Here is a 115,343-nt window from a genome sequence, read left to right on the forward strand (position 1 = left end):
TTGACGTTCAGGTTCGAGATCGTCGTGCGCAGATCGTCCAGATTCAGTCCGTACGCGGCGAGCGCGCGCGGGTTGGCCTGAATCCGCACCGCCGGCCGCTGGCCACCGGACAGGCTCACGAGACCCACACCCGCCACCTGCGAGATTTTCTGCGCGAGACGTGTATCGGCCAGATCCTGCACCTGCGTGAGCGGCAGCGTCTTCGACGTGATTGCGAGCGTGATGATCGGCGCGTCGGCCGGATTGACCTTCGCGTAGATCGGCGGCGCCGGCAAGTCTGACGGCAGCAGGTTGCCCGCCGCGTTGATCGCGGCCTGGACTTCCTGCTCGGCGATATCGAGCGGCAGGTCGAGGCTGAACTGCAGCGTGATGATCGAGGAGCCGGCCGAGCTTTGCGACGACATCTGGTTTAACGACGGCATCTGCCCGAACTGTCGTTCGAGCGGCGCCGTGACCGACGACGTCATCACGTCCGGGCTCGCGCCCGGATAGAAGGTTTGCACCTGGATCGTCGGGTAGTCGACTTCCGGCAGCGCGGAGAGCGGCAGGAAACGCAGCGCGACGAGCCCGACCAGCATGATCGCCGCCATCAGCAGGGCGGTGCCGACCGGGCGCAGGATAAAAGCGCGGGATGGATTCATTCGATATCAGCCGTGCCTTATTCCGCCGACGCCTGCGACGCATGTTTGTGACGATGCGCATGCGCGCCCGAGGCCCCGGATGCCGCGGCGGCGCCCGATCCGCTGGCACCGGATGCACCCGCAGGTTTGTCAGCCGGAATCGTGATCTTCGCGCCTTCGCGCAGGCGGTCCGAACCGTCGATCACAACGCGCTCGCCGACCTGCAGACCTGTTTTGATGCTGGTGCGTTCGCCATCGACCGGTCCGATCTTCACCTGCCGCACCGTGACGGTGCTGTCCGGCTTGACCACGTAGACGAACTGGCCCATCGAACCATTGAGCACCGCCGACGTCGGCACGATGACGGCATCCTTGATGACGTCGACGAGCAGACGCGTATTGACGAACTGGTTCGGGAACAGCAGGTTGTTCGGGTTCTGGAACGTCGCGCGCAGCTTGACGGTGCCGGTGGTGGTGTCGATCTGGTTGTCGACGGTTTCGAGCGAGCCGGCTTCGAGCGAAGTTGTATTGCTGCGGTCATACGCGGTCACCGACATCTTCGTGCCCGTGCGCATCTGCTTCGTGATAGCCGGCAGATTGTCCTCGGATGTGGTGAACAGCACGCTGATCGGCTGAAGCTGCGTGATGACGACAATACCGTTCGTATCGCCCGAGGTCACGTAGTTGCCCGGATCGACCTGACGCAACCCGACGCGGCCCGAGACCGGCGCGGTGATGCGCGCATACACGAGGTCGAGCTTGAACGTATCGATGTTCGCCTGGTCGGATTTGACCGTGCCTTCGTACTGTTTGACGAGCGACGCCTGGGTGTCGACCTGCTGGCTCGCGATCGAATCCTGCGAGAGCAGCGTCTGGTAGCGCTTCAGGTCGAGGCGGGCGGTCTGCAGCAGCGCCTGGTCTTTCGCGAGCGTCCCTTCGGCGTTGGCAAGCGAGATCTGGTACGGACGCGGGTCGATCTGCGCAAGCACGTCGCCCTTCCTGACCATCTGGCCTTCCTGGAACGCGACCGTCTGCAGGATGCCGTTCAGCTGCGTGCGTACCGTGACGTTTGCAAGCGGGGTGACCGTGCCGAGCGCGGTGAGCACCACGGGCATTTCGCCCTGCGTCGCCGTGGCGACGTGCACCGGTTGCGGCACGTTGGCCGCATTGCCGCCGCGACCGCCACGACCGGCGCGTGCGCCACTTGCGCCGCTCGCACCACCGGCGGCCGAGGCGCCGCTGGCGCTACTCCACGGATGCCAGCGCACCAGCACGATGCCCGCGATGACCACGACCGCGACGATCGCGGCGATCATGCGGCCGCGGTGCCGTTTCGGGCCGGGCGGCGTGCCGTCGCCGGGTCCGCCCGGGCCGCCGGGTGTGCCGGTTACGGGTCGTTGGGCGGGATCGGGAAGGCGCGGTTTTTCCGAAAGCTTTTGTTGTTCGTCCATCGGTTCGGTCAGGTTGCTGGCGTGGAATCTGGAATATGAAACGGTGTGCGGCGCGTGGCCCCGCGCATGCAAGACATCATCATGGGCGGATTGCCGGCAGGCGATTCGCTCGCGGCGCTGAGCACGGGCTGTGCCGGCCCGCACGGACCGGCCGATGCGTCGATGTCTATGCCTGCGCGATGCTACGCGATGCGCAGGGAAAAGAGGTTACACATGTAATGTTCGGCGATCGTAAAAGCGTAGATCCGGATGGCGGGCGCAGGCTTCGGGTACGCCGCCGGACCCGCCGCGACGCGCGGGCCGCTGGGTCTGGAAGCATGATGCTACGTCCCGTGCCTTGTTACAGTCCAGCGACGTATCTTTCGTTTGATTACCCTGGTTACAGAAGTGAAAGGACGGCGTGCGCGGCCGCCGGAGGTTCGAGGCGTGGCGCCGCGCTCAGTTGTCGAGCCGGCGGCCGGGTGTACCGCCCACTTCGTGGACGATTTTCTCGATGCACTCGAGAAGTGCGGGCGCCGCGCGTTCCATCAGCCATTCGCGCGGGCACTGGTGCGCGGAGCCGCCGCAGTTGACCGCATAGCGCTCGCCCGACGGCCCGATGAACCCCGCCGCGATGGCGTTCAGCCCTTCGTGCCATTCGCCTGCGGCGATCGCATAGCCATGGACCTCCGTTTCCTGAAGCGCCGGGTAGAGCCGGTTACTCAGATGACCCCATTCGTCGCCGGCCGCGGTCTGTACGCCCGCGAGCAGCTTTTCGCGTTCCGGTTCGCCGAGTGCCGCCAGATACGCGCGGCCGACTGCGGTGCGGCACATGTCCATCCGCGATCCCACTTCGAGCCGCGAAACGAGCACGGCGGAACGCGGCCGGATCGCGTCGATCACGACCATGTCGAGCCGGTCGCGCACGGCGAGATGCACGGAAAGGGCAGTGCGCTCCGCCAGTTCGATCAGGAAGGGCCGCGAGCGCGCGCGGATGTCGAAATTCCGCAGGAATCCATGGCTCAGTTCAAGCACCGATGAGGTCAGCACGAAGCGCTCGCTGTCCGGCAGACGGAATAAATAGCCCGTGCCGACGAGCGTGGCGGTGATGCGCGAGACGGTCGGCTTTGGGATGCCGGTGAGTTCGGTGAGCTCGCGATTGCTGAGCGGGGCATCGGCCGTGGCGACACATCGCAGGACCGTCAGGCCACGCGCCAGAGCTGTCACCTCGTCGCCGGAACCTTCCTTTTCCTGAAGGGGATCTGCGTTACCGATAGACGTGCGTCGCTTGTTCATGTCGTTTTTATGGAACTTAATTTCAATTTAATAGCTTTAACCGACTGCTTATCCGCGCGATGAAATATCCCTGCAAAGCCCTTTCAGCGGGGTCTCCCGCGGATTTTCCTATGAAGATTCATTGTATCGGAATGTTCAGTGCGGGCGCGTACGCGCGAGTTACTTTTTGCTTGACTTGGTCAGCATAAACATAAAAAATGGAATTTCATTTCGAAAGTTGATTTACTCGTCTTCGGTTTGAATCTTTTCGTCGTATGGCTGAACGGCACGGAATGTAGTTCAGGCTGGAGCTTAAGGGTTTAGGCAGAGCTGGATGGGGAGTTCGATTTTCGGATTCCGTCTCTCAGGTTCTAGCACGGCCCTCGGAATGGCTAGAACTTTTCAAGGCGTCACGGTTACGTGGCGCCTTTTTTTTCGTCCGTTTCGCGCTCAGTGGGCGCCGCAATAAAGTCTGACCGTCTTTGGGATTCGTGGTGCAGGGGCAAGCTTGATGGTGCACATCAAGTTTCCTGCGTAAATGCCGTAAGTACGTGCGAGACCGTTATCTTTCTCCATCCTGTGTCTTCCCACGTCCACTCGATAGCATAAGAATCTCAAGATAATGGTCAAAGCGCAGGGCCGATTCGGCGCGCGGCAATCCCGGCTGTTCTCCATCACATTTGCAATGGTGGGCGGCGGCATTTCCAGCTACGTGAATTTCGCCGATGGTGTCTGGGCAGAATCGACCGCGCAGCCACAGTGGATGCTTATTACGCACGTTGCTTCCGCGGTGGTTGGGTCGGTGCTGCTCTCACGCTTCATTTTTGGCGCCATGTCGGCGCTGTTCGAGGCACCGACGAGCGCGGTCTACGCATCGGGCAAGCTCGCAAACGGAGTGGCGATACGTTACCGCGTCGACCAGAAGGAAACGTTCTTCTCGCTGACCCGCTTCCTGCAAATACTTGGCTTCGTCCTGTGTGTCATGTTGCAAGGGGTAAGCGTCGCGGCCGAGTCGAACGCGGCCAGGTCATCGAAATCCGGTGCACCTTCGGTGGGTGCACATCCACACCGACAGTTTTCGACTTGAGAAGCTGCGGCGCCTTTTGGGTGACGCGCAAGTGTTTATCGAATACGCGCGCAGTGAATCGACGTTATTGCTGATTTATCCGGTCGCGGAGCTTTTAAGGAATGCGATTAGAGGCAGAAGCGAAGCGAGCGATCGATAACCCGCGAGAGTCGGCGCGTGTGGCGCGTCGTCGCAAAGTTGCGCAGTTTCGGATCGTCTTCGTACGCGTCATTGACTGATCAGCGTTCAGGCGCTCACGATGCTCGACCTCGTTCGTGCACCGGCTGAAGGGTGAGTTGATCCGTCGTCTTCGAACCCCGCAGTCGGGCCGTTGTTGTTGAAGTAGGTGACAGGCTGGCGGCGCGCGGCGCCATATTTTCAACGCGCGCATCTGCGCGAAATCGAGAAAAGCGCGACGCTGGAAAAAAGAAGGCACGGCATAAAGCCGTGCCCGCGACAGAAAAAGGACAGACAGGGGATGGAGGCGTTGCCCTTCGTTCGCAAAAATGGCGTGCCCAGGAGGAGGCCCGCCGTTCGATAACCCATGGGCCCCGCGCATCAAGGCAACGGGGCAGGCAAAGCGAAGGTTACCGTGCATCGCAGCACGGATATAGACACGTGGGCAGAAAACACTGCTCGTCAATGGCGAACAATGAGACGCGCCTCGTTGATGGTGAGCGCCTTGTGGACGTGATCAGGTGTCACCGATACACCAGCACTCGCCATGACGAAGTCCTTCGTCGTGTCGAGTTCATTCCGGTACGCGCTGCACGACCGTATCGACGAATGGAGGACGACGTGGACCACTTTCCATTGATAACATCCTTCGCACGTGCAGTCGAAACTGCTCCTCGCTACTGATCCCGGATGGTTGCTCGATGTTTCGCCGTTCCCCCACGCCGTATCGTCGCCAGTTCCTTCATCTGTTCGCAACGTTTGTCGTCGCGTTGCCGATCCATGAGGCGTATGCGGCGAGTTTCGACTGCGCACAGGCGAAGCAGCCTGACGAACGCGCGATCTGTGCGTCGCGCCAGTTGAGCGAGATGGATGTGGAAATGGCGGTGCGTTTCGGCACGCTGACGGGGCTCGTCGCGATGGGCACGCGCAGCGACATGCAGGACGAGCAGCGCGCATGGCTGCATGCACGCGCGGCTTGCCGGGTCGACGAGCGCTGTCTTCGCACGTCATACACGCAGCGCATTGACACGCTGAAACGCGAGTATGAACAGCTGAAAAGCCGCGGCCCGTTTTAGCGCGAACACACGGGCGTGCCACAGGACAACGCTTTCAAAGGCGTTGCCGGACTTACCGGGTAATGAGCGCGACAGTCCCGATACCCAGCAGCGTCATCGCAAGCGAACTGCCGACGTGAACCGCAATTTCGGCGACAGCCCAGCCGGGGCGGCCCTGCTGCAGATGGCTGACGACTTCGGCGGAAAACGTTGAGAACGTCGACAGCCCGCCCATCAGGCCCGTGATCACGAAGAGCCGCCATTCGGGCGCGAGGCCCGGATATCGCGCAAATCCTGCAACGGCTACGCCGATCACATACCCGGCGATGATGTTCGACGCGAGCGTGCCGAGCGGCAACTCAGGCAGCAAGGTATTGAGCCGCAGACCGAGAAACCAGCGAAGCAGTGAGCCGAGTGCGCCGCCGAGGCCGACGGCAAGAATGGAGAGGTACATTGTTTTTAGAGATCCAGGCGGGTCGATAAACCGGGGCGTGTGCGGGCAGACATGGCGCTGCCCGCCGGTTTCCCGGATGAGGGCAGGCATCATCAGCCACAGGGGCGGTTTAAGGACAACGGAGAATGCCATCTCCGGCCCGCAGTCTATCACCGGGACGCCCTCCCAGCGAGCCGCGACGGGCTTCACGCGGATCGGCACGGTGACGCGGGCGGTGTGAACTAGAATGAAACGAAGGCCGCCGGCGCTGCGATCTTTTTCCGGTACGCGCGCCCGCCGTCGCACTATCGCCCCTCGCCGGAGACAACTCATGAAGGGCTACCAACTCACGTTCTACACCGAGCAAAGCCGGCGGCACGGCCGGCAATCCGTGGTTGACTGGCTGCTTGGGAAGGCAAAGCACGCCGGCATTCAGGGCGCGACTGTCATCGCCGCCGCCGAGGGCGTCAGCCACGCGGGCGTGCACCACGCCGCACGCTTTTTCGAGCTCACCGACCAGCCGTTGCAGATCATCTTCGCGGTGACGGAAATCGAGTCGGAACTCATGCTGGATGCCGTTCGCCGCGAAAACATCCATGTGTTCTACACGCGCTGCCCAATCGAGTTCGGCCTGCTCGGCGGCGAGCAGCCGGCGCCGCGCCGGATGAGACTGTCGTCGTTCTTTCATCGCGTGCACCGGCCGGCGCATTGACGTGCGCGCGCCGCGCCGGGTCCGGCAGCCGGTCCGGGTTCAGCCAACGGCCTCGCGTTCCGGCGTCGACGTGATCCGGTGAATGGACAGGTCGGCGCCGTTGAATTCGTCTTCCTGTTCGAGGCGCAAGCCAACCGTCGCGCGGATCACGCCGTAGACGAGCGTGCCGCCAAGCGAAGCCACCACAACGCCACCTACCGTGCCGACGAGCTGCGCGCCAAACGATACGCCGCCGAGGCCGCCGAGCGCATGCAGCCCGAAAATACCCGCCGCGATGCCGCCCCACGCGCCGCACAGGCCGTGCAGCGGCCACACGCCGAGTACATCGTCGATCTTCCAGCGATTCTGCACACACGTGAACATATGGACGAAGAGCGCGCCCGCGATGCCGCCCGTCACGAGCGCACCGAGCGGGTGCATCACGTCGGAGCCGGCGCATACGGCGACGAGCCCGGCGAGCGGGCCGTTATACGTGAAACCCGGGTCGTTGCGGCCGGCGAGCCAGGCCGTCAGCGTGCCGCCGACCATCGCCATCAGCGAATTGACGGCGACGAGGCCGCTGATCTTGTCGATGGTCTGGGCGCTCATCACGTTAAAGCCGAACCAGCCGACCGCCAGTACCCATGCGCCCAGTGCGAGAAACGGAATATTCGACGGCGGATGAGCGGCGATGCGGCCGTCGCGGTGATAGCGTCCGTGGCGCGCGCCGAGCAGCAGCACGGCGGGCAGCGCGACCCAGCCGCCGAACGCATGCACTACCACCGAGCCCGCAAAATCGTGGAACGGCGCGCCGAACGTTGCGGCGATCCAGTTCTGGATACCGAACCGCCCGTTCCACACGATGCCCTCGAAAAACGGATAGACGAAGCCGACCAGCACGAACGTCGCAAAGAGCTGCGGGTTGAATTTCGAGCGTTCCGCGATGCCGCCGGACACGATCGCGGGGATGGCCGCCGCGAACGTCAGCAGAAAGAAGAAGCGCACGAGCGCATAACCGTTGTGGGCCGCGAGGACATCCGCGGGATCGAAGAATTGCACGCCGTACGCGATCGTGTAGCCGATAAAGAAATAGGCGATCGTCGACACCGAAAAATCGACGAGGATTTTCACGAGCGCGTTGACCTGATTCTTCTTGCGCACCGTGCCGAGTTCGAGAAATGCAAAACCCGCGTGCATCGCGAGCACCATCGCGGCGCCGATCAGCAGAAACAGTGTGTCGGTGCCAGTTTTCAAGCTTTCCATCCGTAAGTCCCGCTTTGCGCAAAAAACGGGCACGGAACGCAAGAAATGGGCCAAAGAAGGGCCTGAGATTGACGATTGCGGTGCATATGCGCACCAGCATGGTTTTCAAGGCCTGTCGCACTCGCCTCCCATTGTCTCGGTGAGGTAGCAAGCGTGCACCTGATATGTGCCTTTTCCTCGGAAGCGGGCGCGGCATGTCTCAATTCGGGGCGATATTTTCGATTCTGTTTACGGCTTTATTCAATTTGCTAACGACTGCCATCACGCACGCCCATGACGCCAAAACGCCGAAGCGGAACGTGCGCCCCGGCGGGGTTGTGATGGTGCCTTTGTCATCCGGTACAAACGCCGACATAATGGCCGTCCCGGTGCGGCGTCCGCTGCGCCCGGCCCTTCCTTTCGCGCGCATGAGACTGACCACCAAAGGCTTGCTGCTGATTGCGATTCCGGCGCTGTTCGAACTGGCGCTGCTCGCGGGCGTCGTCGAGGCGCAGGCTGACGCGGCCGACGCCGAGCGCTGGGCGCTGCACAGCCAGGATGTGCTGCGCCAGACCACCGCGATACTCGAGCCCGTGCAGTTCGAATCGGTGCGCCTGCGCGGTTCGGCCGTCGCCGGCGACGCCGGCGCGGCCACGCCGATCGCAATGTGGATGGACATCGACCGGCGCATCGACATGCTGGTCGACCTCGTGGCCGATAACCCGTCGCAGGTCGAACGCGCCGTGCAGATCCGCCAGGCAATCCAGGCGTACCGTCAGTGGTCGGACCGGATTCAGGACCTGCTGCGTTCCGGGCGCCGTGCCGATGTGCTCGATCGTTTTCGCGATCCTGGCGCCGAAGCCGTGCTTGAACAGGTTCGCAGTCAGATCGCCGCGTTCCAGCAGGAGGAGCGGCGGCTCGACATCGCACGCACGGCGGCCGCGGCGACGGCGCGTGAGCGTCAGCAGATCCTTATTCTCGCGGCGGTAGCCGGCTCGATCCTGTTCGTGGCGATCGCATTTGCGCTGCTCGCGCGTGGACTGCGGGGCCGGCTTGCTGCGTTGACCCGCAACGCAGAGCGTCTCGCGCAGAACCAGCCGCTCGCGACACTCACCCCAGGCACCGACGAGATCGCGCGCCTCGATGCCGCGTTGCACGACACCAGCCGGCGGCTCCTCGACGCCGACCGCATGCAGGCGCGCTTCCAGTCGGATCTCGCGCGGCGCGCCGGCGAACTTGCCCGTATCAACGAAACGCTGCGCCAGCAGACGCAGGAAAACGAGATGTTCATCCACAGCGTGTCGCACGATCTGCGCTCGCCGCTCGTCAACCTGCAGGGATTTTCAAAGGAGCTGATCCACGCGTGCGACGACCTGCGCGCGGCGGTGCATGTGTCGTCGCTGACCGAGGCGCAACGTGCCTACATCGAGCGTCTCATCGACGATGACATCAGTGAGGCGCTGCGTTACCTGCAGACAGCCGTGCTGCGTGCGTCGCACATCATCGACGCGCTGCTGCGGCTTTCGCGCGTGGGGCGCGTGGAGTACCGGCATCAGCACGTCGATGTCGACGACATCGTGCATCGTGTGATCGATGCGATGCAGGTTTCCATCCGCGCGCGCGGCGCACACGTCGTGGTGCACGAACTGCCAACGGTCTGGGGCGACGCGACCGCGCTTGAACAGGTGTTCGGCAACCTGATCGGCAACGCAGTGAACTACCTGGACCCGGCGCGGCCAGGGCGCATCGAGATCGGCACGACGGCCGGGCCGCCGGGCGTGCATTCGCTGCGCATTTTCTACGTGCGGGACAACGGGCTTGGCATTCCGGAGGTCGCGCTGCCGCGCCTGTTCGGCGCATTCCAGCGGCTGCACGGCAACGTCGCACCGGGCGAGGGAATTGGCCTCGCGCTCGTGCGACGGATGGTGGAGCGGCACGGCGGCCGCGTCTGGGCGGAATCAGCGGAGGGCGTCGGCACGACGTTTTATCTGTCGTTGCCGCAGGCGGAGCGTGTGACGCGCGATGTGCCGGAACGCGTCGCCAGTGAGGTGAAAACCTGACGCGGCGGTTTAACGCCAGTGGGTTGCGAAAAGCTGGCGCGGTTTCAGGAGACGCGTGCCGCGCACGGACCAGTAACACGCCGCGATGGCCAGAACGAGCGCACAGGCGATGACGGTGTGCGGCGCGGGACGCAGACCGGCGATGTCGTCGAGCGAGAATACGCCGCGCTGAAGCAGCAGCAATGCCGACCACAGCGCGATGGCGGCCTGCACGAGCAGACGCGTTCCAGTAAGGCGCCGCACGCGGTTTTCCAGCGACCAGGTAGCGGGCGCGCGCGTGCAGAAAAAGGCGATTGTCAACAACGCGACCGCAAGGATAACGATCCAGTCTGTCAGTTCCATCGAAGTGCTCTCAAAAGTCAACCGGCGACTATAGAAAAGCGCGTTCTTCGGAAAAATCAGACGGGTCTCAAATGGTGATGGGGGCGGAAAGGCGCGCGGGCTGCGCGATCCGCAGCCCGGCTCAAGGCGTTGTTACAGTTCGATGCGTGTGCCGAGCAGCACGAGGAACTGGCGGATCCATTCCGGATGCGCGGGCCATGCGGGCGCCGTCACGAACGGCGCGTCGGTGACAGCGGCGTCGATCGGGATGTCCGCGTAATCGGCGCCCGCCATCCTGACTTCGGCGGCGCAGGCCGGGTACGCCGAAATCCGCTTGCCGCGGATCACGTCGGCGGCGGCCAGCAGCTGGGCCGCATGGCAGATCGCCGCGACCGGTTTTTTCGCTTCGACGAACTGGCGCACGACGTCAATGACCCGCTGGTTCATGCGCAGATACTCGGGCGCGCGGCCGCCGGCGATGGCGAGTGCGTCGTACTGGGCCGGATCGGCGTCGTCGAAGGTCGCGTTGAGCGCGAACTGGTGGCCAGGCTTTTCGGTGTACGTCTGGTCGCCTTCGAAATCGTGAATCGCGGTCTTGATCTTGTCGCCCGCTTTCTTGCCGGGGCACACGGCATCGACTGTATGGCCGACTGCCTGCAGTGCCTGGAACGGCACCATCGTTTCGTAATCCTCGGCGAAATCTCCGGTCAGAAACAGGATCTTCTTCGCTGCCATCGCATGCCTCCAGGGGTGGGTGGAACACATCGAACGTTCACGCAGTCTACTCCAGAGTCCATGACGGAATCACGACCCGGCGGCGTGCCTGCCTCGTGCAATGTGCGCGGGATACGCGCAGGAAGCCGGATAAAGCGGGCATGTTACGGGCTGCAAGGCGGGCGGCGTATGATGACGACGTTTTCAGCATTTCGAAGCCGCTCAACCCGGCTCACTTCCGTGATGATCTCTTTTCGTGCCTCCCCCCTGATTCGCCGTACAGCGATGGCGCTCGCCCTGCTCGGTGCGCTCGCCGCATGCCAGAAGAACGATGCATCGGCGGGGCAGGTCGCCGGCAAGCTCGATGACGCCGCGCAGGTCGCGGGCCAGAAACTCGACCAGGCAGCGAGCTACGTCGGCCAGCAGGTCGACGCAACGCGTGCCACCGCCGAGCAGAATCTCAGCTCCGCCGCTTCGACGCCCTCGGTCCAGATCGATCCTGCGGCACTCGCATCCTCGGCGCAGGCGAATCTCCAGAACGCCGCCAGTGCCACCAGTGCGGCGATCGATCACGCCGCCTCGATGACGGGCGAAGGTCTGCAGACCGCCGGGCACAAGCTCCAGCAATGGTCGAACCAGAGCACGGCTGCTTCGTCGTCTGCTTCCGCGTCGACCTCGACATCGACTGCGCCGGATTCGACCGACGCCCAGAAGCAGATGGACAAGTGATCCGCCGGATTGCGGCGGTTTGACACTCGCATTAAATGTAATTACCATGGTTACACATCGTCACCGGAAGCAGTCGCTGTGAATATGAGTAGCCGGTTCGCCTTTGCTGTGCACGTGCTGGCGCTGCTGTCGCTTCAGGAAGGCGTGCCGCTGTCGTCGGAGATGATTGCGGGCAGCGTGAACACGAACCCGGTGCTGGTCCGCAGGCTGCTTTCGATGCTGGCCGAAGCCGGGCTCACCACGTCACAACTGGGTGCGGGTGGCGGGGCCCTGCTGGCGCGCGCGCCCGGGGACATCACGCTGCTGGAGGTCTATCGCGCGGTGGACGATGCGCAACTCTTCGGGCTTCACCGCGAAGAGCCGAACCCGGCCTGCATGGTCGGGCGCAACATTCAGGTGGTGCTGCGCGGCATCATCGACGACGCGCAGCGGGCGATGGAAAGCGCGCTCGCGGCACGCACGCTCGCGGATGCGACGGCCGACGTCGAGCGGGCAGAGCGACAGCGGGCGCGCAAAAAACGCGCGCACGGCTGAACGATTCGAAAACAGGTCTGCCGGGCGCAACGCGCCATGAGGCGGGACGAAAGAGGACAAAGCTGGACGAAGATTCACACGGGGGCGAAGCCCCTCTTTTTTGCTCGATATATGTAATCGACGTAGTTACATTTAAACACTTCACGGGAGCATCACGATGAGCAAGACACTGAAAATAGCGTTGTTCGGCGCGACGGGCATGATCGGTTCACGCGTCGCAGCGGAAGCGGCGCGCCGCGGGCACACGGTAACCGCGCTGTCGCGCAATCCGGAACGCGTCCCGACCGATGTCGCGAACCTGAAGGCGGCGTCGGCCGACGTGCTCGATGCGGCGAGCGTAGCGGAGGCGGTGCGCGGCAGTGACGTCGTCGCGAGCGCGTATGCGCCGCCGCAGGGCGATGTAGGCGTGATCGTGGCGGCATCGAAAACGCTCGTCGACGGTACGCGCGCAGCCGGCGTGAAGCGTCTTGTGGTCGTGGGCGGCGCGGGCTCGCTCGAAGTCGCGCCGGGCACGCAGCTGGTGGATACAGCAGGCTTCCCGGACGCCTACAAGACGATTGCGCTCGCGCACCGCGACGCGCTGGCGTATTACCGCACGGTCAGCGATCTCGACTGGACGTTCTTCGCGCCCGCTGCGCTGATCGCGCCGGGCGAGCGCACGGGCACGTTCCGTACCGCGGCGAACGTGCTCGTTGCGGACAAGGACGGCAACAGCACGATCTCCGCCGAAGACTACGCAATCGCGTTCGTCGACGAAATCGAACAGGCCCGGTTCATCCGCCAGATAGCGACGGTCGCATACTGACGCGGCGCGGGCAGGCCGGCGTGGTCTCCAGATCGCGCCGGGATCTGCAAGTGTCCTAACATCCGGTTACGCATGTAAATGTCGACGCGCCGTAACTGCGGCTACACTGGCGTGTCCCGTCCTGTCACCGGATCTCATGAAGTCACGCCCCTCGCGGCGTGAACCCGGGGCCGCGCCGTCGCACGGCGCGCGACCGGTCGTCCACGCCGATTTGTCGCCTTATCCGTACTCCCGCCGCCAGCCAGCTCCCGCGCGTGCGCCATCGTGGCTTGCCGCGTGGTCTCCGGCTGTGTGGCTGGCCGTCATGGTGTGCGCCGTCCTGCTGGCGGGCGCGCCGCACGCTGCCCGGGCGGCCGGCACCCCGATGATTCCGGCGCTCCAGAGCCTCATCAACAGTGCGACCGCTTCGTCGGCTGCGGCGGGCTCAGCGCCTGAAGCGGCGTCGGCGCCCACGCCTGCGAGCCAGGCCGAACTGACGCACTCGCTCGACAACGTCATCTCCACGCTCGATAACGATCGTCAGCGCACCGCACTCGTCACGCAGTTGAAGAAGCTGCGCGACGTCTCGCAGACCGTGGGTCCCGTCGCGCCCGCGCAACCGCAACCGAGCCCGGGTCTGCTGGGCGCAATTGCGTCGGGCATCGCATCGGTCGAAACCGACGTGAGCAACGGCCGCACGCCGCTGCGATACTGGGCGGGGCGTTTCAACGCGGCGGGCAACGAGTTCTACACGATCGTCGCGAGCCAGGGGCGCGAGTCGTTCGGCCGCGTGCTGCTCGACCTGTTCGCGATGCTGGCCGGCTGGGGCGCCTGCGCGGGCGGCCTGATCTACGTGCAAAAGCGCATGTACGCGCGCTTTGGCATCGTGAATGAACTGAAGCCGAATCCGACGACGCGCGAGTTGCTGATTTTCGCGCTGAGGCGGGTAGGGCCATGGATCGTCGCGTTCGTCGCCGCGCTGCTCTTCGCGCGCGCGATGCCGGTCGCGCTCGGCCGCACGCTCGGCATGGTGATCACGTATGCGATCGTTGCCGGCGCGGTGTTCTCCTCGATCTGTCTGATCATGTTTTCGCTGTTCGGCTCCGGACACCGGCGCGTTGCGGTGGGGCTGCTGCTTGCGCACGGCCGTCGCCTGCTGTTCGTCATCGGCATCTGCAGTGCGCTCGGCGATGCAGCGGTGAACTATGACGTCGCGCATCAACTCGGCTCGAACCTCGCTGCGCTCGTATCGACGGCGGCGAACATGACGGCCGCGTTGCTGACCGGCTATTTCGCGCTCGCGTTCCGTCGTCCCATCGCGCATCTGATCCGCAACCGCTCGTACGAACAGCGGCACGGACACAAGGCCGCCACCGATGCGTTCGATGTCCTCGCCTCAATGTGGCATCTGCCGATGCTGATGCTCGCGGCCGTCTCGGTGATCGCGACGATTGCGGGCATCGGCACGAGCGAAAACGTGCTGCAGATTTCCGTGTTGACGGCGCTGCTGCTGGTGCTGGCGTTCTTCATGAGCGCGATCGTGCTGCGCATCACGCGCCCCGGTGACCAGCGCCGCCGGCGTCGCTCGCCGTACGTGTCGCGTCTGCTGCGCTTCTTCGGCACACTGATGGTGCTGTTCATCTGGCTTGCTTTCCTGGAATTCGCGGCGCGGCTGTGGGACATTTCGATCGCGGAATTCGTCGAGGAAAGCGTCACTGCGCGCGGCATCGCGCACGCGGTGATGGCGATCATCACGACGGTATTCGTCGCGTGGCTGATCTGGATTCTGATCGACACCGCGATTCTCGATGCGCTCAACCCGACGAGCCCGCGCACGAAAGGACGCAACCCGAGCACGCGCGCCCGCACGATGCTGCCGCTCGTGCGCAACGCGCTGCTCGTGTCCATCCTGACGATCGCCGGGATCGTCACGGCCGCGAATCTCGGGATCAACGTGACGCCGCTGCTGGCCGGCGCCGGCGTGATCGGTCTTGCGATCGGTTTTGGCGCGCAGTCGCTCGTGACCGACCTGATCACGGGGCTTTTCATCATCATCGAAGACACGATTTCAGTCGGCGACTGGATCGACGTGGACGGCGGTCACGCGGGCACCGTCGAGCACCTGACGATCCGCACCGTGCGCCTGCGCGACGGGCAGGGCGCAATCCACGCCATTCCGTTCTCGCAGATCAAGATCGTGAAGAACCTGTCGCGCGATTTCGCGTACGCCGTATTCGAAGTGCGCGTGCCGTTCACGGCGGATGTCGACCAGGTGACGCGTCTGATCCGCGAAGTCGGCGCCGAACTGATGGCTGATTTCCGCTATCGACGCGAAATGCTGGGCTCCGTCGAAGTATGGGGACTCGACCGTTTCGAGCCGAACTGGATGGTCGTCAAAGGGCAGATCAAGACACGGCCGCTGCAGCAATGGAGTGTCGCACGGGCGTTTAACCTGCGGCTCAAACGCAAGATGGATGACGCGGGCATCGAGATTCCGGTGCCGCAGATGCGCGTCTATACGTCGACGAAGGATGAAGCGGGCACGGAGATCCCGCAGGAAGAGGTACAGGCGCCGATGCACGCGCAAGGCGGTGGCCATGCATCGGCGGCTTCGGCTGCTTCGCCTGGTTCAGCGGCTTCGATGGGTCCGGTTGCGGCGCCACGCGACGTGTCGCATGCGCCGCGTCCGGCGCCGCCTTCTACCGGCGAAACGGCGCCTGTCGCGCCGCAGATTCCAACGGCCGGCGAGGCCGGCAAAACCTGACGGGCTGCGTGATCATTACGCGAGCGCGCGTTGAGCTGGGCGTTCAGCCGTCGCGGCCGCGCGCAGCAGATCGTTCACATGCGTGGCGATCTGTTCACCCGGCACGCCGTACACGTGCAGCGAAACCGCACGCACGTTGCTGCGGTTGCCAAGCTGGTGGATTCCCGTTCGTCCGGCGCGCGTGAACGACACGGCGGCGGGCTCACGCGGATGGGTGCGCACTTCGGTCGCGCACTGACCGGCATCGCTCCATTCGAAAACTGTTTCTGTCAGCGTGCCTTCAATGACCGCGTAGCCGCACCACGTGTGATGGGCGTGCACGGGGCTCATCTGGCCAGGCATCCACACGAGTGCAGCGACCGCATAACGGCCGAGCGGATCGGCGGCGAGCAGATGACGACGATAGCAGTCGGGCGAACCTTCCCGCTGCGCGGGGTTCAGCAGCGTGTCGTCGGCGATGGCTTCGGCGAGCGCGGCACGAACGGCGCGCGCGAAACTGGCCCCTTGGAAAGGATCGACGCTGCCGGCAGCGCGGGTGGATTCACCCAGGGCGACGTCGAGCGAGCGGCACAGCCTGCCGATGGCGGCGAGCGGCTGCGTTGCCTGCCTGGCCCGCGCCTGCAGGTGCCGGGTGTCCGCGCCGGCGAGGCTAAGGGCGGCGCGGTCGGAAAACATCAGGTTGGCGTCGTGGCTCATGGCGATAATGAATGTGTTGTTGTGTGGTGTTCGGACAACGACATTTATACCGGTTTGCGCGGAGAAAGAGTTTTCATATAATTCCCCTTGATAACGTAAAAATAGAATAATTTTCTACCTGGGTGCCCTCATGGGAATGGACCTTATCGACCGGAAGCTGCTTGAACTGCTCCAGTCGGACGCTACGATGCCGATCGCGGAACTCGCGCAGCAGGTGAACCTGTCGCAAACGCCGTGCTGGAAACGCGTGCAACGGCTGAAGGAAGCGGGCGTGATCCGCGCGCAGGTGGCGCTGTGCGACCCGCGCAAGCTGGGCGTCGGCACCACGGTGTTCGTGGCCATCCGCACGAACCAGCACACGGAAGAGTGGGCGCAGATGTTTACGCGCGCCGTGCAGGACATTCCAGAAGTGGTGGAGGTCTATCGCATGAGCGGGGAGACGGACTACCTGCTGCGCGTTGTCGCGTCCGATATCGATGATTACGACCGCGTCTACAAACTGTTGATTCGCGCGGTGCCGCTCTACGACGTCAGCTCCAGTTTTGCGATGGAGCAGATCAAGTATTCGACGGCGTTGCCGGTGCGCGCGACAGCGATCACGTAACGGGCGGGAAACACCGCTGTGTTGCATGCAGGGCAGCGGTGGTTGCGCGGTATTGCCTGCGTCGCGTCAGGCGTGTTGCAAGCAGAGTGCAAGGACTGCGGGCGTAGAATGCCGCTTCCTTCGACACAACCCGCCCTCTGGTGTTTTCATGAACGAACCGCGCAGGAAGAATCCGACTTTTGGCATCGCTGTATTTATCGTGGTCGTCGTGCTGATTGTGATCGGGACGCTGGCTTATAACGCGATCAAGGAAAAGCGCGAGTTCGACGAGCAAAATACGCCGATGCCCCAGGCCGCCTCGGCCACGACGTCGACCGGTCCGAACGGCGCGACCGGCGCCTCGCAGTAACGCGGCACGGCACGCGGGGTCCGGTCGATCAGTCTTCCGGCAGTCTGATCACGCTCGCGTCGCGCCGGATCTGCGAGGCTGCCGCGACCATCTGTTTGCACTGGTGCGCGAGCTGCTTCAGGTCATGAACCGCATCTGCCGAATAATCCGCTGACTGTTCTGCTTCCACCACTGTGGCGTCGAGTTCGCGGGTCATGTGTTTCGCGATGTCGGCCTGATCGGCCGGCGGGGCGCTTCCCAATTCAGCTTCGCTCAGATTGTCGCGCACGAGGGTGAGCGCGCGCTGCAGCGAGTTCAACGAAACGACGCCCTTTTGCTGCGCGGCCGTGCGTAACAGCGGCGCGGCAGCCGTAATCTGCGAAGCGAGGACGTGGCTGCGGACCAGCAGGTCATTCAGCTCGGGCACGAACTTCTGCGCCGACTTCGGTTCGAGCATCATGCGCTGGAACGCCTGGCCGAGATTTGCAAACGCGACATGCACGTTCTTGCGTGCGAGCCGGTAACGGAAGTCGCGGTCGAGCGCATTGGCAGCGGTTACCGCAGCGGGTGACGTGGCAGCAGGCGTGGTGGCTGCTTTGGGTGATACACCAGGCACAGCCGTAGCGACGCCGGCGGCCGGATTGATCGCTGCATTGCCGACAACCGATGGCGCGAGCACAGCCGTATCGCCGCCTGCGGACGCTTCCGCCAGTGCCGCGACCGGTGCCCGCGCGCCCGCCTCGGTGACTGCTGTCGCGGAAATGCCCGCGCTTGCCGGGGCCGGCTTGCCGCTCCACCACCAGCTCGCTTCCAGATACTGGCGGGTCGCCGAAATCATGTCGTTGACGAGCTTGCCCATCAGCCGGTATTCCCAGTACGGGAACAGATGACTCGCGGCAATCGCGATCGCACAACCCACGACGGTATCGATCGCGCGCTCGCCGATGATATGCAGGCTGCCCGGTGCGAGCAGATGAAACATCAGCAGCACATACGACGACGTGAACACGACGCTCGCGGTGTAGTTGAACAGCAGCAGGCTGTAGCTCATCACCATCGAGGCGAACATCACGACCAGCAGGATGTGCGGTTCCTTGACGAAGATCATCAGCGCGATACTGGCCGTACAGCCGATCATCGTGCCGACGATCCGCTGCCCGTTACGTTGCTTGGTCAGCGAATAGCCCGGTTTCAGGATGATGACGGTGGTCATCACGATCCAGTAGGCGTTCGTGAGCGGCAGCAGACGGCCCAGCCAGAAGCCGACAGCAACCGCGATCGTTACGCGCAGCGCATGCCGGAAACTCGGCGACGCCATCGTCAGGTTCGTGAAGATCTGCCGGAACGGCACGCGGCGGCTGGAGATGAAACGCGACAGCGCCTGGTCGACCCGTACTTCGGTTTCCGTCACGTCGGCGTCATCGGAGAGGCTCTTTCTCATCCGGTCGATCAGACGCGTCGCGCTCCAGATGCGCCGGAAGGTTGCCGACACCGCCGCGTACGCCTCCGGGTTTTTCGTCTGCACCTCGTGCCTGCGCAACTGCTCGATTTCGTATTCGATGGCCCGCAGTTCGGCCTTCATGCTGATGCGCAGCCGTGGCGGGCGGTTGCGTAATGCCGCGAGGCCGATGTCTTCAAGATCGGCCGCGACCTTGCGCATCAGGTCGCGATAAAAGATCAGCAGGTCGGAGCCGCCGAACGTGTTGCGTACCAGCGGATAGTCGGTGTGTGCGCCGACGATCAGCTCATGCAGATCGACCGTATTGATAAAGAGATTGAACAGGGCAGCGCGCCGGCCGTCCATCCGGCCGCTTTTCAGCTTCGGCAGGTTGCGCAGCACGATGTCGCGCGCCGCGTCCTGGCGCTCGACCGCAGCAATCTGCCTCGCGACGAGATTGCGGTAGCACTCGTCGAGATCGTGGTCGAGGTCGTAGAAATCGGAGCGTGCAAGCAGGTAATCGGCACAGGCGAACACGCTCTCCGCCAGCGCCTGTTGCTCGATGCGATGCATCATCCAGCGGCTCACCAGCGTCGCCCAGTATGTGTACCAGAGGCCGCCCAGCAGGATCCACGATGCGTTGACGAGTGCCTGCAGGGGCGTGAAGTGCTCCTCCAGCGTCATGATCATCATGAAGAGCGTCGCGAAGCTGATCTGCGGCCAGCGGTTGCCGTAGACGACGATCAGCGAAAGCACGAACGTGAGCGGTACGACCGTGCACCAGAGCGCCACCGGGTTGACCGTGGCGAGCCCGGTGGCAAGCGCGGAGAGAAACCCGATCACCGTGCAGGCAAGCATCTCGTTGTGCTTGTACTTGAGCGGGCCCGGCATGTCGACGACGCAGGCGCCGAGTGCGCCGGTGGCGATCGTAAACCCCAGTTCGCGGTTGTGAAACACGACGAGGCAAAGCACGGCCGGCAATGAGACGCCCACTGCAATGCGCAGTCCGCCATAGAAATACTGGCTGTACAAAAATTTCTTGATTTCGACCGAATAACGCATCGACTGCCTGGGCTTTGCTGGTTTGAGGGAAACGTAAAAACGCCTGGGGGCCAGACTCAAGCTGCGTCGAGTCTAACTGATTTTGTACGGGCTCTGACCTCATCCATCCGGCCAGGTTCTACGCGATCGACGCCTTTGTTATGCTGTCGCCTCAATGTCTGTCGCCGTGTCCTGTCAGGGCCGCGACGCCGCTTTCCCGGGTCCCATGCTCCAGCTCTTCTATTCGAACCGTTACGAGACGCTCGCAGCAGCGCTGCTCGACGATCTGTTGGCCGCGCCGCCCGATCCGTGGGCGGCGCAGTCCGTCATCGTGCCGAGTGCCGCAGTGCGCCGTCAGCTCGAAATCGATATCGCCGAGCGGCATGGTGTTTGCGCGAACATCAACTTCGGCTATCTCGCGCAGTGGTTATGGGCACGCATTGACGGCGTGATTCCCGTGCCGGTTCATTCGCCGTTCGCGCCCGACCGGCTCGTATGGCGTTGCTACCGGCTGCTGGGCGAACCGCCCGGCGACGGCGATGGTGCGGCATGGAATGCGTCGCCGCGTCTGCGCAGCTATCTCGATGCCGCGGATGCGCCCATGCGCTACGAACTCGCACGGCGGATCGCCACGGTGCTGGATCATTACCTGACGTACAGGCCCGAGTGGCTGACGCAATGGCAGGCAGGCGGTTCCATTTTCGCGGGGGCTTCAGGATTCGCGCAGGATCAGGGCCCCCGGCTCACGGGCGGCAGTGAGGCCATCCGCGAGGACGAGCGCTGGCAGGCCGCGCTGTGGCGCACGCTTTCAATGGAAGTCGCGGGCGATGTGCAGTCGCCAGCCGATGCCGCGCCGCCTGCTTACCGCTTTCTCGATCAGGTGCGCTCGCTCGACCTCGACGCCGTCGCACGGGCGCAATGGCCGGAGTCGGTGAGCGTGTTCGCGCTGCCGACCATGCCGCCGCTGCACGTCGCGCTGCTGCGCGAACTGTCGCGCTGGATCGATGTGCGCCTCTACGTGATGAATCCGTGCCGCGAGTACTGGTTCGATATCGTCAGCGAAGGCCGTATCGAATCGCTCGATGCTGCCGGTCAACTCGACTTCCAGGAAGTGGGCCATCCGTTGCTCGCGGAGTGGGGCAGACAGACACAGGCACAGTTGCACATGCTGCATGAACTGACGGAAAGCGCTGCATCGAGCGAGGTGTCGCAGTTCGTCGGGAATCCCGGTTCGAGCTGGCTCGCCAGTACACAGAACGCGATTCTCGATCTGCACAACGAAGCCGATGGCGAACCGCCCGCCGTGCACGGCATCGAGGTCCACGTGTGCCACAGCCTGTCGCGTCAGCTCGAAGTGCTGCACGACCGTCTGCTTGGCTGGTTCGACGAGTTCGACGACCTGCAACCGTCGGACGTGCTGGTCGCGTTTCCCGACCTCGGCGCTGCCGGTCCGCTGATCGACGCCGTGTTCGGCACGGCGCCGCCCGGAGACACGCGGCGTATTCCGTATCGCATCACGGGCTTGCCGCCATCGCAGGCCAATCCGGTTGCGCGCGTGCTGCTCGACTGGCTGGCGCTGCCTGACCGTAGCGTCGGGGCACCGGAGCTGATCGAATGGTTGCGCGTCGATGCAATCGGTGCGCGCTACGGCATCGATGCGGTGGCGCTCGAAGCCGCGCAGGAATGGCTGGCGGCGGCCGGCGCGCGTCGCGGGCTCGCGCCGGTCGAACCGGATGATGTAGCGGTGCCTGTCGCGCGCCACACGTTTTCGGATGCGCTCACACGTCTCTTTCTTGGCTACGCGATGCCCGAGGGCGGCGATCCTGTCGATGCCTGGCTTCCCGTCGAAGGTGCTGACGGCTCGGATGCCGAACTGCTGGGGCGGCTTGCGCGCTTCGTCGACGATATCGACGCGTTCGCGCGCATATGCGAGACGGAGCACTCGCCGGCGGAATGGACGCAGTTGCTGCTCGAAACGCTCGGTCAGTGCTTCGACGGCGGCGTGCTGTTCGCCGATGCGCTCTCGGACGTGCGCGATGCACTCGACGCAATGGGTGCCGCGATGCATGCAGGGGCCGGGCATCTGACGTTGCCGGCAGCGGTCGTGCGCACCGCATTTGCCGAAGCGCTCGACGATCCCGCGCGCGGCGGTGTGCCGTGGGGCAGCGTGACGTTCTCGTCGCTCACGAGCCTGCGCGGGCTGCCATATCGCATTGTGTGCCTGCTCGGCATGGATGACGGTGTGCTGCCGAGCCTCGCCCGCGCCGACGAGTTCGATCTGATGGCGGCGTTCGGCAAGGCTGGAGACCGCCAGCGCCGTGACGACGAACGCAATCTGTTCCTCGACCTCGTATTGGCTGCGCGTGACCGTCTGCTGATCGCCTACACCGGGCGCAGCATTCGCGATAACGCGCCGTTGCCGCCGGCCGCACTGGTCGATGAATTGCTCGATCACCTTGCGCGCGTTTCGTCCGGGCCCGATGCAGCGCCGGCGGAAGTCGATCTCGCGCGGCGTGCGTTCGTCATCGAACATCCCTTGCAGCCGTTCGCATCGGATTACTTCGAGTCGGGCAGGGGGCTTTTTACCTATGACGCAGATCGCGCGGAACTGGCGGGTCTGCTGGCTGCCCCGCGCGAGGCAACCGCCGCGCCGTTCTTCGCGCAACCGTTGCCCGCCGAAGCGGCAGCGCCCGTCGCGTTCGACAGTTTCATGCACTTCTGGCGTCATCCCGCCCGGGCGATCCTGCGCGACCGGCTTGGCATCGTGCTGTCTGATGCGCAGGGCGAACTGCTCGATGTCGAACCGTTCGAACTCGACTACGCAGGGCGCGACGCGCTGGCTGACCGGCTGCTGCCGGGGCTGCTCGAACGGGATGAAAGCGACGATGCGTTGGCGCGCGCACGTCGCGTAGCGGAAGCGAGCCCGGAACTGCCAGGCGGTGCGACGGGCGCCGTATGGCGCGCACGCGAGCTCGGCGCGCTGCGCCATCTCGCAGAGAGCGTTCGCAGCGAACTCGCTGCGGGCGTCGAGCGTTTGCCGTTTGCGCTCGACATCGTCCCGCGATGGCCTGACAGCGCCAACATCGAATTGTTCGGCGAGCACGACGTGGCGCTTCGGCAGGCAGCGCTCGACTCGCCGTTCCATCTGCATGGCACGCTCAACATGCTCACAGAGGCCGGCCAGGTCATGTTCCGCTATGCACGCCCTTCGGCGCGCGACTATCTGTCGGCGTGGCTCGCGCATCTTGTCTACTGCGCGGCGTACCCGTCGGGGCCTCGGCGAACGATCTGGCATGGCAGCGGCGAGACGTTCGAACTCGCGCCCGTCGAGTCACCGCTCGACGAACTCGCGCCGCTCGCGGCGCTCTACCGGGCCGGGCGCATGTTGCCGCTGCGCTTCTTTCCGAAGAGCGCGTGGGCCAGGATCAGCGACAGCGAGTCGGCCGCGCAGGGCGCGTGGATCAACGACCGCGTGCGCGGCGAATCCGACGATGCGGCGTTGCGGGTCGCGTTGCGCGGTACGCCGCTGACGCTCGATGAGCCGTTTGGCACGCTCGCGGCGATCGTCTTCAAACCGCTTGTCCAGCATCTGCGGAGCGGATCATGAGCGGCGCATCGTGGGTACAGCACACCGCGGCGGAAGAGCTGGACGTTTTCGCGTGTGCGCTCGATGGCGTGAACCAGATCGAGGCTTCGGCGGGAACCGGCAAGACGTGGAATATTTGCGCGCTATATGTGCGGTTGCTGCTCGAGAAGAAGCTGAACGCCGACCAGATTCTCGTCGTTACGTTCACGAAAGCGGCGACGGCGGAACTGCACGAACGCATTCGCGGACGGCTCGCCGAACTGGACCGCGCAATCGAGACGGGCGATGACGGGGGCGACCCGTTTATCGCGCAGCTCTTCGAGACCACGCTCGCACCGGAAAACGGCATTGACTTCGGTGACGCCGCGAAGATCGTGCGTCGCGCGCTGCGCACGTTCGATCAGGCGGCCATTCACACGATTCACGCGTTCTGTCAGCGCGCGCTGCAGGAAGCGCCGTTCGCCGCGGCGATGCCGTTCGCGTTCGACATGGAAGCCGACGATGCCGCGTTGCGTTTCGAACTCGCCGCCGATTTCTGGCGTCAGCGCGTCGAGCCGCTCGCGGCCCGACATCCCGCGTTTGCGTCCTGGCTCGTGGCAAAACGTGCGGGGCCGGCGTCGCTCGACGAACAGCTCGCACGGCGCCTCAAGAAGCCACTTGCACAGTTGCGCTGGGGCGGTCTCGAACTCGCGGATGAGTCCGGTGCATCCGGCGCACACGCCATGCAGGCATGCTTCGACAGCGCGCATACGCTATGGCGCTCGGAGCGCGAGGCGGTCGTCGCATTGCTGGGCGCAGCGCAGGAGCGTCTGAGCAGGACAACGCACAAGCCGGAGCAGGTGAGCGCTGCGATCTCTGCGTGGACCGAATACTTCGCAGGCGACGATGCTCATGAAGCACCACCCAAAGCTGCGCTGAAGCTGACCGCATCGGCGCTCAAAAAGGCAACGAAAGTCAAGTTCGAAGCGCCGGAGCATCCGTTTTTCACGCTTGCTGAAGAGCTTGCCGCTGCGGTCGTCGCATCGGAGGCCATGCAGCGCGCGCGCTGGCTCACGCTTGTCCAGACGTGGCTCGACACCGCGCCGGCCGAGCTGGGTGCGCGCAAGCGCACGCGCCGGGTGGTGTCATTCGACGACCTCCTGTCGAACCTGTATCGCGCGCTCGCTTCGCATCCGTGGCTGGCCGACGCGTTGCGCACCCGCTATCCGGCAGCGTTGATCGACGAGTTTCAGGACACGGACCCGCTGCAGTTCGCGATCTTCGAGCGCATTTTTGCGCCGTCGGGACCGCTCTTTCTCGTCGGCGATCCGAAGCAGGCGATTTACAGTTTCCGCGCGGCCGATCTGCATACGTATCTGGCCGCGCGCGACGCTGCGTCCGCCCGCTACACGCTGGCCGTCAACCAGCGTTCGACGTCGCCGATCGTCGAGGCCTGCAACCGGATTTTCGGGGCGAACCCGCAGGGATTCGTGCTGGAGGGTCTCGACTACCATCCGGTGCGCGCGGGCGCGCGGCAACGTCCGCCGTTCGTCGACCGGTACGGCACGGGCGGCGACTTCCGTGTGTGGATGCTGCCGCAGGGCGACGCTGCGCTGACCAAACGCGAGGCGCAGCGGCAGGCGAGCGAAGCGTGCGCGGCGGAAATCGTGCGTCTGTTGCGCGGCGCGCGTGAAGGCTCCGTATCGATCGGCGACGCGCCGCTCGCGCCGGCGAGCATCGCCGTACTGGTACAGACACACCGGCAGGGGAGTCTCGTGAAACGGTCGCTGGCGGCGTGGGGTGTCGGCAGTGTGGAACTGGCGCAGGCATCCGTATTTACAACGCTGGATGCCGAGCAGATCGAGCGCGTGCTGGCGGCCGTCGACACGCCGGGCGATCTGCGCAGGCTAAGGGCCGCGCTCGCCACGGACTGGCTCGGGCTCGACGCCGCGGCGTTATGGCGTCTCGAGCAGATCGTAGAGGCTCCTCTATCGCAGGACGATCCCGCGCATGCGGCCGATGCGATGAGCTGGGTGGAGCGGTTTTCGCGCTACCGTACCCTCTGGCACGAACGCGGCTTCGCGGTGATGTGGCGCACGCTGATGCGCGAGCTTCGCGTCGCCCAGCGGCTCGTGGCCGGCGTGGATGGCGAGCGTCGTCTGACCGATATCAACCATCTTGCCGAACTCGTGCAGGCGCGCGTGGCGACGCAGCCTGGCATCGCGCCGACGCTGCGCTGGCTCGCGGCACAACGCACGCAGGGCGGCGGTGAAGAGGCGCAACTGCGTCTTGAATCGGACCGCAATCTCGTGCAGATCGTCACGGTGCACAAGTCGAAGGGCCTCGAATACGCGGTCGTATTCTGTCCATTCCTGGGTGACGGCAAGCTGCGCGAGCCACCTGCGTCGGGTCTGCCGGACGCGCGGGAATATCACGATGACGACGGCGCCGCCGTGCTGCATTACGGTTGCGATGACGATGAAGCCGACCGTGCGCAGCGTTATGCCGCGCGCGAACAGGCCGCCGAGCGGGCGCGGCTCGTGTACGTGGCACTCACGCGTGCGGTGTATCGCTGCTATCTGGTTGGCGGTGTCTATCTGGCGTCTCGCGCGACCAAAGAGTCGCGCCGCAGCGTGCTGAACTGGCTCGTGGCGGGCGAAGGTTATACGTTCGACGGCTGGCTCGCGGAACCACCCGACGAAGCTGTATTGCAGGCGCGCTGGCAGGCACTCTCCGGCGGGCCGGTTGCGATCGAACCCTTGCCGCCGCCGGTGCGTCGCGTGCCGCTCGAAAGCCAGCAGAGCGACAGCGCGAACATGCAGTCGCGTATGAACCGGCGGATGTTGCGCGATCAGTGGCGCATTGCCAGTTTCAGTGGACTCGTGGCGGCGGGCGCACGCGCTGAAGAGGCGTTCGTGCCGGCCGAAGAGGCGCGTCCCGATCACGATGAAGTTGTCGATGTTGCGGCGGACATGAACGCCGCGCCTGCCATCGTGCAGCGCCCGGAACGTGCGGCCGATGACATCCTCGATTTTCCCCGCGGGGCCGCAGCGGGCGAATGCCTGCACCTGATGTTCGAGCTCGCCGATTTCTCCGACCCGACAAGCTGGCCGAATGCGATCGAACGCGCGTTGCGTGAGCGCCCCGCACCTGCGCTGCCCGACCTGGCGCGTCAGATGCCGTCGATGATGCACGCGTTGCTGACCGATATCGTCGCGACCGAACTCGTCCCCGGCATGACGCTCGCCACGCTGAACCCGCAGCGCAGGCTGAACGAACTCGAGTTTCTGTTTCCTGCGCACGCGTTCGATTTTTCTGCGCTGCGTGCTCTGCTCGTGTCGCACGGCTATCCGGACGTCGCGCTGGAAGCGGGCGCGCTGCGTGGCTTTGTCAAAGGATTTATCGACATGATCGTCGAGCACGACGGGCGCTACTGGATCGTCGACTGGAAATCGAATCACCTGGGCGATACGCCGGATGACTACGATGCGGCTTCGCTGGACTTGGCGATGGCGGGTCACGCGTATCACCTTCAGGCGCTGCTCTATACGGTTGCGTTGCATCGCTATCTGCGCACACGCGTGCGCAACTATGCCTACGAGACGCATATCGGCGGCTACCTGTATCTCTTCGTGAGGGGCGTGCGGCCGCAGTGGCGTCGTGAGGGCGGCGCCGCGGGTGTCCATGTGCGCACGCCATCGGCGCAACTCGTCTTTGCTCTGGATGCGTTGATGGATGGGGGCGCGGCATGAGCGCATTCGAACAGCCGCCACTGGATATCGAGGTCACGCTGCCGACGCCAGCCGATTTCAGCACGGCGCTTGCTGAAGGCTTCGCGCGCCGGCTCGGCGTGCTCGCACGCCGGCTCGGCGGCAACGCGGCGAGTGTGCGCTGGGCACAGCGCGCGGCGTTTGCCGTCAGTCGCGCTACGGCCGAAGGACACGTCTGCGTGCCGCTCGACGTGCTCGCCGCGCGTTATGAAACACCAGAGGCGGACGTTCGCGCGGCGCTGGCCGCGAGCGGAATCGCCTGTGACGGGTCAGAAGTAGCGGCGGCGTTGCGGCCACTCGTCATCGACCCGCAGGGCCGTGTATTTCTCGCCCGTTACTACGAGCACGAGCGGCAACTCGCACGCGCGCTCGTCGCGCATGCGAAGCGCGACGACGGGCCGTCCGCATCGGCGATGCAAGACGTAGCGCAGGATGCCGAAGCGCTTCGTGCGCGTCTGCTGCGTTACTTTGGTCCGCCGCGCGATGACGAACTCGACTGGCAGCGTGTCGCGGCTGTCATGGCGTTGTCGGGCCGTCTTACGATCGTGAGTGGAGGGCCGGGCACGGGCAAGACGACGACTGTCGTCGGTGTGCTGGCGTGTCTGCTCGACGCGGCGCCTGATCTGCGTGTCGCGCTCGCCGCGCCGACCGGCAAGGCTGCGCAGCGCATGCAGGAAGCGCTGCTGGCCCGCGCCGGCGATCTGCCGCCAGAGATTGCCGCACGGCTGCCGCAGACGTCCAGTACGCTGCATCGTCTGCTAGGCAGCGGGCCGGGCGGCCGCTTCAGACATCATCGCGACAATCCTTTGCCGTTCGACGTGATCGTGATCGACGAAGCATCGATGATTGACGTTGCGATGGCTGCGCATCTGCTCGACGCGATCGCGCCGCAGACGCGCCTCGTGATGCTCGGCGACAAGGACCAACTCGCGGCAGTCGAGGCAGGCGCCGTGTTCGCCGAACTCAGCGCGCGTCCGGCGTTCAGCGCCGGGGGAATCGCGCGGGTCGCGGCCGCGCTCGACATTGGCGTCGCGCAACTCACCGCGGCTTTGCCGGCTACGACGTCGGGTGCGTCGATGCCGTTGTCGGGATCGACGCCGTCGCGCTTCGAAGACGACCTGTCCGGCATGACGTCGTACGAAGAAGGGCATTCCGCGAACCGTTCGCCCTCGCAGACCAGCGAGCCGCTCGCCGATGCTGTTGTCTGGCTCGAACGCAACTACCGGTTCGGTCTCGATTCTGCGATCGGTCGTCTGTCGCTGGCAATCCGGAGCGGCGATCCACAGGCCGTGCTCGATACGCTGACCCCCAATCCGGACACGCCGTGCGCGGCCGCGCTTTACGAAGACGCCTCGCCTGCCCTGAACGAGCGTACTGTCGCGCGACTCTCGGCCGGTTTCGCGCCCTATGCCGAAGCGCTTTCGGAGGCGCTCGCTTCAGGCGCGCCAGATCCGGCGCCGCTCTTCGAGGCGCTGAATCGTTTCCGGGTTCTGTGCGCGACGCGTTCGGGACTTCGTGGCGTCGAGCAGGTCAACACGTTGATGGCGGCACAGGTGCGTTGCATGGCGCGTATTCCGTTGACCGTTGGTGCGGGCTGGTTCGCGGGCAGGCCGGTGATGGTCACGCGCAATGACTACGCGTTAGGCCTCTTCAATGGCGACATCGGCATTGCGCTGCCAGGCGCGGACGGCGCGCTGCGCGTGTATTTCTGGACGGGTGACGGCAGTTCGCGCGCTGTGTCGCCGGCGGCGTTGCCGCCGCACGATACCGCGTTCGCGCTGACGGTCCACAAGTCGCAGGGTTCGGAGTTCGAGCACACCGCGCTCGTATTGCCGACGACGTTCGGCCGCGTGCTGTCGAGGGAACTCGTTTATACGGCGATTACGCGCGCGCGCGAGCGGGTGGAAGTCATCGGCTCACGCGCGGTGCTGGCGCAGGCGATTGCCGCGCCAACGCAGCGGGACTCAGGTCTCGCTGCACGGATCGAGGAGGCGCTGGCGCAGAGCACGTAACGAGACGCGTCGCAATCCGCGCCGGAGGGCGTCGCCGCATACTTCGCAGGATGTTCCCGCGAGCGGCGTAATCCCGGACGTCCGCCTGCGAACTGCGGCGATACCGGGCAATACGTTATCCAGCAAAATCACCTGCAGCGCCGCCCGCATCCGAAGCGCGTTTTTTGAGGCCTTTGCGGTACCAGAACGTCCACAGCAGCAGCGCGCCGTAGATGCCGTAACTCGCGAACGGCGACACGACGAGAAAGCGCTCGATGGGCCACGTCATCGCCATGAAGACACGCACGGCGGTTTCGACTGTCAGCCCCACGCCCCACACGGCCGTCATCAACCGGAGCGCGGACGCGAAAGCGGGACGCGCGCGCCACAGCGCGTCGATCTGCGCGGCGCCGTCGGCTTTTTCCCGCGCGACGGTCGCCCGTGCGAGATAGAACACGAGCGGGCGCGGCATCAGAAGCGACGCGAGGAACGCAACGCCAATGGCGCCCGACACCAGCGATTCGCGCAGCAACAGCATGCGCGGACTGCCGCCCGCCGCCATTGCCGCGATCGACAGTACGATGCCAAGCAGAACCAGCACGCTGAGTGCATCGACGCGTCGAAAACGGGCGAGCTCGACGAGGCTCCAGATCACCGGCGGCACTGCCGATGCGATGAGTCCGCCCGTTTCTCCCCAATGCGGCAGGGCGAGGCGATAGGCAAGCCACGGCAGCGCCAGGTTCACTATCAGTTCCAGCAAAAAGCTCGCGCGAATTTTCATGCCGATGTGTCTCTTCTCAAGGTGCCGCAAGTATCGTGAGGGTGCCGGTTGCCCGCAAATGTTTTTTTATTCGATGCACCCGGCTTGCGACGCGCGTAAAGTGCCGCGCATACGGCGGGTCATCTGCCGGGCACAGGTTCGCAACGCACGACGCCGCCCGCCCAGGCTATCCTCGCGTTTGACCGCAAACCATCCGAGCCATGACGTTACGTTACCCCGTCCCACTCAACGAAATCGAACTGACGGCTGTTCGCGCGCAGGGCGCGGGCGGCCAGAACGTCAACAAGGTGTCGAGCGCGATTCATCTGCGCTTCGACGTGCGGGCCTCGTCGTTGCCGGACGTGCTCAAGATGCGGCTGCTCGCACTGTCGGACCATCGTCTGACGCGCGACGGCGTCGTGATCATCAAGGCGCAGGAACACCGGACGCAGGAGATGAATCGCGCTGCCGCGCTCGCACGGCTCGACCAGCTGATCGAAAGCGTGAGCGTCAGCCGCAAGGCGCGCGTGGCGACACGTCCGACGCGCGCATCGAATCTGCGCCGGCTCGATGGAAAAACAAGGCGCGGCGAAATCAAGGCAGGCCGCTCGCGCGTGGACGATTGAGACGTCTTCGAGCCGGAGCGCAACCCCGCAGTAGTGCAAATCCCTGCGCGAGCCTGCATATGCGCTCGGCGCTCAGCGCTTTGTGCCCCGCGCCCGGTCGGGCCGGTCCGGCAGAAAATCCGCACAGAACACATCCGGACCGCCGCTCCCATCGACGCTGTCGATGGTAATCGCAGCGGTATAGCAATCCTCGCCCTCTGTCAGCGAATAATGCGGACCCATCAGTGCGACGCGCCCGGGCGTTGTCAGCGCGTGACGGAAATACGCGCGCCGTGACCAGTTGTTATGCGTGTCGGGAAAGAGCGGCGCGAGGCGTTTCGGCGGCGGCCCGAGGTCTTTCGCGGTTACCGACGCCTGTTCCTGCAACCCATGCGCGTTGAGCACGAAGATCCGACGCGCCTCGCTTACCGCGAAGACGTGCTCGGCCGCCTGCGCCAGATCCCGCGTCGCCGAATAGACGCGTGCGCCCGCGCGCACCGCTTCGGCGTACGCCTCGAAGCCGAGCTGCTGGTGACGCGTATTCGCGCGGTCGTACGCGGCGTACTTGTGCCACATCGAATCGATCAGTTCCGGCGCGCCGGCACCGGCTTCGCGCACGGACGCCTGCGGCTTGCCGAACCAGTAGCCCTGCACGAAATCCACGTCGGCCTGCATGAGGATCATCAGCTCGTCGTCGGTTTCGACGCCTTCGGCGAGCACGAGTGTGCCCGCCTGATGCAGCATCGCGATCAGATGCGTCATCAGCGATTCATCGCCTTCGCGCTTGCCGGCGCGGGCGATCAGCGAGCGGTCCAGTTTGACGATATCCGGACGCAGCCGCCACACGCGGTCGAAGTTCGAAAAGCCCGTGCCGAAATCATCGATCGCGATCAGGAAATCGCGCGGGCGGGTGGCCGCCAGCGTGCGCGCCACGGCCTCTTCGTCGCCGGCGGGCTGCTCCAGCAATTCGATCACGATGCGCTCGCGCGGCAGGCCGAAATGGGCGGACAGCTCGTCGATAAACGCGCGATGCGGCCACTGCGTTTCGAACACCTGCGGCAACGCGTTCAGAAACAGCCAGCACGAATCGATTTTCTGTTCGACGAAGTTCGCGACATGCAGGCACCGCGAGAGCCGGTCGAGGATCGGCGCGTTCGCGTGGACCTGAGCCTGCGAGAAGAGTGCATCAGGCGTGACCGGGTTGCCCGACGAATCGGTCGCGCGCAACAGGGCCTCATATCCGACGATGCGTTGATGGGTGATCGACAGCACCGGCTGGAACACGCTGTGCAGCGTGATTGAGCGCCAGTTGGCCGTCCAGCCGTCGCCGGTCCGGACGAGGCGGGGCAGGAGGCGGCTAAGCGTCAGTTCGTCGACGGTGGACATCCGGTTCTGGAGTAAGCACGATAACTGTGCATGCTGCCGGCCGCGCGTGATCGCGATGCCTGCCGGCGAAAGCCTCGCCTGCGCGCGGCTGCGTAACCCATGCCTCGCGGCGTACGCCAGCGATTTCGCGCGAAGGGCCATCGAGACCAAGGGTCGAAAACAGTCTATCAGTTCATTCGCCTGATGAGTGTTCGGCGAAACACAGAATCCGGTGCGTCAGCGCGTTCGTGTCGCGGCAGGTATGCTGCTGTTTTTCTGCAACGGAGCGCGATATGTCGGAAGTAGCAGTGGTGGCAATTTCGGTGGCGAAGCCGGGCTTCGAGGAGCAGTTGCGCGAGGCGATGGTCGGGATCGTCGGGCCGACGCGCAAGGAGCAGGGCGCGCTGCAATACGATCTGCATCGCGACCTGAAGGAGCCCCGCCGCTTCGTGTTTGTCGAGCGCTGGGAAAGCGAGACTGCGCTCGCCGCGCACGCAGGGTCCGCGCATATCGCGGCCTACAGGGAAGCCACGGCGCAATGGGTCGAGCACTTCGAAATTCGCGTTGTCACGAAGATCGCGTGATGCGCTGGCCTCCGGCATCGGGCTGCACGCCCATGCCGGATCAGCCAACCCCGGATGGACCGACGGCGGGCATGTGGCCGCCGTCGTCGTTCTGGTCTGCTCTCGATTGCTGAGCGGGCGTTTGCTCGAACAGGTGCGTTAGTGCGTGGCCTGCGGCACGTCGAGGATCAGGATGATCGTCCAGTCCGCGTCGCCTTCGTGATGGTACTGACGTTCGGCAACGATAAACGGCTGCTGCTTGCCAGCCGGGCCGAGGAAAAGCACGTCGCCTTCCATGGGCAGGCATTCGACCGGCGGCAACGCGAGAAACGCTTCCTGGCTGCCACGCGGCATCAGTTTTTCAATCTTGCGGGACGCTGCTTCGGTCCATTCGATGTCCAGCTGGATGTTGCTCATTCTGTCCTCCGCACCAGGGTGCGCACGGGTTGGGATGGGTGGGTGCGCGACTTTAGCATACCGTTACCCGGGCACCGGCAATAAAAAAGCCGAAGCCGGTGACGCCGGCTTCGGCTTTTTCTCCTTGATGCGGCAGGCCGTCGCCGCGACGCCGGAGCAGACGTTATTCGGCCTTCGCGGCTTTCTTCGACTTCGACGACTTGTGGCTGGCCGGCTTCGGCGCGCTTTCCATGGCTTGCTGCTTCGCCTGCAAATCCTGCGCGCGTTGTTCGACGTCGGCTGCCTTTGCGGGATCGGTGCTCATCGTGACGCCTTTGTCGGATTGCGCGTAGGCGGCCGTTGTCAGCGCGGAAAGGGCAACCAGGACTGCCAGGGACGCTTTTTTCATTGCTACCTCCGTAGAGTGGTTGATGGACCCAAGTAAAGCCTGTCCAGTCGGAACGACACTGCATTCTAGCGAGCAATGTCTGCTATCGCGGACCGCCGGTAACAGAATTGACAGTTCGTTACATTCGGTTACGAGTGGCGCAGATGCTTGATCTACGTACCGGTCAGGTCTCGATGCGTGCCGCATGTGCCGGCCGGCAGGGTGTCTTTACATGGGTCTGATCATTCGACCAGCATTTCGCATGCCGCGTTCTGCCTAGAACCAGCCGATCGCGTGATAGACGCGGAATTGTGCAATCCCGATCAATTCATGCAGCGCGATGTCGGCGTTGACGAGATTGATGTAGCGCGGCAGCACACCGACATGCGCGCGGCGCGTGTTGGAGATAACGGGCTGCGGGAAACAGCCGAAACGGTGGAAGTCGAGTAGCGCGCGGGGCATCTGGTGCGCGGATGTCACGAGTATCGTCGAATCGTAATGTTCGCGCTGCAGGATAGACACGACGCGCTTTGCGTTTTCGTAAGTCGTGAGACTGCGGTTTTCCAGCACGACGTCATTGCGTGCGACGCCGCGTGCAAGGAGCCAGGGCAGATAGGTGTCGGCTTCGGTGGCTTCGTGCCGCTGTGGATTGCCGCCGCTCACGATGACGTCGCAGCGCGCCGCGACGCGCGTGCAGTCCGCGTAGATTGCCGCGGTTTTCTCGATGCGGGCGATGGCATCGCGCTTCGGAATGAGGCGGCCGTTTGCGTCGTATTCGGTGCCGCTGCCGAGCATGACGATCGCGGCGCGGCCGGAGAAGGTTGCGCGTGCAACCGGGTGGGCGCCGTGCTGCGCCCACGCAAGAAGCGGTGCTGTTAGCCATCCGGACGAGAGCAGCCAGAACAGCGCGAGCGCGATAATGAGGACAGTCGAACGCTGCCGGCGCCATAGCAGGAAAGCTGCAAAAAAAAGCGCCAATAAAGTGAATAGAATCAATTTAAATGGGGTAACGTATGTCTTTCGGGACAATCTTCGCGCCTGCCATCGCACCGGTACGGATCGCATCGTCGGCACGGGGATAGAACGTCTGCACGGCGTTCGCACGGGGGTTCTGAATATAACAGGCAGCACCCGGTGGCAAACGGAACATCGGGCGAATCGGTGCTTCGCCTCTCACCAGTGGCGCGGTGACAAGCGTTGCGCAAGTCGTGTCATGGCTGCACTTTAAGAAAGAAGTGAGATGACCACGTATTCCAACGAAGCGGTACTCGAAGCGCTGAGGCGGGCGCAATATCGCCAGGTACCCTGGGCCAGACGACCCGGTGTTTTCGAATATCTTCGCGCGCTGGGTCTCATGGAGACCGTTCGACAGCGCACGGTGGCGCCGGCGCCGGGTTTTCATGCCCCGGTCGACATTGCGGTGCTGACGGAGCGGGGCAGGGCAGAGTTCGCGCGGCTTGAGCGCGACGAGCGCTCGCTGCAGTGGCACGAACACCGGATGAACGACTACCGCGCGCTCACACCTGCTGCGAGTCCCGCCGTCGCTCTCGAAGCCCGTTCGTAGCGCCCGCGGGTCCGGTCCATCAGGAACCGGCGCTTCACGCCGGCTAGACCACCTTTCGCAAAAAATCCGCAAGAAATCCGCAAAAAAAAGCCCGTATCGCGAGATACGGGCTTACCGGATTTACTGCTGCCACGCTGTGCTTATGGCTTGGGTGAGACAGCACGTGTTTCGAAGTGGTTCCCGGTATTGTTCGCATGTTTTGGCCAGCGCAGCAGCGGTGAAGCCGATGCATTCAGATCTGCTTGTCTGACGGCCACGCGCTTTTCTCTGACTTCCTTCATCAGGGTTTCACCCGGTCGGCTGCCAGCGGAACGCTCCGGGAAGATAACTAACGCCTGCGCTGATCGTTGCCGCGCGATGGATCGGGCCGCTCGCGGACATTGCTGGCGATATCGCCGCGCAGGTCGCCACGCGGCGTAGGCGGCGTAAAGCCGCGATCCGGTGCTCCGTTCTGCGACGCCTTAAGACCCGCAGGGCGGTCCGGATGCCAGTTCCACGACGGCGGCCGCTCCTGGGCGAGCGTGGGTACGGCAAGTGATGAAACCACCATGCCGCACAGAAGCAGGGACACTGGTTTCATGAGGGGCTCCCGTCAAGCCATGTGATTCAGGCTTGTTCGCATACTCGTACGGTATGCCTGGGAACGAAAGCATGCTGTAAATAATGGTAAAGAGATGTTTCGCCAACCACTGAATACCGCGTGGCGGTAACGATGCGAAACCTGCGATGGAAGATGCCGTGCCGCGACGTCAGCAGAACAGAAAAGAAGGAGGCAGAAACGCCTTCACCGTGATGGGAAAGAAGGAACCCGTTGCGCAACGGGGCCGCAGATGCGTGACGGGCGCCCGAAGGCGCCCGCAGGCAAGAGGTGGTGTCAGGCCATCTTGACCGGTGCGCGCCAGGATTCCGGATTGGTCCAGAATGCGCCGCGCAGGCGGTCGCGGCTCGGCGGTGCGGGCGGCTTCGCAGCCGTCGCGCCGATGCGTCCGCGCAGGGAAATCTCGCGGCCGCTCGTGCCCAGTCGCTTGACTATTTCGGCGAGCGTACCATCGGCCTGCCACTCGTCGAAACGACGGCGGCACGTGGGCGGCGACGGGTAACGGCCCGGCAGTTTCGACCAGCCTTCACCGGTGGACAGCACCCACAGCACGGCATTGACAACCGCGCGGGCTTCCACGCGAGGACGACCGCGTCGTTCGCTTCGTGCTGGCTCCGCACAAAACAACGCCTCGACCAGCGCCCACTCGTTGTCTCTCAAATCGTCGAACAGCATCATGTTTTCACCTCAGCGAAGCTAACTCCGGTGCGCTGCCCCGCGCCGCGCACTCTTCATGCACCCGAAATCGGGTGCCAGGCGGGGTCGGGCTTGCCACGGTAGAGCGAAAATCCAGCGGCGAGGAGCGCCGACCCAGTGATCACCCTTATGCATGAAGCGTGCCATTCCTTCAGCAAACGCTCCAGAACCCCATGACAACGGGCCAGCGCGGGCGCTAGCCAGGGGCGTATAAGAATCCAAAAAACCCATCTCGCAAATCGGGACAATCACCAATCTTGTGCAATCAGGCCCACCCAGCGTGCGCCTGCGCTTTATTGCTGCGCTGCAGCGAATGATGCTCGATGTCTTTGAACCGCCAGAAACAATACAATGCGCATGAAAGCCGTCAATTAATGAGGTGAAGGGATGAATGTGACGCTGCGCCAGTTGCGCGTTTTTATCGAGGTGGCACGGCTGCAGAGCTTCAGCCGGGCAGGCGACGAAATCGGGCTTACGCAGTCGGCGGTGAGTCGGTGTGTGCGCGAACTGGAGGCGGAAATCGGCCTCAAGCTGATCGACCGGACGACGCGCGAAGTGCAGTTGACGGACGTCGGCGGGAATCTGGTGTCGAGCGTGTCGCGGCTGCTCACGGATCTGGACGATGTGCTGCGCGAGATCCGCGAAATCGGCCAGCAACGACGTGGGCGCGTGGTGGTGGCGGCGAGCCCGACGGTGGCGTGCCGGCTGATGCCGCAGATCATCGCGAGCTGCGGGCGGGACTTTCCGTACGTCACGCTGGGCCTGCGCGACGACGTGCAGAGCGACGTGGTGCGCAAGGTGAAGTCGGGCGAAGTAGATTTCGGCGTCGTGATCGGCCCGTTTTCCGCCGACGACCTCATCAGCGAGCCGATGATGACCGATGCGTTTTGTCTCGTAGCGCGCAGCGATCATCGGCTGGCTGCGCAGGGGCAGGTCGCATGGACGGATCTGGAGGGCGAGCGGCTCGTGATGCTCGATTACGCATCGGGCAGCCGGCCGATCATCGATGCTGTCATGGCCGAGTACAACGTGACCGCAACCGTGGCGCAGGAGCTTGGCCATTCGGCGACGGTGTTTGGACTCGTCGACGCGGGCATTGGCGTGAGCGTGCTGCCGTGGCTGTCGTTGCCGCTGCCGGCGAACTCGTCGCTGGTGGCGCGGCCGCTGGTGCCGCGCGCGGAGCGGACGGTGGAGCTGGTGCGCCGCCGCGACCGCTCGCTGTCGCCCGCGGCCGAGGCGGTCTGGGGATTGATTCGCCAGCTGCCGGCGCGGGCGGAGGATTTGCGGTGAGAGGCGTCAGGCATCGAGAGCCTTTAAACTGGCACATCCTGGCCGTCGCGAACCCCTTCATCGATAACCCATCAGCACAATGACCGAACTGCATCTGCGTCACCCTTCAGCCCCGGATGCCCGGGATGCCGTCCGCGCGCTACGGCCCTCGCAGATCCGCGAAGTGGCGAATGCCGGTTTCGGGATCGCGGACGTCCTGCCGTTCTGGTTCGGCGAATCCGACCGGGTGACGCCGCAGTTCATCCGCGATGCGGCCAGCAATGCGCTTGCCGACGGCGCCACCTTCTACACGCACAATCTCGGCATCGCGCCACTTCGGGAGGCGCTCGCGGGTTACGTGAGCGCGCTTCACGGGGCGACCTCCGCCGCGCACGTCGCCGTCACCAGCGCCGGCGTGAACGCGCTCATGCTGGCCGCGCAACTCGTGGTCGGCGCGGGAGATCGCGTCGTCGCCGTGACGCCGCTCTGGCCCAACCTCGTCGAAATTCCCAAGATCCTTGGCGCACACGTTGAAACTGTCGCGCTCGACTATGGTGCGCATGGCTGGACGCTCGATCTGGACCGGCTGCTGGCGTCCCTGACGGCGGACACGAAGCTGCTGATGATCAACTCGCCGAATAACCCGACCGGCTGGGTCATGACGCGCGATCAGCAACGCGCGGTGCTTGAGCATTGTCGTCGCCGCGGTATCTGGATCGTCGCGGACGAAGTCTACGAACGCCTTTACTACCCCGACGATGCCGGCGGCGCCCGCACCGCGCCGTCGTTCCTCGATCTTGCAACACGCGACGAGCGGGTGATCTGCGTCAACTCGTTCTCGAAGGCGTGGCTGATGACGGGCTGGCGGCTTGGCTGGATCGTCGCACCGGTCGCGCTGATGGACGATCTGGGCAAGCTCGTCGAATACAACACGTCTTGCGCGCCGTCGTTCGTGCAGCAGGCGGGCGTCGCCGCGGTCGAGCGGGGCGAGTCGTTCGCGCGGCAACTCGTCGCTGATCTGCGCGCCTCACGCGATCATCTGGTGCGCGCGCTTGCTTCGATACCCGGCGTCGACATCAAGGCGCCGGCCGGTGCGATGTATCTGTTCTTTTCGCTGCCGGGCGCGACACGGAGTCTCGAACTATGCAAGGCGCTCGTCCGGAAAGCCGGGCTCGGGCTTGCACCGGGGAGCGCGTTCGGTCCTGAAGGCGAGGGTTTCGTGCGGTGGTGCTATGCCTGCGACACGGCGCGTCTCGATGCTGGTGTGGAGCGGCTGCAGCGTTACCTGACAGAGCAGAGCGGGCGGTGATACCCGCCGGACATCGACTGGACGGACTTCCCGGCGCTCGCGTGGCCGGTATTTCGCCTTTACGCTTCGATTTTTTTTGCGTAAGATGGCGCTCAGTCACGCGATTCCTTACGGGAATTTCGCTGCTCCGTCCGGCTGGGTTTGGCTCGATTAGCCTGTTTCGCCTCCCCCCGGTGCGTGCTCCCATCAATATGACCGATCAGAATCGGGCGAGCGCGTCTTCAGTTCCAAATCGTCTGTCTGATCCGGTTCTTTGACCCTAACTCATAAGGTCGACCTGGCTGCATGAATACCCAAGAGGCGAAAATCGTCCTCGAGACTGCCTTGATCTGCGCGCAGGAGCCGTTAAAGCTCGGCGAGTTGCGCAAGCTCTTTGCCGACGGCGTTTCGGCAGACACGGTTCGCACGCTGCTCGAAGACCTGAAGCTGGACTGGTCGGGGCGCGGGGTGGAGCTGGTCGGCCTGGCGTCTGGCTGGCGCTTTCAGAGCAAGCCTGCAATGCGCTCGTACCTGGACCGTCTGCATCCCGAGAAACCGCCGAAATATTCGCGAGCGGTGCTCGAGACCCTTGCGATCATCGCCTATCGCCAGCCCGTTACGCGCGGCGATATCGAAGAGATCCGTGGTGTGACGGTGAACACGCAGGTCGTCAAGCAGCTCGAAGATCGTGGCTGGATCGAAGTGATTGGTCATCGCGATGTGCCGGGGCGTCCGGCGCTGTACGCAACGACGCGCTCGTTCCTCGATGACCTGGGGTTGAAGGCGCTCGACGAACTGCCGCCGCTCGACGATCCGTCGGCGCAACTGAACGTGAACCTGCTGGGGCAGCACGCAATCGAATTCCCCGATGGCGAAGTCGCGGCGGGTGAGGCGGTTGAAGGGTCCGAAGCAGGCGATGCTTCCGACGCGGATGCCGATGCAGCGCCCGGTGAAGCAGCAGATGGCGAGGCAGTCGGCACGCTCGAAGCACCCGCAGACGCCGAAGCCGGCTCAGCGAACGTGCCGGAGAACACCGGCACGCAGGCAATTGACGATGCGCTGCACGCGCCTGCTGTGAGCGGTGAGAACGCGCCGGCCAGTGCAGGTGCCGATGAAGCGCAATCGCTCGCGGCGCAAGCCGGTGAACACACGCATTCTGCCGAAACGTCCGGCGAAGTTCGTACCGCTGCGCACGCGCAGCCGGTGGCGCCGTTCGCCGAAGCAGATGTGGAAACGGAAGCTGGCGATGCTTCAGGCGTCGCTGGACATGCAGAAAATCAGGATCCGGTCTCCCTGGCCGATCCCGTAATACCCGCGCACGGCTCGGGCGAACTTCGCGAAACGGAGCACGCCATTGAGTCGAACCCGACACGTGCGGCACACGACGATCAGGAAGATCGTGACGATGCCGTGCGGGACGCAGGCCTCCTGACTGACGACGAAACTGAGTCGCGCAGCGCCTGACGTAACCGAACTTTTGCCGCGCTCGCAATGGGCGCGCGCGACCTGACATTTTGAGGTTGTTTTGACACATACCCACGACACCGATTCGTCCGAATCCGAGCGCGCCGTGAAATCTGCACGTCCTGACGAGACGCGCGACTCACAGGCACCGGCCGGCGAAAGCGATCGCACGGGCGACACTGCGGGCGCCGACGGCGAAGACCGTCCGCGTCGCGGTCTGCGCCGCGGTCCGCGCAGCCTGATTGCGCGTCGCCGTTCGGGCGCGAAGACGAAGGGCGCGGAAGGCGCGCCGGCACAAGGCGAGCAGACATCGACAGAAGCGCCGCCGGACGGCGAAGTGGTCGCGCAGCCGCGTCCGCCGCGCAAGGATGGCGGTCCGCGACAAGGCCAGGGTCAAGGCCAGGGCCAGCGTCGGAATGCGGGCGGCAAGCGGCCCCAGGCGCCCCGTGACGGTGCGCCGCGCGAAGGTGGCCAACGCGAAGGCGGTCAGCGGCAGCAGAACCGCCGCGGCGAAGCGCCGGTCGCAGCCGCTGCAACCGACGCTCCGGCGGACGATCTTTTCTCGTATGTGACGTCGCCGGCATTCGATGCCGACAACAGCGCGACTGGCGGCGTACGCGCGCCGATGCTGCGCCGTGGCCGTGCCGCGGCGCCGAAGCGCGTGCTCTCGCCGGACGACGACGCGCCGAAACTGCACAAGGTGCTTGCTGAAGCGGGCATGGGTTCGCGCCGCGACATGGAAGAGCTGATCATCGCCGGACGGGTGTCCGTCAACGGCGAGCCGGCGCACATCGGTCAGCGCATCATGCCGACCGACCAGGTCCGCATCAACGGCAAGCCCGTCAAGCGCAAGCTGGCGAACAAGCCGCCGCGCGTGCTTCTGTATCACAAGCCGACTGGCGAAATCGTCAGCCACGCAGACCCGGAAGGCCGTCCTTCGGTATTCGACAAGCTGCCGCCGATGAAAACCGCCAAGTGGCTCGCGGTCGGCCGTCTCGACTTCAACACGGAAGGTCTGCTGATGCTGACCACGTCGGGCGATCTGGCGAACCGCTTCATGCATCCGCGTTATAGCGTCGAGCGTGAATACGCGGTGCGTGTCGTCGGCGAACTCGCTGAAGGCATGCGTCAGAAGCTGTTGCACGGCGTCGAGCTCGACGACGGCCCGGCGAATTTCCTGCGCATCCGCGATGGCGGCGGCGAAGGCACGAATCACTGGTATCACGTTGCGCTCGCCGAAGGCCGGAATCGCGAAGTGCGCCGTATGTTCGAAGCGGCTGGCCTGATGGTGAGCCGGCTGATCCGTACACGTCACGGCCCGATCTCACTGCCGAAGGGGCTGAAGCGCGGTCGCTGGGAAGAACTCGAAGACAATCAGGTGCGCAGCCTGATGGCATCGGTGGGCCTCAAGGCACCGGCCGAGGAAAAGGGCGGTCGCAATGCGGCGCCGGAACGCCGTCAGCCGGATCCGATGCAGACGTCGATGGGCTTCATCAACCGCGAGCCGGTGCTGATGTCGCACGCACGTCTGACTGACCCGGCACCGCGCGGCCAGGGCCGTCGCGGCAGCGCAGGTGGTGGCTTTGGCGGTGGCGCATCGTCGGGCTTCGGCGGCGCGGGAGCTGGCGGATACGGCGGCCGTGGTGCAGGCGGTGCCGGCGGTCGGGGTGGTAATCCGGGTCCGCGTGGCGGACGCGAAATCGATGGCAACCGTGCGCCTTCGGGCAATGGTGGCAATCGTGCGGCGGCTGGCGGCGGTGCGAACCGGGCCGGTAGCGGCGGCGGCGCACGTACACCGGGCGGCGGTCGTGGTGGTAATGCGGGTGGCGCCGCCGCGGGCAACCGCGCGGGTGGCAACCCCAACGCGGCCGGCAATCGGGGCGGTCCGCGCGGCACGACGCGCAACCGCACACGCGGCCGCTAGGGCGCCGGATGAATCGTGCGCCGGATGGCAAGGCTGACCGCCACCGGCGTACGAACATGATGTGCTTGTCGCGTCGTCGCAAGCTTCGCTAAAACGCAGGGTAAACCGTGAAATTCCTGTGAAAACAGGCTTCCGCGGGCGTTCTGCGGCCCGTGCAGGTTTGCGTTTGTCCTGAAAAATGCTACAATCGCGAAGTCGCTGGGCGTGCGGCTTTTCTTGTGCGGCTCAGGTGCGACCACCGGCAACAAGATGATGGGCGTTTCGCCCATTTTTTTTTGCCGTCGCGGTTTAGCATCTCGGGTAGCACGAACGTGCGCCGGCCTGGCGCGCGGCCCGCAGGTGTAATCGTTGGGGCAACCCGGTTAGCAACCCGCTGGCCCGCCGCGCGAACATCTTAGAGGGCACTGTGCAACTGACGGAACTGATTGAAACCACGGTCGTGGGCCTCGGCTATGAACTCGTCGATCTCGAGCGCACCGGGCACGGCATGCTGTGCGTGTATATCGACCAGCCGGCCGGCATCGCAATCGAAGACTGCGAGAAGGTCACGCGTCAGCTCCAGCACGTTCTGACGGTCGAAAACATCGATTACGAGCGGCTCGAAGTATCGTCGCCCGGGCTCGACCGTCCGCTGAAAAAACTGGCGGACTTCGAACGCTTCGCTGGCAGCGAAGTGGTTATCACGTTGAAAAAGCCATTGGACGGACGGAAATCGTACCGGGGCATCCTGCATGCACCCGAAGGCGAAACGATCGGTCTGGAATTCGAAGGGAAGGAAGGCGCCGCGATGCTCGATTTTACGGTCGCAGATATCGACAAGGCACGCCTCGTCCCCAAAGTTGACTTTAGGAGCCGCAAACAATGAGTCGCGAAGTGTTGATGCTGGTGGATGCGCTGGCACGCGAGAAGAACGTCGACAAGGACGTGGTTTATGCCGCCCTTGAGGCGGCGCTCGCTTCGGCCTCCAAGAAACTCTTCGAAGAAGATGCGGACATCCGCGTCCATATCGACCGTGAGAGCGGCGAGCATGAAACTTTCCGCCGCTGGCGCGTGGTGCCGGACGAAGCCGGTTTGCAGGAACCGGATCAGGAAATCCTGCTGTTCGAAGCACGCGAGCAGAAGGCCGACATCCAGCTCGACGAATTCATCGAAGAACCGGTGCCGTCGATCGAATTTGGCCGTATCGGCGCGCAGGCCGCCAAGCAGGTGATCCTGCAGAAGGTGCGCGACGCCGAACGCGAACAGATCCTGAACGACTTCCTGGAGCGCGGCGAACACATCATGACCGGCTCGGTCAAGCGCCTCGACAAGGGTAATTTCATCGTTGAAACCGGCCGTGTCGAAGCGCTGCTGCGCCGCGACCAGCTGATTCCGAAGGAAAACCTGCGCGTCGGCGACCGGGTTCGCGCGTATATCGCGAAGGTCGATCGCACCGCCCGCGGTCCGCAGATCGAACTGTCGCGTACCGCGCCCGAATTCCTGATGAAGCTGTTCGAGATGGAAGTGCCGGAAATCGAACAGGGCCTGCTGGAAATCAAGGCGGCGGCCCGCGATCCGGGCGTTCGCGCGAAGATTGGCGTGGTCGCGTACGACAAGCGTATCGACCCGATTGGCACGTGCGTGGGCATTCGCGGTTCGCGCGTGCAGGCCGTCCGTAATGAGCTTGGTGGCGAAAACGTCGACATCGTGCTATGGTCGGAGGATCCCGCACAGTTCGTGATCGGCGCCCTCGCGCCGGCAGCTGTCCAGTCGATCGTCGTCGATGAAGAAAAGCATTCGATGGACGTCGTCGTAGACGAAAACGAACTTGCGGTCGCAATTGGCCGTAGTGGCCAGAACGTGCGTCTTGCCAGCGAACTCACCGGCTGGCAGATCAACATCATGACGCCGGACGAATCTGCACAAAAGCAGAATCAGGAACGCAGCGTACTGCGTGACCTGTTCATGGCGCGTCTCGATGTCGACGAAGAAGTTGCCGACATCCTGATCGATGAGGGCTTTACGAGCCTCGAAGAGATTGCCTATGTGCCGCTCAACGAGATGCTCGAAATCGAAGCCTTCGACGAAGACACCGTACACGAATTGCGCAATCGCGCCCGCGATGCATTGCTGACGCAGGCGATTGCAAATGAAGAGAAGGTCGAAAACGTAGCGCTCGACCTGAAGAGCCTTGATGGCATGGACGCCGACCTGCTCGCGAAGCTGGCCGAACACCAGATCCAGACCCGCGACGAACTCGCGGAACTGGCGGTGGACGAGCTGACCGAGATGACAGGTATGGAAGAAGAGGCTGCCAAGGCGTTGATCATGAAGGCCCGTGAACACTGGTTCCAGTGAAAATGACCATGACCCACTGACCTGAAAGCGGCCGTCAGGCCGCATGACCCGATGCTAACCGCAAGGAATCGGTCCTTGCATTAAGAGGAATGAATGGCGAGTAACAACGTAGCCCAATTTGCCGCGGAACTGAAAATGCCTGCCGGCGTGCTGCTCGAGCAGCTGCAGGCGGCGGGCGTCACAAAAGCGAGCGAAGACGACACCCTGTCCGAAACGGACAAGGCGCGTCTGCTCGACCACTTGCGCAAGTCGCACGGTTCGACTGATGCCGACAAGCGCAAGATCACGCTGACGAAACGGCACACGTCGGAGATCAAGCAATCCGACGCGACGGGCAAAGCTCGCACCATTCAGGTCGAAGTGCGCAAGAAGCGCACGTTCGTCCGCCGTGACGAAGCGGCTGGCGAAGGCGGTGATGCATCGAATCATGTGGCTGAGAATGTCGCCGAGGTCGATGACCTTGAACTCCAGCGTCGCGAGGAAGAAGCGCGGCACGAAGCCGAGCTGCTCGAAAAGCAGGCGCAGGAGCTGAAGGCACGTCAGGAACAGCTCGAACGCGAAGAAGCAGAGCGCCAGGCACGCGAACAGGCGGCCGAGGCGGAGCGTCGTCGCGCGGAAGAAGAAGCCGCGAAAAAGCGTGCAGCGGTCGCGGAAGCGGCAGCGCGCGTCGAAGCCGAGCAGGTAGAGCCCGTTCAGCCGGAACGCGCGTCCGAGCAGGACGACGAACGTGCCGCCGCGGAGCGCGCAGCGCAACGCGAAGCCGCGAAGAAGGCGGAAGACGCAGCGCGTCAGGCTGCCGAAAAAACGCGTGCCGAGCAGGAAGAAGTCAGCAAGCGTCGTGCGGCGGCTGAAGCCGAAGCGCGCGCGATCCGCGAAATGATGAACACGCCGCGCAAGGCGCAGCAGGCCAAGGCGCCGGAACCGGCACCGAAGCCCGCTGAACCGGCGAAGGCCGCGGAAGCCAAGGGTACGTTGCACAAGCCGGCGCGCCCGGAAGGTGCAGCAACGGCGCGTCCGGCTGCAAAGAAGCCGGCGGCTGCTCCCGCCACGACGGCAGCGCCGTCTTCGGTTGGCGACAAGAAGAAGCCGGGTGGCGGCAAGGGCGGCTGGCAGGACGACGCAGCGAAGCGCCGCGGCATCAAGACGCGCGGCGATTCCAGCGGCGGCGTCGATCGCGGCTGGCGCGGCGGCCCGAAGGGTCGTGGCAAGCATCAGGATCAGAACACCACGTTCCAGGCACCGACTGAACCGATCGTGCGTGAAGTGCACGTGCCGGAAACGATTACGGTTGCCGATCTGGCGCACAAGATGGCAGTGAAGGCTTCGGAAGTCATCAAGTCGATGATGAAGCTTGGCCAGATGGTCACGATCAACCAGATGCTGGACCAGGAAACGGCGATGATCATCGTCGAGGAACTGGGCCATCACGCGGTTGCGGCGAAGCTGGACGATCCGGAAGCGATGCTCGTCGAGGGCGAAATCTCCGACGCTGAAGCGCTGCCGCGTCCGCCGGTCGTCACCGTCATGGGTCACGTCGACCACGGCAAGACGTCGCTCCTCGATTACATCCGTCGTGCGAAGGTTGCGGCGGGCGAAGCCGGCGGCATTACGCAGCATATCGGCGCATATCACGTCGAAACGCCGCGTGGCGTCATCACGTTCCTCGACACGCCGGGTCACGAGGCCTTCACGGCCATGCGTGCACGTGGTGCAAAGGCAACGGACATCGTGATTCTGGTGGTTGCAGCCGACGACGGCGTGATGCCGCAGACGAAGGAAGCGATCGCCCACGCGAAGGCGGGCGGCGTCCCCCTCGTCGTCGCGATCAACAAGATCGACAAGCCGGATGCAAATCTGGACCGCGTGAAGCAGGAACTCGTCGCGGAAGGCGTCGTGCCGGAAGAGTACGGTGGCGATTCGCCGTTCGTGCCGGTGTCGGCGAAGACCGGCGCGGGCATCGACGACCTGCTCGAAAACGTGCTGCTGCAGGCTGAAGTGCTCGAACTGAAGGCGCCGATCGACGCGCCGGCCAAGGGTCTCGTTATCGAAGCGAAGCTCGACAAGGGTAAGGGTCCGGTTGCAACGATCCTCGTCCAGTCCGGTACGTTGAACCGTGGCGACGTCGTGCTCGCAGGCAGCGCCTACGGCCGCGTGCGTGCGATGCTCGACGAAACCGGCAAGCCGACCAAGTCGGCAGGTCCGTCGATTCCGGTCGAAATTCAAGGGCTGTCGGAAGTCCCGGCGGCGGGCGAAGAAGTCATCGTCATGCCGGACGACCGCAAGGCGCGCGAAGTTGCACTGTTCCGTCAAGGCAAGTTCCGCGACGTCAAGCTGGCCAAGCAACAGGCCGCGAAGCTCGAGAACATGCTCGAACAGATGGGCGAAGGCGAAGTGCAGTACCTGCCGCTTATCGTCAAGGCCGACGTGCAGGGCTCACAGGAAGCACTCGTCCAGTCGCTGCTCAAGCTGTCGACCGACGAAGTGCGCGTGCAGGTCGTGCACAGCGCGGTGGGCGGCATCAGCGAATCCGACGTCAACCTGGCAACGGCTTCGAAGGCAGTCATCATTGGCTTCAACACGCGTGCGGATGCGCAGGCGCGCAAGCTCGCGGAATCCAATGGCATCGATATCCGCTACTACAACATCATCTATGACGCAGTGGATGAGGTGAAGGCGGCGATGTCGGGCATGCTGGCGCCGGAGAAGCGCGAAGTGATCACCGGTATGGTCGAAGTGCGTCAGGTCTTCAAGGTACCGAAGATCGGCGCGGTGGCCGGTTGTATGGTCACGGACGGTGTCGTCAAGCGCTCGTCGTCGGTGCGCGTGCTGCGCAACAACGTCGTCATCTTCACGGGCGAGCTCGATTCGCTCAAGCGCTTCAAGGACGACGTCAAGGAAGTCCGTCAGGGCTTCGAGTGCGGTATGTCGGTGAAGAACTTCAACGATATCGTCGAAGGCGACCAGTTCGAAGTCTTCGAAGTCACGGAAGTCGCGCGTACGCTGTAAGTCAGGCGCAGCGCTCGAAGGGCGGAGCGGGCGCTTGCCCGGCTCCGCCCTTTGTTTTTGTGTCGGCATGTGTGTGCGGATTCAGGTCGCGGCGGGTCACTTCATGACCTTTCCGCTAGCGCCTGAGTGCCACGCAACCGACAAACCGGATCACGGATTCACCATGCCTAAAAAACGTTCTTCTCCCAATCGCAACGTGCAGATCGCCGATCAGATCCAGCGCGATCTGTCCGAGCTGCTGCGCGAAGTGAAAGACCCGCGCATCGGACTCGTCACGTTCCAGAGCGTCGAATTGACGCCGGACTATGCTCACGCGAAAGTGTTCTTCACGACGCTGACGGGCGATCCGCAGCAGACCCAGGACGCGCTCAATCACGCCGCCGGCCATCTGCACAACCAGCTGTTCAAGCGCCTGCACATTCACACGGTGCCGACGCTACATTTCCACTACGACAAGACGATCGAGAAGGCCGTCGAAATGTCGCGTCTGATCGATGAAGCGAATGCTTCGCGTGCCAAAGACGAGTGAGATCACGTCCCTCATACCAGCCCGCGCTCGATTGATATGACTGCACCGCAACGCCCGCGCATTCCGCGCCGCGCGCTCGACGGCGTGCTGCTGCTCGACAAGCCCATCGGCCTGTCGAGCAATGACGCGCTGATCCGCGCCAAGCGTCTCTATCTCGCGAAGAAGGCGGGCCACACGGGCACGCTCGATCCGCTCGCGTCGGGTCTCCTGCCGCTGTGTTTCGGCGAGGCGACGAAGTTCTCGCAGGATCTGCTCGAGGCCGACAAAACGTATGAAGCAACGATGCGTCTCGGCATTCGTACGACTACCGGCGACGCCGAAGGCGAAGCCGTCGAAACACGGGAAGTCGCGTGCGACGAGGCGGCGGTGATCGAGGCCATGGCGCGGTTTCGCGGCGACATCGTCCAGATTCCGCCGATGTATTCCGCGCTGAAGCGCGACGGCAAGCCGCTGTACGAATACGCGCGCGCGGGGCAGGTGGTCGAGCGGGAAGGGCGTCACGTCACGATTCACGTGCTTGAGCTGATTGCGTGTGCGCTGCCCGATGTAACGTTCCGGGTTACGTGCAGCAAGGGCACCTACGTTCGCACGCTCGCCGAGGATATCGGCGCAGCGCTCGCGTGCGGCGCGCACCTGGTGGCGCTGCGTCGCACGGGCGTCGGCGCCTTGACGCTGGAACATGCGGTCACGCTCGATGCGCTCTCGGACGCGACCGAATCCGCGCGTGACGCGTGGCTGCAACCGGTCGACGCGTTGCTGTCGACGTTTCCGGAAGTGCAGCTCGACGCCGAAGCGACGCGTCGTTTTCTGCACGGCCAGCGTCTGCGGCTCGACGAGCTGGCCATCAGCCAGGATGTGCTGAACGCGTCGCCGCGCATGCGTGTGTATGGCGAAGGCCGGCTCCTCGGCGTTGCAAAGGCAGGCGAAGGCGTGCTTGCACCGGAGCGACTCGTTGTCACTGCCGCGAACTGAAGCGCGAACCAGAGCTCACAACGAAAAAAAGCGGTGCCACATGATTGCGGCACCGCTTTTTTCATTCTCCGACGCATCAAACGTCAGCCCGCGGATAAACGAACCTTAGTGCGCCGCCGCTGCCGCGGCTCCCGCGTCGCCGCCGGCCCGCTCCGGCTTCGTGACCCAGATCAGGGCGATCAGCGCGACAAAGATACCAGCCGAAACAAAGAACAGGTCGTTCACGCCAAGCTGCGCGGCCTGCTGCGTCGCCATCGTGTTGAAGAGGCCGAACGCCTGCGGCTGGCTGAACCCGGTTGCACCGAGTTGCTGCATCGAATGATCGAACACGGGGTTGTAGGCGTTTGCCTGTTCCGTGAGTTGTGCGTGGTGCATGATCGTCCGGTGATCCCATGCGGTCTGGAAGATCGACGTGCCGATACCGCCGCACATGATCCGCACGAAATTCGACAGGCCCGACGCGGCCGGAATCCGGTTGCCCGGCAAGCCCGACAACGTGATCGACACCAGCGGAATAAAGAATCCGGCCATGCCGATGCCCTGAATCAGCGTCGGCGCGAGGAGCGAATACGTATCGACGCCCGTGGTGTAGCGCGAGCGCATCCAGAAGCACAGTGCGAACACGAGGAACGACGCCGTCGCAATATAGCGCGGGTCGGTGCGCGGCAGGAACTTGCCGGTGAGCGGTGAAAGCAGCACCGCGAAGAGGCCAACCGGCGCCATCACGAGCCCGGCCTGCGTCGCCGTGTAGCCGATGTCGGTCTGCAGCCACAGCGGCAGCAGCACGAGGTTGCCGAAATACAGGCCGTAGCCGATCGACAGCGCGACGGTGCCGCCGGTGAAATTGCGCTTCGAGAAGAGCGACAGGTCGACCACCGGATGCTCCGCCGTCAGTTCCCAGACGATGAAGAACGCGAGCGCGATCACCGCGGTGAGCGCGAGCACGACGACCGTCGTCGACGAGAACCAGTCGAGGTCCTTGCCCTTGTCGAGCATGATCTGCAGCGAGCCGACCCACGTGATCAGCAGCGCGAGACCGACACCGTCGATCGGAGCCTTGCGGATCACAGAGTCGCGATTGCGGAAGATCGCCCACGTCGCAGCCGCGGCCACGATGCCGACCGGAATGTTCACGTAGAAGATCCACGGCCACGAGATGTTGTCGGAGATCCAGCCGCCGAGAATCGGCCCGGCGACCGGCGCAATCAGTGTGGTCATCGCCCACATCGAAAGCGCCATCGGCGCCTTCGCGCGCGGATAGCTCGCGAGCAGCAGTGTTTGCGACAGCGGAATCATCGGACCTGCGACCGCGCCTTGCAGCACGCGCGACGCGAGCAGGAAAGGCAGCGTCGGCGCGAGCCCGCACATCCACGACGAGATCACGAACAGGATGATCGACGCCATGAAGAGACGCACCTGGCCGATACGCTCGGTGAGCCAGCCCGTCAGTGGCACGGAGATCGCGTTAGCCACCGCGAACGACGTGATCACCCACGTGCCCTGATCCGACGAAACGCCGAGGTCGCCCGAAATCGACGGGATCGACACATTTGCAATCGACGTATCGAGCACGTTCATGAAAACCGCGAGCGAAACGGCGATCGTGCCGATCACCAGTTGCGCACCCTCCAGCGGAGGGTGCGGGACTTGAGCCTGAGCCATGAAACCTTTTGAAGTGTTACCGGTATGGCGGAATCCGCCATGACGCTGCTTACATCAGCTTCGCCGCGCCTTTTGCACCGCGATCGGCGGCTTTCGCGCCACTGTACTGGCCGCCGTTCGGGCCCGCGTTCGCCGCGATGATGCGTGCGATTTCGGCATCGGCCTGGTCGCCGTATTTGTCGAACACGCTGGTCTGGTAGACCGTGTTCGGCGCGTTGCCGAGCTGGCCGCCGTTTTCGTTCCTGATGTCGACGTCAGCCTGCATCGACAGGCCGATACGCAGCGGATGCGCCGCGAGTTCCTGCGGATCGAGGGCGATACGGACCGGCAGACGCTGCACGACCTTGATCCAGTTCCCCGTTGCGTTCTGCGCGGGCAGCAGCGAGAACGCCGAACCCGTGCCGGCGGAGAAGCCGACGACCTTGCCGTGGAACTTCACGCCCGAACCGTAGACGTCAGCCGTCAGCTCGACCGGCTGGCCGATGCGCATGTGCTTCAGCTGCACTTCCTTGAAGTTCGCGTCAACCCAAACGGCGCCAAGCGGCACGATCGCCATCAGTGGCGTGCCCGGCGAGACGCGCTGGCCGACCTGCACCGAACGCTTCGCGACATAGCCCGTGACTGGCGCCGGCAACGTATTGCGCGCGTTGTTCAGATACGCGTCGCGGACCTTCGCGGCCGCAGCCTGGACGTTCGGGTGATTCGCGATCGTCGTGTTTGCGGTCAGCGCGCGGTTCGCGGCGAGCTGCTGTTGCGCGGCGTCGACGGCAGCCTGCGCGCTCTTCACGGCGTCGCGGGCGTGCGAGATTTCTTCCTGTGAAACCGCGCCCGTTTGCGCCACCGTCATACGGCGCTTCAGGTCGTCCTGCGCGCGCGAGAGATCGGACTGACGCACGGCGACCTGGGCCAGATACTGGCTGTCGTCGGCGAAGAGGCCGCGCACCTGGCGTACGACCTGCGCGAGATTCGCCTCAGCCGATTCGAGCGCGACGCGCGAATCCGCCGGGTCCAGTACGACGACGGGGTCGCCGGTCTTGACCGTCTGCGTGTCGTCGGCGTTCACCGAGACGACCGTGCCCGTCACCTGCGGTGTGATCTGAACGACGTTGCCGTTCACGTAGGCGTCGTCGGTGTCTTCGTGATAGCGCGCGACGAGGAAGTAATAAAGGCCATACGCAATCGCAGCGATCAGGATCACGATGACAAGCAGCGTCATCATCAGCTTGCGCTTGCCGCTGTTTGCCGGTTGCGAGCTCGCGGCGGGCTGTTGGGGGGTGCTCATTGATGTGCTCCGTATTCTCTCAGTCTTCGTCGTTTATCCGGATGGCGTTCGGCCCGGCTCAGTTCGATGCGTGCGCGGTGGAAGCGGGTGCGTCGGTCGGCACCACGAGACCCGTCTGCGTTGCGTCGAACCCGCCGCCGAGCGCCTTGATCAGCGCGATCTGCATGTCGCGGCGCTTCATCTTGAGGTTCGTCACCGTCTGTTCGGCGGCGAGGCGGTTCTGGTCGGCGGTCAGCACCTGCAGTTGCGGCGACAGACCGGCGCGGTAGCGGATCACCGCGAGTTCGTACGCCTTCGTCGACGCATCGAGCGCACGCTGTGCGTCGCCCGACTGCTGGTCGATCGAGCGGATCGACGCCACCTGGGTCGCCACATCCGACAACGCATTGATCAGCGTCTGGTTGTAGTTCGCGATGTCGAGATCGAAGTCGGCGTAGCGGCCTTTCAGTTGCGAGCGCAGCGCGCCGGCATCGAAGATCGGCAGATGGATCGCCGGGCCGAACTGCGCCTGGCGGCTCGAGAGCTTCAGGAAGTTGCTCCAGCCGAACGCATCGAAACCGAAACCGGCCGCGAGGTTCACGTCCGGGAAGAACTCGGCTTTCCCTTCCTTGATGTCGTGCGTCGCGGCTTCGACCTGCCAGCGCGCGGCGACGATGTCCGGGCGGCGCGCCACGAGGTCGGCCGGCAGGTTGTCCGGCAGCACGACCGGTGCGCCTGCGGTCATGACCGGTTTGGCGATCTGCAGGCCACGATCCGGCCCTTTGCCGAGCAGCGCGCCCAGCTGGTAGCGCACGGTGGTGATCTGGCCGTCGAGTTCGGTCAGGTTCGCCTGGCTCGTGGCGATATTGCCGTTGGCCGTCTGCCGTTCGACGTTTGTATCGAGACCCGCGACAACGCGGCCGTTCGTGATCGAGCCGATCGTCTTCCGGTTGTCGATCTCGCTCTGGGCGATATCGCGCAATGCGTAGAGCTGCGCGAGCTGGTTGTACGTGCGCGCCACCGACGACGCGAGCGTCACGCGCGCCTGCTGCATGTCGGCTTCGGCGGCCTTTTCCTTCGAAACCGCCTGGCCGAGCTTTTCACGGTTCTTGCCCCACAGGTCCAGATCCCACGACGCGCTCGCGAGCACGTTGTTCTCGCTGTACCACGTACCGCCGAAGGGCGGCGGGAAGAGGGCGTTCTCCGAATACAGTTCGCGGGTCCACGAATAACTGGCGTTCGCCTTTGGATACAGGTTCGAACGCGAGCTTTCGATGTACGACGATGCCTTGGCAATGCGCGCCTGCGCCTGCGCGATCGACGGGCTGCCGTCGAGCGCCTCGGCGATCAGCGCCGGCAGTTGCGGGTCGCCGAACTGGTTCGCCCAGTCGAGCGATGGCCACTGGCCGCCCTGTGCGGGAACGCTCTGCGCCGATTCGTACTGCGCCGCCGACGCCATCTGCTTGTCGCTCTTGATACCGATGTAGTTCGCGCAGCCCGAGAGGGCGAGCGCTGCCACCGCCGAAGCGACGACAGCCCGGCTCGACAGCGCCGGCGCGGACAGGGAAAGGGATTTCATTCGCTCGACTCTTCTATGAGTGATAGTAATGATGGACGTTGCAACTATTTATCGCGTCTCGGACGACGGAGCCGACGGCGTGGCGGCATCGCGCGAGAGCCACGAAGCGTCGCCACTATTCGCAAGCGCACGGCGCAGAAGGCTCTTCAGGAAGCCCACTTCCTCGGGCGTAAAGCCGGTGAGCAACTTGTCCAGCGTGCCATTGAAAATGCCGGGCATGCGCGCGGCCATCGCCTGGCCTTCGGGCGTGAGCGCCAGCCGGACAACGCGTCGGTCTTCGCTGCTGCGCACGCGCGTCAGCAGGCCGCGCTTCTCCAGCCGGTCGATCAGGCGGGTGACCGCGCTCGCGTCGATACCGTATTCGCGGGCCAGCTCGGCGGCGAGCGTGCACTTGCCGCTCGAGACCATGAACAGGATGCTGCACTGGGTGCTGGTAATGCCGAGTTCGGCCATCGTGCGCTGCGTGATCATGTTCGACATGGTCGATTTCACGCGCGAAAGCAGGTAGCCCACACTCTCGCCGAACTGGTATTCGCTGATTTCAGGCGGTGGCGCCGGATTCGGATCAGTCATGATTCTCTGCGACAACAATGATTGACCAGGCAGGATTATAGGTGCGGTTAGTTGACGCGGCAAGCGTTATTACAGCTTAGGCAAGGAACTTTCACACGCAAGGACCATAATCGATTCGTTTGACGCGTGCAGCACAAGGACTGGCGGTGAGGGCTACGCCGGTCGCGTCCGGAATGCAGGACAACTGTGCCTGTGGAGCGCGAAAAAAGCGCGCAGAAGGGCTTTCCGGAGGGTGGAGTACATGACAGGCCGGAAAGCTTCACGTTCGCGTGCTATAATTTCAGGTTCCCAAAAGTGCGCTTTGGGCTTGTTGGCAATTTCAAGAAGCGATCTGGCGCACTCAACTGTTTCCAGGTTCCTATGACCCGCGCCCTTCGTAACATCGCCATCATTGCCCACGTCGACCACGGCAAGACCACGCTCGTCGACCAGCTCCTTCGCCAGTCCGGCACCTTCCGCGAGAACCAGCAGATCGCCGAACGTGTGATGGATTCGAACGACATCGAAAAAGAACGCGGCATTACGATTCTTGCGAAGAATTGCGCGGTCGAATACGAAGGCACGCACATCAATATCGTTGACACCCCGGGCCACGCCGACTTCGGCGGTGAAGTGGAGCGGGTGCTGTCGATGGTCGACTCGGTGCTGCTGCTCGTCGATGCCGTCGAAGGCCCGATGCCGCAAACGCGCTTCGTGACCAAGAAGGCGCTGGCGCTTGGCCTCAAGCCGATCGTCATCATCAACAAGATCGACCGCCCGGGTGCGCGTATCGACTGGGTGATCAACCAGACGTTCGACCTGTTCGACAAGCTGGGCGCAAGCGAAGAACAGCTCGACTTCCCGATCGTCTACGCATCGGGCCTGAATGGCTACGCCGACCTCGATCCGAGCGTGCGCGAAGGCAACATGCGCCCGCTCTTCGAAGCGATTCTGGAACACGTGCCGGTTCGCCCGGCAGATCCGAACGGTCCGCTCCAGTTGCAGATCACGTCGCTCGACTACTCGACGTACGTCGGCCGTATCGGCGTTGGCCGCATCACGCGCGGCACGATCAAGCCGGGCATGTCCGTCGCCGTGCGTTCGGGCCCGGACGGCGCGATCCTCAACCGCAAGATCAATCAGGTCCTGTCGTTCAAGGGTCTGGAGCGCGTCCAGGTGGAATCGGCTGAAGCCGGCGACATCGTGCTCATCAACGGTATCGAGGAAATCGGTATCGGCGTGACCATCTGCTCGCCGGACGTGCCGGAAGCGCTGCCGATGATCACGGTCGACGAACCGACGCTGACAATGAACTTCCTTGTGAACTCGTCGCCGCTGGCGGGCCGTGAAGGCAAGTTCGTGACGAGCCGCCAGATCCGCGACCGTCTGATGAAGGAACTGAACCACAACGTCGCGCTGCGCGTGAAAGAAACCGGCGACGAAACCACGTTCGAAGTGGCGGGTCGCGGCGAGCTCCACCTGACGATTCTCGTGGAGAACATGCGTCGTGAAGGCTACGAACTCGCCGTTTCGCGTCCGCGCGTGGTGATGACGGAAGTCGACGGCGTGCGTCACGAGCCGTACGAAAACCTGACGGTCGACATGGAAGACGGCCACCAGGGCGGCGTGATGGAAGAACTCGGCCGCCGCAAGGGCGAAATGCTCGACATGGCGTCGGACGGCCGTGGCCGTACGCGTCTCGAGTACCGTATTTCGGCGCGTGGCCTGATCGGCTTCCAGTCGGAATTCCTGACGCTCACGCGCGGCACGGGCCTGATGAGCCACACGTTCGACTCGTACCAGCCGGTCCGGGAAGGTGCGGTTGGCGAGCGCCGCAACGGCGTGCTGATCTCGCAGGACGACGGTGCAGCCGTCGCCTACGCGCTGTGGAAGCTGCAGGATCGCGGCCGCATGTTCGTGTCGCCGGGCGAGCCGCTGTACGAAGGCATGATCATCGGCATTCACAGCCGCGACAACGACCTCGTCGTGAACCCGATCAAGGGCAAGCAGCTGACCAACGTGCGTTCGTCGGGTACCGACGAAGCCGTGCGCCTCGTGCCGCCGATCCAGATGTCGCTCGAATACGCGGTCGAGTTCATCGACGACGACGAACTCGTCGAAGTCACCCCGCAATCGATCCGTCTGCGCAAGCGTTACCTGAAGGAACACGAGCGCCGTAGCGCGAGCCGCAAGGGCGCGACCGACTAAATGTGGTTGACGTCGTCGAGCCGTCAACAAGCGCATCGTTGTCAGACAAAAGCCACCTTCGGGTGGCTTTCGTCGTTTTCCGGCACGGCCGGCGTGGTTTGGCGGCGTCTCGTGAAAACCGTGTGATGCGCCTCGAAACCCCCATCCGGACTGCGTGCAGATGCAGCAAAACCCCGGTGCGACAAGACTTCAGGCGACCGTGCCAGCTATGTAGAGTATGCGTTCTGTGCTATGCTTTTCCGGATGCAAGTTAAGGTCCTTCCAAGCAAGACTTGATTCGCGCAATCCGCCAAACGGTCAGGCCGTGTCGCGGAAGGTTGAGTAACCCGCTATTTCTCGAGAAACTCGAAGAAAGGTGAGCGTAAAAATGATGAAGCAATTCCAGCTGAACTCTTATCTGTTCGGCGGCAACGCTCCGTATGTAGAAGAGCAGTACGAGGCGTATCTCGATAATCCGGCGTCAGTGCCCGAGACCTGGCGTGAGTATTTCGACGCGTTGCAAAACGTTCCGGCATCGGACGGCAGCAACGTGAACGACGTGGCCCATGGCCCGATCGTCGAGTCGTTTGCACAGCGGGCGAAGGCGAACGCCTTTATTCCGCGCACCGCCACGGGCGGCGAAGACCTGGCCACCGCGCGCAAGCAGGTGTTTGTCCAGTCGTTGATCGGCGCCTACCGTTTTCTCGGCTCGCAATGGGCTAACCTCGATCCGCTGAAGCGGCGCGAGCGTCCGAATATTCCCGAGCTTGAACCTGCGTTCTACGACTTCACTGAAGCCGACATGGACCAGACGTTCAACGCGAACAACCTGTATTTCGGCTTCGAACAGGCATCGCTGCGCGACATCATCAAGTCGCTGCGCGACACGTACTGCGGCACGATCGGCGCCGAGTACATGTACCTGAGCGATCCGGAGCAGAAGCGCTGGTGGAAGGAAAAGCTCGAGTCGATCCGCTCGACGCCGAACTTCTCCGCCGACAAGAAAAAGCACATCCTGAACCGTCTGACGGCAGCCGAAGGCCTCGAGCGCTTTCTGCACACCAAGTACGTCGGCCAGAAGCGTTTCTCGCTGGAAGGCGGCGAAAGCTTCATCGCATCGATGGACGAAGTGGTGCGCCACGGCGGCGCGAACGGCGTGCAGGAAATCGTCATCGGCATGGCCCACCGCGGCCGTCTGAACGTGCTGGTCAATACGCTCGGCAAGATGCCGGCTGACCTGTTCGCTGAATTCGAAGGCAAGCACGTCGATGATCTGCCGGCTGGCGACGTGAAATATCACAAGGGCTTCTCGTCGGACGTTTCGACCGATGGCGGCCCGGTCCACCTGTCGCTCGCATTCAACCCGTCGCACCTTGAAATCGTGAACCCGGTGGTCGAAGGTTCCGCGAAGGCGCGGATGGACCGTCGCGGCGACGATCAGGGCCTGCAGGTTCTGCCGGTGCAGATCCACGGCGACGCGGCCTTCGCAGGCCAGGGCGTCGTGATGGAAACGCTGAACCTCGCGCAGACGCGCGGTTACGGCACGCACGGCACGCTGCACATCGTCATCAACAACCAGATCGGTTTCACGACGTCCGACCCGCGCGATGCGCGCTCGACGCTGTACTGTACCGACGTGGTCAAGATGATCGAAGCGCCGGTGCTGCACGTGAACGGCGACGATCCGGAAGCCGTCGTGCTGGCGACGCAGCTCGCGATCGATTACCGGATGCAGTTCCACAAGGATGTCGTCGTCGACATCATCTGCTTCCGCAAGCTCGGCCACAACGAGCAGGACACGCCGGCTGTCACGCAGCCGCTGATGTACAAGACCATCGCGAAGCACCCGGGCACGCGCGCGCTGTACGCTGAAAAGCTCGTACAGCAGGGCGTGATCACCGCCGAAGACGCAGACAACTACGTCAAGGCGTATCGTCAGGCGATGGACGAAGGTCATCACACGATCGATCCGGTGCTCTCGAACTACAAGAGCAAGTACGCGGTCGACTGGGTGCCGTTCCTGAACCGCAAGTGGACCGACGCTGCCGATACGGCGGTGCCGCTCGCTGAACTCAAGCGCCTCGCGGAACGCATCACGACGGTTCCGGAAAACTTCAAGGTTCACCCGCTCGTCGAGCGCGTCATCAACGACCGCCGTGCCATGGGTCGTGGTGAAGCGAAGCTCGACTGGGGCATGGGCGAACATCTGGCATTCGCTTCGCTCGTCGCATCGGGCTACGCAGTGCGTCTGACCGGCCAGGACTCGGGGCGCGGCACGTTCACGCACCGTCACGCGGTGCTGCATGACCAGAACCGCGAACGCTGGAACGACGGCACGTATGTGCCGCTGCAGAACATCGCCGAAGGTCAGGCGAAGTTCACGGTGATCGACTCGGTGCTGTCCGAAGAAGCCGTGCTCGGCTTCGAGTACGGTTACTCGACGGCTGAGCCGAACACGTTCGTCGCGTGGGAAGCGCAGTTCGGCGATTTCGTGAACGGCGCGCAGGTCGTGATCGACCAGTTCATCTCGTCGGGCGAAGTGAAGTGGGGCCGCGTTTCGGGTCTTACGATGCTGCTGCCGCACGGCTACGAAGGCCAGGGCCCGGAGCACTCGTCCACGCGTATCGAGCGTTTCCTGCAATTGTGTGCAGATCACAACATGCAGGTCGTTCAACCGACCACGCCGGCGCAGATTTTCCACCTGTTGCGCCGTCAGATGATCCGCCTTTTCAGGAAGCCGCTGATCGTCGCCACGCCGAAGTCGCTGCTGCGCCACAAGGAAGCCGTGTCGGACCTGTCCGAACTGGCGAAGGGCGCGTTCCAGCCGATCATCGGCGAAGTGAGCGATGAGATCGACGCGAAGAAGGTCAAGCGCGTGATCGTCTGCTCGGGCCGCGTGTACTACGACATCGTCGCGCATCGTCGCGAGTCGAAGTCGAACGACGTCGCGATCATCCGTATCGAGCAGCTGTATCCGTTCGCGCACAAGCAGTTCGAAGCGGAAATGAAGAAGTACGACAACGCGACCGAAGTGGTGTGGGTGCAGGACGAGCCGCAGAATCAGGGCCCCTGGTTCTACATCGAGCACCATCTGAAGGAAGGCATGAAGGAAGGACAGAAGCTGGCATACAGCGGCCGTCCGGCTTCGGCTTCGCCGGCAGTCGGTTACTACGCCAAGCATTACGAGCAGCAGAAGGCGCTGGTTGAAGGTGCATTCGGCCGTCTGAAGAGCGCGTCGATCGCCAGGTAAACAGGAAACCGAACCGGGAGAACGCACTGCGTTCTCCCGTGCCGCGTTTGCCAGGTTCGTTATGGCTTTAGCGACGCAGACACGGTTCGCAGACGGTTCGCACAGGGTTCACTGAACCCGATACGTATTCAGGAAAAAATCACAATGGCTATTGTAGAAGTCAAGGTCCCCCAGCTCTCCGAGTCGGTCTCGGAAGCCACCATGTTGCAGTGGAAAAAGAAGCCGGGTGAAGCGGTCGCGCAGGACGAAATTCTCATCGAAATCGAAACCGACAAGGTCGTGCTGGAAGTGCCGGCACCGTCGGCAGGCGTGCTCGCGCAAGTCATCGCTAACGATGGCGACACCGTGACCGCCGATCAGGTCATCGCAAAGATCGACACTGAAGGCAAGGCAGGCGCTGCTGCTGTCGAAGCAGAAGTGAAGCCGGCACCGGCCGCCGCGCCGGCGCCCGCTGCCGCGACGGCCCAGGCTGCATCCGCAACGGGTGCGAACACGGCGGCTTCTCCTGCTGCCAGCAAGCTGATGGCAGAAAAGAACCTGTCGTCGGGCGACGTCGCAGGCTCGGGCCGCGACGGCCGCATCACGAAGGGCGACGTGCTGACCGCAGGTTCGGCACCGGCCGCAGCAAAAGCACCGGCTCCGGCCGCCGCACCGAAGGCTGCAAAGCCGTCGCTGCCGGACGTCAAGGCACCGGCCTCGGCCGACACGTGGCTGAAGGACCGCCCGGAACAACGCGTTCCGATGTCGCGTCTGCGCGCGCGTATCGCCGAGCGTCTGCTCGAATCGCAGCAAACCAACGCCATCCTCACGACCTTCAACGAAGTGAACATGGCGCCGGTGATGGATCTGCGCAACAAGTACAAGGACCGCTTCGAGAAAGAACACGGCGTGAAGCTCGGCTTCATGTCGTTCTTCGTGAAGGCCGCTGTTCACGCGCTGAAGAAGTTCCCGCTCGTGAACGCGTCGATCGACGGTAACGACATCGTCTATCACGGCTACTTCGACATCGGTATCGCGGTCGGTTCGCCGCGTGGTCTGGTGGTGCCGATCCTGCGCAACGCCGATCAACTGAGCCTCGCGGACATCGAAAAGAAGATTGCTGAATTCGGCCAGAAGGCGAAGGACGGCAAGCTGTCGATCGAAGAAATGACGGGTGGCACGTTCTCGATCTCGAACGGTGGTGTGTTCGGCTCGATGTTGTCGACGCCGATCATCAACCCGCCGCAATCCGCGATTCTCGGCGTGCACGCCACGAAGGAACGCGCTGTGGTCGAGAACGGCCAGATCGTGATCCGTCCGATGAACTACCTGGCGCTGTCGTACGACCACCGGATCATCGACGGTCGCGAAGCGGTGCTGTCGCTCGTCGCGATGAAGGATGCGCTGGAAGACCCGGCGCGCCTGCTGCTCGACCTGTAAATCCGCGTAACCGTCACCATCTGCGTGATGGAGCTTCTCGCATCAGCTTGAAACCGCAGCGATGCGCGCCATGAAACATGGTTGCGCTTCGCTGCGTCATCGAAAGGATTGTCATGTCCAAAGAATTTGACGTCGTCGTGATCGGCGCCGGCCCGGGCGGCTATATCGCCGCGATCCGCGCCGCGCAGCTCGGCAAGACCGTCGCATGTATCGAAAAATGGAAGAACCCGGCCGGCACGCTGAAGCTTGGCGGCACGTGTCTGAATGTGGGTTGCATTCCGTCGAAGGCGCTGCTTGCATCGTCGGAAGAATTTGAAAACGCTTCGCATCACCTCGCTGACCACGGCATCAGCGTGGAAAACGTGAAGGTCGATATTTCGAAGATGCTCGCCCGCAAGGAAAGCATCGTCGAGAAGATGACGAAGGGCATCGAATTCCTGTTCCGCAAGAACAAGATCACCTGGCTCAAAGGCCACGGCAAGTTCACCGGCAAGACGGACGCCGGCGTGCAGATCGAAGTGAGCGGCGAAGGCGAAACGGAAGTCGTCACGGCGAAGAACGTGATCATCGCGACGGGTTCGAAGGCACGCCATCTGCCGAACGTGCCGGTCGACAACAAGATCGTCGCCGACAACGAAGGCGCACTGACGTTCGATACTGTGCCGAAAAAGCTCGCCGTGATCGGTGCGGGCGTGATTGGCCTGGAACTCGGCTCGGTGTGGCGTCGCCTCGGTTCTGACGTCACGGTGCTCGAAGCGCTGCCGGAATTCCTCGGCGCGGCGGACCAGTCGCTGTCGAAAGAAGCCGCGAAGCAGTTCAAGAAGCAGGGTCTCGACATTCATGTCGGCGTGAAGGTCGGCGAGATCAAGGCGTCCGACAAGAGCGTGTCGATCGCCTACACGGACAAGGACGGCAACGCGCAGACGCTCGACGCCGACCGTCTGATCGTGTCGATCGGCCGCGTGCCGAACACCGACAACCTCGGTCTCGAAGCAATCGGCCTGAAGGCGAACGAGCGCGGCTTCATCGACGTCGACGACCATTGCGCGACGGCGGTGCCGAACGTGTATGCGATCGGCGATGTGGTGCGTGGCCCGATGCTCGCGCACAAGGCCGAAGACGAAGGCGTGCTGGTGGCCGAAATCATCGACGGGCAGAAGCCGCACATCGACTACAACTGCATTCCGTGGGTGATCTACACCGAACCGGAAATCGCATGGGTCGGCAAGACCGAACAGCAGCTGAAGGCCGAAGGCCGCGAAGTCAAGACGGGGCAGTTTCCGTTCATGGCGAACGGCCGCGCGCTCGGCATCAACAAGGCGGATGGTTTCGTCAAGATGATCGCCGACGCGAAGACCGACGAGCTGCTCGGTGTGCACATCATCTCGGCAAACGCATCGGACCTGATCGCGGAAGCCGTGGTGGCGATGGAATTCAAGGCTGCGTCCGAAGACCTTGGCCGCATCTGCCATCCGCACCCGTCGCTGTCTGAAGTGATGCGCGAAGCTGCGCTGGCTGTCGATAAACGCGCGCTGAACATGTAATGCATGCGGTCGTCTGACCGCGTTTGCATCGCACTCGAAGGCGGGCGGGTTCACACCCTCCCGCCTTTATTTTTTTGCTGCAACACCATGAACGTCACCGAATACTACGAAAAAGAACTGCAGACGCGCGGTTATCAATCGGACCCGGCGCAACGCGCGGCGGTCGACCGCCTGCAGCGGTGCTTCGAGGAGTGGACCGAATATAAATCGCGTCGCTCGAACGCGTTCAAGAAGCTGATCATCCACCCCGATCTGCCGCGCGGCGTGTACATGTGGGGCGGCGTCGGTCGTGGCAAGAGCTTCCTGATGGACAGCTTCTTCATGATCGTGCCGGTGCAGCGCAAGACGCGACTGCATTTTCACGAGTTCATGCGCGAAGTGCATCGCGAACTCGAAGACCTGAAAGGGCAGGCCGATCCGCTCGACGAACTCGCACGACGCGTCGCGAAGCGTTACCGGCTGATCTGCTTCGACGAATTCCATGTGTCCGATATTGCGGACGCGATGATTCTCTATCGGCTGCTCGACAAGCTGTTCGAGAACGGCGTGCAGTTTGTGATGACGTCCAACTACGATCCGGACACGCTGTATCCGGACGGCCTGCATCGCGACCGCGTGCTGCCCGCCATCGAGCTGATCAAGTCGAAGCTCGATGTGATCAACGTCGACGCCGGCATCGACTACCGGCAACGCACGCTGGCGCAGGTCGAGGTGTATCACACGCCGCTTGGCGCGGCCGCCGACAAGGCGCTGCGCGATGCGTTCGGACGTCTCGCCGCGGTGCCTGACGAAAGTCCGCTGCTGCATATCGAGAAGCGCGAACTGAAGGCGCTGCGTCGCGCGGATGGCGTGGTGTGGTTCGACTTCGCGACGCTGTGCGGCGGCCCGCGCTCGCAGAACGACTACCTCGAACTGGCGAGCCGCTTCCATGCGGTGATCCTCTCGGGCGTGCCGCAGATGACGCCGCGCATGCAGTCGGAGGCCCGGCGCTTTACCTGGCTCATCGACGTGTTCTACGACCACAAGGTCAAGCTTCTGATGTCGGCTGCCGTGCCGCCGGAGCAGCTTTACGTCGACGGCCCGATGGCCAATGAGTTCACGCGCACGGTTTCGCGCATCGTCGAAATGCAGTCGAAGGAATATCTGGATACGCCGCGACGTATCGTCGATACGTCGCTGACTTAGATGTTGAGCGGTCGCCGGTGCGCGTGGGTAAAGCCGTGCCGGGCGCGCGTCACACCGGAGTCTCGCAAACCATTTTCGAGATTCAGACTCTTCTGATTTTCGCGTGCGGGCTGTCTCTATATCTTCTCCTTACGGTTCTGATAAAGGAGAAGCCCGTGACACCTTACCGCGATATTAACGACGAAGAATGGCAATGCATCGCCCCGATGCTGCCCGAACTACGCCCGCGCTCGGAATTGCGCGGACGTCCTCTTGCCAACACGCGCTCCGTGCTGAACGGCGTGCTGTGGGTCATCTGTAGTGGTGCGACGTGGTCGGCGATGCCGCGCCGTTACCCGTCTTACCAGACGTGCCATCGCCGCTTCAAGGTGTGGCATGAGTCGGGCGTGCTCAGGCGCGTGATGGACCATCTGTACGCTACTGCCGCCGAAGATCTCTACGTGACAATGCAGGCCCGCATGCGCGTGCACGCGAATCCTGAGCAGAAGGCCGCGCGCCTCGGGAATGGTTTCCCGTACCGTGCTGCCGGTGTGCTGCATGCTCACACGATGAATGAAAGTGCGGCGCAGGTTCCCCCCGTCGCGTTGCCCTACAAGCACGCGGCATGACAAAACCCACGTGTTTTGAACTCGCGAAAGCAATAAGAGGCGGCCGACAATAGTCATTGTCGGCCGCTTTTTTCGTCTCTAATCCGGGTTTAACGCGCTCGATACGCTGTACGCGATTGTCGTTGTTTCAGCGTTTATTGCTGGCGAATCCACGTCTGCGAACGACCGATCAGCGACACGCCGATATACCCGCGCACCACCAGTTTCTGGCCACCGTCTTCCAGGTGCATCTTGCACTTGTACAGCTTGCCGTTTTCCGGATCGAGGACGTGGCCGCCGTCCCAGCCGTCGCCATCCTTTTTCATGTCGTTGATGATTGTCATGCCGAGCATCAACTGGTCTTTGCGCTCGTCTGTGCATGCGGTGCAGCGACGGTTCGGATCGTCGTTCGGGTTGAGGCCCTTGATGATCTTGCCGGTCAGGTTGCCGTTGCCGTCAGGCGTGATCTGAACCAGCGCTTTCGGTTGGCCGGTGTGGTCATCGATCGTCTGCCATGTGCCGACGGCGGTTGCGCTCTGCGCCATCGCCACCACGGCGCTCGCCATCAGCACACCGGCCACTGCAATCTGTTTCACTGACTTCAGTGCCACGGTGCGGGCACGCCGCGTCAGATGCGTCAGTTGAGTCATTGTCTTCCTCCTTGTTGAAAATCGTCGCGATCGGAGTCGCGCGGCGCCCGGGTGAGTATCAGGCGACGCCAGGCCTTGAACGGGTCCGGGCAGAATACGTGAAAGCGTCTGAGTCGTTTGATAGGGGGTCCTCTAAACAATACCGCCTTTTCGATGGCGAGATTCGGCACGCCCGTGACAGACGGCAGTGCGTATCTTCGTGACAATTTCCGGGGCTTGCGCAACGTGGCGGAACGCACAGGCGTGATCGCCCACAGGGTCAGTGCAGGGCAGGCAATTTTGCCTGCAGCAACGGCTGCTCGCGGCCGCGCGCAGCAGCAGTTAACGCCCGCCGAAAGCGTGGCAACAGTGGGTATCGATCGCGGCAATTGGGATATGAATGGATTCGCGCGTGATCACCCCAATTGACAGTTATGGCGGGTGCCGCCAGGACACCGCCCGGGGCTGCGATTTCAGCGGGAAAGTGTTGCGAGAATAGTTGCGGAAGCACCAAATTTTTGACGAAGAACCCGAAACCCGCGAAAGTGAGTAATAATGAGATGGATGAGCTAAAACAAATGTTCGAGCAGAAGACCACATGAACCATAAGTCAAAAGTTCGCCAACTTAAGCTGGCTGGGTTGGCAGGGCTGGTAGTAATCGGGGGAATGCAGGTTGTTTGCGCACAGACGAGTCCCGAGCCTGTCGCGAGCATTGCAGTCGCAAGCCAGACCACCGCTGTGCCTGCTGCTGATCCCGCAGCGAATTCCGTACTTTCCGCAGCGTCCGCGCAACCGGTCGTGCTGACAGCCGACGAGGCGAAGCAGTCCGCGACAGGCAACGTCGCCGAGCTGCAGCAGATGATGCACGGATCGGAACTCAGCGAGCTGCGCACCACCTACAACGGCAGTTATGGCGCAAGCCTGCTCTTCTACGGAAAGGAGATGACGTGGTACGTCGCCTTGTTCCAGCAGAAGAACTTCTGGCGCGTGATCAAGACGTCGGACGAAGGCCGCGCTGAAGCGATCTATCGCGACTTCGCCCATCAGACCGTACAGCTTTCCGACGTCGAGATCCGCCGCACGCGACTCGATGCGCAGAAGGCGTTCACGGAACGCATGGTCGCGCTGTCGCAGGACCGCGCGAACCGCCTCCAGGCTGACCTGACCGTTGCACGCCAGCAACAGGCCATCGTCGCTGACCAGCAGAAGCAGAATCGCGACGAAGCTGCCGCACTGGCAACGCAGAAGCTGGCCGCACAGGAGCAGTTGCGCACGGCGCAACGTCAGGTGCGTGACCTGCAGCGTCAGCTGGAATCCGGTCTCCCGGTTTCGCGATAATCGCCTGAACTGCGCCTGTCGCAGGGCACCCGGCGCGCCTTCAGTCGCGCATTCGGGCGCGGCGGTTTTGCGCAGTTCCGTTGGCATTGGACAGGCTCCGTCCCGGTTCGCCGGACGGAGCTTTGTGGCGTTTTCCGCTGCTTTTCCCGGCAATCCTGGTCGCCAATGAATGTGTCGGGGTATCGACATTGCCGTTCGAGCGTTGCTGCAGCGGCGCCGCGCTTCGTCGGCGATTTCAGCGCGATGTCTTGTGCAACCACGCTACGGCGTGCCCGCTGCTTCCGCCCGCGCGAGCGAGCGTCGCGACACGCTCTCCCATACGGCAACGACGATCATGACGACGGTCGTGAGGCCGCCGGTCATTAGCAGATCGGTGTGCAGCGCGAACGGGACCACGATCGCGAGCAGGGCGAGCCCGACCCAGTGCGACAGCGGAAACCAGCCGTACACAACGCGCTTGTACAACCCGTTACCCGCAACAAAGATCGCCGGACCACCGGCGAGCAGCCATGCGGTTGCCGAAGTGACGCGCTCGTCCGGGTGCAGGATCACGAGGTCGTCAGCGGCTGCGCAGACGATGATCCCGGCAATCAGGATCACATGCACGTAGTGGAAATACGCGGCCATCAGCCCGGGTTCGCTCGAGCGCCTGATCGCGCGGCTCCCGGCGCTACTGCTGGAGTCGAAATACACCCACCACATCGCGACGCTGCCGAGAAAGCACACGAGAAACGCGATGACGGACGGCGCGCTCCATGACTCGATGTCCGACAGCGTTCCGCCCGTCACCAGCACCGACTCGCCCAGCGCGAGGATCACGAACGCCTGGCAGCGCTCCGCAATGTGACCGCCTTCGGCTGAACGCCAGTCAGCGGCGTCTGACCGGCCGAGCCCTGGCAGCGGAAAGCCGAACATGGGCGACAGGTACTCGCAGAGCACAGCAAAGGTCCAGCATGCGAAGCGCTGGGGACCTTCGAGAAGCCCGCCCACGATCCATGCGACACCTGAGATCACGAGCCACCCGCAGATGCGCCGGAAGTTCGGCGTCAGCGTATGCTGGCTGCCCAGAAACCGCAGCACGACGATGCTTCGGCCCACCTGGATCGTCACGTAGCTGATCGCGAACACGAGCCCCCGCTCGCCCCACGCGAGCGGCAGACTGGCCGCCATCACCATGCCAACCAGCATGACCGCGAAGAGCAGCAGCCGCACGGGAATCCGCTCTGGATCGAACCAGTTGGTGACCCAGCATGTGTACTGCCAGCCGAGCCAGACGGCGAACCATAGAACGAGCGTCTGAAGTGTGCCGAACGCACTCAGATCGTGAACGAGCCGATGCGACAGCTGTGTGACCGCAAACGCGTAAATCAGGTCGAAGAACAGTTCAACATAGGTAACCCGCGCTTCGTCGCCGTCTCGCGGACGCAGGAACCGGGCAACGCCGTTCGGCATGGTGTCGTTCCTTGTGCTGGACGCCTGGTGATGACTCGCGCACGCGTTTGCCGGCGTACCGGCGCTCATCGGCAACGCTCAAGGACGTGGCCGCCCAGATCAGACGGCATTGCCGCATTCAGTGCAGGCGAGATGCGCTCGCCTCAGTGCAACGTGCGCCCGACGCCCTTGGGGATCCTTACTTTGTCCTCTTCAGGATGGACTGCGATCGGGTCGCTGGCGGGGAAGGTTTCCTCAAGCGCCTCGTCGAGACGGTCGTCTGCCGCGTTGGCCGGTTTCGGTTCCGGTGCCCGTGGTGTGGGTTTTGACATGATGGCGCTCCGCTCGGGGAAGTCGAGCAACCAGCATAGCGCAAAGGAGCAGGCGGCGAATACCTGGCCGCCCGGCCATCTCCGCGTTGCACGTCGGCGTGGCCGATGCCCGTTCGAAGACTTTCAGCGGAAGCTGAAAAATCGCGCCGTATCGCTCGTCTTGGGTGTGTCACGGTGAGGGCACAAGCTGGTGTCATTCGCTTCGACACACAGACAGGGCGACGCTGACATGGACATGAAAACGAAGGGGCCGGCGCAACGCGTTCACGCCTCCCACGTGGTGGAGGCGGAACTGGCGCATCTGGAATGGGCGACGCGGCAACCGGTCGACCGGACACTGAGCCCCGACTACTGGCAGCGCCGCGTGCTGGCGGTGAGATGCAGGTTTGAATTGACGCCGCAGCAGGGGCAGCGCGTCGAGGTCATCCTGAAGCGGATCGAAGCGATCCTGCACCGGCTCGACAATCGCGTCGGCTAGGCGCCGGACCTCCGTATTGCGCGCAGCGCACGAGGACCGGCCGTACCGACAGGTTATTCGTTACCGTTATTGTTGTTGCCGTCACCATTGGCGTTGCCGAACAGGCGCCGGCGACGCGTCACGACAACCGGGCCATCCGAAGCCGGACGATCCGACGGGGCCGCCGAACTGCCGATCCCCGATCCACCCGCCGCACCCGCGTCCGGAGCAGACGCGGAAGACGACGAACCCGAGCCCGAACCCGGACCATACGAGCCACGCGGCTCGCGGGGTTCGCGCGGCTCACGGTGATCGCGCGAGCCGTGCGGCCCACGCGTTGTGTGTTCACCATGCGACGGCCGGCCCGCGCGCGGCGCCGGTCGGGTGCCGGTATCGAGCTGGATCGTCGAGATGGCGCGTTTGTAGATGCCCTGCAGGCCAACGGGCGTGCGCAGCATCACCAGGTACTGATCGAACGACTCGATGCATCCCGTCAGGCGAATGCCATTGACGAGATAAATCTCAACGCGCTTTCTTTCTTTGCGCGCTGCGTTCATGAAGTCGTTTTGCGGATGCGATTCTGCGGAAGGCATGGGCGATTCGGAGGCGGGCAGCGATGCGCCGCGGTCAGTTATAAGAATGGCTACTCGCCGCGATTCTACCCTGTACCGGATACAAACGCGCTGTGCGGGCGGCCTCACACCCACTATAACGGCTTGCGCGCCCGGAAGCACCCCTTAAAGTATTGTGTAACGTGTCGTTACGATTTATCGCCAGCCGGCGTGGGAAGTGACGGGCGGGCGGCGACCCGTGGTGGCTCGTGGCAGGACGGGGGCGGGGCGGCGTCGGTGGCCGGAATAAAAGCGGCGTGGGGAACGTTAAGTGTGCATGGCGGGCGCCGGATGATCCGGCACAGCCAGTCTGACCAGCACGACGGGACCAGCATGACCCGACCCAACCCGGGCAAGCCGCCAGCGCGCCGATGCCGCACATGCCGTGCGACGTCGCACGCGCCGTCGGGTGCCCTCCTCAGGAGATGACTGATGAACATGCCCCGCATTCTTTCTGCTGCACTGACGGTTCTGGTGCTCGCGCTGTCGACGCTCACGGTTGCGTGCAGCGACATGGGCGCCTCGGGCAGCAGCTCGACGAGCAGCGGTAGCAGCAGCGGCGGCTATTGACGCCGTGCTGCGTCTGAACGCCCGACGGGCGAGCTTCGAAGCAGAGGTCATTTCGTGGCTCCCGCAGTTGCGCCGCTATGCGCGCGCGCTGACGGGCGACGTCGCGTGGGCGGACGATCTGGTGCAGGACACGGCGGAGCGCGCGCTCGCCCGCTGGACAGCGTTCCGTCCGGATACGAACCTGCGCGCGTGGCTGCTGACGATCCTGCGGCATCTGTATATCGACCAGCTGCGGGCGCGCCGCGAGGTCGCCGTCGACGACGAAAGCGCCCCGTGGCGGAACATGGAAGCGCCGCACGGCGAGGTCGACGGGCTCGTGCTGCGCGATGTGCAGCGGGCGCTGTATTACCTCCCCGTCGAGCAACGTGAGGTTTTGCTGCTGGTGTGTATCGAAGAACTGTCGTATCAGGAAACATCGATGGCGCTCGGGGTGCCGATCGGTACGGTGATGTCGCGGCTATCCCGCGCGCGTGAACACATGCGGGCGTTGCTGACGGAAGGCCCGGCGCGCAAAACCCCGCCGTTGAAAGTCGTAAGAGGCACGTGATGACGAACGACGAAGAACACGATCACGTTCACGACCCCGATTCCGCATCCGGACTGGATCTGCGTGCGCTGTCGGCCCTCGTCGACGACGAGCTGCCCGAAGGCGAGCGCGCGGCGCTCCTTGAACGGCTCGCGGAGAATCCGGACGCGGCAAGCCGCGTTGCCGGATACCGGGCACAGAAGTCGGCATTGCAGGCGCTCGGCGTTGCGGCGGCGCACAGCGCGCCGCAGGTCGTCGTGCTGCGGCCGCACCGGCCGTGGTGGCGTCAGGCGGGCATGGCGGCATGCTGGCTGGTGGCAGGCGCAGGCTTCGCGCTGGCGCTCGCGCCGCGCCTGATCGGCGGCGGCGGTACGGAGCCCACGTTCGCGCAGCGCGCCGATATCGCTTACGCCGTCTACACGCCGGAGCGCCGGCATCCGGTCGAAGTCGCCGCGGCCGAAGAGGAGCATCTCGTCACGTGGCTGTCGAAGCGCCTGAACCGGCCGCTCTCGGTGCCTTCGCTGCAGGAGTACGGCTACACGCTCGTTGGCGGTCGCCTGCTGCCGGGCGAAGCGGGGCCGGCGGCGCAGTTCATGTATGAGAACCATCTCGGCGCGCGCCTGACGCTTTACGTCACCGCCACGCCGAAAGGGGAAACGGCGTTCCGCCTGTTCCGCGACGGCAACCGCCGCACGTTCTACTGGGTGAGCGACGAAATGGGCTACGCGCTCTCCGGCCCGATCTCGGAAGGCAAGCTGCGCACCATCGCAATCGATGTCTGCAGCGAACTCGGCGGGCGGCCGGAGTCCTGGCAATAGTGCAATGTTTGCCAGTGGCGGGTGTGGCGCGGTGACTCTGAAACACAGCAAGGACGGAAAGCAGGAGAGACAGGACAAGACGGGGATCAGCAAGGGCGGCGACGCAAGCCGTCAAGGCAGGGCAGCATCATGTGTAACCTTGGACATGGAACGATAGCTGGCATGTGCGTGGCATGCCTTGCATGCATCGCGTGCACGACGCCAGTGGCGTCGCAACCGGTTGCGAGCGATCCACTGAACGATCCGGCGCTGACGTGCCGCATGGTTTCCGGTCAGGCGGAAATCGATGGCGTGCAGCAGCAGATCGTCGGCCACGCGTGCCGGCAGCCGGATGGCACCTGGCAGATCGTGCAGGACGCCGACGGCAACGACGCCGCGATTTACCCCATTCCCGCGTATCCGTACTACCCGTACTATCCGTATTACGACCCGTGGTACTGGGGGCCGCCGATTGCGATCGGCGTCGGCGGTTCGTTTATCTTCGTCGATCATTTTCACCATTTCCATCACATGGATCACGTCCACTTCGGACATCCACCGAATGGCATGGGCATGCATGGGGGCTTTCACGGCGGCGGTGGTTTTCACGGCATGGGCGGCGTGCGGCCGGCCGGTGGCATGTCGGGCGGACGGGGGCGGCATTAGCGGATGACGTCACGCTCCGTTCACGCCGGCGCGCGTATGTGCCGGTCGCGATGCCGTCGCGAGCCGTTTGTGTCGGGTAGCCGATGGCCACAGGCATCGAGGAGGGCGACTTGAACCGTGTATTGCCGCCGGGCGTATCTGCGGCGAACTTCGAGCGCGCGCTCGCGGCGTGGGCGTCGGCGGTCGGTGCCGCGAACGTCGTGTCGTCGCCTGCGGGACTCGCGTCGTATCGCGATCCGTTCGCGCTCGGCAAGGCGTTTGATTTCACCACGTCGGCCGCCTTGCTGCCGGCTTCCGTCGACGAAATCCGCGCGGCGTTGCGCGTCGCCACGCAGTTTCGCATTCCACTCTGGACCGTCTCGACCGGACGCAATCTCGCGTACGGCGGCGCCGCGCCGCGTCTGTCCGGTTCGGTCGTGCTTGACCTGCAACGGATGAACCACGTCATCCACGTCGATGAAACGCTCGCTTATGCGCTCGTCGAGCCGGGCGTCAGCTATTTCGATCTCCACACGTATCTGCGCGACAAGGGTTACCGGCTGTGGGTCGATCCGCCCGCGGCAGGCTGGGGCAGTGTGATCGGCAATACGCTTGAAAGGGGGTTCGGCTACACGTCCTACGGTGATCACGCGGCAACGCAGTGCGGCATGGAGGTGGTGCTGGCCAATGGCGATGTGGTGCGAACGGGGATGGGCGGTATCGATCCCGGTACGTCGTGGCAGGTGTACAAGCCCGGCTACGGGCCGTCGTTCGATGCGATGTTCATGCAGTCGAACTTCGGCATCGTCACGAAGATGGGCGTGTGGCTGATGCCTGCGCCGCCTGCCTATCTGCTCGGCGAATTCCAGTTTCGCAACGAAAGCGATCTGGAGACGATCGTCGAAACGCTGCGGCCGCTGCAACTCGATGAGACGATTCGCAACCACGCGGTGATCGAGGGTGCGATCCGGCGCGCGGCAGGTCTTGCGCCGCGCTCGCAGTACTACGATGGTGCGGGGCCGATGCCAGAGAGCGCGGTGGTCGCGATGATGAACCGGCTGCGCATCGGCCGCTGGAATCTGCATTTTGCGCTCTACGGCAACGAGGATGTGATCAACGCGCAGTACGCGAGCGTCCACCGCGCGTTTGCGCGGGTGCCGGGCGCGGTGCTGTCGGCGGCGCGTTATACGGGGGATGCACAGCCCACCGGTGGCGGCGACCGCAACCTGGCCGGCATTCCAGCAATGAGCGCGTTTCGCATGCTCGACTGGCGCGGCGGTTCGGGCGCACATGTCGATTTCTCGCCGGTGTGCCCCGCAACCGGCCGCGATGCCATGCGCCAGTACACGCTGGTGAAATCGCGAGCGGCCGAATATGGCTTCGATTACTACGGCGGCTTCACGGCGGGCACGCGGCATCTGCATCATATTTTCGCGGCGATTTTCGATCGCGATGACCCGAAGCAGCCCGAAATCGCAGGCGACCTGCTGCGTGCGTTGATGAGCGATGCGCGTGCTGCGGGCTACGGCGAATACCGCGCGCATCTTGCGTATATGGACTTCGCCGCGGCGCAATACAGTTTCAACGATGGCGCGATGCTGCGCCTGTCGGAAACGGTCAAGGATGCGCTCGATCCGGCCGGCATTCTGTCGCCGGGCAAGCAGGGCATCTGGCCGCGTGCATGGCGCGATAAACGGGGCTATACATGAGCGCCGGTAATCGTGCGCGCGGGGATTCCCGCGGCGCAGGCGCAGGGAGAGACAGATGAATCGACGCGCGTTCATGACACGCAGCGTGCTGCTCGCCGCGGCGGGGTGCCCCGGTTGCGCCATGCCCGCGTTTGCGCGCGCAATCCGTACGCCGGGCGCCATTGCCGTCTACGACCCGACGCTCGCGCATGGCCGTGCGCTGGCTGAACGTGCGGCATCGGGCGGTCTTCCCGCATTCGGTACCGGGGACGACATCGGCGCGCTGTGGTACGCCACGCTCGCGCCGCATGTTGCGCGAACACGCGGTTTGCTGATCGGCGTGACACGTCGCTCGGATTACTTCGTGTTGACGCAGTTCATGGCGCACACGACGGGTGCCGTCGCTTCACGATCAGATATTTGCCGCAGCCCGGAGTCGGCCGGAACGGCACACTTCATCATCGACTGCGCAGCATGTCGCGCAACGCAGCGTATCGCGTAGAACCTAAAACCTGTAACCCGGATTCCTGGGGTCGAACGTGGCGTCGTCGAAGCTTTTCGGCGTGACGGTCTCGAAGAGGATCTTCTCGAAGATCCGGCCTTCGTTATCGTAGGATTCGACGCTGCGAAACCACGGATGCCGCAGGTCGAGACCGAGCGTTTCCTTCTTTGCGTAGAACTCCGGCTGGCCTGTCGGCGTTTCGTAGGTGAACGCGACCACGCGCAGGCCGCCAATTGTCTTCACCTGGATCCGGTTTGGCCGCGTAATGCCGGCAGCGGCGAATTTCTGGCCTTCCGCGAGAAACTGCTGCGCGATGTATTCCGTTCCGAGATCGCGCACCTGATGGTTCGACTGCGCGCGCGCCAGCACGCCGTTCAGCGAAGCCCATATCGGCATCACGTTCAGGAGGCCGCCAAGATGGCCGTACATTTCGTCGCTGCGCTTCGATTCGTCGTAGATGACTTCCTGACCTGCGTGCGCGCCATCGGGCAGCCATTTCGCGTAGATCCGTAGCGGCTCGCGCGTAAGACGCACGAGCATGTGATCCGGCTCGGCGGGCCATACGCCGCGGATGCGTTCCTGCCGCGCCATCGTGAACTCGTACGACGGATAACCGTTCGGTCCTTCCTTCACATAGCGCGGCACAGTCAGCGTATCGAGCGACTGGAAGAGCGCGAGTAGCTGCGCGTCATCGAGTTTTTCGAGCGCGCCGCTTTGCGACGCGCGACGCAGCCAGCGCACCTGCTGATCGACCGTCAGTTTCCCGACCTGCGCCGGCGCGACGGCAGAAGTCGCCGTGTCGACGGGTGAGGGCGAAGGCGTTCCGTCCTCCGCGCAGACATTGCCCGTCACGATGGTCGCGCAAACCAGCATCCCACCGGCTGCGAGACGGATACATCGTCTGGCGAACCCGGCGTTCACTACAGTGCGCGCCGGTTGATACTTCGGATACGTCATCCCTCACTCCAGCATCAACGCCGACGCGCGCGAACTGCGGGTTGCGCTTATTCCGGCTTCTGTTTAGCCATTTCCTCTTCGCGCAACTGGCGGCGCAGGATCTTGCCGACGTTGGTTTGCGGCAACTCATCGCGGAACTCGACGACCTTCGGCACCTTGTAGCCCGTCAGCAGCTTGCGGCAATGCGCGATCACCTGTTCCTGCGTGAGCGAGCGCGTGCGCGGCACGATGAACACCTTGATGCGCTCTCCCTGAGCCGCATCGGGAATGCCGATCGCCGCGACTTCGCGCACATCCGGGTGCATCGCGATCACGTCTTCGACTTCGTTCGGGTACACGTTGAAGCCGGACACGAGAATCATGTCCTTCTTGCGATCGATGAGACGCATGAAGCCGCGCGAATCCATCACGCCGATGTCGCCGGTGGCAAGCCACCCGTCTTCGTCGAACACCTTGGCGGTTTCTTCCGGACGGTTCCAGTAGCCTTTCATCACCTGCGGGCCCTTCACGCACAGCTCGCCCGCTTCACCGATGTTTGCCCATGTGCCGTCGTCCTTCCTGAAGCGGACCTGGGTGGAGGGCGCGGGCAGGCCGATCGAGCCTTCGAAATCGCGCATGTGCTTGAGATCCACCGGATTCATCGAGACGATCGGCGAGCATTCCGTCAGTCCATAGCCTTCGATGATCGGCTGGCCCGTCACTGCCTTGAAGCGATCGGCGACGGCTTTCTGCGTCGCCATGCCGCCCGCCATTGCCAGCTTCAGATTCGAGAAATCGCGCTTGCAGAATTCCTCGTTGTCGAGGAATGCGTTATAGAGCGTATTGACCGCCGTGATGCCCGTGAACTTTTCGTGACGGATGATCATCATCACGCGCTTCACGTCGCGCGGATTCGCAATCAGGATGTTGCGTCCGCCAAGGCCCATGAAAATCAGCGCGTTCACCGTCAGCGAAAAGATGTGATAGAGCGGCAGTGGCGTGAGAACGGTTTCGGCATCACCCGTCAGTTGACCGGCGGACCATTCCTTCGCCTGCAGCAGGTTCGCGATGATGTTGCGATGCGTGAGCATCGCGCCCTTCGCCACCCCTGTGGTGCCGCCGGTGTACTGCAGGAACGCGATGTCCTCATGCATCGGATGCACGGGCGTAAGCGGCCGTGTGTAGCCGGTCGCGAGCGCGTCGAGCAGTGTCACGGCTTGCGGAATGTGCCAGGCCGGCACCAGTTTCTTGACGTGGCGCAGCATGAAATTGATCAGGCGACCCTTGATGTTCAGGCCGTCTTTCAGCAGGTCGCCCAGCCCCGTGACGATCACGTTCTGCACCTTCGTGCCGGGCAATGCTTCTTCGACCACTTTCGCGAAGTTCTCGAATACGATGATCGTTTGCGCGCCGCTGTCCTTGAGCTGATGGGCGAGTTCGCGCACCGTGTAGAGCGGGTTCACGTTCACGACCACTGCACCGGCCTTCAGCACGCCGAAGAGCGCCACCGGATACTGAAACGTGTTCGGCAGCATGATCGCGACGCGGTCGCCCGGCTTCACGCCGATGCCCTGCAGATACGCCGCGAACGCGGTGGCCTTGCGTGCGAGTTCGCCATACGTCATCTCTTCTCCGACGCTCACGTACGCGACGCGCTCACGGAACTGCGCGACGCATTCGTCGAAGAACTGCACGAGCGATGTGTACTGGTTGACGTCGATTTCACGCGCCACGCCGGGCGGCCAGGAGTTAAACCAGATGCCGTCGGTGTTCGGTGCTTTCGATGCGTTTGCGCTCATGGCTTCCCGTGCAGATGCTCCGCCTGCCGAAGGCGATTGCGTGGTCTGGGTCATCGCTTGTCTCCTGAGTCTGACTGTATTTTTGTGTTTGTCATTCTAATGCTCGCCGCAGTGCCGCTAGCGTTCGAGAATGGCGACAACGCCCTGGCCGCCTGCCGCGCAGATCGAGATCAAACCGCGTGCGGTGCCTGCGGGCCTGTCGAGCTGCGCGAGCAGCTTCGCGAGTCCTGCCACGATACGCCCACCCGTTGCCGCGAACGGGTGACCCGTTGCGAGCGAACTGCCATTCACGTTCAGCTTCGTGCGATCGATTGTACCGAGCGGGCCTTGCAAGCCCAGTTGCGTGCGGCAATATTCATCATCCTGCCACGCCGCGAGCGTGCACAGCACCTGCGCTGCGAACGCCTCGTGAATTTCGTAGAAATCGAAGTCCTGCAGCGTGAGGCCGGCGCGTGTCAGCATGCGCGGCACCGCATAGGCAGGCGCCATCAGGAGGCCTTCCTTCTTGTCGAAGAAGTCGACAGCCGCGGTTTCCGACCATTTCAGATACGCGAGCACCGGCAGGCCGCGTTCGGCCGCCCACGCTTCGCTCGCAAGCAGCACGGCCGACGCGCCATCCGTGAGCGGCGTCGAATTGCCGGCCGTCAGCGTGCCTGCATCGCGATCGAAGACAGGCTTCAGTCCGGCGAGTTTTTCGGACGTGAGATCGGCGCGCAGGTTGTTGTCGCGCGTGAGGCCGCGATACGGCGTCATCAGGTCGTTGAAGAAACTGTCACGGTAGGCTTCAGCGAGCTTGCGGTGGCTTTCGAGCGCGAGCGCATCCTGCGCTTCGCGCTCGATCCCCCAACGCTTGGCCATGCGCTCGCAATGCTCGCCCATCGAGAGCCCTGTGCGCGGTTCGCCGTTGCGCGGCAGCAGCGGCTTGAAAAACATCTGCGGACGCAGCTTCGCGAGCGCGCCGACGCGCTGGCCGGCAGTCTTGCCGCGATTCGCTTCGAGCAGGATCTGGCGCATCTTTTCGTTGACGCCGATCGGTGCGTCCGACGTCGTATCGACGCCGCCCGCGATGCCCGCTTCGATCTGCCCGAGGGCGATCTTGTTCGCGACGAGAATGGCCGCTTCGAGGCCGGTGCCGCAGGCCTGCTGAACGTCGTACGCGGGTGTTTCCTTCGCGAGCGTGGTGGAAAGCAGCGATTCGCGTGTGAGGTTGAAGTCGCGTGAATGTTTGATGACCGCGCCCGCCGCAACTTCGCCGAGCCGCATACCGTGCAGGTTGAAGCGGTCGATCAGACCCTGCAGCGTGAACGTCAGCATGTCCTGATTCGATGCGCTTGCGTAAGCCGTGTTGGACCGCGCGAACGGAATGCGGTTGCCGCCAATGATGGCGACGCGCCGCACGGCAGGAAGCGGGAGAGACATGCTCGGCTCCTTCAGGTCATGCCCTGATTATCGATGGCTTCGGACGGCAGCGGCAGGCCGCACGTTTCGGCCGCTGCAATGCAATAACGAAACACATGCGGTGTTGATTCCACGATTTCCTCAGGCTCGACGCGCAGGTTGCGCATGTCACGGGCGCTCATTGCTGCGTCCACTGAAGCCGTGCGCGCAGGTGCGGCTTTTCGCCCGCGCTGTCGCGCACTTCGAGCTCGCGTGTGGCCGGCGCAGTGGATGACGTCCATATCGATGCCTCGCCTGGCAGAAACATCGGCAGCTTGAATTCGCCGCTGATGGTGGCATCCGCGAGACGTTTGGGCGGCTGCAAGGCGGCTGCCGCGCGCGCGAGCGTCCACATGCCGTGTGCGATCGCGCGCGGAAAGCCCAAGGCACGCGCGGAAAGCGCGCTCAGGTGAATCGGGTTGTAATCGCCAGAGACCTTCGCGTAATCCCGGCCCAGTTGCGGTGGCAACTGCCAGCGTGCGTGCCGAACCAGTGCGTCGCGCCCGATCTGCAGCGGCGCGAGTGCCGGGTCGCTTACGGTGCCGGGTGCGATGCCGCGTTTCAGATAGACGCTGTCGCCGTCCCAGACGGCCTCGCCGCGCCGGTAAAGGCGCGAATGCAGTACGAACGCCTGTCCCTTCTCGTGGCGCAGCAACGCGCCGAATTCGACCTCGACGCGCAGCACATCGTCGGGATAGAGCGGCTGGCGCTGGTGCACGCTGTTCGCAAGATGCACGAGCCCGAGCGCGGACCACGGAAACGCCGGGTCCGTCAGCATCAGCAGATGGAGCGGAAACGCGAGCAGATGCGGGAACGTGAACGGCAGACCCTGCTCGGGAATGAAACCGCAGACGCGCGCGTAGTGATCGATCGCAGCCTGTTCGAGCGGCACGGCGGGGCGCACGAGCCGCAGCGGCGGCAGATGCGTGGCGCGCCCGCGTTTGAACACGCCAGATAACGCGCGCCCGTAAAGCGTGGCCGGTCGTGGCAGGCGCTGGATTACCACCGTCCTCGTGCGCAGAGCGCCTGACGTCATGCCGGAACGGGCGGGTTCGTCCATCGTCAGGCTCCAATCAGGCTTTGCCCGCACACGCGCACCACCTGGCCCGTCACGCCGGCCGACCCCGGATGCGCGAGCCACGCGATCGTCTGCGCGACATCGACCGGCTGGCCGCCCTGGCTCATCGAGTTCATGCGACGTCCTGCTTCGCGGATCGCAAACGGTATCTTCGCCGTCATCTGCGTTTCGATGAAGCCTGGCGCCACCGCGTTGATCGTGATTTGCCGTTCGCCCAGAAGCGACGCCATGCCTTGCACGCGTCCGATCACGCCGGCTTTCGACGTCGCGTAGTTGCTTTGCCCGGGATTGCCCGCGATGCCGCTGATCGACGACACGCCGATAATGCGCCCGCCGTGGCGTAGCGTGCCCGCTTCGAGCAGCGCGTCGTCGATGCGTTCCTGCGCCGCCAGGTTGATGTCGATGACGCTGTGCCACGCGGTTTCTGTCATCTTCGCAATGGTTTTGTCTTTCGTGATCCCGGCGTTGTGCACGATGATGTCGATGCCGTTTTCATCGAGCGCGGCCGCGAGTTGCGCTGGCGTTTCGGGTGCGGCGATATCGAAGGCGAGGGGGGTGCCGTTCAGTTCGCGCATCGTGTGATCGAGCGCGTCTTTCGCGGACGGAATATCGACGCCGATCACATGCGCGCCTTCGGCCGCGAGCACGCCGGCAATCGATGCGCCGATACCGCGCGCCGCACCCGTCACCAGCGCGCGACGGCCCGCGAGCGGCCGCTTCCAGTCGAAATCGGGCAGTGCGCGCGTCACGGTGTCGATGTGGACGGCCAGGCCCGACACATATGCGGAGCGTGGAGAGAGGAGGAACCGCACCGTAGTTTCAGCGAGCGCTTCCGCGCCGGGCGCGACGTAGATCAGGTTCGACGTGATACCGCGACGCGCTTCCTTGCCAAGCGAACGCGTGAAGCCTTCGAGCGCGCGTTGCGCGGTCCATTGACGCGGATTCGCGCAGCCCTGTGGCGGCCGCCCAAACACGACGATGCGCCCGCACTTGCCGAGCGAGCGCAACGCATCGTGAAAGAAGGCGTAGAGCGAATCGAACTGCGTGACATCTTCGATTCCGGTCGCGTCGAAGAGCAGCGCGCTCATACGGCCTTGCGTCGAACCCCGCTCGACCGGTTCAAAGCGGCCGGTCATCAATCCGTGTCGATGCGCGAGTGCAATCCACAAACCCGCGCTCTCGTGGGCGACGCCTGTCATGCCGGTGCGCGCAATCATGCCGGCCAGTGCGTCGAGGATTCGCGGCTGCGGACCCGCGCCCACGGCGACGAGTCCTTCGAACTCCGGCCTGTCGGCGTGATAACGACGCAGCACCTCGGGCTTCGGCAATCCGAGCGAGCCTGCGAGCCGCGCGCCAAATGGCGAGTTGACGAAGTTCAGGTAGGCGTCGTTCATCGTCCGTTTCCGCAGTGTGTCGTGCTGGGCGTTCAGTGTGTGCGAAGCGTCCCGCGCATGGTCTGAATCGCGGGACGGATGTTCCGGGTCAGGCAGCCATTTCCGTGGCGCGCTCGAGTGCCTCCTTGCGCTTTTGCAGCGCAGCAAGCATGCCGAAGTCGGCCGGGAAATCGTCGACCTTGACGACTTCCGCGCCGTAGCGCGCGTAGTCTGCAAGCACGGCGCGCTCGCTGCCGTCGATGAGGCCAAGTCCCGCGGCCGTATCGATCCATGTTGCGAGATCCGGCAGGCTTTGCGGCATCGGCGCGATGAAGCCTTTTTTGACGGCCTCGCGCAGTTTCTGCTCGATCTGCGTGACGCGCGGCGTCAGCGCGAACACGAGCTCGCCGTAGCCGAGCGGATCGACATCGACTGGCGGAACATACGAATCCGCTACGAGGCGTTCGCGCGCCGCACCGGGCGTCTGCATCAGTTCGGCGATTGCGGAGCCGAGGCTGTCTGAAGGCGCGCGATGCGGCAAACCGAACGGAAACGCCAGCACGCGCACGAGAGCCGCCGCGAGCCGGTTCGGGTAGTTCGCAAGTACGCCGTCGATGGCTTGCTGCGCCTGGTACAGTGCGTCCTCGACGCCCCAGCACACGAGCGGCAGATCGCTCTCCTGGCGGCCTTCGTCCTCGAAGCGCTTGAGTGTCGCCGAAATCAGGTACAGCTGCGAGAGCACGTCGCCGAGCCGGCCCGAAATGCGCTCACGACGTTTGAGCTCGCCGCCGAGCACGAACATCGAAATGTCGGCAAGCAGCGCGAACGCAGTGGAGATGCGCGTCGCGGCGCGATAGTAGTGAACGAGCGGGGCATGTGCGCGCTGCGGCTTCGCAATGAAAGCACCACCTGTCAGCCCATACACGAAACTACGCATTGCGTTCGATGCCGTAAAGCTCGCGTGTCCGAAGAACGCTTCGTCGAAATCGCGTAGCGCCTTGTTGCGATCGGCTTCGCGCGTCGCGGCCATTTCCTTCAGCACGTACGGATGGCACCGGATCGCACCCTGACCGAAGATGATCAGACAACGCGTGAGAATGTTCGCGCCTTCGACGGTGATCGAAATCGGCACCTGCTGGTAGGCACGCGCGAGAAAATTCGACGGCCCCATGCAGATGCCCTTGCCGGCGACGACGTCCATGCCGTCGTTGATGACCTTCCGCGCGCGTTCGGTGATGTGATACTTCGCGATTGCCGAGATCACCGAAGGCTTTTCGCCGAGATCGACCGCATGCGCCGACAGCCGGCGCGCGGCATCCATCACGTAGAGGTTGCCGCCCATGCGGCCGAGCGCTTCCTGCACCCCTTCAAACCTGCCCACGGCCGTGCGGAACTGCCGCCGCACCGCGGCATAGGCGCCCGTGCCGCGCACCGCCAGCTTCGCCATGCCGACGTTCGACGAAGGCAGCGAAATCGCGCGACCCGCCGCGAGACATTCCATCAACATGCGCCAGCCGTTGCCCACCTGTTCGCGTCCGCCGATCACCCAGTCGAGTGGAATGAACACGTCCTTGCCGGAATTCGGGCCGTTCTGGAACACGGCGTTCAGTGGCCAGTGACGGCGGCCGATTTTTACGCCCGGATGCGTTGTCGGAATGAGTGCGCAAGTGATGCCGGGTTCGTCTTCAGCGCCGAGCAGATGGTCCGGGTCGCGCACCCGGAATGCGAGACCGAGCACCGTCGCGACCGGTCCAAGCGTGATGTAGCGTTTGTCCCACGTCACGCGAAAGCCCAGCGTTTCGCGGCCCTCGAACACGCCTTTGCAGACCACGCCCACATCCGGAATGGCAGCCGCATCGGAGCCGGCATACGGGCTCGTGAGCGCGAAACAGGGGATTTCCTCGCCGCTTGCGAGGCGCGGCAGATAGTGGTTCTTTTGCGCTTCGGTGCCGTAGTGCATCAGCAGTTCAGCGGGCCCGAGCGAGTTCGGCACCATCACCGAAACGGCGGCCGCCGAACAGCGCGTGGAGAGCTTCATGATGACCTGCGAATGCGCGTACGCGGAGAACTGCCTGCCGCCGTACTGCTTCGGAATGATCATGCCAAGGAAGCCTTTCTCCTTGATGAACTGCCATGCTTCAGGCGAGAGATCCTGCCACACCGCGCCCGTTTCCCAGTCGTTCGCGAGATCGCACAGGTGCTGGCATTCGTTGTCGAGGAACAGCTGCTCTTCAGCGGTGAGCGTGGCGGGGCCGTGCGCGAGCAACGTGTCCCAGTGCGGCCGACCGGAGAAGAGCGCGGCGTCCCACCAGACCGTGCCGGCTTCGATCGCATCGCGCTCGGTCGGCGACATCTCGGGCAGGATCCCGCGAAAGATGTCGAGCACGGGCTTCGTGAGCCACATGCGGCGCAGAGGCTTGAACGCAAGGACAAGCGCCGGAACCACGAGCACGACGGCAAGGAGCGTCGTGGCGAGCGGCCCCGCTGCACCCGTCAGGGACGCGACGCCGACCCACGCCACCATGAAAACCAGCCACCATGCCGCGCGTGCCTGCATGAAAACGAGTCCGGCACCCGCAACGAAGAGCGCAACGATAAGCCACGGCATGACGAATCCTCCCTGTTTTCAACGTGCGCCCGGGCGCGTCCGCGCGAACGGCGCGCTTCTGGTGTGTTACCGGCTGGCTGGCGCGGCGGACGATACGCCGGATCGCACGTCAACGCGCCTTTTCCTGTCAGACCGGATGATTCACTGCGTGTTCGGCTGCGGAAGCAGAATGTACGGACGTGCGCGACGCAGGACCGTCGGAGGGCGAGCCGGAATCCGCTGCGCCATGCAGGCTGGATGTACCGGGACCACCGGCCGTGCCCGCGCCCGCAGGCGACGTGCCAGGACAGTCGAGGTCGCTGCCGTCGGCGGCATCGCCAAGGACAGCGGCGAACGCGGCGAACTGTGAAGCGTCGGGTAGCGGCGCCTTCAGCGCGGAGACCATGAGCGAGGCAAGGCGCGCAATCAGTTGCAGGTCGTTCATCGACTTGCCCTGCGAGAACCCGGCGATGAGGCTCTCAGTGTCCGCGCCGGCCAGCACGCCCGACAGCGCACCGATTGCGAAGTGCAGACGCCAGCCGAGTTCCTCGCGCGGCAGATGCGGCAGCGCGCGCTCGAACGCATCGAAGAAACGCATCGCGACAGACTGGTAGTGCGCCGCGAGAAAGTCGCGGATGAACGAGGACGGATCGGTACAGGCGCGACCCAGGAGCCGCAGGAATGCCTTGCCGCCGGCCTCCGGATCACGGGAAAGCCGCAGCGCGGGAATGAACATCGCGCCCAGCACGTGCTCGCAGGTAAGACGCGAGCCCAGCATCGCGTCGAAGCGGTCCAGCAGCTTCAGACGCTCCTCGTTCAGCCGGTCGAGCCGCCGCGAGAGCATCGCGTGAATCAGCGCTTCCTTGCTGCCGAAGTGATAGTTGACCGCGGCGAGGTTGACCTCGGCGCGCGACGTGATCTGCCGCAACGACATCGCCTCGTAGCCGCATTCGATGAAGAGCGTTTCAGCCGCGTCGAGGATCCGGGACTTGGTGTCGCCGGCAAGCCGGCCGGTGGTGCGAACTCCCATGTTGCGCCTCCCTTGTCGCTCGCCCAAACCGCGAACAGGCGATTCAAGTACCCGATTGAAACAGTCGTTTTTTTCAGGATAAGAAGCGCGTGCTTTTAACAGCAAGCTTGAATGTGGACGGACTCCTCTAAAAGGTGCTCGATCAGGGTCATTTGCTGCGTCGCGACACTGCTTGCAGTGAGGCGCCGCGCGCATGAAAAGGCCACTCCGGCGGATACCGGAGCGGCCTTATACAGTGGGCGAAAATAGCGCGGATCCTGTGTGTTGCCGGATATTCGCGCTGGCCGCGCGCCGGCGCTCAGCGTGTTGCGCTCAGTGGAGCGCCGCGACCTCTTTGGCTGACTGGGTCATATCGATGCCGCGTCGTTCACGGCTAAAGAGAATCAGCACGGCGATCACGACCGCCACGATGCCCGCGACCATCGCCATCGGCAACGCGTAATTGTTGCCATGCGCTTCCGCGAACTTCGACTGCATCGGCCCGTTGATCGCGGCAAGGAGGTTGCCCAGCTGATAGACGAGACCGGGGAAGGTCGCGCGGATATCGTCGGGCGAGATTTCGTTCAGGTGGACCGGAATCACGCCCCAGGCGCCTTGCACTGCGATCTGCATCAGAAACGCGCCAGCGGCGAGCATTACCGGGCCGGTCGAGAACGCCCATGGCCAGAGCGCCGGCAACGCGATCAGCGAGGCGATGAAAATGGCGCGCTTGCGGCCAATCTTTTCAGAAAGCGCGCCGAAGAAGAGGCCACCGACAATCGCGCCGATATTCAGCACGATGGAAATGTTCTGCACCGTTTCAGGACCGAACTGGTGCTGCACGCGCAGGAACGTCGGGTACATGTCCTGCGTGCCGTGCGAGAAGAAGTTGAACGCGGTCATCAGCACGATCGCGTAGAGCGACAGCTTCACGTTCTGCCTGAGTGTGGCGATCAGGCTGGGGCGTGCCCGTTGTTCCATCGTTTTCCACGCGGGCGATTCGGGCACGTGTGCGCGGACGTACAGCACGAGGAGCGCAGGCAGAACGCCGACGAAGAACATGCCGCGCCAGCCGATGTACGGAAAAAGCTGACCGAACACCAGTGACGCGAGCAGGTAGCCGCTCGGGTAGCCCGCCTGGAGCAGTCCTGACACAAAACCGCGTGCGCGCGGCGGAATGGTTTCCATGGTGAGTGCCGAGCCGACGCCCCATTCGCCGCCCATCGCGACGCCGAACAGCGTGCGCAGCACGAGCAGGGTGGCGAGATTCGGCGAAAAGCCCGACAGCAGTTCGAGCAGGGAATAGCACGCGATGTTGACCATCAGCGTGGGACGTCGGCCGAAGCGGTCGGCGAGCCGTCCGAAAATGAGTGCGCCGACGGGTCGCGCCATCAGCGTCAGAAAAATCGCGTATGAGACGGAAGATATTTCCGTATTAAAGTCGTGAGCGATATCTTTCAATATAAAAACCATCAGAAAGAAATCGAATGCGTCGAGGGTCCAGCCGAGATAGGCGGCAATCGTGACGTTTCTCTGTTCCCGGGTCCAGCTCATGTCGTTGTTCTCCTGTTCCTGTTCCACAGTATCCCGCCTGCATGCGACGCGGTCTCCAGCGTTTTTCGCATGCCCCGTGAGTGCGGGTTTCGCGAAAGTGTACGCCGGGCGTTAAGCGGTTGCAGGGTTGGATTCGCCAGTTTTCGTGGTAATCCCTTAGTAAATGCGCATTCAATCCGACATTAAGTGCTTTTTCGTCGGCTATATGAAATATTCGTATCGAAACCGATATATTTATCGAGGTATTTCGTAATCTGGATATCGGTGTATTTCCTGTCTGCGGGTGTCCCCGACTGCCGGCCGCGCACGCCGTCTTGTTCGCCAGCAAACATACGAGGTGAGCGCAGGACGATTACGATTTCATAACATGTCGTCTGCACGTTGCGAGGCCGCCAGGGACCGGGCAACCGTGCGCGCGGATGCAGGGGGATATCAATGAACAGCGTTTCCATCGCGCGCGGCAATGGTGCCGCGTTCAGTCGTACCGGTTTGAGTCTGCAGCAGATTCTTTTCCTGGGCACGGTGGTCCTCGCGGGCGCATTGTTCTGGATTGCGCCGCGCCCGCCAATGGGCGATTTGCCACAACACGCGGGGCAGGTGGCAACACTGCGCGATCTGCTCGACGGCACGTCGCCATGGACGAATCTCGTCTACATCAATTACTTCACGCCGTATCTGCTCGGCTACGTCATTGCAGTGGCGCTGTCGTTCTTCGTGCCTGTGCTGGTCGCGATGAAGCTTTCGCTGACGCTCGCGTTCTACGCATTCATGCTGGGCTGCGTTTGCCTGCGCAGGCGCTTCAACGCCGACGCTCGTCTCGACTGGCTGTTCGTACCTGGCTTCTTCGGCTTTGCCTTCCAGTTCGGCTTCTTCACTTTTCTGATGGCGGCGCCCGTCGGGCTATTCTTTCTTGTCGTGGCGAGCAGGTACGCTACCGCACCCACGCCTGAGCGGGGCGTAGCCGTTGTCGCGATGGGCGTGCTGGCCTTTTTCTCGCATGGTCTTGTGTTCGCGTTCGCCTGCGCAACGGGCGGCGCGCTGGTGCCGTTCAGCCTCCGGGGCGTTCGGCGCGTCGCGCTCGCGTCGGTACCGTATGCGTTGCTCGGCGGGCTGACTGTCGTCTACCTGCTGTACGTGAAGCACCACAACCTGGTGACGTGGACCGGCGAGCCTCACACTGGCCCGAACCTGGTGTGGGACTGGACACAGGCGTCGTGGGGCTGGCACCGCAGCTTCAATTTCCTTCTGTATGTGTTCGCCGCGCAGATGAAGGACTGGTACTTCCTGCTCGCCGGCATGTTCATGCTGGCCACCCCGTGGCTCCTCGGCGCAAGATTGAACCGGGGTTCGCCGACGGCATTCGTGCCGATGCTTGCGATGCTCGTCGTCTGGCTGCTGGTTCCGTCTGCCGCACTCGATGTCGAATACGTCTATCACCGTTTTGCGCTTTATCTGCTGCCGGCATACGCAATCATGTTTGTTCCGGCCGACGTGCGCCGCGATACCAGGGCGCCGAGTGGCCCATGGATGTCACGCGTGCCGTTGCTCACGCGGATTGTTCTGATCGCGATCTGCTGGTCGTTTCTCGGCGTGGTCGCGATGCGCGAGCAGCGCTTCGCCGCGGCGAATGCGCCGTTCGAGACACTGCTCGATGCAACTGAACCGGGGCAACGCGCGTTGAGCCTCGTCTACGATCCCGGCAGCACGATCGTTCACAACCCATACACGCTGCACAGCTATCCGAACTGGTATGAGGCTGAGCAGCAGGGTTTCGTCGATTTCAGTTTCGCGTATCTGTTGCCGCAGATCGTCAGGTTCAGACCAGATCATGTGCCCCCGATGAGGCCTGAATTCTCGGTGGCACCGCAATACTTCGACTGGAAGGCGGTTCACGGCCGCATCTATCGGTACTTCTTCGTCCATCACCTCAAGCCGCTCCCCGTCGCGATGTTCGACAACGACGAGTGTCAGGTCGTGCTGCGTGCGCAAGCCGGAGACTGGTCGCTGTTCGAGCGGATCGCGTGCCGGTAGTGGAGCGGTAATGGGCGTTCGGAGGCAATTCCGGATTCGGCGCAGTCATTGAATGCGCGGCGCGCTCACATGTGTTCGTACGTCCGCGCACAGATGCCGGGCCCGCTTTCCATCTAGAGTGAAGCCACGTCAGCCCATGTCGCACGGGTTTCCCCGTGTGTGCCCGATACACCATGTGGGTTTTGCCGGAATCGTGATTTTGTACAACGGGGTGCCGCACAGGACATAACGAGCATGAGCGCCAAACACAAGCGGTTCGATTGCCTCGAGATTCTCCGGTTCATCCTGGCGTTCCTGACCATGACGTGGCATTACTATTATTTCGGACCATCGCTGGGCGCGGTCCACGCCGCGCCGGCTCACGGTTTTGCGATCCGCTATTTCTCGTTCTCGGTAGAGATATTTTTCATCATCAGCGGCTTTATCATCACGGCATCCGCGATTAACCGGAGTCCGGTCAACTTTCTGATCGGACGGGCGGTCCGGCTCGGGCCCTGTCTGCTCGTCTGCGCGACGCTGTCGCTTGTAGTAGGTCTACTCCTTGGGCGCTGGCCGACGCCACTGAGCTACGTTGCTTCGCTCTTCATCGTGCCACTCGTTTTCACAAACGGCGCCGACTGGTCCTACTGGTCGCTTCGGCTCGAGATCATCTTTTATGCGGTTGTGTTCCTCACGATGTGTGTCGCGAACATCAGGAAGTGCATCGTCTGGATCGCGCTGCTGATGACAGCGTGCGACGTCTTCAGCATCGCAGCAGCCCGGATTTTTTCCGACGATGTGTTTGGTACCGCCATGACGCAGTATCCGGTTGAACGATACCTGTCGTTTTTCTCCATCGGCATGTTGCTGTACGTGTTGTTGGTTGAGAAGAAAATCAATGTCGTGAGCGTGGCGGCGATCCTGGTCTCCGGGTGCGCAGGCGCTTTTCGCTGTTACGAGGATGCCAACCGGATCGCGAGACTCGTGGGTGACACGCCGGTGAGCGCGTTCGCAGGTGCGTCCATCCTCGCAGTCGGCGTGGTTGCGTTTATTGTCTTCCTGCGAGGCACGACGAGTCCGCGCGCGTCGAGGATCTTTTCCGTGCTCGGAAGTATCAGTTACCCCCTCTATCTGATCCACCAGAACATGGGCTACCTGATCATCCGTTCGGTCGATGCGACGCTGGGACATGGCTTCGACTCCCGGCCTTTTGTCATGGCCGGCATGGTGGTCCTCGCAGGTGCGATAGCGTTGTATGCCGAGCCGGCTCTCGCGACGTACTACCGGCGATTTCTGACCTACGTTGTAGCGACGACCAGCCTGGCATGGGCGCGAACCTTCGGTTCGAAACGCAGTTACGGGGACGCGGAGTAGGGTCGTTCGGCGTGGCGCGCTGGCCTTCGCGATCGATGGCGCGACGGGATCGCACCGTTGAGGATTCTGGAAAGCGCCATCAGCGGCAGCGCTGTTCGCAATGACCAGCGGGCCGCATTATGCGTCGAAAGGCGTTTAGAAGTCTGCTGCTGTCATGCCTCAACGGCATGCGCTGGATCGGCCGGTACGTGACCTGACTGTAGCCATCCTGCGGCCATGATCGCAACCGTGAGGGATGAGCAAAGCCCGCATTGATAGTCGCGATTCGGGCCGTTGGCGCATTCAAGGCATAGCGCGTGCCGGCGACAGATCACAGGTGCTTGAGAAACGGTTCGCTTAACGTCCGGATCTCGTCGAATTGACTCGCAAGCTCAAAACCCAGCAGAAAAATCCCAACGTGGAACGCGCCTTCATGCCTCGCCGACCAGTCCAGAATCGGCGCCGCGATAGCTCGCCTGAGCGCTCGATGATTCAGGATGAGGCAGATCGCGATGCCGAGGGCGGCGCCTGCCAGCACGTCGGTAGGATGATGCAGTCCCAGATAGACTCTGGGCAGGCAGATGAAAAGGAGTGAATACAAAAGCGCGACGATCCCGAGGCGCCGGGAAGCGAGAAAGATCCCGGCCGCGACTGCGCACCACATCATCGCGTGATCGCTTGGAAATGCACTCCATGTGCGGAGAAAATGCGCGGTCGACTCATTCTGCGGAAAGGTCATCCCCAGATCGGGATTGACGTATGGGCGTAGCCTGAATGGCAGCCAGTGAGCGAGCAGCCGGCCTGAAATGAGGGCGCTGAAGCTTGCGATGATCGTCGCGATGACAACCTCGCGATCGTGCCGGGCCTTCGGGCCGCCGCGAAACCAGATCCACCACAACATCGCTATCAAAACCAGCCGCGTCAAATAAAGTCCCGATATTGCCTCGGCAACATGATCGAATAACGCAGAACGAAAAGCGAAATGGTTTACAAACCGCAGAATATCAAGGTCGAATGAGTTCATTTTGTTATTAAACCGAATGCATTTTGTAATGCCTGGTTTCAGGCGCCGGCCGGTATGCGGATTATAGAAAAATACGGCTGGGTCAAATGTGCGCAAGGGCACGGCTCGGTAACCGTATTTAGTTTTTCTGGATTTCAGGTTTACCGATTTCGGGAGGGGCGCGTAAACCCGGCTGACGTTGAACCGGACGCCAGCGCCGAAGGGGATCGTCGTGGCGTCCGTTTGGGGGGAGGGGGGTGGAGGCCGTCAGTGAAATTCGATGCCCAGCCCCGTCCTCTCGATGCTCGACATAACGGCGCGGGCGTGGGGCCCAAATCTGTAGACGCATACGACCAGATTAAGCCGTTCCGCGTTGCTGCCTTTATTGCATTCGTACAGCGTGTCGAAATCCGGGACTATTTCCAGGAACGCATAGCTGTCAATTTCGGCGTGAAAAGGGCGCACGTAGATGTCGGGAATGCCGAAATTGCTTCGAAGGTAATTCGATAGCAATGCAGGATAGTTATCCCGTTTTTTATTTCGCGCCACAAAAAGATCATTCAGGCCCACTGTATCGAAGAATTTCTTCTGGGAATAAAAGGCGAGTTTCCCGGCTTCGGAAGAAGCGATGGAGACGCCAGGAATATCGCGAAGTTCACGTCCAATTTTCTCGTATGGCGTGTGGTCCACAAGCAGGAATTCAGACTCTTTCCTGTCGGCGAACAGGCGGCTGACGTTACTGACCGCGAGAAGTGCGGTGATTGCCAGAATCAATGCGATGCCCTGTTTTCTCTGGATGGGCGATTCAACGACCAGATCGAAAAAATGCACCATCGCGAACGACAGTCCAATGAGAACGGGCAACTGGAAACGATACGCCACGTCCACAATAGGCAGGACGGTGAACAGGTACGCAAAATAGACCGCGCACGCAAGATAGACGGGCAGATATGGCTTCGAATTCTCGCGATCGAGCAGGACCGTCGACACGAGAGCGAGTATGACAAGCGGAAGGAGGTGACTGAGAAATGCCAGCTGGAAGCCAAGGATAAAACGATACTGATTTCCCGGCAGGCGGCCGAGAAGCAGATCGGTCATGGCGAACTTCAGGCTGGCAGCAAGCGGAAGCGCTGTTCCCGTCAGAATATTGACGACAAAGAGGGCGCACAACGCCGCCAGAACCGTGGAGACAATGAGGAAGAGGCAGCTTTTTACCCGCTGCTTCCGGTCTACATCGGCGAGCGCGAGCCCAAAGAAGAAGAGCGAGATTGGAAAGATCGGAAGATCGGGTCTCACGAGAACGGTGAGCCCGGAAAATATGCCAGCCCAGACCGGGTGTGTGCCGGAGGTCCGCAGAAAGCCCAGCAGATAGATGGACAGCGCGACGAAGAAAACGGTAATGGACGTTTCGAGTCCGTTGCTGGCTGCCCTGATGAAAAAGGGACTTGAGACGATCGCGACCAGCGGGCACACGGCGAGCCATCCGTTACGGGCACTGAAGTGACGCACCGCAGTCGCGTAAATTGCCAGCAGCGTCAGGATCGAAAAAACCAGACATGCATAGCTGTTGACATTGATAACGTCGAGCCGTGTGATTCGCGTGACGAGCGTCACAAGGGTCACCCAGGCGACGCCGGTCATGCCCTGTACGGTGCCGGCGTGGCGGTTCCACTCATAGGGGAATCCGTCCGCACCGTTCTGGGCATAGCGGTACATGATGAAGCTATCTTCGAAATTGGCCGGAAACGGCATGAAAAAGCATGCAAGCCAGACAAACACCGCGAGTACCAGAATCAACAGCAGTGATCTTTGATAGTGCAGCTTCATTGTCGATTACCCCTCGTTCGCATCGGACGGCCCGTCGCCCATGGCTTCTGACGAGCCGTTAGTAAAAATTCGGTCTGGGTCGTCGACGGGCAACTCGGTGGGCGGCGCGCGGACATTTGTCTCGCGGCGGTTAACGCGGCACGTCACCTTGCTTCGTCAGCGAAGTGCGCGCCCGCATTTCCCGGATTGGGCGAAGTATAGAAAAAGTGAGGTTTATCGACTGTGCGGAAGGATACGATGGTCGATCTGGTGTTCCTGAGTCGACCCGCGTGCGGGTCCATTTGCGAGAGAGCGGCCAACAGGAACGGTGGCAGGCGTCAGCATGGTCGTGTGCGAGTGCGGCAAAACCGGCCCGGAAAACAAAAACCCCGCAGGCTTGGCGCTTTGCGGGGTCTGTTGTGTGACGCTGTGTAGCCGTGTAGCCTGAAATCGTGGTGCCCAGGAGAGGACTCGAACCTCCACACCTTGCGGCGCATGGACCTGAACCATGTGCGTCTACCAATTCCGCCACCTGGGCACGTTTCAAGCTAGACCGTTATTTTAACGGGTTGATGCACTGTGTCAATCACAACAGCACAACTCATACTCCAACCCGTTTTTCTGCATTTGCCACCGCGCTGGTTCAAACCGTGCTGGACACGACGTAAGCAGGCGAAAGGGCTTCACAAAAAAGAAAACCACCCGAAGGTGGCTTTCTTTTTGAATCTGGTGCCCAGGAGAGGACTCGAACCTCCACACCTTGCGGCGCATGGACCTGAACCATGTGCGTCTACCAATTCCGCCACCTGGGCAGGTGGGTGTGCAGCAAAGAACGCAATTATAGCGGGCCCGATGACCGTGTCAAGCATTTTGCGACAGCCGGGCATGAACGCGGAAACGCCTTGCCGCGTCAGGCTGCAAGGGCCGCGTGGCGTGCTGGACGGGTGTTAGAATGCCCCGCAGAAGTTCGCTGGCACGGGGAACGCGCCCGCCGGGCACGCTACACGAACCGCGTCAAGGCAGTGGCAACGCAGTAACTCGCATTGAATTGCAGGCGCAGTACAGAAGCGCATCATCGACCGATGTCCACGCAACGAGAAAAAATCATCGATAAGCCCTTGAGCAAATATCCCTATCCGATTCCGAGCCGTGAAGAAATTCTGGGCGTGCTGCGCACGAGCGAAACGCCGCTCGCCGCGAATGACATCGCTGAGGCACTGTCGATCAAGCGCCAGGAGCGCGAAGGTTTTTTCAAGCGCCTCGGGGCGATGGAGCGCGACGGCCAGATCCGGCTCGACCAGCGTGGCCACTATCAGCTGACGCACCCGTCGAATTTTGTCGCTGGCCGCGTGCAGGGCCATCGCGACGGCTACGGATTCCTGGTTCGCGATGACGGTCAGGACGATCTGTTCCTGCCGACGGGTGAAATGCAGAAGGTCATGCATAACGACCGCGTGCTCGCGCGCATCGTCGGTTACGACCGGCGCGGCCGCCCCGAAGGTCATATCGTCGAGGTGACGGATCGCGCGAACCGTCGCGTAATCGGGCGGCTTTTGAACGAGAACGGCGCACTCATCGTGGCGCCCGAAGACAAGCGCATCGGCCACGACATCCTGATCACGCAGAACACGAAGAAGGCGCGCGTCGGCCAGGTGGTGGTCGTCGAACTGACGGATTTTCCGAGCCGTCACTCGCAGCCGCTCGGCCGTGTCGTCGAAGTGCTCGGCGATATCGACGATCCGGGCATGGAAATCGAAATCGCCGTGCGCAAGTACGGCGTGCCGCACGAGTTCAGTCAGGCCGCGCTCGACGACGCCGCGAAACTGCCCGACGAAGTGCGCCCGTCGGACACCCGTCATCGCATCGATCTGCGCGACGTGCCGCTCGTCACGATCGACGGCGAGGACGCCCGCGACTTCGACGATGCCGTGTATTGCGAGCCCATTACCGTGGGTCGTGGCGATGGCTTCCGCCTGATCGTCGCGATCGCCGACGTTTCGCATTACGTGCATCCCGACAGCGGCCTCGACGTCGATGCGATCGAGCGCAGCACGTCGGTGTATTTCCCGCGCCGCGTGATTCCGATGCTGCCGGAGAAGCTCTCGAACGGCCTGTGCTCGCTGAACCCGCACGTCGACCGTTGCGTGCTGGTGTGCGACATGGTCATCACTGCGCGCGGCGAGATCAAGGCGTACCAGTTCTATCCGGGCGTGATGCATTCCGCCGCGCGTCTGACGTACACCGAAGTCGCGGCCGTGCTGACCAACACGAAGGGTCCCGAGGCCGCGCGTCGTGCGGCGCTGTTGCCGCAACTGCAGAACCTGCATGGCGTCTACAAGTCGCTCTTTACCGCGCGCCAGAAGCGAGGCGCGATCGACTTCGACACGACCGAGACGTACATCGTCTGCAACGCGCAGGGCAAGATCGAGCAGATCGTGCCGCGCACCCGCAACGATGCGCACAAGCTGATCGAGGAATGCATGCTCGCCGCGAACGTCTGCGCGGCCGACTTCATGAAGCGCAACAAGCATGCGGGCCTGTACCGCGTGCACGCCGGGCCGACGGCTGAAAAGCTCGAAAACCTGCGCACGTTCCTGCGCGGCATGGGTCTTTCGCTCGGCGGCGGCGAGACGCCGCACGCGAGCGACTACGCCGCGTTGATGGCGCAGATCCGCGACCGGCCCGATGCGCAGATGTTGCAGACGATGCTGTTGCGCTCGATGCAGCAGGCTGTCTACAGCCCGGAGAATATCGGTCACTTTGGCCTCGCGTACGAGGCGTATGCCCACTTCACGAGCCCGATCCGCCGTTATCCGGATCTGCTGACGCACCGCGCGATCTACGCGATCCTGCAGGGCCGCAAGTATCAGCCGAGCGCGCCGCACGGCGTCACGCTGAACACGGCGCTGTCGCCGCGCGCGCGTGCCATGCAGCAGGCCGACGATGAAAAGCGCAACCGTAACCGCTCGAACACCGCGATCTGGGAGGAACTGGGCCTGCACTGTTCGTCGAACGAACGCCGCGCCGACGAAGCGTCGCGCGATGTCGAAGCATGGCTCAAGTGCTACTTCATGCGCGACAAGCTCGGCGAAGAGTATGGCGGCATGGTCAACGGCGTCACGTCGTTCGGGATTTTCGTGCAACTCGATGCGCTCTTTATCGAAGGCCTCGTGCACGTGACCGAACTCGGCTCCGACTACTTCCAGTACGACGAGGTCAAGAACGAACTGCGCGGCGAGCGGACAGGCATTCGCTACCGTCTGTCGGATCGTGTGCGGGTGCAGGTGAGCCGCGTCGATCTCGATGCGCGCAAGATCGATTTCCGCCTCGTGCGCGATACGCCGATCAAGGCGCCGTCGAGCCGTCCGGCGCTCGTCGACAAGGCGGGCATCGATGGCGGTCCGCGAGTACGGTCGTTGCCGCCCGCGGAAGGCGGCGGTCGTCGCAAGAAAGCCGCGCCGGCAGCCAGCGCGGCGGTGAAGGAAGCGCGCGATGCGCGCGGCGCGGCGAAAAAGCGCAGTGCGTCGTCGTCCGCGAAGCCGGCGTCGAAGACGCAGTCGCGCAAGAAGCGATAGGGCGCGCGCGGCCTCCGGCGTAACCGGCGGCCGGCGCGCCCGATGAGGTGTGCAGCGCGCGGCATCGGCGTCGTGATCGATGCCCGCTGCGCGTTGTCTGTTTTCCGTTTTTGCAGGCGCGACGCTTGGCGTGCCGTCATGCAGACGGGCGCATTCGAAGCGCAACGCAGCTTCGCTCAATCAAAGGTTGTCCAGTCATGTCACGTCTCAAGGTTCTATACGGTTTCCACGCAGTGACCGCACGTATGCGGCACGACGCATCGTCGGTCGAAGAGGTGTATTACGACGCGACGCGTAAGGATCGCCGCATGACGGAGTTCCTGCATGTCGCGAAAGAAGCGGGCGTGCGCCTGATTGCCGCCGACGAAACGCGTCTGTGGGGCCTCGCGCATACCGAGCGCCATCAGGGCGTGGTTGCGCGTGCGGGCGACGTGCCGCTCGCGCAGAATCTTGCGGAGCTGCTCGACGGCATCAACGGTCCGGCGCTGCTGCTCGTGCTCGACGGCGTGACCGATCCGCACAATCTGGGCGCGTGCCTGCGGGTCGCCGATGCGGCCGGCGCGCATGCCGTGATCGCGCCGCGCGATCGCGCCGTCGGTCTCAATGCGACGGCCGCGAAAGTGGCGAGCGGCGCAGCCGATACGGTGCCCTACATCACGGTCACGAACCTTGCGCGCGCGCTGCGTGAACTGAAGGATGCGGGCGTGTGGGTGGTGGGTACGTCGGGCGAGGCATCGGCGGAACTTTACGAGACGAAACTCGATGGCCCGGTGGCGATCGTGATGGGCGCCGAAGGCGAAGGCATGCGCCGTCTCACGCGGGATACGTGCGACGTCGTGATGCATATTCCGATGGCCGGCAGCGTCGAGAGCCTGAATGTTTCAGTGGCCTCCGGCGTGTGTCTGTTCGAAGCGGTGCGGCAGCGCGGGGCGTTGACGAAGACCTGAAGCGGCGGCGGCTTTTGCCGCTGGTCGTCGGGTCATGCAGGACACCTGTCATTGCAGTGTCCTGCCAGTCATCCCGGTATCCCGGCACGAGTCAGCGTCACTTCACCTGTGGCTGATTCGTCGGCAGGATCGTACTCAGTTTCGTGCCACCGATGGACTCGCAACCTGCTGGCCTGGCTTCAGTCCACTGCACCGCGACGCCGTGCGCCACGGGCCTGACAAGGCGCCACGGCCAGAAGCCGCATCGCTGCGCGCCGTCGTATTCGATAATCGCATCCGCGCCGCGCAACCGTGCCTCGTCGGCCAGTCGGGGCAGCAGGTCGCTCACACCGCCGTAGCTGTTCTTGCCGATCTTCAGATTCCTGATGCCCCGGTATGTCTGGCTGACTGGCGGGAGATGGGCGAAAAAGCAGAAGTCACTTTTTTGACGCCCAGCGCGTCCCGGCCATGCACATCATTCGTTTCGCAGCGCTCGCTCTTTCCACCGCATTGCTTGCCGCGTGCGCGACGACAACGGTCGAGCGTGGCACGTACCTCGCCGATACAAGCCGCCACGCGCAGAACGCCGACTCGCGCGTGCGTTTTCTCGTGATGCACTACACCGAGATCGACGAGGCGAAGTCGCTGCAGGTGCTGACAACCGAAGCAGTCAGCGCCCACTATGTCGTGCCGGATGCGCCCAGGATCGAACACGGTGAACCCGTGGTTTTCCAGCTGGTGCCGGAAAACCAGCGCGCGTGGCATGCGGGTGTGAGTTACTGGCAGGGCACGACGGAACTGAATGCCGCTTCGATCGGTATCGAGAACGTCAACCTCGGCCCGGTCGACACGCCACAGGGTCGCAGCTGGCAGCCGTATCCACCGGCACAGGTCGATGCACTGATTCGCCTCGCGAAAGACATTGTCTCGCGCTACGGCATTCCGCCAACACGCGTCGTGGGCCACAGCGATATCGCTCCGCAACGCAAGATCGATCCCGGTCCACTCTTCCCGTGGAAGCAGCTCTACGACGCCGGTGTCGGCGCATGGCCGGATGAGTCCGCTGTGATCACGCACCTTGCAGGGCGCGACCCCGCTGCACCCGTCGATGTAGCCGGCTTGCAGCGCCGTCTTGCCCGTTACGGCTACGAAACGGCCACCGATGGCGTGCTCGACGCGCGCGCACGCCGCGTGTTCGCCGCGTTCCAGATGCACTTCCGCCCGCGCGACTACGCGGGCAACCCCGATGCCGAAACCGAAGCGATCGCAGATGCGCTACTCGACAGGTACGGCAGCCCCGAAGTGCCGCCGACGCGGCCGGCCCCCTGAGCTTCCGGTAAACTCACGTTTTTACTCACGCCCGCCTTACTTCCCCATGACTCAGGACGAACTCAAGAAACTGGTCGGCCAGGCCGCTGCCGACTACGTGAACGCCAATGTGCCCGAAGGCGCCGTGATTGGTGTCGGCACGGGCTCCACCGCAAACTGTTTCATCGACGCGCTCGCTGCGACAAAGCAGCGCTATCGCGGCGCGGTGTCCAGCTCGCTTGCCACGACGGCGCGTCTGCAGTCGCACGGCATCAAGGTGTTCGATCTGAACGAGATCGAATCGCTGACGGTGTACGTCGACGGCGCCGACGAGATCGACGACAGCGGCGCGATGATCAAGGGCGGCGGCGGGGCGCTTACGCGCGAGAAGATCGTCGCTTCCGTGTCGGAAGTGTTCGTCTGTATCGCGGACGCCAGCAAGCGCGTGGACGTGCTCGGCACGTTCCCGCTGCCGATCGAGGTCGTGCCGATGGCGCGCACCGCGATCGGCCGGCGCATCACGGCGATGGGCGGCGTGCCCGTGGTACGCGTGCAGAAGGACGGCACGCCGTTCCTGACCGACAACGGCAACGAGATTCTCGACGTCAAGGGCCTGCGCATCAGCGACCCCCGCACGCTCGAAATGCACGTGAATGCGTGGCCGGGTGTGGTGACGGTGGGCCTCTTCGCGGGGCGCGGTGCCGATATCTGCCTGCTCGGCAGTGACACGGGTGTCGAGAAAATTTCGTACGAAAGAAACTGAGATCGCTGCATCACGTTCGGTCCGCTAAAGAGCGCCGCGCTGCCCCCTGGCACGCGGCGCTTTTTTAATGTGCCCGATGTTTCGCCGGGTTGCTATAGACCGTCCGGCCAGTTACGCGGCGGCAGGCGTACGGGTACGCTCCTTTCGTCGGTATTGAACGCAGAAAGGAGAATCCGGTGACGATGCAGGGCAATTTGAGGCGCACGCTCGACGTGGCATATGAGCGCATGAAGTCCCATTCCATGGCGGCGGGCGCGTTTACGGGCAACTACGGGCTGTGTCTGGGTGTGATCATGGGCGCGCAGGCGTGCCAGGGCATGACCGATGAGGAAGTGGCTGTGGAGCGCGCGCATCTCTCCATGCTCGTCGCGCTCCACGACATGAAGGCGGGTGAACCGGGCCGCTCGCGTGGCTGACGTGCGGTCGTCAGCGTGCCGCGCGGGCAATCGCCTGCGTCATTCTGCTCACGTACGCTTCGAGCGAGAAATCGCGCTGCGCGTCGATCGCCCCTTGCCTTGCGAGACGGTGTGCCATGTCGGGGTGAAGGCGAAGGGTGTCGATGGCCTTGACGATACCGTCCACATCACCGGGTTTCGCCAGAAGTCCATTGTGGCCGTCGCGCACGATTTCGAGCACACCACCGGCGGCCGCTGCGACCACCGGGCGTTCGGCGATCATGCCTTCGATGACGACGCGCCCAAGCGGTTCAGGATCGATCGACGTATGCAGGACCATGTCCATCGCTTTCATCCAGGCCGGCATGTCGTCGCGAAAGCCCGCGAAATGCACGCGCCCGGTTACGCCAAGTTCCTCGGCCTGCAAACGCAAGCCATCGGCATACGCACGCTCGCCGAAAAGCGGCGCGCCAACCAGCACGAGATGCATGTCGGGAAGCTTCGCGAGCGCCTGCAACGCGATGTGCTGGCCTTTCCAGGGCGCGAGGCGACCAAAGAGACCTGCAAGATACGCGTTTTCCGGCAGGCCGAGGCGGCGGCGCAGCGCGGCGCGATCGTCGGCGGCATCCGCATCGATCTTGTGGAATCCGGCAGCGTCGATGCCGTTCGGAATCACAGGAATGCGTTCCAGTGGAATCCCGGCCAGCGCGCTCAGGGTTTCAGCCGAGGCGCGCGAGTTGGCTACAACCTGGTCGACCACGTAGCGCGACAGCCATTTGACGACCATCAGCTGCACGCGCCCGAAGTGCGCGCGCGACATGATGTCGTGCAGAAACCAGATGACCGGGCGTCGATGCAGCGGCTTGCCGAGTGCGCCCAGCACCATCGCTTTCTGTGTGTTGACGAAAAGCACGTCGAACCGGCGCGCCTCGCGTGCAATCGCCCGTATCTGCCGCAGGATGCCTGGCACGGCGGAAAGCAGGTTGAGCCGCACGGCTTCACGGTCGAGGTTCGAGACGCGGGCGTCGCTCAGCACCTTCACGCGCACGCCGTGTTCCTCGAGCCGTGTGCGAAATGGCCCATCGGCCAGCAGCACGACCTCGCTGCGCGTCGTGCAGGCTTCGGCGAGCGGCAGCAGTGCGAATTCGGCGCCGCCCAGCTGGCCGGTCTGATCGAGAAAGAGCACGGTCGGCGTCTGCGAAGCGTCGTACACGCCGGCATCGGCGGGCAGCGCTGTTGCGCCGCCCTCGGTGGGCTGCAAACGGCGGATCAGGTCGGGAGCGTTCATCGTCGTGCGCCACGGAAAAATGCAGGATCGGGCGGGCAGGGCACGGCGCGAAAGCCGGCCGCCCGACGAGTCACCATTATTCGCAAAGCGGCGTGCGTGCTGTGTGGCCGCGCGCACGCACGGCCGCAGAACGGCCGCTTACACTGGCTCCGTCTGTTTTTCTCCCGGTACGGAAATCATGAAAGTTGCGATCGTCCACGACTGGCTGGTGTCGCCCGGCGGCGCGGAGAAGGTGCTCGAGCACATCATCCATTGTTTCCCGGACGCGGAACTGTTCAGTCTCGTCGATTTCCTGGAGGATCGCGCACCCGTTCACGGCAAGAAGGTGACAACCAGTTTCATCCAGCGCCTGCCGTTTGCGCGTCGTCACTATCGTGCCTATTTGCCGCTCATGCCGCTTGCAATCGAGCAACTCGATCTGTCGGGCTTCGATCTCGTCATTTCGAGTTCCTATGCGGTTGCGAAAGGCGTGCTTGTTGGTCCGGACCAGACACATGTGAGCTACATCCATTCCCCGATGCGTTACGCGTGGGACCTCCAGCATCAGTACCTGCGCGAAGCAAGGCTCACGCGCGGGCCGCGATCCTGGGTGACGCGCGCGCTGCTGCATTACCTGCGCGGCTGGGATACGCGCTCGACGAACGGTGTCGACCGGCTGATTGCGAACTCGCAGTTTGTCGCGCGGCGCATCCAGAAAACGTATCGGCGCGACGCGGCGGTGATTGCACCGCCGGTCGACGTGAACAGATTCGAGATGTGCGCGCGGAAGGACAATTTTTATCTGACCGCTTCGCGGATGGTTCAGTACAAGCGGCTTGCCCTGATCGTGGAAGCGTTCACGGCGACCCCGGACCGCCGGCTGGTGCTCATCGGCGATGGTCCGGAAATGGCGTCGATCCGAGCGAAGGCGGGACCCAATGTGCAGATTCTCGGTTATCAGACTTTCGAAGTATTGCGCGACTACATGCAGCGGGCGAAGGCGTTCGTGTTCGCCGCTGAGGAAGATTTCGGCATCGTATCGGTGGAGGCTCAGGCGTGCGGCACTCCGGTGATCGCCTATGGCAAGGGCGGCACGCTTGAAACGGTGGTCCCACTGGGTGAACCGGGTCCGACTGGCGTCTATTTCGAGCAGCAAACAGTACCCTCGCTGCTGGAGGCGCTGGACCGTTTCGAGCGGCAACATTCGCTGATTACGGCCGCTGCATGCCGCGCGAACGCCGAGCGATTTTCGGCGGCCACCTTCAGGCACGAATTCATGCTTGAAGTTACGCGCACGATCGCCGCAGGCGGCGTTCGCTCGCGCGTCGAAGCGTCGGCGACCGACGCGTGGTCCGGCGATGTCGCGCGACGCGGCATGTGGGGGCGTTGAAACCCGTTGCCGGAATCCGCGCGGATTCACAAACCCGGAATTGAGCGTGCGTCCGCGAACAGTCCAATGGCGGGCATCCGCCAACAATGTTGACGCGGAATCACGTGCCGTTGCCGGGTTCGTGAAGCCCGGTCTCCAGCAGTCAATCGAACCCGCCGCGAGTGTCGGCAACGGATGCAAGGAGCAGTCGATGCAACAGGCTACTGAGTTTTGGGACGGCTTGTTTCGCGCGCGTAGCGAAGACAACAGTCGACTCGTCGAAATGCCGGACCTCGATTGTCCCGTATATCAACGCGCTGTAGAGCACTTCGGTCCGTTACGCGGCAAGACGCTGGTCGATCTCGGCTGCGGCGCAGGTGCGTCGTCGCTCTTCTTTGCATCACTCGGCGCCAACGTGATCAGCGTCGACCTGAGCCCGCTCGCGATCGAAAATCTGAAGCGCTACTGCGCCCAGCAACAGATCGACAACATTCGTCCCGTTGTGCTTGCCGCGCAGAACCTTGCGACATTGCCGCCGGTCGACTGCGTATTCGGCTCGATGATCCTGCATCACATTGAACCATTCGATCAGTTCGGTGCCGTACTGCGGGAAACAATCAAGCCGGGCGGCCGCGCGTTTTTCTGGGAGAACAATGGCGCAAGCGACACCATGATGTGGTTTCGCGATAACGTCATCGGCAAGTTCTGGGTTCCGAAGTACGGCGACGTCGACGAGTCGCCGCTCGCGCCGCGTGAAGTCGACGAACTCCGCAAGCACTTCAGGGTGACGACCGAGTTTCCGGAAATGATCTTTATCCAGATGGCGTCGACCTATCTGTTGCGCGGCCGGTTGCACGGACCCGCGAAGGCTGTCGACCAGGTCCTGTCCCGCTTCCCGGCATTGCGCAAATACAGTTACCGCCAGTATGTCTGTCTGTCCTGAAGCCTGAACGTCGACTGACGGACTGCAACTGAAAGCCGGCGCCAGCGCCGGCTTTTTGTATTTCTTCGCGTCAATTCGTAGCGCCCACGCATCGATGCGTTGATCGACAGGCTCGATTCATCCGCCTGCCTGCAGTGGAACGTTAAAAAGCCGTGCCCTTCATCATGCGGGCACGGCCATCACATCATCGATACGATCCCTCAGACGTCTTTCGATTCGGCTTCCGGGACGGCCACCGTGTACGTGTGCACGTAGGCATAGTCATAGGAACCGTAGCGGCCCCCGCGCTTGACCTGCATGGCGTTCATTACGCTGCCGATAACACGTGCGCGCGCGCGTCGAAGTTTCTTCAGCGATTCGTCGATATTGCGCTCTGTGTGCACGCCCGCGCGCATGATGAGGATTGTCGAACCGGCTACGTTGGCGACGACAGCTGCGTCGGCTACTGCCAGGAGCGGCGGCGTGTCGATCAGCACGATATCGAACTCGCGTTCGAGCCGGGTAATCACCTGGACGAATCGCGATGACGCAAGAATCTCAGACGGATTGGGCGGATAGGCGCCGGCGCCGATGAAATGCAGTCCTTCGACGCCAGTCGCTCGCGCCGCGGTTTCGACGTCGATCTGTCCGGTCAGCAGTTCCGTCAACCCACCTTCTGGCGAACTGCCGAAGTATTGCGCAAGCCGTCCGCGCCGCAGGTCCGCGTCGATCAGCAACACGCGCCGGCCTGATTCCGACAGCAGTGTCGCGAGATTGGCGCACAGGAAACTCTTGCCATCCGACGGCGCCGGACTCGTGAGACAAACGATGCGGTTCGGTGCGTCGACAAGACCGAATTGCAGCGCTGAGCGCAATCCGCGCAACCCCTCGACGGACACGTCGAATGGACTCATCTTGACGAGAAGCGGGCGGGTCGGCGAATGCTCGCCGTTCAGAACCACGGTGGTTTCCTTGATCACCGGTGCGACGCTCGCGCCCGGCAGCCGCGGTATCACGTGGCGCATGAATCCGGAGAGCCTGGTGGCGTCGGCCAACGAAGGGTTCGATAGCCGGGCCCAACCCTGTGGACGCTGCAGTGAAGCCTTTCGTTCATAGGCGAGGCGATCGGCGCGTGCCTGCTCGAGGCTGTACGAAATCGAGCCGAGCACAGGTACGCGGAAGCGCCGTTCGACGAGATCGGGATCGGAGACCCCGGTCAGGAACTTGCGGCGAACAATGGCGAAGCCAATGCCCGCGATGACGCCGAGCATCGTGCCACCCGAGATGATCAGCGCGGCCTTCGGCTTCACCGGTGCAGACGGAACCAGCGCTTCGTCGACGATGTGCACGTTGCCGATCGTGCCAGCCCGGGTGATCGACAGTTCCTGTATCCGGTTGAGCAACGCGACATACACTTCCTCTGCAACCTTCGCGTCACGCTGCAGCGACAGGGCCTGGCGCTCGGTGCCAGGCAGCGTCTTGAAGCGGTCCTCGAAATGTGTCTTTTCGCGCGTCATCGCGGCGATCTGCGCGTCGACCGTCTGAACTTCGAGACTGTCCGGGGTGAAACGTTGCAGCAACTGGGATCGCTGGATCCGGAGCGTCGCAATTTCCTTTTCATACTGCAGTCCGCCGGACAGATATACCTGCGCTTCCTGGGTCGGCTGGAACGTGCCGACCCGCGCCTGGTACTCGGAGAGTGCGGTCTCGGAGCGTTTCAGTTCGTCGCGCAGGTGCGGCAGTTCGCTGTTCAGGAAGGCAAGCATCTTGCTCGCTTCTTCCTGCGCACGCTCGGTCCGGTGATGCATGTACGAGACCGCAACTGCGTTCGTGATCGCGGTGATCAGCTTTGGATCGACGCCTGAGTACGAGAGCTGCACGATGCCCGTATCGTGGCCCTTTTCGCTCACCTGCAGCCCGCCGGCGAGACCGAGCACAGCATCGAGCTGATTCGTGCGCGTGACGAAAAACTCCGTACCAGGACGCGCGACGAGCTTCTTCACGAGCAGCGTAACGCCATTGGCCGTGGCGAGTTCGCCGGCGACACCGGTCAAGAGGACCTGCCTGTCAGGATCGAGCAGTTTGTAGGCGCCATTGCTTCCGGCGATCAATGTCAGGCGCCCCCCCTCGAGCGCCTTCGGCACGATGATCGAGTCGACCGCGAAGATCTCGCCGCCCCATGCGTACGACTTCATGCCGAACCACGCGGGAAGCGGCTTGCCCGCATGCGCGAACAGCCGCGAAATCGCGCTGAGATACGGCATCCGGTTTTCCGAAGTCCAGAAGTTGAGCTTGAATTGCTCGACCACGGGTTCGACCACTGTTCGGCTCCGGATGATTTCGATCTCCGCGTCGGTACGCGGCGCGGTTCCGCCCACCGACGACAGCGCGGAAAGCGCCGCGGCGCTCGACGTGCTCGACGTCGCCGTTTCAACCTGGATCATTGCATCGGCCGAGTAGATGTGATCGGCGGTCTTCGCGTAGATGACGGACAGCAGGATGATCGTCCCGGCGATACCGAGCACCCACCAGATCTGCTCGAAGATGATGCGTATCAGGTCCCGTACTACTTCCTCCTCGTCGCTTCCAGGCGCGGGCGAGGGGTCAAGCGTGTCGTAGGTACTCATATGAATCTCTCGCGTGCCTTGGATTAGGGATTGACCAGTTCTTTGGTGAAGAAGATGGTCTGGATCGTCGGCGTCAGCTGATCAAGAAAGCGGTTGAAGCGGGCGGAGCTCGCGACCTGGACGTAGACGACGTCGCGCGGCTGCAGTTCGAACCGGGTCATGAGCATGATCGCGTCGACCTGCGTCATGTCGAGCCGGTACACAAGCGGTACGAGAGCACTGTCCTTGACATTGGCCTTTGCCGCGACGGGTACAGGTGCCGGCGCAGTGGGCTGGGTGACGGGCGCAAGCGCCGGGTTGATCGCCCCGCGCACCACGTAGATGAAGCGCGGATCGCCGGTCTTGACGTCGAGCCCGCTCGCGCCCGTCAATGCGTCGGCCAGCGACAGCTTTCCGCGGTTCATCGGAAGAGAGGTCGGCTTCACGACTTCGCCGAGTACGAATACGCGGCTGTTCGAGCGGTCGGGCACGTCGACGATGTCGCCGTCTTTCAGGATCACGTTCTGCTGCGGGTCGCCGGTTTCGAGGAGGGCCGCGACGTCGACCAGGTAGCGCTTGCCGTCGCGTGTGATGCCGACGTTCTGCAGATCTGCGTCGGGTTGCGCGCCGCCGGCACGGTTGATCGCGTCGACCACCGAAAGCGGCAGGTCGGTGATCGATTCGGCTGCGGGGCTTCGCACATTTCCCGTCATCTGAATGACCTGGCTGTTAAAGCCCGACACGCGTACGTCGAGCTGCGGATCGCGGATGGACTTTGAGATGCGTTGCGTCAGCAATTGCTGGATCTCCTGCGCGGTCAATCCGACAACCTTGACGCGGCCTACGCGCGGGAAAAATATCGTGCCGTTGTTTGCGACGCGCACGACGAGCCCACCCTCGACACCCACGCTGCTGGTGATGCTCCCAGATCCGGGCGTGAGTGCAGCCGAATTGCCGGCATTACCCTGCGGCAGTGGCGGCGGCGTGCTGCCGCCACCTCCACCGCCGCCCGTCAGTTCCGGGTGATCCCAGACGATGACCGTTAGCTGGTCGTTGATGCCGACGCGGTAGGCGTAGTTGTCGCGCTCTGCCTTCGTCAGGCACGTCAGCGGGCACCTCGACGGCTGCACGGCGGCGCGTTCCTCGGCGAAGTAGGCGATATCGATCGGCTTGACCGGATATTTTTCGGAAGCGTAAGTCGGCTCGACAGTCTGGTCGAGACGGCTACGGTCAAGATACGGCCCCGGTGCCAGCGAACACGCTCCCAGGCTCATCAGGAGCAGGCCGGCTGATAATTTTCTGATAGTCATAGTGGTCCCTCGCGTTAGCGGGTGTTGCCCTTCACGCCTGTCGTATGGCTTCTCGCCAGGCGCCGCGCATCGCGCGTAATCCGACCCACCATTTACGCAGTGCGACCGTGAGACTTTCGCCGGCCAGCACCAGCGACAACGCGCGCGCAAGCCCCGGATCCGCGCGGTTACCGATCAGCGATGCATAGACGACGAACATCCCCCTGCCAAGCGGCGGCAGGTGTTCACACATGATGAGACGAAGGTTGAATGAAGCGTTGTAAAACGCTGTGACGTTAAACGTGTGGCGCTGGTCTTCGTCGCTGCGTGGTGCCGGATAGTGCTCGACCAGCAGCGTCGGATCGTAGGTGAGCTTCCAGCCGCGGCGCATGACGTCGAGGCAGAATGCCATTTCGCAATGCACCTGGGCGCCGCTGCCGCGCAGACGCGCGTCGAACCGCACAGGGCCGATCGCTTCGCGGCGAAACGCCATGTTGACGGCCTTCAGTACCTGCACGTCGCGTGGCTCGCCGATACCGATGTGATGATTGCCGACCGCGCGGCCGTACCAGCTCACGACGCCGACCGACTGTTTTTCACCGGTGAGAATACCGTTGCGTTCATGAACGATGTCGCGTCCGCCGAAGCCGCCGAGGAGCGGATCTTTCGCGAACGCCGCGACGATGCGCTCGACCCAGTCGGCGTGCGGCGCGGCGTCGTCGTCGGTGAAGCCGACGATGTCGCCGGTCGACGCCTCGATGCCGCGGTTATACGCGGCCACCACGCCGGGCTCGCGAACGAGCGCAACGCGCAGCGGCGTGTCGCAGGGCGTTTTCTGGAATTGATCGAGCCATTGAAGTGCATCGTGATCTTCGGTGCGCGCGACGACGACCAGCTCGTCGACACGCCGTGTCTGCGCACAGAGCGCAGCGACGCATCGAGCGAGATCGGCGGTACGCCGCCATGTCGGCACGATCACAGAAACCTTCACGATGAATCCCCGGTAAAACAGAAATCAGTAGACGTTGCGGCCGACAAAACCCTTAAAGATCGTGATGAACACGATCCGGATGTCGAACCAGAACGACCAGTTATGTATGTAGAAGAGGTCGAACTTCACGCGCGATTCCATCTTTTCGACTTTTGTCGTCGCGCCGCGATAACCATTCACCTGAGCCCAGCCGGTGATACCCGGCTTGATACGGTAGCGGTGCATGTAGCCGTACACGAGATCCTTGTAGAGATCGTCGTGTTCGATCGCATGCGGCCGTGGTCCAACCACCGACATCTGGCCTCGCAATACGTTGATAAACTGCGGCAGCTCGTCGAGGCTCGTCTTGCGCAGGAGCGCGCCGAGCCGCGTCACCCGCGCATCGTTGCGGCAAGCCTGCGTGACCTGGCCGGTTGCTTCCTGATGCACGGTCATCGAGCGGAACTTGTAGATCTCGAACGGCCTTCCGTCCGCGCCCTTGCGCATCTGCTTGAAGAACACGGGCCCAGGCGAGCTCAGCTTGATCGCGACGGCGATCAGCAGGAAGAGCGGCGACAGGACGGTCAACACCGCCAGCGCGAACAGGCGGTCGAAAACCAGTTTTGGCCACAACTGCGGTGGCGAAATCGGCGAGGCGCTCAGATTGATGGTCGGCAGGCCGAGAATCTCGACGATCGCCCGGTCGAACAGCGAAAGACTTCGTACGTCAGGAATGAAACGTAGATTGATGAAGTCGTCACGAAAGAGCTTCGTGAAGCGATAGATCGTGCGTTCTTCCGAAAGCGGTAATGCGAGCCACACTTCGTTGACTTCGTCGGTGCGCGTCTTTTTCACGAACGCGTCGACGTCGGTCAGCACGGGTACGTGGTTCATGATCCGGCTGGCTGCGTCGTCGGATTCGACGTCGGCGCTCGTGTCGAGTACGAACACGGGCTTAAAGCCAGCGCCGGGCGAGCGTTCGAGATGCGCGAGCAGCATGCGCACGAAGCCCGGCGTGCCGACGATCGCAACCGTGCGGTAGTTCAGCCCGCGGCGGCGCACATAACGCAGCAGCAGATGCACGACCAGTTTTGTTGCAATGATGAGTCCACCGGAAATCAGCGTCGCCGAGCCGTACCAGAGCCGCGACACCGCATCCATCCGGTGCAGCGTGAAGACCAGCACGAGACCGAGTGCCGCTGTCGCGACCAGCGCGACCAGCACGCGTGCAAGCATCGCGGGCAACGATTTGCCGCGCCACGTTTCATACACGCCGAAGCTCGGGAACAACAGCAGTACGAGCGCGCAGTGAAACGCGATCAGTAGCCGTTCGGTATCCGACAGTTCGATCGGCGTCGAAAAACGCATCCAGTGAGCGATCAGCGCGCCCGTGATGACGAACAGAGCATCGAGGGCGCGCGCGATGTGCCTGAAGAGCATGATCTGGCTCCCGCCACGTCGCCGCTCAGCTCACAGCCTCAGCCTGATGCAGACGCGGCAGCAGCCGGTCGAATTCGCGCTTGACGAGTCCGTAGCATTCACATGCACGCGATTCGAGCGCGTGGCGATCGAGAATGCGGATATGGCCGCGGCTGTGGTGGATCAGGCCTTCGGCATGCAGACGTCCCGCTGCTTCCGTGATGCCTTCGCGACGTACGCCGAGCATGTCGGCAATCAGCTGCTGCGTGACGGTGAGATCGTTGGACGCTACGCGATCCACTTCGATCAGGAGCCACCGGCACAGCTGCTTGCTGAGCGAGTGATGACGGTTGCACGCGGCGGTTTGCGCGACCTGCGTGAGGAGCGCGTGCATGTAGAGCAGCATCAGGCGGCGGATCAGATCCGAGCGTGCGAACTGTTGACGCAGGCATTGCGAGGTCATGCGATACGCGAAGCCCGCGCACTGCACCTGCACGCGGTTCGGCATCGTTTCGCCACCCGTGAGGACAGGCACGCCCGTCATGCCTTCGCGACCCACCGCGGCGATTTCGACCGAGCCGCCGTCTTCCATCGTGGAAAGCAGCGAGATGATCGCGCTCGTCGGGAAATACACGTGATGAATGCGTTGTCCGGAATCGCACAGCAGTTGTTCGGCACGCAGATGAACGAGCTCGAGATGCGGCGCAATGGCCTGCCACTCATGGGAGGGCAGCGCACCCAGCAGGTGATTGCCGTGCAGATCGGATTGGAGCGTCAACATGATTTGGTCCTCGCACGAAGCCGCGTAGGTGCGCGTCTTCTGTTTTTTGATCCGGCTACTGCATTCCGCTTTAACTAACCGCCTGGCGAGCGATTGTGGATCTGCAGTACCGGCCCCGTATGGCCCGTTGCGCAACCGATGTAATTGACCGCTTGTCCGGTGGCGCTTGTTTTGTCGCGCTCATCTCTAAGCGAGTTGTGTGCCAGTGAGACGCAAAGTGAGGGCTGGTGCGGTGCAACGAACCATTGGGCCGTCGGACGCGCCAAAAAATGACGGTTTTTGTTTCACATCTGCAAATACGTTTTGCGGCAAGTGTGGGGGCGAGGCTATTTTTGTACGTGCCAAGTCGTTGATCGGATTGGGTTCGTGGGCCGTGTTCAAACCCGTACGGCGCTGTAACACCCGCTACACCGGGCTTTGTCCGGCCGGTTCGCGACGTGGCAGAAGTGATTCAAAACTGGTTCGCAGCGCAGGGTGGCTGCCCGTTTCGATTCAAGGATGCGACTCGTCTCAGCCGTAAAACACAGGCCCGAGCGCATTGATGGCGCGCAGTTCGCCCTGTGGCCGCGACGTTTTATCGTTTGCGTCGAGCCTGATGAGGGGAATGGTGTGCGGCCGGTTCGGCGCGAGATGAAACACATCGTGCGCGGCCCGGAAGTGCGGGTCGACGACATGCACCGCGCGGGCAAAGCGCGCAGCCTCGACAACCAGCTGCCAGCCTTGCCCGACAGGCTCGAGCGTGACTTCCATGGGAACGTCGTGGCGGTTCTGGACGCCCCGGTCGGGCAGGTGAAACGCTTCCGACAGCACGCATCCGTCTGAAGCACGACGTAATGTAGCGATCGTTACGTCGTGCGAACGCGGCCCGAAGCGATACGCGTACGTGAAATCGAAAAACTGGCCGAGACAGTCGGATGCCCGCAGACACTGTGTGCTTCGCGCCGACAGTTCCACTGCGGTCGATGCCGATGCAACCTTCTGCACGCCGTCGCGCAGACTCACGATGTCGAGTTGCGCCGCGATCGCGGTGCCCGTCTCATTGATGAGATGAAGATCGAGGCCGTCGAGACCTTCGTCGGTGATCAGCAGTTGCACCGGTTGCAACGTGCGCGCGAGAGCATGCCAGACGCTTTTCGGCCGGCCTGTGGCGTCAACGAGACCCCAGCCAGCGCCGGCGCGCAGGTCCTGGAATTGCCACACGAGCGCGCCGCGGCACGACGCGCCATGCCGGCGCCATTCCGAAAACACGTCGGTCATCACATCGGCGAGCACGGCACGCGACAGGTCGAGATAGCGTTGCGGATCTTCGTAGCGCAGCCGCGCGGGCTCGACGCCATAGAGCGTATGCAGGTAATGGTCGCGCACGTCGTCGAAATCCCAGCCCGCACCCGGGTCGCGCGGCACCGCGGTCTTCCAGCGCGGATCGTGCTGATGGATCGTGCCGGGAGCTTCGTGCAACGTGGCGTCGTCGGGCACGTTGGCGAACGCAAGGCATTCGGCCGCAAAGCGCACCTGCGCGCGACGTGCGTCGTCGAGCCCGCGCATGTAGGCGCCCACGCCGTAGTAGTGCGTCACGCCGCGACGTGTCGAGAACGGCCACGTGCCGCCCGAGGGCGAGTTGACGACATAAGGGACGTCCGGCCGCAACGCCGCGACGAGCGCAGGCAGCTGTTCGGTGAAGAGCGGCTGCACGCGCATGGCGGGCGGCAGGCCGAACATCGCGGCCTGCTGGTCGACTTCGCTGCCGCCGCACAGCACGGCAAGCGACGCAAAGCGGCGCGTGCGGGCAAGAAACTGGCTCGCCTCACGCGACGTCTGACGGATAAACGAATCATCGGCCGGATAATCGAAATTCGCGAACGCGAAGTCCTGCCAGACGAGGATGCCAAACCGGTCGGCGAGCGCATAGAACGCGTCGGACTCGTAGACCATCGTGCCGCCCACGCGCAACATGTTCATTCCGGCATCACGGGCAAGCTCGAACGCGTGTTCGAGCTGCGCGGGCGAACCGGCGAGCGTCACGAGATCGGCGCTCGTCCAGCACGCGCCCCGGCAGAACACCGGCATGCCGTTGACGGTCAGGCCGAAGCTCTCGCCATCGACGCCATGGTCGACTTCTATGGTCCGAAAGCCGAGACGGCCGAGTTCGATTGGGGCAGGCAGATCGCCGAGCTTCAGGAGTACATCGTAGAGGCTCGCCACGCCGTGCGTGTGCGGCCACCACCGCTCCACATCGGGAATACGCAGCGAGCCCGTCAGCGTCCGTTTATCGAGCCAGCTGAGCGGCACATCGACGCCGCCACAGGTCATGTGTGCGGGCAACGCCGTAAGCTGCTCGTCGATGAAGGTGAGTGTGAGCGAAACGATGCCGTCGCTGGTGTCCAGCCGGCCCGCCAGGTCGACGGTATCGAACGCATGCGGCGTGCCTCCCAGCAATTCGACGGGCCGCCACGGTCCGGCCGCCTGGATCGGCGGACACCAGCCCGGCATATGTCCGAGCAGGGTCGTGCGCACGTTGCGCAGCGTGGGCGGACTGACGAGTCGCGGCCGCCAGCGGGCACGCGGGCGGCGCGCTTCGAGCGCGGGCGTGAGCGAGCGGAAGCACAGGGAAAGCGTCGTCGTGCCTTTGAGTTCGATGTCGATATCGTGCGCTTCGAACATCGAGTCCGAGCGCAGGATCAGCGCCGCGTCGAGCCACACCTCGGCGATCGACGCGAGACCATGCAGACGCAGACGCCGATGGCCGTGGCCGGACAGCGTGAGCCGGTACCAGTGATCGTCGTAAGCGAAGTGCGGTGGATTGGCGATGTCGAGACGGCCGGCCGCGCGCCATGCGGATGCGACCGTGCCCGGCACCCCGGCTGCGAGCCAGCCGGCCTGCGGGCAGTCGGCGGGCGTCACGCATGCGCCGGGAGGCGTGCTCACGCATTGCCAGCCGGACGTGAGCGCAAGCGGCCACACGTGTCCGACGCTGTCGTCGGGACGCGTCACCCGGTCCCGCAGATCCGGCGGCTCACGCATGGCCGCCTCATCGACAGGAACGCTGACGTCGGTCATGCGGGCGTACTGTCAGCGCGCGAGCGCGAGTGCGGCAAGCGGCGTCAGCGTGCGCTCGTAGGCCGCTTCGAGCACGTCGAAGCAGTCTTCGCACGGATCGTGACGCTTGCGCGCCATCGCGCGCACGAGGCGGAACTGCATCACCATCGCTTCCGACGAAATCTGCTGCGCGGCGGCCGGAATCGATTCCGGCATGTCGTAGCCCTGCGCGCGCAGCCACAGCAGGTACTTCGAGAGAAACTCGAAGTTCGCGCCGAGCTGCCGCATCAGGTTGAACGAATACAGGTGAAAGTACGCTTCGCCGCGTGTGAGCAGCTGGTCGAGCTGTTCCGGAAACACCGCGCGCCACATCGAGACCGGATTGCGCAACGGCCGGCGCACGAGATGCGCGCACAGCAGTTCAGCGGACGCTTCGGCGAGTGCCGCGCCTTCCAGCGCCGGCCGCGTATTTTTCGCGAACTCGACATACGGAAAGAGCAGGTCGGGCTGGCCGGCGAAGCGCGCCAGCTTGCGAAACACGCCGTCGTAGTCCTCGCCGTCGAGCTGGTGATAGCCGGTGTTATGGAAATAGCCGAGCCTGCGGCGCACCGGATCGATGAAGTCGATGCCGATGGTGGTCTTCGGATGCTCGCGCTTATACGACGTCGCGCGCGTATTGGGCAGGTAATGTCCGTCGACTTCGACGAGCACCGTGTGGCCGCGCCGGGTCTGCGCGAACACGCGATCTTCGAGCGAGTCGTAGATCGCCAGTTCCTGCACCTGCACGCCATACAGCCGTTCGATGTCTTCAAGCGGAAACTTGAAGAACGTGAACTGATCGCCCTCGAAATCCTGCGTCACGGTGAACGCAAACCCGGCGCGCGGATCGAGCCCGAGGCCGTGCAGCAGTTCGATCCACAGGTCGACGTAGCAGTTGGTTTCCTGCCAGACGCGGTCGCCCTGATGCAGCGCATGCGATTCGTGAACGCGCTGCGGCAGGACTTCGGGTTGGGTCCAGACGGTCGTGAGCGGTGGATTCATGTCGCGGCTCCGGCAAGGCCGTGGTCGATGCGGGCTTTCGTGTCGCCCCACAGCAGGCCGCGCACGTCGTCGGGCCACGCGTGCACGTCGAAGCCGTGGTGGCGGAAGAGGGCGAGCGTGATGCGTTCCATGCCAAAGCCGACGCAACCCGTATGCGCCACCGAGCCGTCTTCGCAGGCCAGCTTCCAGATGGCGCCGAAGTGGTCCATGTGGTAGTTGAACGAGAGGCATGCGGTCTTGCTGTCTTCCAGCGCAACCGGAATCAGCAGTTCGAATTTGAGTGCCTGGGCGCGCTGGCTGTCCGCCACGATCTTGCCGCCGCGTCCGAAGAACGGATCGTTCGCGAGGTCCACTTCGACCGGCAGACGCAGCAGGTCGATCAGGAGCGAGCCGCGTTCGATCCACATCTGGCGAAACGCCATGACCTGTTCGGGCGAGCCGATCCGCACGTATTCGCGCTGGCGGAACATCTGCATGCGGCCCGGATCGATGGACGGTTCGTGACGGAAGCAGTACGACAGCACGTCGACCGTGTGCCCGTTCGCGGGTGCGGGGCCGCGTCGCGCGATGACCGGATAGATCGGATAGCAGGCCGCCGGCGTGAGCGTGAGCCGCGTCGGTTTCTGGTATTTCATCCATTCTTCGCTGCGGTCGTCGTCGCTTTCCTTCATCGCGTCGTCGAGACAGCGCAGAAGGCGCACGTGGTCGCCGTCGTTGCCGCAGAATGAATGGATCGTGCCGGCGAGGTTCGGAAAGCTCTTCAGATACTCGCTGTCCTCGAAGTCCGTGCGGCGCATCGCCGGCGGAAAACGCAGGAATTCCGGATCCTGGTCGGCACCCAGATGCGTGATCGCGGCGTTCAGCCCGTCCACGACGCTCTCGAACACCTGACTGCGGCCATACAGGCCGTTTTCGCCGGTGTCGATCAGGATGCCGTGAGAGAAGAGGCCGTCGCGAAAGCTTTTCGCGTCCGTCTGCGCGGCCGCCACGGCGGCCGCGTCGGTCATCGTATTCATGGTCATGCTCTCCCCGGAGTGGCGGGCCGCTGTGCGAGCAGCAGGCTGGCCGTGTTCTGTGCAATACGGTCGTTATTGATCATCAGTGGCGCCGAGTACAGGTCGCGCAGATGGCGCCCGACGCTGTAGTCCGTGCCGTTCTTGTAGCCCGCCATCCCGCAGATCATCAGCACTTCGTGCACGACCTTGAGCGCCATCGTCGAAATGCTGGTTTTCAGCGTGTTCATGTCGGACGCGAAGCCGAGCATCGCCGAAAGCGGCGCGTCGTCCTGCTGGGTGCCGTGCGACGCGCGGCGCGCCACACGGGCGGCATCGAGCGCAACCTGAAGACGCGACTGCATCATCTGCAACAGGCCGACGGCTTCCGCTAGACGCGGGCCGCAAGGCGGCACGAAACCCGGCTTGCCGCGCGCCTGGGCGCGGAAGAACGCTTTGGCGCGGTTCACGGCGTCGGTCGCGATGCCGGTCCAGACCGCGGCCCACAGCGTGTGCGAGACCGGCAGCATCGTCTGGTCGGCGATTTCGGCGAAGGGTGTCGGCAGGATCTGGGCCGTCACGCCCGTCGCCACGAGGCGAAAGCCCTCGCTGCACGTGCCGCGCATGCCCATCGAGTCCCAGCCGCCGCGTTTTTCGAGTGTGAGATCGTCGTTCAGCGCGACGATCAGCACCTGGTCGCTCGCCGGGCTCTCGGCAGTGCGGCGCGCCGTGACGAGAATGCCGTCGGCGTGCGCGCCATACGAGATCGTCGGTGCGAGTTTTTCGATGCGAAAGCGCTCGTCGTCCACTTCGACCGCGCAGGCGCTCGTGCGCATGTTGCCGCCGATGGTTTCTTCAGACGTGGCCGACGCCAGCAGCCATTGACGCTCGACGAGCTGCGCGAGCACGTCGCGCTGCCAGGTGAGCGATGTGC

At 63.4% G+C, this 115,343-nt stretch carries 94 protein-coding genes, 2 tRNA genes, 1 pseudogene and 1 riboswitch (2 of these 98 running past the window's edge); of the genes and pseudogenes, 48 read left to right on the top strand and 49 right to left on the bottom strand.

Annotated features, from left to right (window positions below; translation table 11 throughout):
• From LPA36_RS15385 to LPA36_RS15395, 3 genes are all read right to left on the bottom strand, one after another.
• On the bottom strand, nt 1-641 hold the beginning of the coding sequence (locus LPA36_RS15385; RefSeq protein ID WP_228878068.1) for an MdtB/MuxB family multidrug efflux RND transporter permease subunit. Its footprint begins 2,491 nt before the window's first position; 641 of the gene's 3,132 nt are visible here — the first part of the coding sequence; it begins with the start codon at nt 639-641; its stop codon lies off the left edge, out of view.
• 17 nt (nt 642-658) lie between these two features.
• Nucleotides 659-2,071 (bottom strand): MdtA/MuxA family multidrug efflux RND transporter periplasmic adaptor subunit, encoded by a 1,413-nt coding sequence (locus LPA36_RS15390; RefSeq protein WP_228878076.1) that lies wholly within the window; start codon nt 2,069-2,071, stop codon nt 659-661.
• Nucleotides 2,072-2,509: 438 nt separating this feature from the next.
• Nucleotides 2,510-3,346 carry an IclR family transcriptional regulator gene (locus tag LPA36_RS15395; RefSeq protein WP_228878077.1) on the bottom strand — a complete coding sequence of 279 codons (837 nt, stop codon included), beginning with the start codon at nt 3,344-3,346 and terminating at the stop codon, nt 2,510-2,512.
• Between the two features lie 601 nt (nt 3,347-3,947).
• On the opposite strand from LPA36_RS15395, the gene LPA36_RS15400 reads away from it, so the two are divergent.
• Both LPA36_RS15400 and LPA36_RS15405 read left to right on the top strand, forming a co-directional pair.
• Complete coding sequence (locus LPA36_RS15400) at nt 3,948-4,412, top strand: hypothetical protein (RefSeq protein WP_228878080.1); 465 nt, start codon at nt 3,948-3,950, stop codon at nt 4,410-4,412.
• An 857-nt stretch (nt 4,413-5,269) separates the two neighbouring features.
• A complete protein-coding gene (locus tag LPA36_RS15405) occupies nt 5,270-5,644 on the top strand; it encodes a lysozyme inhibitor LprI family protein (RefSeq protein WP_228878082.1) in 375 nt (124 codons plus the stop codon).
• A 52-nt stretch (nt 5,645-5,696) separates the two neighbouring features.
• Here the strand turns inward: LPA36_RS15405 and crcB are convergent, their stop codons facing one another.
• The gene (crcB, locus tag LPA36_RS15410; RefSeq protein ID WP_228878084.1) at nt 5,697-6,077 is read right to left on the bottom strand and encodes a fluoride efflux transporter CrcB; all 381 of its coding nucleotides are present in this window, start codon (nt 6,075-6,077) and stop codon (nt 5,697-5,699) included.
• Nucleotides 6,078-6,153: 76 nt separating this feature from the next.
• A riboswitch (Fluoride riboswitch) is annotated at nt 6,154-6,222 on the bottom strand.
• 165 nt (nt 6,223-6,387) lie between these two features.
• On the opposite strand from crcB, the gene LPA36_RS15415 reads away from it, so the two are divergent.
• Entirely contained in the window at nt 6,388-6,768 is a 381-nt protein-coding gene (locus LPA36_RS15415; protein WP_228878087.1) for a DUF190 domain-containing protein, read from the top strand.
• 39 nt (nt 6,769-6,807) lie between these two features.
• Here LPA36_RS15415 and LPA36_RS15420 read toward each other — a convergent pair whose 3' ends face one another.
• Nucleotides 6,808-8,010: an ammonium transporter gene (locus tag LPA36_RS15420; RefSeq protein WP_228878090.1), complete on the bottom strand. Its 1,203-nt coding sequence runs from the start codon at nt 8,008-8,010 to the stop codon at nt 6,808-6,810.
• A gap of 407 nt (nt 8,011-8,417) precedes the next feature.
• Here LPA36_RS15420 and LPA36_RS15425 point away from each other — a divergent pair, with 407 nt between their 5' ends.
• The gene (locus LPA36_RS15425; protein WP_228878093.1) at nt 8,418-10,049 is read left to right on the top strand and encodes a sensor histidine kinase; all 1,632 of its coding nucleotides are present in this window, start codon (nt 8,418-8,420) and stop codon (nt 10,047-10,049) included.
• A 9-nt stretch (nt 10,050-10,058) separates the two neighbouring features.
• Here LPA36_RS15425 and LPA36_RS15430 read toward each other — a convergent pair whose 3' ends face one another.
• Both LPA36_RS15430 and LPA36_RS15435 read right to left on the bottom strand, forming a co-directional pair.
• Nucleotides 10,059-10,391: a hypothetical protein gene (locus LPA36_RS15430; protein WP_228878095.1), complete on the bottom strand. Its 333-nt coding sequence runs from the start codon at nt 10,389-10,391 to the stop codon at nt 10,059-10,061.
• A gap of 132 nt (nt 10,392-10,523) precedes the next feature.
• On the bottom strand, nt 10,524-11,105 hold the full coding sequence (locus LPA36_RS15435; RefSeq protein WP_228878096.1) for a DJ-1/PfpI family protein: 582 nt from the start codon (nt 11,103-11,105) through the stop codon (nt 10,524-10,526).
• A 222-nt stretch (nt 11,106-11,327) separates the two neighbouring features.
• Between LPA36_RS15435 and LPA36_RS15440 the strand changes: the two genes are divergently transcribed.
• From LPA36_RS15440 to LPA36_RS15455, 4 genes are all read left to right on the top strand, one after another.
• Nucleotides 11,328-11,813, top strand: a complete 486-nt coding sequence (locus tag LPA36_RS15440; protein ID WP_407674295.1) for a hypothetical protein — start codon at nt 11,328-11,330, stop codon at nt 11,811-11,813.
• Between the two features lie 78 nt (nt 11,814-11,891).
• Complete coding sequence (locus LPA36_RS15445; RefSeq protein ID WP_228878102.1) at nt 11,892-12,347, top strand: Rrf2 family transcriptional regulator; 456 nt, start codon at nt 11,892-11,894, stop codon at nt 12,345-12,347.
• A 157-nt stretch (nt 12,348-12,504) separates the two neighbouring features.
• The gene (locus LPA36_RS15450) at nt 12,505-13,152 is read left to right on the top strand and encodes an NAD(P)-dependent oxidoreductase (protein WP_228878106.1); all 648 of its coding nucleotides are present in this window, start codon (nt 12,505-12,507) and stop codon (nt 13,150-13,152) included.
• Nucleotides 13,153-13,288: 136 nt separating this feature from the next.
• Nucleotides 13,289-15,895 (top strand): mechanosensitive ion channel family protein, encoded by a 2,607-nt coding sequence (locus tag LPA36_RS15455; RefSeq protein WP_228878109.1) that lies wholly within the window; start codon nt 13,289-13,291, stop codon nt 15,893-15,895.
• 15 nt (nt 15,896-15,910) lie between these two features.
• On the opposite strand, the gene LPA36_RS15460 is transcribed toward LPA36_RS15455, so the two are convergent.
• Nucleotides 15,911-16,591: a cysteine dioxygenase family protein gene (locus tag LPA36_RS15460; RefSeq protein ID WP_228878113.1), complete on the bottom strand. Its 681-nt coding sequence runs from the start codon at nt 16,589-16,591 to the stop codon at nt 15,911-15,913.
• Nucleotides 16,592-16,721: 130 nt separating this feature from the next.
• On the opposite strand from LPA36_RS15460, the gene LPA36_RS15465 reads away from it, so the two are divergent.
• Both LPA36_RS15465 and LPA36_RS15470 read left to right on the top strand, forming a co-directional pair.
• Nucleotides 16,722-17,195, top strand: coding sequence for an Lrp/AsnC family transcriptional regulator (locus LPA36_RS15465; RefSeq protein WP_228878116.1), 474 nt, complete (start codon nt 16,722-16,724; stop codon nt 17,193-17,195).
• 148 nt (nt 17,196-17,343) lie between these two features.
• Nucleotides 17,344-17,544 carry a hypothetical protein gene (locus LPA36_RS15470; protein WP_228878119.1) on the top strand — a complete coding sequence of 67 codons (201 nt, stop codon included), beginning with the start codon at nt 17,344-17,346 and terminating at the stop codon, nt 17,542-17,544.
• Between the two features lie 28 nt (nt 17,545-17,572).
• On the opposite strand, the gene LPA36_RS15475 is transcribed toward LPA36_RS15470, so the two are convergent.
• Entirely contained in the window at nt 17,573-20,023 is a 2,451-nt protein-coding gene (locus tag LPA36_RS15475; RefSeq protein ID WP_228878121.1) for an FUSC family protein, read from the bottom strand.
• 205 nt (nt 20,024-20,228) lie between these two features.
• On the opposite strand from LPA36_RS15475, the gene recC reads away from it, so the two are divergent.
• Genes recC through recD form a run of 3 tightly spaced genes read left to right on the top strand, consistent with a single transcriptional unit; the run spans nt 20,229 to nt 29,349 of the window.
• Entirely contained in the window at nt 20,229-23,609 is a 3,381-nt protein-coding gene (recC, locus tag LPA36_RS15480) for an exodeoxyribonuclease V subunit gamma (protein WP_228878124.1), read from the top strand.
• Nucleotides 23,606-27,319 carry an exodeoxyribonuclease V subunit beta gene (gene recB / locus LPA36_RS15485; protein WP_228878127.1) on the top strand — a complete coding sequence of 1,238 codons (3,714 nt, stop codon included), beginning with the start codon at nt 23,606-23,608 and terminating at the stop codon, nt 27,317-27,319. Before recC ends, recB begins: the two co-directional genes overlap by 4 nt.
• Nucleotides 27,316-29,349: an exodeoxyribonuclease V subunit alpha gene (recD, locus tag LPA36_RS15490; RefSeq protein ID WP_228878128.1), complete on the top strand. Its 2,034-nt coding sequence runs from the start codon at nt 27,316-27,318 to the stop codon at nt 29,347-29,349. Before recB ends, recD begins: the two co-directional genes overlap by 4 nt.
• Nucleotides 29,350-29,464: 115 nt before the next feature.
• On the opposite strand, the gene LPA36_RS15495 is transcribed toward recD, so the two are convergent.
• Nucleotides 29,465-30,109, bottom strand: a complete 645-nt coding sequence (locus tag LPA36_RS15495) for a VC0807 family protein (protein ID WP_228878130.1) — start codon at nt 30,107-30,109, stop codon at nt 29,465-29,467.
• 200 nt (nt 30,110-30,309) lie between these two features.
• Between LPA36_RS15495 and arfB the strand changes: the two genes are divergently transcribed.
• Nucleotides 30,310-30,714, top strand: coding sequence for an alternative ribosome rescue aminoacyl-tRNA hydrolase ArfB (arfB, locus tag LPA36_RS15500; protein WP_228878132.1), 405 nt, complete (start codon nt 30,310-30,312; stop codon nt 30,712-30,714).
• A gap of 72 nt (nt 30,715-30,786) precedes the next feature.
• On the opposite strand, the gene LPA36_RS15505 is transcribed toward arfB, so the two are convergent.
• A complete protein-coding gene (locus LPA36_RS15505; protein WP_228878134.1) occupies nt 30,787-32,079 on the bottom strand; it encodes an EAL domain-containing protein in 1,293 nt (430 codons plus the stop codon).
• A 272-nt stretch (nt 32,080-32,351) separates the two neighbouring features.
• On the opposite strand from LPA36_RS15505, the gene LPA36_RS15510 reads away from it, so the two are divergent.
• Nucleotides 32,352-32,642 (top strand): putative quinol monooxygenase, encoded by a 291-nt coding sequence (locus tag LPA36_RS15510; RefSeq protein WP_228878136.1) that lies wholly within the window; start codon nt 32,352-32,354, stop codon nt 32,640-32,642.
• Between the two features lie 138 nt (nt 32,643-32,780).
• Here LPA36_RS15510 and LPA36_RS15515 read toward each other — a convergent pair whose 3' ends face one another.
• From LPA36_RS15515 to LPA36_RS15525, 3 genes are all read right to left on the bottom strand, one after another.
• The gene (locus LPA36_RS15515) at nt 32,781-33,038 is read right to left on the bottom strand and encodes a DNA-binding protein (protein WP_228878138.1); all 258 of its coding nucleotides are present in this window, start codon (nt 33,036-33,038) and stop codon (nt 32,781-32,783) included.
• A 163-nt stretch (nt 33,039-33,201) separates the two neighbouring features.
• On the bottom strand, nt 33,202-33,426 hold the full coding sequence (locus LPA36_RS15520; RefSeq protein ID WP_228878140.1) for a hypothetical protein: 225 nt from the start codon (nt 33,424-33,426) through the stop codon (nt 33,202-33,204).
• A 255-nt stretch (nt 33,427-33,681) separates the two neighbouring features.
• Nucleotides 33,682-34,401 carry a YdcF family protein gene (locus tag LPA36_RS15525; protein ID WP_228878142.1) on the bottom strand — a complete coding sequence of 240 codons (720 nt, stop codon included), beginning with the start codon at nt 34,399-34,401 and terminating at the stop codon, nt 33,682-33,684.
• Between the two features lie 244 nt (nt 34,402-34,645).
• On the opposite strand from LPA36_RS15525, the gene LPA36_RS15530 reads away from it, so the two are divergent.
• A complete protein-coding gene (locus tag LPA36_RS15530; RefSeq protein WP_228878143.1) occupies nt 34,646-34,969 on the top strand; it encodes a hypothetical protein in 324 nt (107 codons plus the stop codon).
• Between the two features lie 328 nt (nt 34,970-35,297).
• On the opposite strand, the gene LPA36_RS15535 is transcribed toward LPA36_RS15530, so the two are convergent.
• Nucleotides 35,298-35,549, bottom strand: a complete 252-nt coding sequence (locus LPA36_RS15535) for a hypothetical protein (protein WP_228878145.1) — start codon at nt 35,547-35,549, stop codon at nt 35,298-35,300.
• 297 nt (nt 35,550-35,846) lie between these two features.
• Nucleotides 35,847-36,242 (bottom strand): annotated as a pseudogene (locus LPA36_RS15540) (transposase); the annotation flags it as partial.
• 408 nt (nt 36,243-36,650) lie between these two features.
• Between LPA36_RS15540 and LPA36_RS15545 the strand changes: the two are divergent.
• From LPA36_RS15545 to rluB, 4 genes are all read left to right on the top strand, one after another.
• A complete protein-coding gene (locus LPA36_RS15545) occupies nt 36,651-37,553 on the top strand; it encodes a LysR family transcriptional regulator (protein WP_228878147.1) in 903 nt (300 codons plus the stop codon).
• A 79-nt stretch (nt 37,554-37,632) separates the two neighbouring features.
• Nucleotides 37,633-38,841 (top strand): pyridoxal phosphate-dependent aminotransferase, encoded by a 1,209-nt coding sequence (locus LPA36_RS15550; protein WP_228878150.1) that lies wholly within the window; start codon nt 37,633-37,635, stop codon nt 38,839-38,841.
• A 285-nt stretch (nt 38,842-39,126) separates the two neighbouring features.
• Nucleotides 39,127-40,284, top strand: coding sequence for an SMC-Scp complex subunit ScpB (gene scpB, locus LPA36_RS15555; RefSeq protein ID WP_228878162.1), 1,158 nt, complete (start codon nt 39,127-39,129; stop codon nt 40,282-40,284).
• A 61-nt stretch (nt 40,285-40,345) separates the two neighbouring features.
• Nucleotides 40,346-42,208, top strand: a complete 1,863-nt coding sequence (gene rluB / locus LPA36_RS15560) for a 23S rRNA pseudouridine(2605) synthase RluB (RefSeq protein WP_228878164.1) — start codon at nt 40,346-40,348, stop codon at nt 42,206-42,208.
• On the opposite strand, the gene LPA36_RS15565 is transcribed toward rluB, so the two are convergent.
• Nucleotides 42,205-42,477, bottom strand: a complete 273-nt coding sequence (locus LPA36_RS15565) for a hypothetical protein (protein ID WP_228878166.1) — start codon at nt 42,475-42,477, stop codon at nt 42,205-42,207. The two genes, rluB and LPA36_RS15565, sit on opposite strands and share 4 nt — an antisense overlap.
• A gap of 137 nt (nt 42,478-42,614) precedes the next feature.
• Between LPA36_RS15565 and rimP the strand changes: the two genes are divergently transcribed.
• The 5 genes from rimP to truB all read left to right on the top strand — a co-directional run bounded on the left by rimP (nt 42,615) and on the right by truB (nt 49,052).
• Complete coding sequence (gene rimP / locus LPA36_RS15570) at nt 42,615-43,073, top strand: ribosome maturation factor RimP (protein WP_228878168.1); 459 nt, start codon at nt 42,615-42,617, stop codon at nt 43,071-43,073.
• Nucleotides 43,070-44,545: a transcription termination factor NusA gene (gene nusA, locus LPA36_RS15575; RefSeq protein WP_228878169.1), complete on the top strand. Its 1,476-nt coding sequence runs from the start codon at nt 43,070-43,072 to the stop codon at nt 44,543-44,545. Before rimP ends, nusA begins: the two co-directional genes overlap by 4 nt.
• A gap of 93 nt (nt 44,546-44,638) precedes the next feature.
• On the top strand, nt 44,639-47,551 hold the full coding sequence (gene infB / locus LPA36_RS15580; protein ID WP_228878170.1) for a translation initiation factor IF-2: 2,913 nt from the start codon (nt 44,639-44,641) through the stop codon (nt 47,549-47,551).
• A 163-nt stretch (nt 47,552-47,714) separates the two neighbouring features.
• Nucleotides 47,715-48,080, top strand: coding sequence for a 30S ribosome-binding factor RbfA (gene rbfA / locus LPA36_RS15585; RefSeq protein WP_228878171.1), 366 nt, complete (start codon nt 47,715-47,717; stop codon nt 48,078-48,080).
• Between the two features lie 36 nt (nt 48,081-48,116).
• Nucleotides 48,117-49,052: a tRNA pseudouridine(55) synthase TruB gene (gene truB / locus LPA36_RS15590; protein WP_228878172.1), complete on the top strand. Its 936-nt coding sequence runs from the start codon at nt 48,117-48,119 to the stop codon at nt 49,050-49,052.
• A 105-nt stretch (nt 49,053-49,157) separates the two neighbouring features.
• On the opposite strand, the gene LPA36_RS15595 is transcribed toward truB, so the two are convergent.
• Genes LPA36_RS15595 through LPA36_RS15610 form a run of 4 tightly spaced genes read right to left on the bottom strand, consistent with a single transcriptional unit; the run spans nt 49,158 to nt 54,127 of the window.
• Nucleotides 49,158-50,714, bottom strand: a complete 1,557-nt coding sequence (locus tag LPA36_RS15595) for a DHA2 family efflux MFS transporter permease subunit (protein WP_228878173.1) — start codon at nt 50,712-50,714, stop codon at nt 49,158-49,160.
• Nucleotides 50,715-50,763: 49 nt separating this feature from the next.
• Entirely contained in the window at nt 50,764-51,996 is a 1,233-nt protein-coding gene (locus LPA36_RS15600) for an HlyD family secretion protein (protein WP_228878174.1), read from the bottom strand.
• Nucleotides 51,997-52,054: 58 nt separating this feature from the next.
• Nucleotides 52,055-53,554, bottom strand: a complete 1,500-nt coding sequence (locus LPA36_RS15605) for an efflux transporter outer membrane subunit (RefSeq protein WP_228878175.1) — start codon at nt 53,552-53,554, stop codon at nt 52,055-52,057.
• A gap of 48 nt (nt 53,555-53,602) precedes the next feature.
• Nucleotides 53,603-54,127: a MarR family winged helix-turn-helix transcriptional regulator gene (locus LPA36_RS15610; RefSeq protein WP_228878176.1), complete on the bottom strand. Its 525-nt coding sequence runs from the start codon at nt 54,125-54,127 to the stop codon at nt 53,603-53,605.
• A 360-nt stretch (nt 54,128-54,487) separates the two neighbouring features.
• On the opposite strand from LPA36_RS15610, the gene typA reads away from it, so the two are divergent.
• From typA to LPA36_RS15640, 6 genes are all read left to right on the top strand, one after another.
• Nucleotides 54,488-56,314: a translational GTPase TypA gene (typA, locus tag LPA36_RS15615; protein ID WP_228878177.1), complete on the top strand. Its 1,827-nt coding sequence runs from the start codon at nt 54,488-54,490 to the stop codon at nt 56,312-56,314.
• 367 nt (nt 56,315-56,681) lie between these two features.
• A complete protein-coding gene (locus LPA36_RS15620) occupies nt 56,682-59,543 on the top strand; it encodes a 2-oxoglutarate dehydrogenase E1 component (protein ID WP_228878178.1) in 2,862 nt (953 codons plus the stop codon).
• 144 nt (nt 59,544-59,687) lie between these two features.
• Entirely contained in the window at nt 59,688-60,962 is a 1,275-nt protein-coding gene (gene odhB, locus LPA36_RS15625; protein ID WP_228878179.1) for a 2-oxoglutarate dehydrogenase complex dihydrolipoyllysine-residue succinyltransferase, read from the top strand.
• Between the two features lie 113 nt (nt 60,963-61,075).
• Complete coding sequence (lpdA, locus tag LPA36_RS15630; RefSeq protein ID WP_228878181.1) at nt 61,076-62,506, top strand: dihydrolipoyl dehydrogenase; 1,431 nt, start codon at nt 61,076-61,078, stop codon at nt 62,504-62,506.
• 87 nt (nt 62,507-62,593) lie between these two features.
• Nucleotides 62,594-63,691, top strand: coding sequence for a cell division protein ZapE (gene zapE, locus LPA36_RS15635; RefSeq protein WP_228878186.1), 1,098 nt, complete (start codon nt 62,594-62,596; stop codon nt 63,689-63,691).
• Nucleotides 63,692-63,846: 155 nt separating this feature from the next.
• Nucleotides 63,847-64,299 carry a transposase gene (locus LPA36_RS15640; RefSeq protein WP_228878189.1) on the top strand — a complete coding sequence of 151 codons (453 nt, stop codon included), beginning with the start codon at nt 63,847-63,849 and terminating at the stop codon, nt 64,297-64,299.
• A gap of 134 nt (nt 64,300-64,433) precedes the next feature.
• Here the strand turns inward: LPA36_RS15640 and LPA36_RS15645 are convergent, their stop codons facing one another.
• Nucleotides 64,434-64,928: a DUF2147 domain-containing protein gene (locus LPA36_RS15645; RefSeq protein ID WP_228878190.1), complete on the bottom strand. Its 495-nt coding sequence runs from the start codon at nt 64,926-64,928 to the stop codon at nt 64,434-64,436.
• A 577-nt stretch (nt 64,929-65,505) separates the two neighbouring features.
• Between LPA36_RS15645 and LPA36_RS15650 the strand changes: the two genes are divergently transcribed.
• The gene (locus LPA36_RS15650) at nt 65,506-66,246 is read left to right on the top strand and encodes a DUF2968 domain-containing protein (protein ID WP_228878193.1); all 741 of its coding nucleotides are present in this window, start codon (nt 65,506-65,508) and stop codon (nt 66,244-66,246) included.
• A gap of 261 nt (nt 66,247-66,507) precedes the next feature.
• On the opposite strand, the gene LPA36_RS15655 is transcribed toward LPA36_RS15650, so the two are convergent.
• Nucleotides 66,508-67,698: a low temperature requirement protein A gene (locus LPA36_RS15655; RefSeq protein WP_228878195.1), complete on the bottom strand. Its 1,191-nt coding sequence runs from the start codon at nt 67,696-67,698 to the stop codon at nt 66,508-66,510.
• 143 nt (nt 67,699-67,841) lie between these two features.
• The gene (locus LPA36_RS15660) at nt 67,842-68,009 is read right to left on the bottom strand and encodes a hypothetical protein (protein ID WP_228878196.1); all 168 of its coding nucleotides are present in this window, start codon (nt 68,007-68,009) and stop codon (nt 67,842-67,844) included.
• 229 nt (nt 68,010-68,238) lie between these two features.
• Between LPA36_RS15660 and LPA36_RS15665 the strand changes: the two genes are divergently transcribed.
• Nucleotides 68,239-68,487, top strand: a complete 249-nt coding sequence (locus LPA36_RS15665; protein ID WP_228878198.1) for a hypothetical protein — start codon at nt 68,239-68,241, stop codon at nt 68,485-68,487.
• A 53-nt stretch (nt 68,488-68,540) separates the two neighbouring features.
• Here LPA36_RS15665 and hfq read toward each other — a convergent pair whose 3' ends face one another.
• Complete coding sequence (gene hfq, locus LPA36_RS15670; protein ID WP_228878199.1) at nt 68,541-69,059, bottom strand: RNA chaperone Hfq; 519 nt, start codon at nt 69,057-69,059, stop codon at nt 68,541-68,543.
• 450 nt (nt 69,060-69,509) lie between these two features.
• Between hfq and LPA36_RS15675 the strand changes: the two genes are divergently transcribed.
• From LPA36_RS15675 to LPA36_RS15700, 6 genes are all read left to right on the top strand, one after another.
• The gene (locus LPA36_RS15675; RefSeq protein WP_228878202.1) at nt 69,510-69,647 is read left to right on the top strand and encodes a hypothetical protein; all 138 of its coding nucleotides are present in this window, start codon (nt 69,510-69,512) and stop codon (nt 69,645-69,647) included.
• 13 nt (nt 69,648-69,660) lie between these two features.
• The gene (locus LPA36_RS15680) at nt 69,661-70,194 is read left to right on the top strand and encodes a sigma-70 family RNA polymerase sigma factor (protein WP_228878848.1); all 534 of its coding nucleotides are present in this window, start codon (nt 69,661-69,663) and stop codon (nt 70,192-70,194) included.
• Nucleotides 70,194-70,991 (top strand): anti-sigma factor family protein, encoded by a 798-nt coding sequence (locus LPA36_RS15685; RefSeq protein ID WP_228878204.1) that lies wholly within the window; start codon nt 70,194-70,196, stop codon nt 70,989-70,991. The genes LPA36_RS15680 and LPA36_RS15685 overlap by 1 nt, the downstream gene beginning before the upstream one ends.
• 162 nt (nt 70,992-71,153) lie before the next feature.
• Entirely contained in the window at nt 71,154-71,636 is a 483-nt protein-coding gene (locus LPA36_RS15690; protein WP_228878206.1) for a hypothetical protein, read from the top strand.
• Nucleotides 71,637-71,746: 110 nt separating this feature from the next.
• Complete coding sequence (locus LPA36_RS15695) at nt 71,747-73,324, top strand: FAD-binding oxidoreductase (RefSeq protein ID WP_228878208.1); 1,578 nt, start codon at nt 71,747-71,749, stop codon at nt 73,322-73,324.
• Between the two features lie 55 nt (nt 73,325-73,379).
• Complete coding sequence (locus LPA36_RS15700) at nt 73,380-73,805, top strand: hypothetical protein (RefSeq protein ID WP_228878215.1); 426 nt, start codon at nt 73,380-73,382, stop codon at nt 73,803-73,805.
• Between the two features lie 3 nt (nt 73,806-73,808).
• Here LPA36_RS15700 and LPA36_RS15705 read toward each other — a convergent pair whose 3' ends face one another.
• The 9 genes from LPA36_RS15705 to LPA36_RS15740 form a co-directional block, all read right to left on the bottom strand.
• Entirely contained in the window at nt 73,809-74,762 is a 954-nt protein-coding gene (locus LPA36_RS15705) for a DUF1571 domain-containing protein (RefSeq protein ID WP_407674291.1), read from the bottom strand.
• 47 nt (nt 74,763-74,809) lie between these two features.
• Entirely contained in the window at nt 74,810-76,594 is a 1,785-nt protein-coding gene (locus LPA36_RS15710) for an AMP-binding protein (RefSeq protein ID WP_324250943.1), read from the bottom strand.
• Between the two features lie 63 nt (nt 76,595-76,657).
• Nucleotides 76,658-77,959, bottom strand: coding sequence for an acetyl-CoA C-acetyltransferase (locus tag LPA36_RS15715; protein ID WP_228878217.1), 1,302 nt, complete (start codon nt 77,957-77,959; stop codon nt 76,658-76,660).
• 11 nt (nt 77,960-77,970) lie between these two features.
• Nucleotides 77,971-78,105, bottom strand: coding sequence for a hypothetical protein (locus LPA36_RS29450; protein ID WP_267478571.1), 135 nt, complete (start codon nt 78,103-78,105; stop codon nt 77,971-77,973).
• Nucleotides 78,106-78,116: 11 nt separating this feature from the next.
• Nucleotides 78,117-79,037 (bottom strand): MaoC family dehydratase, encoded by a 921-nt coding sequence (locus tag LPA36_RS15720; protein WP_228878220.1) that lies wholly within the window; start codon nt 79,035-79,037, stop codon nt 78,117-78,119.
• A gap of 2 nt (nt 79,038-79,039) precedes the next feature.
• Nucleotides 79,040-80,449, bottom strand: a complete 1,410-nt coding sequence (locus LPA36_RS15725; RefSeq protein ID WP_228878224.1) for a 3-oxoacyl-ACP reductase — start codon at nt 80,447-80,449, stop codon at nt 79,040-79,042.
• Nucleotides 80,450-80,537: 88 nt separating this feature from the next.
• Nucleotides 80,538-83,036 carry an acyl-CoA dehydrogenase gene (locus tag LPA36_RS15730; RefSeq protein ID WP_228878226.1) on the bottom strand — a complete coding sequence of 833 codons (2,499 nt, stop codon included), beginning with the start codon at nt 83,034-83,036 and terminating at the stop codon, nt 80,538-80,540.
• Between the two features lie 127 nt (nt 83,037-83,163).
• On the bottom strand, nt 83,164-84,045 hold the full coding sequence (locus LPA36_RS15735; protein ID WP_228878228.1) for a TetR/AcrR family transcriptional regulator: 882 nt from the start codon (nt 84,043-84,045) through the stop codon (nt 83,164-83,166).
• A gap of 312 nt (nt 84,046-84,357) precedes the next feature.
• Nucleotides 84,358-85,578 carry an MFS transporter gene (locus LPA36_RS15740; protein WP_228878231.1) on the bottom strand — a complete coding sequence of 407 codons (1,221 nt, stop codon included), beginning with the start codon at nt 85,576-85,578 and terminating at the stop codon, nt 84,358-84,360.
• A gap of 435 nt (nt 85,579-86,013) precedes the next feature.
• Here LPA36_RS15740 and LPA36_RS15745 point away from each other — a divergent pair, with 435 nt between their 5' ends.
• Entirely contained in the window at nt 86,014-87,609 is a 1,596-nt protein-coding gene (locus tag LPA36_RS15745; RefSeq protein ID WP_228878233.1) for a hypothetical protein, read from the top strand.
• Between the two features lie 234 nt (nt 87,610-87,843).
• Nucleotides 87,844-88,962: an acyltransferase family protein gene (locus LPA36_RS15750; RefSeq protein ID WP_228878234.1), complete on the top strand. Its 1,119-nt coding sequence runs from the start codon at nt 87,844-87,846 to the stop codon at nt 88,960-88,962.
• Between the two features lie 310 nt (nt 88,963-89,272).
• Here LPA36_RS15750 and LPA36_RS15755 read toward each other — a convergent pair whose 3' ends face one another.
• From LPA36_RS15755 to LPA36_RS15770, 4 genes are all read right to left on the bottom strand, one after another.
• Nucleotides 89,273-89,965 (bottom strand): phosphatase PAP2 family protein, encoded by a 693-nt coding sequence (locus LPA36_RS15755; RefSeq protein WP_228878236.1) that lies wholly within the window; start codon nt 89,963-89,965, stop codon nt 89,273-89,275.
• Between the two features lie 246 nt (nt 89,966-90,211).
• The gene (locus tag LPA36_RS15760) at nt 90,212-91,771 is read right to left on the bottom strand and encodes a hypothetical protein (protein WP_228878238.1); all 1,560 of its coding nucleotides are present in this window, start codon (nt 91,769-91,771) and stop codon (nt 90,212-90,214) included.
• A gap of 432 nt (nt 91,772-92,203) precedes the next feature.
• A tRNA-Leu gene (locus tag LPA36_RS15765) sits at nt 92,204-92,288 on the bottom strand.
• Between the two features lie 189 nt (nt 92,289-92,477).
• Nucleotides 92,478-92,562: transfer RNA gene (locus LPA36_RS15770), tRNA-Leu, on the bottom strand.
• A gap of 306 nt (nt 92,563-92,868) precedes the next feature.
• On the opposite strand from LPA36_RS15770, the gene rnr reads away from it, so the two are divergent.
• Nucleotides 92,869-95,325 carry a ribonuclease R gene (gene rnr / locus LPA36_RS15775; protein ID WP_228878239.1) on the top strand — a complete coding sequence of 819 codons (2,457 nt, stop codon included), beginning with the start codon at nt 92,869-92,871 and terminating at the stop codon, nt 95,323-95,325.
• A 197-nt stretch (nt 95,326-95,522) separates the two neighbouring features.
• A complete protein-coding gene (gene rlmB / locus LPA36_RS15780; RefSeq protein WP_228878242.1) occupies nt 95,523-96,272 on the top strand; it encodes a 23S rRNA (guanosine(2251)-2'-O)-methyltransferase RlmB in 750 nt (249 codons plus the stop codon).
• 97 nt (nt 96,273-96,369) lie between these two features.
• Here rlmB and LPA36_RS15785 read toward each other — a convergent pair whose 3' ends face one another.
• Complete coding sequence (locus LPA36_RS15785; RefSeq protein ID WP_228878245.1) at nt 96,370-96,600, bottom strand: hypothetical protein; 231 nt, start codon at nt 96,598-96,600, stop codon at nt 96,370-96,372.
• 119 nt (nt 96,601-96,719) lie between these two features.
• Here LPA36_RS15785 and LPA36_RS15790 point away from each other — a divergent pair, with 119 nt between their 5' ends.
• The 3 genes from LPA36_RS15790 (at nt 96,720) to LPA36_RS15800 (ending at nt 98,738) form a co-directional block, all read left to right on the top strand.
• Nucleotides 96,720-97,580, top strand: a complete 861-nt coding sequence (locus LPA36_RS15790; protein WP_228878248.1) for an N-acetylmuramoyl-L-alanine amidase — start codon at nt 96,720-96,722, stop codon at nt 97,578-97,580.
• A 46-nt stretch (nt 97,581-97,626) separates the two neighbouring features.
• On the top strand, nt 97,627-98,322 hold the full coding sequence (gene rpiA / locus LPA36_RS15795) for a ribose-5-phosphate isomerase RpiA (protein WP_228878251.1): 696 nt from the start codon (nt 97,627-97,629) through the stop codon (nt 98,320-98,322).
• A gap of 227 nt (nt 98,323-98,549) precedes the next feature.
• Complete coding sequence (locus LPA36_RS15800; protein WP_228878253.1) at nt 98,550-98,738, top strand: hypothetical protein; 189 nt, start codon at nt 98,550-98,552, stop codon at nt 98,736-98,738.
• 10 nt (nt 98,739-98,748) lie between these two features.
• Here LPA36_RS15800 and LPA36_RS15805 read toward each other — a convergent pair whose 3' ends face one another.
• Nucleotides 98,749-100,005 (bottom strand): glycosyltransferase family 4 protein, encoded by a 1,257-nt coding sequence (locus LPA36_RS15805; RefSeq protein WP_228878256.1) that lies wholly within the window; start codon nt 100,003-100,005, stop codon nt 98,749-98,751.
• A 19-nt stretch (nt 100,006-100,024) separates the two neighbouring features.
• On the opposite strand from LPA36_RS15805, the gene LPA36_RS15810 reads away from it, so the two are divergent.
• Nucleotides 100,025-101,374 (top strand): glycosyltransferase family 4 protein, encoded by a 1,350-nt coding sequence (locus LPA36_RS15810; protein ID WP_456095331.1) that lies wholly within the window; start codon nt 100,025-100,027, stop codon nt 101,372-101,374.
• Between the two features lie 190 nt (nt 101,375-101,564).
• A complete protein-coding gene (locus tag LPA36_RS15815) occupies nt 101,565-102,296 on the top strand; it encodes a class I SAM-dependent methyltransferase (protein ID WP_228878261.1) in 732 nt (243 codons plus the stop codon).
• Between the two features lie 200 nt (nt 102,297-102,496).
• Here the strand turns inward: LPA36_RS15815 and LPA36_RS15820 are convergent, their stop codons facing one another.
• The 9 genes from LPA36_RS15820 to LPA36_RS15860 form a co-directional block, all read right to left on the bottom strand.
• Nucleotides 102,497-104,902: a polysaccharide biosynthesis tyrosine autokinase gene (locus LPA36_RS15820; RefSeq protein ID WP_228878262.1), complete on the bottom strand. Its 2,406-nt coding sequence runs from the start codon at nt 104,900-104,902 to the stop codon at nt 102,497-102,499.
• Nucleotides 104,903-104,925: 23 nt separating this feature from the next.
• Nucleotides 104,926-106,191 (bottom strand): polysaccharide biosynthesis/export family protein, encoded by a 1,266-nt coding sequence (locus LPA36_RS15825; RefSeq protein ID WP_228878264.1) that lies wholly within the window; start codon nt 106,189-106,191, stop codon nt 104,926-104,928.
• Nucleotides 106,192-106,222: 31 nt separating this feature from the next.
• On the bottom strand, nt 106,223-107,161 hold the full coding sequence (locus LPA36_RS15830; protein WP_228878266.1) for a glycosyltransferase family 2 protein: 939 nt from the start codon (nt 107,159-107,161) through the stop codon (nt 106,223-106,225).
• Nucleotides 107,162-107,185: 24 nt separating this feature from the next.
• Entirely contained in the window at nt 107,186-108,580 is a 1,395-nt protein-coding gene (locus LPA36_RS15835; protein ID WP_228878268.1) for an undecaprenyl-phosphate glucose phosphotransferase, read from the bottom strand.
• 25 nt (nt 108,581-108,605) lie between these two features.
• A complete protein-coding gene (locus LPA36_RS15840; protein WP_228878270.1) occupies nt 108,606-109,340 on the bottom strand; it encodes a Crp/Fnr family transcriptional regulator in 735 nt (244 codons plus the stop codon).
• 510 nt (nt 109,341-109,850) lie between these two features.
• On the bottom strand, nt 109,851-112,361 hold the full coding sequence (locus LPA36_RS15845; protein WP_228878857.1) for a glycosyl hydrolase 2 galactose-binding domain-containing protein: 2,511 nt from the start codon (nt 112,359-112,361) through the stop codon (nt 109,851-109,853).
• A gap of 48 nt (nt 112,362-112,409) precedes the next feature.
• Nucleotides 112,410-113,417 (bottom strand): DUF1839 family protein, encoded by a 1,008-nt coding sequence (locus LPA36_RS15850; protein ID WP_228878272.1) that lies wholly within the window; start codon nt 113,415-113,417, stop codon nt 112,410-112,412.
• Complete coding sequence (locus LPA36_RS15855; RefSeq protein WP_228878275.1) at nt 113,414-114,433, bottom strand: amino acid--[acyl-carrier-protein] ligase; 1,020 nt, start codon at nt 114,431-114,433, stop codon at nt 113,414-113,416. The genes LPA36_RS15850 and LPA36_RS15855 overlap by 4 nt, the downstream gene beginning before the upstream one ends.
• Nucleotides 114,434-114,435: 2 nt before the next feature.
• Nucleotides 114,436-115,343, bottom strand: partial view of an acyl-CoA dehydrogenase family protein gene (locus tag LPA36_RS15860; protein WP_228878277.1) — the 3' portion only. The gene runs 382 nt beyond the window's last position; 908 of the gene's 1,290 nt are visible here — the last part of the coding sequence; the start codon falls outside the window, past its right edge — the gene reads right to left on this strand; it ends in the stop codon at nt 114,436-114,438.

The organism is Paraburkholderia saeva, from assembly GCF_907164555.1.
GTDB lineage: Bacteria > Pseudomonadota > Gammaproteobacteria > Burkholderiales > Burkholderiaceae > Paraburkholderia > Paraburkholderia saeva.

Excerpts from the sequence above, each read along its gene's own strand:
- LPA36_RS15390 (WP_228878076.1), bottom strand. The coding sequence starts at position 2,071 with ATGGACGAACAACAAAAGCTTTCGGAAAAACCGCGCCTTCCCGATCCC.
- LPA36_RS15395 (WP_228878077.1), bottom strand. The coding sequence starts at position 3,346 with ATGAACAAGCGACGCACGTCTATCGGTAACGCAGATCCCCTTCAGGAA.
- LPA36_RS15400 (WP_228878080.1), top strand. The coding sequence starts at position 3,948 with ATGGTCAAAGCGCAGGGCCGATTCGGCGCGCGGCAATCCCGGCTGTTC.
- LPA36_RS15405 (WP_228878082.1), top strand. The coding sequence starts at position 5,270 with ATGTTTCGCCGTTCCCCCACGCCGTATCGTCGCCAGTTCCTTCATCTG.
- crcB (WP_228878084.1), bottom strand. The coding sequence starts at position 6,077 with ATGTACCTCTCCATTCTTGCCGTCGGCCTCGGCGGCGCACTCGGCTCA.
- LPA36_RS15415 (WP_228878087.1), top strand. The coding sequence starts at position 6,388 with ATGAAGGGCTACCAACTCACGTTCTACACCGAGCAAAGCCGGCGGCAC.
- LPA36_RS15420 (WP_228878090.1), bottom strand. The coding sequence starts at position 8,010 with ATGGAAAGCTTGAAAACTGGCACCGACACACTGTTTCTGCTGATCGGC.
- LPA36_RS15425 (WP_228878093.1), top strand. The coding sequence starts at position 8,418 with ATGAGACTGACCACCAAAGGCTTGCTGCTGATTGCGATTCCGGCGCTG.
- LPA36_RS15430 (WP_228878095.1), bottom strand. The coding sequence starts at position 10,391 with ATGGAACTGACAGACTGGATCGTTATCCTTGCGGTCGCGTTGTTGACA.
- LPA36_RS15435 (WP_228878096.1), bottom strand. The coding sequence starts at position 11,105 with ATGGCAGCGAAGAAGATCCTGTTTCTGACCGGAGATTTCGCCGAGGAT.
- LPA36_RS15440 (WP_407674295.1), top strand. The coding sequence starts at position 11,328 with ATGATCTCTTTTCGTGCCTCCCCCCTGATTCGCCGTACAGCGATGGCG.
- LPA36_RS15450 (WP_228878106.1), top strand. The coding sequence starts at position 12,505 with ATGAGCAAGACACTGAAAATAGCGTTGTTCGGCGCGACGGGCATGATC.
- LPA36_RS15455 (WP_228878109.1), top strand. The coding sequence starts at position 13,289 with ATGAAGTCACGCCCCTCGCGGCGTGAACCCGGGGCCGCGCCGTCGCAC.
- LPA36_RS15460 (WP_228878113.1), bottom strand. The coding sequence starts at position 16,591 with ATGAGCCACGACGCCAACCTGATGTTTTCCGACCGCGCCGCCCTTAGC.
- LPA36_RS15465 (WP_228878116.1), top strand. The coding sequence starts at position 16,722 with ATGGGAATGGACCTTATCGACCGGAAGCTGCTTGAACTGCTCCAGTCG.
- LPA36_RS15470 (WP_228878119.1), top strand. The coding sequence starts at position 17,344 with ATGAACGAACCGCGCAGGAAGAATCCGACTTTTGGCATCGCTGTATTT.
- LPA36_RS15475 (WP_228878121.1), bottom strand. The coding sequence starts at position 20,023 with ATGCGTTATTCGGTCGAAATCAAGAAATTTTTGTACAGCCAGTATTTC.
- recC (WP_228878124.1), top strand. The coding sequence starts at position 20,229 with ATGCTCCAGCTCTTCTATTCGAACCGTTACGAGACGCTCGCAGCAGCG.
- recB (WP_228878127.1), top strand. The coding sequence starts at position 23,606 with ATGAGCGGCGCATCGTGGGTACAGCACACCGCGGCGGAAGAGCTGGAC.
- recD (WP_228878128.1), top strand. The coding sequence starts at position 27,316 with ATGAGCGCATTCGAACAGCCGCCACTGGATATCGAGGTCACGCTGCCG.
- LPA36_RS15495 (WP_228878130.1), bottom strand. The coding sequence starts at position 30,109 with ATGAAAATTCGCGCGAGCTTTTTGCTGGAACTGATAGTGAACCTGGCG.
- arfB (WP_228878132.1), top strand. The coding sequence starts at position 30,310 with ATGACGTTACGTTACCCCGTCCCACTCAACGAAATCGAACTGACGGCT.
- LPA36_RS15505 (WP_228878134.1), bottom strand. The coding sequence starts at position 32,079 with ATGTCCACCGTCGACGAACTGACGCTTAGCCGCCTCCTGCCCCGCCTC.
- LPA36_RS15510 (WP_228878136.1), top strand. The coding sequence starts at position 32,352 with ATGTCGGAAGTAGCAGTGGTGGCAATTTCGGTGGCGAAGCCGGGCTTC.
- LPA36_RS15515 (WP_228878138.1), bottom strand. The coding sequence starts at position 33,038 with ATGAGCAACATCCAGCTGGACATCGAATGGACCGAAGCAGCGTCCCGC.
- LPA36_RS15520 (WP_228878140.1), bottom strand. The coding sequence starts at position 33,426 with ATGAAAAAAGCGTCCCTGGCAGTCCTGGTTGCCCTTTCCGCGCTGACA.
- LPA36_RS15530 (WP_228878143.1), top strand. The coding sequence starts at position 34,646 with ATGACCACGTATTCCAACGAAGCGGTACTCGAAGCGCTGAGGCGGGCG.
- LPA36_RS15535 (WP_228878145.1), bottom strand. The coding sequence starts at position 35,549 with ATGAAACCAGTGTCCCTGCTTCTGTGCGGCATGGTGGTTTCATCACTT.
- LPA36_RS15545 (WP_228878147.1), top strand. The coding sequence starts at position 36,651 with ATGAATGTGACGCTGCGCCAGTTGCGCGTTTTTATCGAGGTGGCACGG.
- LPA36_RS15550 (WP_228878150.1), top strand. The coding sequence starts at position 37,633 with ATGACCGAACTGCATCTGCGTCACCCTTCAGCCCCGGATGCCCGGGAT.
- scpB (WP_228878162.1), top strand. The coding sequence starts at position 39,127 with ATGAATACCCAAGAGGCGAAAATCGTCCTCGAGACTGCCTTGATCTGC.
- LPA36_RS15565 (WP_228878166.1), bottom strand. The coding sequence starts at position 42,477 with ATGGGCGAAACGCCCATCATCTTGTTGCCGGTGGTCGCACCTGAGCCG.
- nusA (WP_228878169.1), top strand. The coding sequence starts at position 43,070 with ATGAGTCGCGAAGTGTTGATGCTGGTGGATGCGCTGGCACGCGAGAAG.
- infB (WP_228878170.1), top strand. The coding sequence starts at position 44,639 with ATGGCGAGTAACAACGTAGCCCAATTTGCCGCGGAACTGAAAATGCCT.
- rbfA (WP_228878171.1), top strand. The coding sequence starts at position 47,715 with ATGCCTAAAAAACGTTCTTCTCCCAATCGCAACGTGCAGATCGCCGAT.
- truB (WP_228878172.1), top strand. The coding sequence starts at position 48,117 with ATGACTGCACCGCAACGCCCGCGCATTCCGCGCCGCGCGCTCGACGGC.
- LPA36_RS15595 (WP_228878173.1), bottom strand. The coding sequence starts at position 50,714 with ATGGCTCAGGCTCAAGTCCCGCACCCTCCGCTGGAGGGTGCGCAACTG.
- LPA36_RS15600 (WP_228878174.1), bottom strand. The coding sequence starts at position 51,996 with ATGAGCACCCCCCAACAGCCCGCCGCGAGCTCGCAACCGGCAAACAGC.
- LPA36_RS15605 (WP_228878175.1), bottom strand. The coding sequence starts at position 53,554 with ATGAAATCCCTTTCCCTGTCCGCGCCGGCGCTGTCGAGCCGGGCTGTC.
- LPA36_RS15610 (WP_228878176.1), bottom strand. The coding sequence starts at position 54,127 with ATGACTGATCCGAATCCGGCGCCACCGCCTGAAATCAGCGAATACCAG.
- typA (WP_228878177.1), top strand. The coding sequence starts at position 54,488 with ATGACCCGCGCCCTTCGTAACATCGCCATCATTGCCCACGTCGACCAC.
- LPA36_RS15620 (WP_228878178.1), top strand. The coding sequence starts at position 56,682 with ATGATGAAGCAATTCCAGCTGAACTCTTATCTGTTCGGCGGCAACGCT.
- odhB (WP_228878179.1), top strand. The coding sequence starts at position 59,688 with ATGGCTATTGTAGAAGTCAAGGTCCCCCAGCTCTCCGAGTCGGTCTCG.
- lpdA (WP_228878181.1), top strand. The coding sequence starts at position 61,076 with ATGTCCAAAGAATTTGACGTCGTCGTGATCGGCGCCGGCCCGGGCGGC.
- zapE (WP_228878186.1), top strand. The coding sequence starts at position 62,594 with ATGAACGTCACCGAATACTACGAAAAAGAACTGCAGACGCGCGGTTAT.
- LPA36_RS15645 (WP_228878190.1), bottom strand. The coding sequence starts at position 64,928 with ATGACTCAACTGACGCATCTGACGCGGCGTGCCCGCACCGTGGCACTG.
- LPA36_RS15650 (WP_228878193.1), top strand. The coding sequence starts at position 65,506 with ATGAACCATAAGTCAAAAGTTCGCCAACTTAAGCTGGCTGGGTTGGCA.
- LPA36_RS15655 (WP_228878195.1), bottom strand. The coding sequence starts at position 67,698 with ATGCCGAACGGCGTTGCCCGGTTCCTGCGTCCGCGAGACGGCGACGAA.
- LPA36_RS15660 (WP_228878196.1), bottom strand. The coding sequence starts at position 68,009 with ATGTCAAAACCCACACCACGGGCACCGGAACCGAAACCGGCCAACGCG.
- LPA36_RS15665 (WP_228878198.1), top strand. The coding sequence starts at position 68,239 with ATGGACATGAAAACGAAGGGGCCGGCGCAACGCGTTCACGCCTCCCAC.
- hfq (WP_228878199.1), bottom strand. The coding sequence starts at position 69,059 with ATGCCTTCCGCAGAATCGCATCCGCAAAACGACTTCATGAACGCAGCG.
- LPA36_RS15675 (WP_228878202.1), top strand. The coding sequence starts at position 69,510 with ATGAACATGCCCCGCATTCTTTCTGCTGCACTGACGGTTCTGGTGCTC.
- LPA36_RS15685 (WP_228878204.1), top strand. The coding sequence starts at position 70,194 with ATGACGAACGACGAAGAACACGATCACGTTCACGACCCCGATTCCGCA.
- LPA36_RS15690 (WP_228878206.1), top strand. The coding sequence starts at position 71,154 with ATGTGCGTGGCATGCCTTGCATGCATCGCGTGCACGACGCCAGTGGCG.
- LPA36_RS15700 (WP_228878215.1), top strand. The coding sequence starts at position 73,380 with ATGAATCGACGCGCGTTCATGACACGCAGCGTGCTGCTCGCCGCGGCG.
- LPA36_RS15705 (WP_407674291.1), bottom strand. The coding sequence starts at position 74,762 with ATGACGTATCCGAAGTATCAACCGGCGCGCACTGTAGTGAACGCCGGG.
- LPA36_RS15710 (WP_324250943.1), bottom strand. The coding sequence starts at position 76,594 with ATGACCCAGACCACGCAATCGCCTTCGGCAGGCGGAGCATCTGCACGG.
- LPA36_RS15715 (WP_228878217.1), bottom strand. The coding sequence starts at position 77,959 with ATGTCTCTCCCGCTTCCTGCCGTGCGGCGCGTCGCCATCATTGGCGGC.
- LPA36_RS29450 (WP_267478571.1), bottom strand. The coding sequence starts at position 78,105 with ATGCGCAACCTGCGCGTCGAGCCTGAGGAAATCGTGGAATCAACACCG.
- LPA36_RS15720 (WP_228878220.1), bottom strand. The coding sequence starts at position 79,037 with ATGGACGAACCCGCCCGTTCCGGCATGACGTCAGGCGCTCTGCGCACG.
- LPA36_RS15725 (WP_228878224.1), bottom strand. The coding sequence starts at position 80,449 with ATGAACGACGCCTACCTGAACTTCGTCAACTCGCCATTTGGCGCGCGG.
- LPA36_RS15730 (WP_228878226.1), bottom strand. The coding sequence starts at position 83,036 with ATGCCGTGGCTTATCGTTGCGCTCTTCGTTGCGGGTGCCGGACTCGTT.
- LPA36_RS15735 (WP_228878228.1), bottom strand. The coding sequence starts at position 84,045 with ATGGGAGTTCGCACCACCGGCCGGCTTGCCGGCGACACCAAGTCCCGG.
- LPA36_RS15740 (WP_228878231.1), bottom strand. The coding sequence starts at position 85,578 with ATGAGCTGGACCCGGGAACAGAGAAACGTCACGATTGCCGCCTATCTC.
- LPA36_RS15745 (WP_228878233.1), top strand. The coding sequence starts at position 86,014 with ATGAACAGCGTTTCCATCGCGCGCGGCAATGGTGCCGCGTTCAGTCGT.
- LPA36_RS15750 (WP_228878234.1), top strand. The coding sequence starts at position 87,844 with ATGAGCGCCAAACACAAGCGGTTCGATTGCCTCGAGATTCTCCGGTTC.
- LPA36_RS15755 (WP_228878236.1), bottom strand. The coding sequence starts at position 89,965 with ATGAACTCATTCGACCTTGATATTCTGCGGTTTGTAAACCATTTCGCT.
- LPA36_RS15760 (WP_228878238.1), bottom strand. The coding sequence starts at position 91,771 with ATGAAGCTGCACTATCAAAGATCACTGCTGTTGATTCTGGTACTCGCG.
- rlmB (WP_228878242.1), top strand. The coding sequence starts at position 95,523 with ATGTCACGTCTCAAGGTTCTATACGGTTTCCACGCAGTGACCGCACGT.
- LPA36_RS15790 (WP_228878248.1), top strand. The coding sequence starts at position 96,720 with ATGCACATCATTCGTTTCGCAGCGCTCGCTCTTTCCACCGCATTGCTT.
- rpiA (WP_228878251.1), top strand. The coding sequence starts at position 97,627 with ATGACTCAGGACGAACTCAAGAAACTGGTCGGCCAGGCCGCTGCCGAC.
- LPA36_RS15800 (WP_228878253.1), top strand. The coding sequence starts at position 98,550 with ATGAAGTCCCATTCCATGGCGGCGGGCGCGTTTACGGGCAACTACGGG.
- LPA36_RS15805 (WP_228878256.1), bottom strand. The coding sequence starts at position 100,005 with ATGAACGCTCCCGACCTGATCCGCCGTTTGCAGCCCACCGAGGGCGGC.
- LPA36_RS15810 (WP_456095331.1), top strand. The coding sequence starts at position 100,025 with ATGCAGGATCGGGCGGGCAGGGCACGGCGCGAAAGCCGGCCGCCCGAC.
- LPA36_RS15815 (WP_228878261.1), top strand. The coding sequence starts at position 101,565 with ATGCAACAGGCTACTGAGTTTTGGGACGGCTTGTTTCGCGCGCGTAGC.
- LPA36_RS15820 (WP_228878262.1), bottom strand. The coding sequence starts at position 104,902 with ATGAGTACCTACGACACGCTTGACCCCTCGCCCGCGCCTGGAAGCGAC.
- LPA36_RS15825 (WP_228878264.1), bottom strand. The coding sequence starts at position 106,191 with ATGACTATCAGAAAATTATCAGCCGGCCTGCTCCTGATGAGCCTGGGA.
- LPA36_RS15835 (WP_228878268.1), bottom strand. The coding sequence starts at position 108,580 with ATGCTCTTCAGGCACATCGCGCGCGCCCTCGATGCTCTGTTCGTCATC.
- LPA36_RS15840 (WP_228878270.1), bottom strand. The coding sequence starts at position 109,340 with ATGTTGACGCTCCAATCCGATCTGCACGGCAATCACCTGCTGGGTGCG.
- LPA36_RS15845 (WP_228878857.1), bottom strand. The coding sequence starts at position 112,361 with ATGCGTGAGCCGCCGGATCTGCGGGACCGGGTGACGCGTCCCGACGAC.
- LPA36_RS15850 (WP_228878272.1), bottom strand. The coding sequence starts at position 113,417 with ATGAATCCACCGCTCACGACCGTCTGGACCCAACCCGAAGTCCTGCCG.
- LPA36_RS15855 (WP_228878275.1), bottom strand. The coding sequence starts at position 114,433 with ATGAATACGATGACCGACGCGGCCGCCGTGGCGGCCGCGCAGACGGAC.